This is a genomic window from Chitinophaga rhizophila, assembly GCF_019492185.1.
Taxonomy (GTDB): domain Bacteria; phylum Bacteroidota; class Bacteroidia; order Chitinophagales; family Chitinophagaceae; genus Chitinophaga; species Chitinophaga rhizophila.
Genome location: NZ_JAICCF010000002.1, coordinates 1211101 through 1326443, shown reverse-complemented (window position 1 = coordinate 1326443; position 115343 = coordinate 1211101). Strand labels below are relative to the sequence as shown.

Below are 115343 nucleotides of genomic sequence, written 5' to 3'. Positions count from 1 at the left end.
TCAACAAGATGGGTGGACTGAAGAAATATATGCCGGTTACGCACGTCACTTTCCTGATCGGCTGTCTGGCTATCGCTGGTATCCCTGGTCTGTCAGGTTTCTTCTCAAAAGACGAAATCCTCGCTGAAACATTTATCTCTAATAAGCTGATGTATGCTATTGCGCTCATCACTGCGCTGATGACAGCATTCTATATGTTCCGCTTATACTATATCACTTTCTGTGGCAAATTCCGTGGTACACACGAGCAGGAACATCACCTGCACGAAAGTCCTGCGGCTATCACTATCCCGCTGATCATTCTGGCTGTACTTTCTGTAGTAGGCGGTTATATCGGTTTACCGGAAGTGCTGGGCCACAGTGTGCTGAAAGAGTACCTTGCTCCTGTATTTGCACCTTCTGCACCTTTTGTACATGCACATGAACACCTTTCTCATAATACAGAATGGCTGTTGATGGGATTAAGCTCCCTGCTGGTGATCATTACCATTTTCTTTGCACGTAGCTGGTACCGCAACTATGAAGATAATGGCGAACCACGCACAGGCATTGCAAAAGTGCTGGAAAACAAATGGTACGTAGATGAGTTATACGATGCTATCATAGTGAAACCCCTGATGATGCTGAGCCGTTTCTTTGAAGAGGCGATTGAAAAATCAGGTATAGATCGTTTGGTTAATGGCGTTGGTCGTGGAGTACACTGGGGTAGCCAGCAGGTAAGACTGCTGCAAAGCGGCCAGGTAGGTTTCTACATCTTTGCCATGGTAATAGGAATGGTAGTTTTATTTGTAATCGGCTTCCTGCTGAAATAGCTAACTACCTGCATCATCATTAAAAAAGGACAAGTTTAGATATAATTATGTTGACAGTATTACTCATATTGATTCCTTTAGTTGCGGGCCTGGTTACGTTTGGTCTGAAGGGGTCTGGCCCTAAAGCACTAGGGTTGGTAGCATCCCTGGCTTCGCTGGCAGTAACAATTGCTGCATTGTTCCAGTTCCGGACTGCTCCGGACACACTGCAGCTGACTGCAAACTGGATTCCTCAGTTGGGCGCACAGTTCAGCTTCGGAATGGACGGAATGGGCCTGATGCTTTGTCTGCTGACAGCCATCTCCTTTCTCCTGATATTTATTGTTATCTATAACAGAGATTACGAACGCCCTAACAGTTTCTATGGTCTGATGCTGTTGTCTCAGGCAGGTCTGGTAGGCGTATTCACCGCATACGACGCTTTGCTGTTCTACGTTTTCTGGGAACTGGCACTTATTCCGGTATATTTCCTTTGCTCTCTCTGGGGTGGTGAAAAACGTATTCCGGTTACATTTAAGTTCTTCGTATACACTTTCGCAGGTTCACTGCTGATGCTGGTAGGTCTGATTTATATCTACCTCCAGACACCAGACCATTCCTTCAGCTACGCCAGCTTTATCAGTGGCGCTGTTGCTCCGCAGGATCAGTCTTGGTTATTCTGGCTGTTCTTCGTAGCATTCGCTATCAAGATGCCGGTGTTTCCGTTCCATACCTGGCAGCCGGATACTTATGAGCAATCTCCTACACCTGTCACAATGGTACTCTCTGGCGTAATGGTGAAAATGGGCCTCTTCGGTGTCATCCGCTGGTTACTGCCCGTGTTACCGAAAGGCGCTTACATGTGGTCTGATGTAGCAATCGTATTGTCAATCATCGGCATCATATACGCATCCTGCATTGCCATTGTACAGTCAGATATCAAGAGGCTGATCGCGTACTCTTCCATCGCTCACATTGGTCTGATGAGCGCTGCTATCTTCACTAATAATGAGCAGAGTTTACAGGGTGTGATGGTACAGCTGTTTAACCACGGTATCAATATTATTGGTCTGTGGATTATCGTTGAGATCATTCAGAACCGTCTGAAGATCAAGAATCTGAATGAGATGGGCGGTATCGCACAGTATGCGCCTGGTATTGCTATCTTCCTTGTAATCATCAGTCTTGCCAATATTGCATTACCACTGACCAATGGATTCATTGGTGAGTTCCTGATGTTCAGTGGCCTGTTCCAATATAATGTTTGGTTCATGGCAGTAGCCGGGCTGGGTATCATCCTGGCGGCGGTATACACCCTGAATATGGTGCAGAAAGTTATCTTCGGACAGAGCAACGGCCTGACCGAAACGACTACTGATCTGAAAAGTAATGAGCTGCTGGTGCTGATCATCATTGTAGGTATGATCCTGGTATTTGGTTTCTATCCGAAACCAATGCTGGAACTCGTAAGCGGCACTACTGAATTGGTTAATAAGGTTTATTAAAAAGTTGTTCTTTCGTAACACAGGAATATGAATGCATTAATATCTACTGCTTTATCGGGCGTTGTAATGATGTTTGCGGGTTTACTAATCGGTAATAAGCAGCGCATAAAATTTGTAGCCATTGTTGTACTGCTGATCTGTTTCGCAGCCAACCTGGCAGAGTTGTCTACCATTCAAGCAGGTGAACGTACTTTATACGGCATGATCACTGTCAGCCATTTCAGCATCCTGTTCAATGCTATAGCGTTGGGTGCTACATTGATCTTCTTCTTACTTTCGGGCAGCGCCTTTGAAAAAGTAGGAGAGCACGTATCTGACTATTTCGCGCTGATCTTCTTTATCCTTGCCGGTATCACACTGGCTTCTACTTTCAGCAGCTTACTGATGCTTTTCCTGGCAATAGAGATTATTTCTATTCCACAGTATATACTGGCAGGTGCTGACAAGAAAACTCCCAAGAGCAGTGAAGCTTCCCTGAAGTACTTCCTGATGGGGGCATTCTCTACAGGCATACTGCTGATGGGTATTACCCTGATTTATGGCGCTACTGGAACCTTCAATATAGGCGAACTGGCGCTGGGTGCAGGTAAAGTAAATACGCTTGCACTTTGTGGCATTATCCTCATGGCTTTTGCATTATCATTTAAAGTATCAGCAGCTCCTTTCCATTTCTGGACGCCTGACGTATATGATGGTTCTCCTACCGTATTCACTTCCTTCATGGCGACTGTTGTAAAGGCGGGTGGTTTCATCGCTTTTATCAGGATCTTCCATAGCGCATTCGTTGGAGAAAGACTGACTGCCGACTGGCAAATGCTGCTGGCAATTATCACAGCCGCTACATTGATCATCGGTAACTTCACTGCTGTGTTCCAGCAAAGTGTAAAACGTATGCTGGCCTACTCCAGTATCGCACAGGCAGGTTTTATGCTGCTGGCAGTTATATCTATGAACACTTACGCAACTCAGGGTATTATACTGTATGCGGCAGCTTATAGCGTAGCTACTATCGGTATCTTTGCTGTGATGATCAAACTGAAGGACTTTACGTTTGACGGCTTTAATGGTCTGGCCCGTACACAACCAGTGCTGGCTATCACTACTACTATATTTGTATGTTCACTGGCTGGTATCCCGCTGACTGCCGGTTTCTTTGCTAAATACTTTGTACTGGCAGCTGCTATCCAACAAGGTAACTTGCTCTGGCTGGTTATTACTGCAGTGATCTGTGCCGCTATCAGTGCTTACTACTATTTCCGCGTCATCATTGCTATGTACTTCAAACAAGGTGAGGTGGAAACAGAAGAAATCACCGGAGGTTTTAAACTGATGCTGATCATTACCGCAGCAATAGTTATACTTCTGGGTATCTTCCCCGGACTGCTATTACAGTTTGTTTAAGATAAACAGAAATACCGGCCAATTGGCCGGTATTTTTTTTGGTGTGTTGGTGCTGCTTTTCAAACGATGTGGCGCTTAGTATGCTACCACAGAAGAAAGCGTTTTTTCCTGCTGCGTAATGCTGTTCAGTAAAGTCAGCTGATTGCGGGCCCGCAGGAGATTATGATGTTCATATTTTGCGCCGTAATAGCGGTCATTGTTAAAGTAATCTGTCAGGAAACGTATCGCCTGCATATACACCAGGAACTGTCCTGCATATACCAGATGCTCCTTCTCTATACTACTCAGTTCATCCCCCATCTCGCTAATATACCCCTGCACAATAGCTTTATAATAATCAGTACGTACACATACTTTACTCAGATCTGTTTCTTCTTCACTCACCGGACTCAGATAAGTACGCATCATATCGCCAAAGTCGCTGATAAAATAACCCGGCATTACTGTATCCAGATCAATAACACAAAGGCCTTCCCCTGCTGCGTTGAAAAGTACATTACTGATCTTCGTATCATGGTGCATTACCCGGATCTTAAAATCTGGATGTTGCTGAATGTCCTCAAAGATGGTCGTCAGTCGTTGATAACTGCGTACAGTGTCAATGTCTTCCCGGGCGGCTGAGATTCGCTCCTGATTACCCGCGGCTATAGCCTGCTCAAACTGTTGATAACGTAAAGTCAGGTTATGAAAGTCCGGCAACGGATATTGCATGGTTTGCACATCGATACCTGACAGCAGCCTGGTGAACCGGCCAAACTGTTTTGCTGCCTCATAGGCCAGCTGTATATCATTTACCACATCATGGCTATGCGAGTTCTCTACGAAAGGCTGCATACGGAAATACTCCCCTTCTGCAGTTATATACATCTCCTGTTTATTGATTGTTTGCACGGGCTGTACAAAGAAATAATCAGGGTGGTGCTGCTGCAGGTATTGGCCGATTGTAGTAATGTTCTGTGCAATTAAATCTGGCTTGCTAAATACCAGGTGATTGATTCGTTGCAGGATATAGTGACTGTCAGCTACAGACACTTTCCAGGTGGCATTGATAAGCCCACTGCCGAACGGCTGAATATGACATTCGGCCATTTCTAATCCATAAGCTGCTAGTATATCCTGCATGACTGGCTGATGAAATTGCGATGTTTCAAACATAACAATAAGAATTGAGAGTATGGCTGCACAAACGATTGCGCAAATTTTCTACCTGCCCGGGGCCATGACTAGCCGAGAATCAATTGTAAGCTGCTGATAGTCATCCTGCGGTAGTTTGCCGGATAATATATCCAGCAGTATTGCGGTAGCCTGCTGCCCCTGCTGATAGGGGTACTGCTCAACAGAAGCCATAGGAGGGAAGGCCATATAGCTACTTAGCGGCAGATTGGCATAACTGACAAAGCAGATATCCTTGTTAATCTGCAACCCTTGCTCCAGCGCGTACTGCACTGCATCCTGGGATACATAGTCATTAAATGCAACGATGGCGGTCACTTTCCGCTTATGGGATAGCAATTGCTGCATGGCCTGCCGGGTTCCTTCCCTGGTCAGATCAGTGGGCAGGTTAAGTGTAGCATCATATTTTAATCGTTGTTGCTGCATGGCTGTACGATAACCGGTGGTACGCTGTCTGCTGGCAATAAGCTTTTCAGGCCCATTGATCATACCAATTACCCGGTGCCCCTGTTGTAATAACAGCGCTACTGCCTGTACGGTGCCTGACTCCATATTGGCAGCAACATAATGTATGTGCTGCATGTCCGGAATACGGTCAAAAAACACAACTGGTATATTGTATTTACGCAGCATCTCAAAATGTGCATAATTCACGGTATTCTTAGCCAGTGAAACCAGCAGTCCATCTACCCGGTGATTTTTCATGATGCCGACAATCTTTTCCTCGCGTGTGGCATCATCATGCGACTGTCCCAGCAGCACCATATAATTGCTCTTATTGGCAGTATCTTCTATGCCACTGATAGCGGCAGAAAAGAAAGCCTCTGACAACTCAGGCAATACAATACCCAGTGTAAATGTTTTTTTCTGCTGAAAAAAAATAGCGGTCTGGTTAGGTTCATATTGTAGCTCCCTAGCCAGCGCCTGTACCTGTAGCCTGGTTTTCAGACCAATACGCGGATGATTATGCAACGCCCGGGATACAGTAGATGCGGACAGGTTCAGCTTTCTGGCAATTTCTTTTATAGTGGGAGGATTGGGCATCAGGCCATTTATATAATAAAAGTAGCGGAAAAAAACTTTTTATTAACTTTAAATCATGCAGTTCCGTGACACTTTTTCCCTCGCCTTTCGCTCTGTTAGCGGCAACCGTTTGCGCGCAGGGCTTACTATTGCTATCATCGGCTTTGGTATAATGGCCCTTGTTGGCATCTTTACCGCTATTGACAGCATGAAGAGCAGTATTTACAGCAGCTTTGCCAATATGGGAGCTAACAGCTTCAATATCCAGAGCCGTGCGCTGAAAATACGTATCGGCAGCGGCGGTGGCGCTACCAAAGGCAACAGGAAAACGAAGGTGAAAACATCTAATAGCAATATTCCCATTACCTATAGCCAGGCAATTGAGTTTAAACGCCGGTATGCCTTTCCAGCTACTGTAAGTGTATCAACAAATGCTACCGGTAACGCAACTGTATACAAGAATGACAAGAAGACGAATCCTAACGTCCGTGTCATTGGCGGGGATGAAAGTTATCTGCAGCTGTCTAATTATACCTTGAGGGAAGGCCGTAACCTCAACCAGCTGGATGTGGAATCTGGCAGGAACGTGGCACTGCTGGGAATGGACGTCGCAAAGAAATTGTTTGGCGATAACCTGAAGGGTATTATCAATAGCTCTATCCGGGTAGGTAATGTACGCTATCGTGTGGTAGGCGTGATGGCCCCTAAAGGCAACAGTGGGTTCATGAGTGCAGATAATGTGGTTATTACTACGGTGAATAATACACGCAGAATATTTGACCGTCCGAATGCCTCTTACAACCTCGGTATATCTGTAAAGGATATTACAAAAATGGAGGCTGCCATCGGAGAGGCTACGGGCCTTTTCAGGATCATCCGTCACCTGTCACTGGATGAAGAAGAGAATTTCTACATCAATAAAAGCGACAGTATTGCCGAGATGTTGTTCGGTACGCTCAGCTATGTCGTGTTTGCAGCAGTGCTGATTGGCGCTATCACACTCTTTGGTTCTGCTATCGGCCTGACCAATATCATGCTGGTATCGGTAGCTGAGCGCACACGCGAAATTGGTGTAACTAAAGCCCTGGGTGCAACCAGTAAGGTCATCAGGCAGCAATTTGTTTATGAGTCTATAATTATCAGCTTACTGGGCGGCATACTGGGTGTGATACTCGGCATGCTGGTAGGTAACCTGGTTTCATTGTTAACAGGATCAAGTTTCATTATTCCGTGGTTATGGATTACGACTGGGATATTTATCTGTGCAGCTGTAGGGCTAATATCAGGTATCTATCCGGCCATTAAGGCGTCACGTCTGGACCCGATAGTCGCATTGCGTTACGAATAATTAACAGGCTTGCGCCAACATCCATAATTCCATGGCTTTATTAGTAGTATTTGTTTCCATCCTGCTACTGGTTCTGCTGGTAGCCTATTTCCGGTTAAATACATTTATTGCATTCCTCGTTGTATGCCTCTTCATGGGACTGGCCCTCAATATGGTCAGGATGCCCGAAGAACGGATGTCTATCGGTGAGATCACCCAGTCCATACAAACCGGTATTGGTAAAACCCTCGGGTCGCTCGTTATCATCATCGTGTTTGGCAGCATGCTCGGTAAGCTGGTTGCTGAAAGCGGTGCAGCACAACGTATCGCAAACGGATTAATGCAGGTATTTGGCAGGAAGTATGTCCAGTGGTCCCTGATGCTCACCGGCTTTATCGTCGGTATCCCCCTGTTCTACAACATCGGGTTTGTATTAATGGTGCCACTCATATTTACCGTTGCTGCCCGCACCAAACTGCCGGCAGTATATCTGGGTATTCCTATGCTGGCATCATTATCAGTTACGCACGGCTATTTACCACCCCATCCTTCGCCTACTGCGTTGGTGGGTACCTTCCATGCAAATATGGGATTAACGCTGATTTACGGGCTTATAGTGGCCATTCCGGCCATTATTCTCGCAGGCCCGGTATTCAGTCGTTTCCTTAAAAAATATACCCAGGAACCGGCGCAATTGTTCACCGTCGCTCCCATGCCGGAAGATCAGCTTCCGTCTCTCAGTACCAGTATTGTGGCGGCCCTGCTGCCAGTATTGCTGCTGGCGGGTACTTCTCTGTTCAAACTGCAGGCACAACCCGATACCGGCCTATGGGAAATCGCTACCTGGCTCGGCGACCCGGTTATCGTCATGCTCTTAGCTGTACTGAATGGCGCATACCTGCTCGGCCTACGCCGCGGCATGCCTGTCAGAAAAGTCATGGGTATAATGGAAGACGCCATCCGCGACGTATCAGTTATTATACTTATTATAGGTGGTTCCGGTGCATTGACACAGATGCTGCTTGACAGCAAGGTAAGTGAGATCATCACTAACAGCCTCCAGGGCATGCATATGAATCCACTGGTATTAGCCTGGAGTATTTCAGCCTTGATACGGGTCAGCGTCGGCTCGGCTACTGTCGCCGGACTCACCACCGCTGGTATCGTTGCGCCCCTGGTAGTAGGTACCAGCGTACACCCCAGCCTGATGGTGCTGGCCACCGGCGCAGGCAGCCTCATGTTCTCTCATGTAAACGACGGCGGATTCTGGATGTTTAAAGAATACTTCAATTTGTCTGTGAAAGATACCTTCAGAACCTGGACCGTGATGGAGACAATCGTGTCTGTCGCAGGTCTGGTAGGATGCCTGATATTAAACCTTTTTATCTAATCTAAGTAAAACAGTGTTCTATGACACCAACGGAGAATTTTAACGCATTAGGATTGTCATTACCTCCCGCACCAGCTCCTCTGGGCGTTTACAAGCCATATCTTATTGATGGCAAATACCTCTACCTCTCAGGTCATGGTCCTGTTCAGGATGATAAAAGTCTGATCATTGGCCGTATCGGTGAATCGTTTGATATCGAGCAGGGTAAATTAGCTGCAAGACAGGTAGGCCTAACCATGCTATCAACCATCGTTACCAACCTGGGCAGCCTGGATAAGGTGAAACGCGTTATCAAAGTGCTGGGTATGGTGAACTGTACGCCTGACTTTGGCCGTCACCCTTATATTATCAACGGGGCCAGCGAACTGTTTGCGAAGGTATGGGGAGAAGAAAATGGCATAGGCGTGCGTAGCGCCGTAGGTATGGGCTCTTTGCCTGATAACATTCCTGTTGAGATAGAAGCGCTTTTTGAACTGCACTAATCAGTTAGCAGCACGCAGCACTAAGGAATTGGGAATACCGTGTTCAATGATATGCAAGCGCACAATTGTCCATAGTTATTCTGGCATATTCTATGCGTCTTAGTATTGACAAATTGTAGCTCATCAATTCACAACGCTTAATTCCTAATTCCTAATTGTTTTCCCATGCATTGGTACGAACTTCATAATATCAATACGATCGATACGCCCGCTGTCCTTGTTTATCCGGAGCGGATGCGAGAGAATATCCTGCTGCTGAAAAAGACGGTAGGGGACGTGCAGCGCCTGCGTCCGCACATCAAGACCAGTAAGATGGTAGAAGCTGTGCAACTCCTGCAGGCGGAAGGCATCAACAAGTTCAAGTGCGCTACCATTGCCGAAGCTGAGATGCTTGGTCTGGCAGGGGCAGCCGATGTCCTACTTGCCTATCAGCCCGTAGGACCCAAGATAGACCGGTTATTACAGGTAGTGGAGCAATACCCCGACACGAAATACGCCTGCCTGGTCGATAACAGCGCCTCCGCTATTACGATTGCTGCTGTATTCGCAGCTGCACAACGTACCCTTCCTGTTTACCTTGACCTGAACATAGGCATGAACAGAACGGGTATTGAACCTGGGCCGTATGACGATGTCAGAGACCTGTACCTGGAACTTCAACAGATACCCGGCATCAAAGCTGTTGGTCTGCATGCCTATGACGGCCATCTGCATGATACAACATTTGAATTGCGCAGGGAGAAATGTAACGCCGGTTTTGCACCGGTGTTGGCACTGGCAGCCGCTATTGCAGATGCCGGCACGCCAGCTCCGCTGATTGTAGCTGGCGGTACGCCCACATACGAAATCTATGCGGAACACGCTGGTGTAGAATGCAGCCCGGGTACGTTTATCTTCCAGGACTGGGGATATAAAGAACAGCACCCTGAACAACTCTTTGACTTCGCCGCTGTTGTCATTACCAGGGTGATCTCCGTTATCGATGGGAAACATGTCTGTGTTGATCTGGGACATAAGTCCGTCGCTTCTGAAAATCCACAGCCACGTATCCACTTCCTGAATGCACCCGACGCCGAACCGCAGGGCCACAGCGAAGAACACCTGGTAGTCAAAGTACCTGACACAGCCTCCTATCCCGTAGGTACCGTGTTGTATGGTATTCCTACTCATATTTGTCCGACGGTTGCCTTATACGAACGTGCCGGCGTTGTTGAAAACAACAACTGCGTAGCATGGTGGAAAGTAGTAGCCAGAGACAGGAAGATCATGATCTAACTTATCAAAATAATACTCACATGTTTATTGTAGACGCGCATCTTGACCTGAGCATGAATGCAATGGAATGGAACAGGAACCTGCGGTTACCGGTTAACGACATCAGGAAGCGCGAAGAAGGAATGACTGATAAACCTGACCGTGCTAAAGGCGTGGTATCTTTCCCGCAGCTCAGGGAAGGCAATATCGGTCTGGTAGTCGCTACGCAGATCGCAAGATTTGTAGCGCCTGACAATCCCCTGCCAGGCTGGTTCTCGCCTGAACAGGCATGGGCCCAGACCCAGGGGCAGCTGGCCTGGTACAATGCTATGGAAGATGCCGGGGAAATGACCCGGATTACCAACCTGGCTGCACTTGAGCAACACCTCGCTTTGTGGAATGACGGCACGCCAAACACCGGCAAGCCTATTGGCTATATACTAAGTCTTGAAGGCGCTGACTCTATCGTTGACCTCGGGTACCTGCAACGTGCCTATGATAATGGGCTGCGCGCCATAGGTCCCGCTCACTATGGCCCGGGGCGTTATGCTCAGGGCACTGATGCAACAGGCTTCATGGGAGAAAAAGGACAAGCGCTGCTCAGGGAAATGGAAAGGCTGAATATCATTCTCGATGCTACTCACCTGTGTGATGACAGCTTCTGGGAGGCTATGGATCACTTCCACGGACCTGTATGGGCCAGTCACAATAATGTACGTGCCCTGGTCAACCATAACCGGCAGTTCTCTGATGAACAACTGAAAGAACTGATCAGCCGCGGCGCTGTTATAGGTGGCGCAATGGATGCCTGGATGATGGTGCCGGGATGGGTAAGAGGCGTTTCCCAGCCTGAGCCAATGGGCGCTTCGCTGGACGTTCTGGTAGATCACATGGACCATATCTGCCAGCTGGCAGGTAATGCACGCCATGTAGGTATCGGCTCTGACCTGGATGGTGCTTTCGGTAAAGAGCAATGTCCTTATGATCTTGAAACAATTGCCGATCTGCAAAAGATCCCTGCATTGTTTGCCAAACGTGGATATACTGCTGAAGATATTGACAATATTATGCACGGGAACTGGTTAAGGTTCCTGCGTAAAGCCTGGAGCTGAAGCTAATAAAACAACTGCGACAGTACATTGGTTCTGTCATCATTCACTGGTTTCAGCTCCAGGAAGCCAGTGAATTGTTCCGGCGTAAGGGTATGCTTCAATTTTCGCTGAAAGCCCGTATTATACCCCTTTAACTTCGTTGCATACACCTTCGGGTTACTATCGATCAACGGCAGTATAGTTGACCGCTGCTGCAGGAAATTAGTCACCGCGTCCAGTATTTTAGGTTGCTGCGCCTCCGTCAGCGATAACGCATTTTTAAGTTTGCTGGTAATAGCATTTGCATTGCCCTCTATATTTGAAAGTGGAGCCTGCTTGAATTGTGCATGGCTTATGGTGGGTGTAACAACCACTCCGGCGCATATTAACAATGTGTACAGTAGGATATTTTTCATGTGTGTGGATTGTGCTTATTAAGGTAAGATATTTACCGCATCCCCCCTGGCATTAATTACGTACATCTTATCATAATCCCGGAAGTATATGCCCGTTTCACCTGCTACTACACGTTGTCTGCACTGTCTCGTGTGGCTTTTATTCTGCTTCTTTTTCTTAGGGATGGCATCTGCCTGTACCAAAGCCGGCTACACTGGCAGGAACGCCACCCATGATAGTACCACCAGTATCCCCATGCCCGACACCACAGGGCACCTTCCCGGCGATCCCCCCCAACCTTTACCTGCAATGGAATTACTGAATGAGCACTACGGAGATGATCCGCAGCAGGTGATGGATATTTACCTGCCTGCCGGACGGTCTGCTGCCACTACCCGTATGATGGTATTTATTCATGGTGGGGGATGGATGGGCAGTGATAAAAGAGACTTTACGCCGCATATAGATAACATGAAAAACCGGGATGCCAAGTATGCTTATGTCAATTTGAACTACCGCCTGGTACAGGGTAGCAAACATACATTTCCGGCCGCTGAAGAAGATATTAACAGGGCAATGGAATTTCTATGGAGAAAAGCCGACTCCTTTCATATCTCACGTGCTGCAGGCCTGATAGGTAACAGTGCAGGTGCTCATCTGGCTGCCCTGCAGGCTTGTAAACATAATAGTGATGGATATATAAAAGCGGCTGTCTGCCTGCTGGGCGTATATGATATGAAGCGCTTTTATGAGGATGGAAGTGCCGGTGTACCCCAGCTCTCAATAGCAGTACTGGGTGGTACGCCAGACCAGCTGCCGGCATTATATCGGTCTTCCAGCCCGCTGTTCTATGTAGCTGGAAATACACCGCCTGTCATGCTGATTCACGGTACAGAAGATACCCTCGCACGTTATTCACAGGCGGTTGCGATGGACAGCGCCCTGAAGAAACATGGCGTTATTCACGAGTTATATACCTTCAAAGGCGGCCATGTCATATCAGCTGATAAGATCAATGATGCCGCAGAGAAGATGTTTAAGTTTATAGCAAAGTATACGAAGTAAAGGAGCTGCTGTTATGCAGGTTATCGCATTAACAGTTTAACCGGCCTGATAACCTCGCTGGAGTTCTTGTCCAGTGTAATGTACTCAGCTTCTATCGTATTGTTATTCAGCCATTTCATCTGACCAGGACCCCATTTGTCAAATGTCACATCTCCTACAGCAGTTAGTTTATTGTTGCTATAAGAAAACAGCTGCAGGCCATTGTTATTGAAATTGGCAAACAGGTCTACAGAGCCGCATACAATGTATTTCCGGTCCGGAGATACGACAGGTGTGCCCCAAACATGGGTCATAGTACCATCTACAGCATTGACCAGTACACAGTCATTTGACTCATAGTAATTTCCCATCACCAGGTATTGCTGAATCTCAGGTACGTAGCGGGAGTAAAAGTAAAGGGCATAGTCCTCGCCATTATCTACGCGGTTATTCACAAGCCTTGCTTGCTGTCCGTTCGTAAGCGAGAATATCAGGGTATCTCCGTTGCGGCGTACGCGGTTACGGTCAACTGCAATCTCCTGAGCGTCTGTAGTATCATTTTCAGGCGCTTCCTGTTTCTTAAAAGAGGATGCAGCCAGCGGTAGTATGGTAAACTGTTTATTGCCTACGCTGAAGGTATCTGTATTGGCAGACACTTTACCTGTAGTCGCAGGTTCTTCTATATGCGCAGTATCCTGGGTAGTATCGCTTATGGCGGTTGCATCATTGCAGGCAATGAGTATGCCTGCTACGAATAATAGAGATATGTACGTTTTCATAGATATTACAAATATAGTAACATCAAAAAAAAATCCCGCCTCATTTTGACATGAGACGGGACTTTTTGAAGAATATATAGTCTTATTCAGCTACAACTTCAAATTCCAGTTCAGCTTCGTTGCCTTTACCGAAATCCAGTTTCGCTTTGTAAGTGCCTAATTCTTTAACATCATCCAGGATGTGGATGCGGCGACGATCGATTTCGTAACCTTTCTGCTCTTTAATAGCACGTGCAATCTGCACACCAGTTACGCTACCGAAAATCTTACCGGAAGTACCGGTTTTAGCGCCAATTTTAACGGGACCTGCCTTCAGCACTTCCACCACTTTGGCGATTTCAGCCAACATTTTCTCTTCTTTCACTTTCTGCACTTTCAGGCGCTCCTGGAGTTGCTTCAGGTTGGAAGGGCTAGCTTCTACCGCAAATTTCTGCGGGATCAGAAAGTTCCTGGCATAACCGTTTTTCACGGTAGCCAGCTCATTTTTCTGGCCCAGGTTATCTACGTCTTGTATTAAGATTACTTGCATTGTTAATTAGTTTTAAGGACCTTTAATTACCCGGCTCACACCGGAAACCTAGGTGGTTTGTTTATTTTAAAAGGTCAGTAACGTAAGGTAACAAAGCCATTTGACGGGCTTTCTTAATCGCCTGCGCTACTTTACGCTGGAATTTCAGAGAGTTACCGGTAATACGACGAGGTAACATTTTACCTTGATCGTTCAGGAATTTCTTCAGGAACTCAGCGTCTTTGTAATCCACATACCGAATGCCTAACTTCTTGAAACGGCAATATTTCTTTGCACGCTTCTCAGTCTTTACGGCCGTTAAATACTTGATTTCTTGTTTTACTGCCATAATTTTAAGCTTCTACGGTTTTAGAATCAGCGTTTACGCCATTTCTCTTACGGTTGTTGTACTGAACAGCATATTTGTCCAATGCTGTCATCATGTGACGCAGTACATTTTCATCACGGTTCAGCTGAATTTTCAGCTTCTCATTGAGGTCGGATGGCGCGCTATATTCCAGAACCAGGTACATGCCCGTGGTTTTCTTCTGGATAGGGTACGCCAGTGATCTTAATCCCCAGGGATTTTCGTGCGTTACTTCTCCGCCATTATCTTTAATCAGATCGGCGAATTTTTTCTGAGCAGCTTTGTAGTCTTCCTCAGACAGCACAGGGGTAAAGATCACCATCAATTCGTAGTTCATAATTTCCCTGTTTTAAATTGTTTGAAAAAATTAGGAGTGCAAAGATACTTAAATTGCTGACAACAGCAAATAAAAAGGCCGCTCCTTATAGAATAGAGCGGCCGGGGTCTAACGGCTTTTTCAAAAAGATCAGTGGCTAACGACTATCTTACTCACCTGGGTACCCTCCCTGCTCTGTACACGAAGAATATATATACCGCTGGTTAAATTACTGATATCCAATGATCTGAGGTTTCTTCCCCTGTCCAGGATCAGCTGCTTCTGATACCTGATATGACCCTGCATATCAACAAGTTGCATCACTGCAGGCCCGCCTTTCTCCATATCCAGCCATATTTGTAACTGACGACCGAATATACACCAGAACAGCTTCTGCAAAAGATCCCTCACTGTTACAATAACCCGCTGATTCTCACTGTAACTTACACTGCCATCCAGACTAGTGATCTTCAATCTGTAGTAAGACACTCCCAACCATGGACGGGTATCATGGGCCTCATAACTTACCGGCTGCGAAGTAGTGCCCCGCGCAACCACCGTATCTACGGATTCAAATTGTGATTGGTTTCTGGACCGCTGAATCACATAATTCCTGATATTCAGCTCATAAGGCGCGCTCCATGTCAGCTTCACATCTCCTGTATCAACCACTGCCTCAAATTCCAGCTCAGCAGGACGGGCCAGTATACGCAGATTATAATTAGTCTGCACCGGATAGTGATCTGTCGTAGTCGTACTGTAACTATTTACCAGCGACTCCACTTCTCTCCATATCCTTGCCGACCCCGGCAGATAACTCAGCGCCATCTCATCCGAGATCAGTACATTGTCTATCACCGTATTATATGAAACCGTCGATTTCTCTCCCCGCAAACTCAATGGCAGCGTAACCGGTTTATAATGCGCACTGTCGTTTATAAAATCAATATATGACGTGGTCGTGTCCGGCGCCAGCTCTGTAGTAATCGTCTTGTCAAATGCATCATTGAAATCGCCCAGCACAATCAGATTGGCCGTTGGATACTGCGCATCCAGCGAGTCTTTTAATTCCAACGCGCCGTTCCTGCGCCTGTTCCATGACTCAATCTTATCCGCCGCATTACCGGTATTCGCCTTCGCATGCAACAATACAAACCTGATCAGGGCGCTGTCATTATTCAGCTTAGCTTTCGCTTCCAGCAGGAAAGGGAACCTTCCTGATGACCAATGATAGTAGGCATTACTGCTACCACCCTGACGTAATACGCCATAAGACCGTATACTTCTGATGACAGACGTTTTATACAGGAACGCCAGCTTCTGAGCTGTTACGTAATCCACATCTTTAATACTGTCGGCATAAGAGCCAAAATCAGCAATTACATAACTATAGCCTGGCAACTGGTTCGCCACCGCTCTGAAACGGGCTGTATCCACCACCTCTGCCAGGGCATAAATATCCGCATCCATCCTCTTTAGCAAAGTAGCTACATTGGCCTGCTGCAGATCGTCATTCGCAGGGTTCTGTACCGGACTGCCAAACCATTCAATATTCCAGTTCACCACTTTCAATGAACGTAAGGAAGTGCCAGAAAGTCCGATGGACTGGAATGTCAGACTGTCGGCCGAGAAAGTGATCGCTCCGGAATAGCTCTGATCTGCACTGGCAGGCTGGAACTTCACCCATACGGTCTTCAAACCATTATTAAGCGCTGCCTGCTGATAGGTCAGTGTCTTGCCAAAAGAACCAGCGCTATCTGTAGCTATGGTGAAATTGCCGGATACATTCACTGTCAGCGCACCAGTAAAGTCATTGGCCTGGAACGTAAACGGCAGCGGTGCAGACATCTGTCCTGCCGGCACATAGTCAAAGTCTATACTGGTAGCAGAAAGATCCAGCGATGGCTGAGGGGCAGCCGTGCTATTGACAACAGAAACATCGTCAATCGTCCAGCGGGCAGCCCCTGCTGATGGAGAAGAAGTATACACAAAAGCCAGGTATACACCCGGTTGTTTAAAGGCTGCCAGGTTGATACTGTCAGACAGTATCCAGGAGTCAGACAACAATGCCGGGAAACGGCCATTTACAGCTGTCCAGGTGGCCGTATTCGGATTGCTGACGCCATCATAGTTGGTCGATACCCTGAGTTGAAGAGAAGGGCCTGAAAATGCCGTACGGCTATAGAAATTCAGCAAAGGATAGTCAAAGCCGGAGAAATCAAAAGCAGGCGAGATCAACCAGTCCTCATTGGCAATAGCTCCGCCACTGTAACCATTGATCTGTACACCATTGCTGCTTCTGCCAAACGTAGTGCAATCCCATTGTTGTGCGCCTGTAACGCTATATTGTCTGAAGCCGCCGGTAATATTACCTGCAGCGCAAACATTAAAGTCAAAGGTCAGTTGCTGGGAACCGGTAGTGAACGACCACGCGCTGGTGTCTGTAAGTCCGCCGTAGGCATTATCACTAAGATCCAGTACAGCGCCTGGTTCAATAGTAATATAATACTGCTGCTGCGGTTGCAGGCCTGTTCCGACAGTTACATTACGCCCATTGAAATAGACAATTGAGCTGTCAGCCGGAATAGCCAGCACATTACCAGTCGTGCGGTTGTGGATAACTATCCGTCCGGTACCCGCTTTGACAGATTCTGAGAAAGTCGCTACTGGCTGTGCTGCCGGAGCAACGTTAATTGACCGGTTTGCCGGTGAGAGGCTGTCAAGGGCAGGCGGAGTAACATCTGCGCTGCCACTGCCCACACTGATATTATCGACAGCAAAAGAAGGACGGGAGCCGCCTCCGCTAATCTGCCTGTTTACCCAACGTAATTGTACAAGGGGTTGATTATCACAATCCGCTGGCAGTACCAGCGTACGACGTGCAGAATCCAGCGGAGCTGTAACGCCCGAACCGGTCTGCTGTGTGGTTCCGTTCTGATATGCTATGCCGGTGATATCGGTAAAATTGCCGGTAGCACCCACGCGATATTGTAAGGTTACTTCATTGATACGCGTATTAGATGCGCCATCATATGGATTACGCAGCGTCATGACATCGTACTGTACCGCAACGTTGGTTTGTCCGCTGGTGCTGACTGCCAGTACCAGGCTGTTGTCTGCGCTGCCACTGTTCAGGAATCCCAGCTTTCCGCTGTAATTGTACACGCCGTTGGCTGTGCTGGATGCACTACCAGTGGCCAGGGCCTTGTCAGCGGCGGGTGGCAGTATATTAAAATTACCGGAAGGAGAACCGGTAAGTGTCCAGCCCTGCCATCCATCAGGATAGGTAGTCGATGTGGATAACAGGCTGGCAAAAGACTGCTGGTAAGGCAATGGTTGTGCTGCTGGCTGCGTCTGTGCATGCGCACCAGCAAAACAGGCCATAGCAAGGGCAATGAGTAGATTTCTTTTCATGCAAAATGAGGTTTAGAAAGAAAGGTGTCGGGTAAAACATTTGGTTCTCAACAATCACCGGGGTCTGGAAACTTAAATCTACAACATTTGTGTTATAATCTGACGGCGGTGAATATGATTTATTTGTTAAGCCGGAGGACGAGTCTGCCATTTTGTTAGTCAGTATGAAGAGGAGGAACAAGCTTCGAACAAGCGACGAAGAAGCGACGAATAAGCGACGAAGAAGCACACTGCAGAAAACAGTCAGGTGACACATATCTTGGCCTTCATTTCCGGACAGTTTGTCAGCCGGAGGCCCGCTGGCATATCCTTTGTCCCGGATTCAAAAAAATTTAACCCATGCAGAAAGGAGCAATACGTGTTCAGACAGAGAACATTTTCCCTATTATCAAGAAGTTTCTCTATTCAGACCATGAGATCTTCATCCGCGAGCTGGTGAGCAACGCGGTGGATGCTACACAGAAACTGAAGACACTGGCCAGTGTTGGAGAGTTCAAAGGTGAGCTGGGCACCCCGGAAATCACAGTGACATTAGATAAAGAAAAAAAGACACTGACTATCTCTGACATGGGTGTCGGCATGACCGCAGAAGAGGTGGATAAATATATTAACCAGGTGGCTTTTTCAGGTGCAGAAGAGTTCCTGAACAAGTACAAAGGTCAGACAGATGGCGCTAACATCATCGGTCATTTTGGTCTTGGTTTCTACTCGTCCTTCATGGTGAGCAGCAAGGTAGAAATCTTCTCTAAATCTCATAAGCCGGATACTGCCGCTGTACGCTGGGAGTGTGATGGCAGTCCTGAATATACGCTGGAAGAAACCAGCAAGCAAAGCCGTGGTACCGATATCGTACTGCATATTAACGAAGAGAGTGAAGAGTTCCTGGACGAACATCGTATCCAGACTATCCTCGAAAAGTTCTGTAAATTCCTGCCTGTACCGGTAAAATTTGCAGACAAGCAGTTGAATAATACAAATCCTGCCTGGACCAAGAAGCCGGCAGATCTGACTACAGAAGACTACCAGAACTTCTATAAAGAATTATATCCTTACGCAGAAGCACCGTTATTCTGGATCCACCTGAATGTGGATTATCCGTTTAACCTGACAGGTATACTGTATTTTCCCAAGATTGGTAAATCTTTTGAGGTACAGAAAGACAAGATCAGCCTGTATTCCAACCAGGTATTTGTAACAGATGAAGTAAAAGACATCGTACCTGAGTTCCTGATGTTACTGCATGGTGTGATCGATAGTCCGGACATTCCGCTGAACGTAAGCCGTAGCTACCTCCAGGGTGATCCGAATGTGAAAAAGATCAGCAGTTATATTACTAAGAAAGTGGCTGATAAACTGGATGAGATCTTCCGCAACGATCGTAAGAGCTTTGAAGAAAAGTGGGAGTCTATCGGATTGTTTGCTAAGTATGGTATGATGACAGATGATAAATTCTCTGAGAAGGCTAACAAGTTCCTGCTGCTGGAAGATATCACTGAACCAGGCAAGTTCTATACACTGGAAGAGTACAAGACAGAAGCCACTGCATTGCAGACTAATAAAGACAATAAACTGGTAGTGCTGTATGCAACAAATGCAGTACAACAGGATAGCTACATTCAGGCGGCTAAGAACAAAGGTTATAAGATCGTGAAGCTGGATAGTATTGTGGATGCAGCGTTCATCAACAATATGGAGCCAAGATGGGATAACATGATGTTCACACGTGTGGATGCTGATATTGCAGATAATCTGATTAATACAGACGATAAGTCAGAAAGCGTATTGACTACAGATCAGGAAACTAAACTGAAAGAACTGTTCGGACATATTCCGCAGCAGCATGTGAAAGTAGAACTCAAAGGATTGAGTGCAGATTCACAACCAGTGATCGTAACCCGTCCTGAATTTATGCGTCGTATGAAAGATATGGCAGCTGTAGGTGGCGCAGGTATGAGCTGGTATGCTAACATGCCTGATGAGATCAACATGACTATCAACGCTAACCACCCTATCTATCAGCAGATACTGGATGAAAGTGATAACGATAAACAGCAGAAACAGGTACGTAACCTGGCAGACCTGGCACTGTTATCGCAGAACCTGCTGACAGGTGCTGATCTGACTGCTTTCGTTAACAGAAGTGTAGAACTGATGAGTGCAGAAAAGAAAAATTAATCCTTTCTATAAGGAAACATTATAGTAGGTTTGCAATAATATTGTTAACCGGAATCCCGTCTCATGCCTATTGAGACGGGATTTTTTAATTTAAATCACGTATATGAAAAGATGGATAATTAAAAGATTCGCGTATCTGCTACTCATTGCACTAATGGGCAATGTAGCAGCCTGCTCCAAAAAGAACGAAGCAGCAGTACCCGGCACTATCGGAGGAACTGATACAGTTCCTAATGCCGGAGAAGAAGATGTGTTTGCCCCTCAGACTCCGGGCATAACAGTCAAAAAGGTAGATTTTCAGCAGGGGAATATTGATGAGTATTTCCTGTACATTCCGGACACTTACAATGAGAAAAAGACGTATAAGTGGCCGGTTGTTATTTTCCTGCACGGAGCTACAGAGATCGGAACCGACATAGAAGTCATCAGGAATCTTGGTTTAATGAAGGTGGTCAAAGGCAAGCAGTTTGTCATGGTAACTCCCCAATGTACTGCCTCCTGGTGGAATACGGAGACGCTGCAGCGGCTGTATAAGGAAGTAATGGAAAAATACCATGTTGACTCAACAAGAGTATACCTGACCGGACTGAGTATGGGCGGTTATGGTACCTGGTCCTGGGCACAGACGAACCCTGACCAGTTTGCAGCAATAGTACCTATCTGCGGAGTGGGTACACCGGCACAAGCGTGCGTATTGGATAAGATGCCGGTCTGGGCTTTTCATAATGCTGACGATCCGCAGGTAACAGTATCAGCTTCCAGAGACATGGTAAACGCCTTAAAGAAATGTGGAAGTAACCTGGTGAAGTATACGGAAAAGGCAACAGGCGGACATGACGCGTGGACGAATGCATATGCTGATCCTGCATTATATACATGGTTGCTTGATCAGAAACGATGATAATACCGTTGGATGGTAAACGATAAAAAGGCTGGATAATAAAAGATGACCGGCAATAGATTTCAGACTGTTTGAATACCCAGGCTACCATACTGCAAAAATGCCTTCCGGCGATAGATAATTAACCCTGCATTTGTTTAAAGGATCTGAGCGAAAAAATACCTGCTTGCAGCATTACTTACTCTCTGAAAAGGAACTGTTATACACCACACATTAAATACCCTTCCGCATCATATCATCTGTCTTCGCAGCGTGTATAATACCGGCATTAATATTCTTTATTATAGATAGGAGAATGGGTTATTGGTGCGCCCTGATATCTATTACTTTCAGTTGTAAATTCATCTTTCCGTTCCATTCATTTTCATCAATGGTAAATACCATGTCAAATGGGTTTTTACTGCTCACGATGTGGAATTTTTCGGACATGTAGAATCCTATGCCCGTTAGCGCATTAGGCGATTTTCCTTGTCTTACGGAGAACTTAATATGTTCATCTTTTACGAGGCGGGAGTAGCCGCTGTCAACGACGTTTCTTACCAGGAAAACGGGGCGTAGATTGTCTGGTCCCAGTGGCTCAAACTGACGAAGAATATTGAAGAAAGCCGGAGTAATATCTCTTAACTGAATTTCGGTATCGATCACTATTTCCGGAACCAATAGATCGGGGTTGATAGTAGTAGCTACTACTTCTTCAAATTTCTGTTGAAAGGCTACAACGTTTTCAGGTTTCAGCGTCATACCTGCTGCATAGAAATGGCCGCCATAGTTTTCTAAAAGGTCTTTACACTGGTGTACCGCTTCGTATACATTAAAGCCGGTAACAGAGCGTGCGGAGCCTGCTACTTTATCATTACTGAGCGTAAGGATAATAGTAGGGCGATAATAGTATTTATCGATCAGTCTTGAAGCAACGATACCTACAACTCCTTTATGCCAGTCAGGTTTATAGAGGACTGTGGATTTTCTGTCCTGGAGGGTAAGGTCATTCTGCAACAATTCAACTGCTTCTTTGGTGATGTTACCATCTATCTCTTTTCTGTCGAAGTTATCAGCGTGTAATACTTTCGCTATCTCCATAGCTTTATCCTTATCTGTTTCCACGAAGAGGTTCACTGCTTTTCTTGCATCGTCCATACGGCCGGCAGCGTTGACGCGTGGAGCGATAACAAACACGAGATTGGAGATAGTCAATTCTTCTTTTAGTCCGCTTAATTCGATTAGGGCCTGTATACCTGGCAGGGGAGAAGAGTTTACTTTCTTCAGGCCGTGAAAGGCCAGTACCCTGTTTTCGCCTGTCATCGGTACGATATCAGCAGCGATGCTGGTAGCTACGAGATCGAGATACCGGTGAGCGCTTTCTTCGGGCAGTCCTCGTTTTTGCGCGAAGGCGGAGATCAGTTTATATCCTATACCACAGCCGCTAAGTTCTTTATAAGGATAGGGGCAGTCGTATTGTTTAGGATTGAGTATAGCTACAGCAGGGGGGAGGATCGCATCAGGAAGGTGATGGTCGCATATAATGAAGTCGATCCCATGATTGGCAGCCCACTTAATCTGTTCTATGGCTTTGATGCCACAGTCAAGAGTGATGATGAGGGTAAATTCATTATCGCGGGCGTATTCGATACCCTGGGCAGATATACCATATCCTTCTTTATACCGGTGGGGGATATAAAATTCTATATTATCATAGAACGAGTGCAGAAAGTCGTAGACGGTAGCTACTGCGGTGGTGCCATCTACATCATAATCACCGAATACCAGTATTTTCTCACGACGGAAGAAGGCCTGTTCGATACGGGATACTGCTTTATCCATGTCTTTCATCAGCCATGGGTCGTGCAGGTCTGCCAGAGTAGGGCGGAAGAACAGGCGTGATTCTTCGTAGGTATGCATACCTCTTTGTACGAGTAGTCTGCACAGCAAGGGATGTATACGCAGAGATGACTGGAGCAATGCTTCCTGTTTAGGTTGATAAGATCGGACTGTCCAGCGTTTCTGCATCAATGCGTGAGTTAGTATATCTAAAGTGGTAATGTTTTCTGTTCTCGGAAGATAGGTTTTTTATTAGTTAAAAAGTACGATCGGTTGTATATCTAACTAATGTTTCCAGTCCGGCGCGGATGTCGTTGTCCGGGAAGCTATGGAGTATTGCAAGGGCTTCATCGCGGTACTGGAACATTTTTTCTCTTGTATATTCTATACCACCGGATTTTTTCACCAGGTCAATTACTTCTGTGACCTTGTCTTTATCGGTGTTATAGTTCTTTACTATATTAATTATATATCTACGTGTTTCGGGAGTAGCATGTTCGAGGGTGTAGATGAGGGGGAGGGTCATCTTTTTCTCCCGGATATCAATACCGGTAGGTTTACCTATTTTGTCGGTACCATAATCAAAGAGGTCGTCTTTGATCTGGAAGGCGATACCTACTTTTTCACCGAACAGGCGCATTTTTTCGGTTGTTTCATCGTCGTTGGTGGTGCTCCAGGCGCCGGCTGAGCAAGCGGAGGCGAGGAGGGAGGCTGTTTTACGACGGATGATCTCGAAGTAGATATCTTCTTTAATATTAAGTTTACGGGTTTTTTCTATTTGCAGCAGTTCTCCTTCGCTCATTTCCTTTACGGCCTCTGAGAGAATCTTCAGCGATCTAAATTCATTATTATCTACTGAAAGGAGTAGTCCTTTGGATAGGAGATAGTCTCCTACCAGCACGGCTATTTTGTTTTTCCACAAGGCATTGATGGAAAAGAAACCACGTCTTTCGTTGGCGTCATCGACTACATCGTCATGAACGAGGGTGGCAGTATGTAATAGTTCTACCAGCGCAGCAGCCCTGTAAGTGCTTTCCTGTATATTATTATTAAAGAGTTTAGCGGATAGAAGCACAAACATGGGTCTGATCTGTTTGCCTTTACGTTTAACGATGTAATGCATAATCCTGTCCAGCAATGGGACATGACTTTTTACAGCGTCAGAGAATTTGCTTTCAAAATCCTGTAATTCCTTACTGATCAGGTGTTTAATTTCGTCCATAGGTGCTTTAAAAAGATTGCTAAGCTATGCTTTAAAAGTCAAATTTTAACAAATTGGCCCCTAATTTGTATATATCGGTGTAACATAAGTTTAACATTATGTTGTTTTACTTATAACAAATATGCTTATTCGTTATATACCAGACTAAGTTAAGGTATAACATTTGTTTTGCCTAAGCGCTAGTAGTTAATAAGTTATCAATGAAAATAATATTGTAACAAAAATTTGAATATTCATCTGAGAATTTTACCTTTGCTGGGTAAAAAACGGGTTATTAGTAAATTTTTAACAGTTTTTAAATAGAAAACAATTATGGCAAGCAAAAAGTACTTATTACTGGCTGGCGCTATGAGTCTCCTAGCGGCGTCCTCCAGTTTTGCACAAGTTACCCCTGTTTACGATGCCCTGGATTCAACCAAAGTTCCAGCATCCAGACAGGCGCAACAGAACAATTTCTCTAACCACCAGTATGATTTCCCTGCAAAACCACGTGATATGTGGGAGCTGGGCTTCCACGGCGGTCTGCACCTGATCAATGGTACTATCCCAGCACAACCAGGTTTCGGTGGTGGTATCTCCCTGAGAAAATCACTGGGTCATACTTTCTCTGTAAGAGCTGAATATACCGGCGCTTTCGATAAAGGTATGGATTACAGATTAAGACCTGCAATCTTCAATAACAGCACTGCATGGGGTCCAACCGCAGCTCAAAACGGTGGTAACATCGTAGCTAACTACAAAACAGCTTCTCATCAGCTGTCAATTGACCTGATGGCTTCTTTGAGCAACATCCTGTTCTACAAAGCACAGCCTAAAGTTAACTGGTATGTATTCGGTGGTTACAGCTTCGGTATGATCGACGTTGACGTTGATGCGTTAAACGCGAATGGTCAGCCTTACGATTTCTCTGGTATCAACTTCAATGCTCCTCGTAAGGACATTAAAGACCAGCTGAAAAACCTGTTCGACGGAGATTATGAGCAGAATGCTCCATCTCAGGGTAACAGAGGTAACATCGGCCGTAGAGATAATAACCAACTGCTGCGTCACGGTGCTGATTTCGGTACTGGTATCGCATTCAGAGTTTCTAAACGTTTCAACATCGGTATCGAAGAGAAATATACTTTATTCTTTGATGACTATCTGGACGGTTATTCTGGTCCATACAGCAATCATAAAGATGCGTTCAGTTACACCAGCGTTCGTCTGAACTTCAACCTGGGTAACTCTTCTAAACGCGTTGAGCCATTATGGTGGGTAAACCCACTGAACTACGCTTACAACGAGCTGAGTTCTCCTCGTCACATGAAACTGCCTACTCCAGTTCTGCCTGATGCTGATGGCGATGGCGTTACTGACCAGTTCGATCGCGAGCCTAACACACCAGCTGGTGCTCCAGTTGATGTTCACGGTGTAGCTAAAGATACTGATGGTGATGGCGTTCCTGACTACAAAGACAAACAGCTGGTTACTCCAACTTACTGCCAGCCAGTTGACGCTGATGGTGTTGGTAAATGCCCAGATCCTGAGTGCTGCAAAGACATGGTTAAAGGTCAAGCATGTAACACCCTGGTTCTGCCTAGCGTAAGCTTCAAAGGTAGCGCAACCAAAGTTGCTTCTGATAACGAAGCTATCCTGGCTAGCGTTGCTTCAACACTGAAATCTAACCCTTCTTGCAACATCCTGGTTACTGGCCACGCTGGTGCTAAAGCTAAGAAAGGTGGTGTTGACCTGAGCAGCAGAAGAGTAGACGCAGTTATCGACTACCTGGCTGATAAACAAGGTATCGATCGCGGTCGCTTCATCAAACAAAACACTCCTGGTGAGTCTTCAACTGTTGATTTAGCTCCAGCTAACTAATAGTGTCTCACTAAGAAGATATAAGGCCCCGTCTCGCATTCGCTGAGACGGGGTTTTTTTATGCCCGGGTATTTCGGATAATTTTGTAGATCTTCTTAATTCCACCTACCTTTGGTGGCTTTTTTATTAAATACATATTTCGTGAGAAAAGACATTAACAGGGTAAGCCTGGCCGGTTTAGTAGTAGCTTTAGGCATTATTTACGGTGACATTGGAACCTCTCCGTTATACGTTTTCAAGGCCATTGTAGGTAATAATCCAGTGAGTGATCTCCTGGTAATCGGTGGTATCTCCTGTATCATCTGGACCCTGACCTTACAAACGACCATCAAGTATGTCATCCTGACACTCCGGGCCGACAATAAGGGTGAAGGTGGGATTTTCTCACTCTACGCGCTTGTCAGGCGGCATGCCAAATGGGCCGTTATATTTGGCATCATCGGTGGTGCAGCCCTGCTGGCAGATGGTATGATCACTCCTCCCGTTACCGTCACCTCCGCCATCGAAGGTTTACGCACATTAGAAGTATTTAAGGACCTCAGTCAATGGACTATCGTTAAGATAGTACTGACCATTATCACAGCATTGTTCGTAGTACAACAGTTTGGTACCGTATCCATAGGTAAGTTGTTCGGGCCTATCATGGTCATCTGGTTCTCTATGCTGGGTGTCCTGGGCCTGTCACATATACTGGACGATCTGTCTGTATTTAAAGCTTTTAGTCCCCACTATGCCATTGAACTGCTGGTAACCTACCCCCGCGGCTTTATGATACTTGGGGCAGTATTTCTATGTACCACCGGGGCAGAAGCACTCTACTCAGACCTTGGGCACTGTGGTAAGGGCAATATCCGGGTATCCTGGACCTTTGTCAAGGCCTGTCTGATTATTAACTATCTCGGCCAGGGAGCCTGGTTGCTGACCCAGAAAGGCCAGATTATCCCTAAAGATACCAATCCATTCTTCGCTATTATGCCTGAATGGTTTGTCATATTCGGCGTATTGATCGCTACCCTCGCTTCCGTAATCGCCAGTCAGGCACTCATAGCCGGCTCGTTCACACTGATATCGGAAGCGATGCGCCTGAACCTGTGGCCTAAGCTGAAGATCAACTACCCGACAGAAATGCGCGGACAGCTCTATATTCCTGGTATCAATACTATGCTGTTCGTAGGTTGTGTGGCCATCGTACTGATCTTTAAAGAGTCCAGTGCTATGGAAGCTGCGTATGGCCTATCCATCACGATTACCATGCTCATGACCTCCTGCCTGTTCGCCTTCTATCTCTATACCAGAAGAGTAAGGCTTAGTCTGATCCTCATATACCTGGTGATCTATTTTACACTGGAATTTTCCTTCCTCTTCGCCAACCTTGTGAAGTTCATGCATGGCGGTTACGTGACTGTAATAGTGGCAGGTATCCTCTTCCTGATTATGATGGTATGGTACAAGTCCCGCAAGATCAAAAACCGCTATGTGGAGTTTGTAAAGCTGGAAGATCACCTACCGGTTATTCAGGAGCTGAGCAATGACAGCACAATACCTAAATATGCCACTCACCTGGTGTATATGAGTAGCGCCGACAACCCCAAGGAGATTGAACATAAGATTATCTATTCTATCCTTAATAAGAAGCCTAAAAGGGCAGATATCTACTGGTTTGTGCACGTAGATGTGGTAGATGAACCATACCTGAGTGAATACTCTGTACAAACCATTATTCCTAATGAAGTGATCAGGGTAGAGTTTAGACTGGGCTTTAAAGTGGAGCAGCGTATTAACCTGATGTTCCGGATGGTAGTGGAAGATATGGTGCGTAACAAGGAAGTGAATATTACCAGCCGTTACGAATCATTGAGTAAGAATAATGTAGTGGGTGACTTCCAGTTTATCGTAATGGAGAAGTTCCTGTCTCATGACAATGACCTGCCATTGTACGAACGCCTGGTAATGCGTATGTATTTCTTCCTGAAAAAGATCAGCTTATCAGAAGAGCGTGGTTTCGGACTTGATTCCAGCTACGTGACCATCGAAAAGTATCCGTTGGTAGTAGCACCGGTCACTAACCTGCAGCTACGAAGGATCATACATTCTTAAAAAGAAAGGCCGGCATTTGGTAATGCCGGCTTTCTCATTTTTTAGTCAATATAGAACCCAAATTTTCCCATTCTTTCATCTCGCATAGCTTCCATTATCTCCGTCTGCGTGTTCATCACGTATGGACCATGCCATGCGACCGGCTCATTCAGCGGTTCTCCGTCACAATACAGGATAATGGCATCGCTGCTAGCAGTAATGTCAATGGCATCTCCGTCATTGTCAAACAGCACCAGGGATCTGTCTCCGGCTGTATTGCCATTAACCGCTACATTGCCTCTTAAGACATAGAATAACACGTTTCTACCTTGGGCAACGTTAATGGTAGCTCTGCCCTCTGCCTGCATATGAATCAGGAAGGCATTGATACCGGTTAGCGAACTGACAGCCCCCTTGTGACCGTTCCAGCTACCGCCGGCAATTGCGACCTGCACCTTATCATTATCAGCGTTTATGACAGGAATGTCCTGTTGCTGTACGCCAGTATATTTAGCAGGCGTCATTTTCAGTTTAGCAGGCAAATTGATCCATAACTGCAGGAGTTCCAGCTCGCCGCCTTCTTCCTTAAAAGACTTTTCCACATATTCATTGTGAATCAGGCCTCTTGCGGCTGACATCCACTGTATACCACCTTCGTCTATTCTGCTGTGATAACCATGAGAATCTTTATGCACCACATGCCCTTTAAGTATCCAGGTTACCGTTTCAAATCCTCGGTGTGCGTGCGGACCGAAAGGCATACCGTTGTTCTCCGGAGGTAGTGTCATCGGGCCATGGTGGTGTAACAACAGGAATGGATCCGTTGCCTTACCGTCCTGATACGGCAAAGGACTGTAAAAGTAATAATCGCTCAGAGAGCCGTTTATCCGATGGTTACTTACAACCTTGTTTACTGTCTTTTGCATGTAGCAAATTTACGACAGAACCAGCCGGTAAGGAATGGATAGAACCCAGTAAAGGGTGGACGATTTTATCGGGATACATGTATGTTTCCTGACATCTATTTACTTGCTATCTGCGTTCACCGCAGGGTCATATTTCAGGGCAGTTTTCCACAGCTGTGCTTCGTAGTTATAGATGTCGTCAATACCACTGATTTCGATCTTCTCTTCGTTATCTTTATCAAACAATGACAGGAATTTCCGCTTCCCATTCAGGTGAACGCGACATAATGGTTTCCTGTTATTATCATCCAGCAGGATACCGAAGTAAGATTGTGTATCTCTGAATACTATTCTGCCTGCGCTGATTTTCTGTCTTAGCATAGAGCGTACAATATGGTAGGCTTCCAGTTCTTCTTCCGTAGTAATGATCTTATTTTCCTCTTCTGTGAGGTCGGGAATTGTTACTTCTTCTTTTGCTTCCTGCTCTTGGGTATTCAGCGCTGACTTTAGTCTTTCATTGATAGCATCGTTAATGAACTGATGATAGGACTTTTTCAGTAAGCCTTTGAATTGCTCGAGTATTCTTGCAGTAACAGAAGATGGATATACCTGTTTCGCAAAATACCTGGTAAATTCATCAGATGGTTCATTAAGGTCGCGTGAAATAATGTTTTTGATCTCATTGGTATATTTCAGCTCACTGGCAGTTGTCAGTATTTTATCCAGGTCGAAATAACTCTTGTGAAACTCTTTTAGCTTCTCTGTTTGAATTTCCTTCAGGTCATCAATATAAAATTCAAAGAATGGCTTCTCGTCCATTTTATTAGGCTCCACGAGGTCCGTATAGAACTTGTAATGGATGCCATTGGTAAGGATACTGAACCGCGCGCTGGTGCAGTGGAAATACCGGAATAACTGGCTGTTGTGCGGATTCAGATCAGTAGACCAATGTTTACATTCTATCAGTATAGTAGGTTTTCCTTCCTGCATGATTGCATAGTCTACTTTTTCTCCTTTTTTAATACCGATGTCTGCGATGAACTCGGGTGTTACTTCCAGGGGGTTGAATACATCGTATCCTAGGCATTGAATGAAGGGCATAATAAAAGCATTCTTGGTAGCTTCTTCTGTCAGTATCTGCTCTTTTAGTCTGGCAACTCTGTCACCCAGCTGTTTTAATTGATCTTTGAAATCCATAGGAGGAATTTTAATGATAAGGGTATAGTTTTAGGTAAAAAGGGGTTGAAATAATATCCTATCAAAAATACCGGATCGTATCGGTTTAATTGTTAATTATGTGTTAATGGGGTACAATCCCTGTCAGCTGGAGGGGATTTTTCCCCTTTTTTATGGTCAGGTTGTTGTTGATGCAATTATGTCATCATTTAAATTCTCAGCGTATGTCCGAAAATAAGCAGAAAGGCAGTGCCAGCGATCATCTGGCGAATGAGCGTACATTACTTGCGTGGACCAGGACCAGTATCGGAATAATGGCTTTTGGCTTTGTAGTGGTCAAATTTTCGTTGTTTGTGAAGCAGCTGTCTGTTGTATTGGGAAAGGACTATGTCATACCTTCCCGGGGGTATTCTGCCATTGCAGGCATATTACTGGTTGCTGTCGGAGCTGGTACTACCATCTTTTCCTATATAAGATACAAGCGTACGGAGAAGCAGTTATTAACAGGTGTATATCAGCATTCATCGCTGCTTATTACATTACTTACAGCTTTCATTTTCCTGGTAAGTGTATTACTGATTGTGTACCTGATAGAAAGTGCATAAAAAAAGTCCCCCGGGGAACCGGAGGACTTTCTTTAACACAACTAAAAAACAATCAAACGTCCGAATAGATCAATCGGGTTTTTTCCCATCTAAAAAGGTATTAATCGTATTGATTTCTGCCTGGTTATTCTGACCATCGGAAACAGTATAGTTAGAATAGAAATTCTCTGCTGAACCTGCGCCGTTATCAAGGTTGATATTACGGCGGATGTATGCAGGGATATTTTCCATTTCCGCGTTATTTTCTATGCCTTTTACGTTGAAGCTGATGCTGCGTAGTTTTGCTACACGTTCAGCCTGTTTACGTTTCTGCTCTTCCAGTTGTTCTTCAAAAGCATGCAGGTGAATCTCAGAAGGCGCATTTGGCTTCTGGTCTTCTTCTCTGAATACAATTTTCATCTCAGGAATATCAGATGCAGATGTGTTGTTGCCTGGCTCTATATAGATGTAAGCAGGACCAGCCGGATAACCTCCAGAAGAAGGATTAGGCTGTATCACATTTACATTACCACTATATCCTGCAGTTGGCTGGGGAGTACTAACTGGCTCAACGTTGAGCGTATAGTTTTGTCTCTCTGGCTGTACAGGTTGTGCCGGCTGATAGGTTGTTACTGGCTGGGTCACCACAGGTTCTACCAGGCGGGGTGCCATATGGTCCGCTGGTTCAACGAACAACGAATCCTGACGGAAGTTGTTGTTCATCTTGTTTTCATCACCGTCCTGGCCCAGTTGCATTACGATCTTGGGTTGTGCGCGTGAAGGATCCTGTGGCGTCATTTTTACCTGCTGGATCGGTTTCTGTTCAAAGCCGGTAGCGATAATAGTAACACCCAGTTTTCTGTCGAGGCTTTCGTCGTAGCCAACACCAAGGATCACATCGCAATCCTCGCCTGCCTGGCTTTGAACGTATGCCTGTATGGTATCCATTTCATCCAGAGTATGCTCAAATTCACCCTCCTGAGAAGAAATGTTGATAAGTATCCATTTCGCACCACGGATATCATTATCATTCAGCAATGGAGAGGTCAGTGCATCTTCGATTGCTTTCTGCGCACGGTTTTCACCTTCTGCAGTTGCTGCACCAAGTATAGCCACACCACCATTACGCATAACTGTGCACACATCGGCAAAGTCCACGTTGATCTGACCAGTTGAGTTGATCACATCGGTGATACACTTAGCCGCTGTTGCGAGTACGTTATCCGCTTTCTCGAAAGCTGCTTTAAATTTAAGATCGCCGTATTTCTGGCGTAGCTTATCGTTAGAAATGATCAGGAGCGTATCAACATACTCTTTCAGTCTGGTAATACCTTCGTCGGCTTGCCCCATCCTTTTCTTCCCTTCGTAGGAGAAGGGCGTTGTAACAATACCCACCGTTAGAATACCCAGTTCTTTACATATGCGCGCAATTATCGGAGCACCACCTGTTCCGGTACCACCACCCATACCTGCGGTAATGAAGGCCATTTTGGTATTCACCTCTAAGATCTTTTTGATTTCTTCAAAGGATTCTTCCGTCGCCTGTTCACCGATACGGGGATTGGCTCCTGCCCCCAGACCCTGTGTTAAATGTGGTCCCAACTGGATCTTATTAGGCACAGGGCTGTTTGCGATAGCTTGTGCATCGGTATTGCAGATGATAAAATTCACGCCCTCGATGTGCTGGTTGTACATGTGGTTCACCGCATTGCTACCGCCACCACCAATGCCGATCACCTTGATGATGGAAGATTTTTCCTTGGGAAGATCAAAATGTATCATGACTCTATCTCTTTTATGGGTTAGTTTGTATAATTAATAATGCCCACAAGTCTTCTTACGTTATTAATTATCCGCTATTAATTATTTGATTATTAAATCGTTCATGGCTGCAACAATTGCGCCACTTCCGATAATACCCCTGTTAAAGTTTCGCATCTTCTTCTTCCGTGAACATGTCTATGATCTTTGTCTTCATCCTGTCCAGGAATGTTTTCAGCGAAGCATTCCGTTCTTTGGCCTTTCTTTCTTGAATCTGTTCAACAGTAGGCTCATCGTCTTCCCAGCTCTCTTCCGGCAGATTGACAGTTTGCGCTGCCTGCTCTTTCGCAACATAGCTGGTGTTGATCTTTACATAATTTTCTTCCAGTGCTCTGCGGTCGTTCTCATAATCATTGTAGCCTTTGAGTATTAGACCTACGCAGGTAGCGTACATTGGCTTGGTCAGTTCGTCAATATGACCGCTGGCCAGGTGCTCATTCGGAAACCCGATACGTGCGCTTACACCGGTTGTGTATTCTGTTAACTGTATGAGATGTTTCAGCTGAGAACCACCACCGGTCAGGATAATACCGCCATTCAGCATTTTGTTATCCATTCCGATTTGTTTCAGATGATACACCACGAAGTCCATGATCTCACTCATGCGGGCTTGTATGATGTGAGCCAGGTTCTTTACAGATATTTCTTTCGGGCTTTGACCACGCAGTCCGGGAATAGTGATGTAGGCATTGCTCTTGGCTTCATCTGCCAGGGCGTAACCAAACTGCACCTTCATTTGTTCTGCCTGTGTCTTCAATACACCCAACCCGTTTTTAATATCATTGGTAATGTTCTCACCACCATAAGGTATTACAGCAGTATGTTTCAGTATACCTTCATAGAATACGGCGAGGTCTGTGGTTCCCCCACCAATATCCACGATAGCTACACCTGCTTCAAAGTCCATATCACACATAACAGCTGCTGCTGATGCCAGTGGCTGCAGCACGAGGTCATGTATTTTAAGACCTGATTTTTCCACACTACGGTTAATATTACGGATAGCATTCTTATCACCAGTGATGATATGGAAATTAGCGCCAACTTTCACACCTGACATACCGATAGGGTAGGTGATGTTCTGAAGGCTGTCTACGATATACTGTTGTGGTATCACGTCAATGATCTGATCACTGGCGGGAATCACTGTTTTATACTGGTCATTGATCAGTTGATCAATGTCTTTCTGCGAAATTTCTGCATCGGTATCGCTGCGAACGATATCACCGCGTGTCTGCAGACTTTTAATATGATGACCTGCGATACCAACGTATACTTCATTGATTTCGAGATTCGGATTAGAAGCGTAGCAATTTTCAAGTGCTTGACGGATAGCTTTTATCGTCTGGTCGATATTCAGCACCATACCATGCTGTACGCCGAACGACGGGGCCTTACCGAATCCCAGGATTTCCAGTTTCCCGTATTCATTCTTTCTGCCTGCAATGGCAGCAATCTTTGTAGTGCCAATATCGAGACCTACAATGATGGGAGCTTCCTGATTCATGGCGTTCTATTGTTTTTTGTTGTGTTGACAGATTTTTTACCCGGTTTGTACACCGCCTTTGGAGTTGTTTTATCAGCCGCCGCCGCTTTAGATTCTTTTGCTTTTGATAGCGATGGCCTGGCTGTTACTACTCTAACCGGCGTCTTCTTCCCGGGGGTCGTTACTGCTTGCTTTACTTCATCTTGGTGTATCCTTGATCTGTCAGAAGAATCACTTAATCTGGCAATACGTGCACTGTCTTCAACTGCCAGTTTCTTTGACAACTCTTCTCCTGTCCGTCTGGTGCAGACCACCTCATTGTCATAAGCAACATTAATCTTAGCGTAATTGTTCCAGCCTACTTTATTCAGTCCCTCTTTATAGAACGCCAGCAGTTTGCTGAACTTCTTTTCCACATCGTGTCCGTCACCAAAGACGATTATATGATCGCCCAGCTTTGGAATAAGTTCAAACTCACGCCCCGGAGTAACCGTAATCTGTTCTATCTGTGCAGACCAGAACGGATCTTCCTGAATAAAGCTGCCAAGTGCCATAATGCCTGCCGCTACAAGACTGTCTGCTGATTGCAATTTATCAGCATCTGTAGGGAAGCCTGTGAACACCGGTACGCGGGCGGCATATCGGGTAGATACCGGTATCCGGTCCCCATCCCTGTCAAAGTAAAAGCTGTTGCCATTTGTCGTGAATACACGCGCCAGTGGCTCCCGCTGTGTTACTTTGATATTCAGCTTACGCTGATTGTCTATGAATATCTCTGCTTTCTTTACCCAAGGATCGCGCGATACAATCTGTTCCAGGTTAGCAGTATTGATATCCTTGATAGCTTTTCCTACCGGGTTAGTTGCTTTATCCCGTGCTACCAGTGACTTAATATCTTTCTCTTCGATAAAAAAGTTAGCATCGTCTTCACCTTGCAGTTTCACCACGATTCCTGTGCACTTTCCATCGTTCTTGTCATGCACCGCCGCTACCAGTAGGATGACAAAACCGGTCAGCACACCCGCCCAGAGGAGAGTGACACCAATTCGTCTTAATACCTTACGGGTCTTTTGCTGCATTTATTGTTATTCTAAAGTTTAAGCTTTCTTTTTTACTTCTTCGTTTTCTACAATACCTTTTCCATTTAGTATCTCTTCTGCTGGTTCCCGGAACTGATCAATATCTCCGGCTCCTGCAGTGATAAATAGCGGGGCACTATTCGCTTTTATCCATGAGAGTACCTCTTCTTTCTGAATTACCTGAACAGGTTTGCTGATCATTTTTGCAATCATTTCACTGTGTATACCTTCTATAGGCAATTCTCTTGCCGGATAAATCGGTAACAGCAGTATTTCATCCGCCAGGGATAAACTTTCTGCAAAACCTTCTGCAAAATCGCGTGTGCGTGAATACAGATGCGGTTGAAACAGCACTACACATTTTCTATCCGGAAACAATGCGCGTGCGCTTGTAATCAGTGCTCGCAGCTCTTCCGGATGGTGTGCATAATCGTCGATGTATACCTGATAGTCATTTTTCACCAGGTATTCAAAACGACGTTTGATGCCTTTAAAATCTGCAATCGCTGCTTTGATCTTATCATCCGCAATATCCAGCAGGTGCGCTACGGCTATTGCTGCTATGGTGTTTTCAATGTTGTGTGTGCCACCGACAGGAAGATAGACATCTGTCAGTTTCCAGTCTTTCTGTATCACATCAAATCTGTATCCACCTTCAGCCGGGTGTATATTGGCTGCATATATGTCAGCTTTACTATCGTCAAGATGATACCAGATGTGGTGATCTCCTTTCAGTTCTGCTGCGCGGTGTAAACCCAGTTTCGCCACCAGTGTGCCTTTTGCTTTGATGTTGCGGGTGTACTGTATAAATGCTTCCTGTACTTCTTCTTCTGTGCCGTAAATATCCAGGTGATCTGCGTCAATGGCAGTAAGTACTGCCACATCAGGATGCAGTTTCAGGAATGAACGGTCATATTCATCAGCTTCTATTACAGCTACTTGTTTGTCGCTGCTCCAGAAGTTCCGGTCGTAGTTGGCGCTGATACCTCCAAGAAATGCGTTGCAACCATAACCTGTATGTCTAAGTATATGAGCAATCAGGGTAGAGGTGGTAGTTTTACCATGAGTGCCACCTACAGTTACTGCAAACAGTTCTTTGGTAATTTCCTGCAGTACATCACTGCGTTTCACTACTTCATATCCCTGCTGTACAAACCAGATCAGCTCTGCATGTGTGCCGGGAATAGCAGGTGTATATACGACCAGTTCTGCCTCTTTATCAGCCAGTTCAACATCATCTGTATAATGGATCTGCATGCCTTCTGCTGTCAGCTGGCGTGTAAGCGCTGTTTCGGTACGGTCATAACCGCTTACATGCACGCCTTTCTCATTAAAGAATCGTGCGATAGCGCTCATGCCGATGCCTCCTATGCCAATGAAGTAGACGCGTTTTATTTTATTCAGATCCATTTTTTCTCAATACGTGATTTACCCTATTAATGCCATTACCTGTTTTGCGATGACCATGTCAGCGTTGGTATTGCCCAGTTGTCCTATATTCTCTTCCAGTTGTTCCATTAGTGCTTTATTCTGCACCAAACTGAATAATGTTGTCCCTAGTTGTGCCGCAGCGTCATCATTTTTTATGATCAGCGCTGCTTTCTTATTCACTAAACTCTGCGCGTTGAAGGTCTGATGATCTTCTGCTGCGAAAGGATATGGTACAAATATTACCGGCTTTTTCACTACACACAGCTCAGCTATTGCCAATGCACCTGCTCTTGATATCACTACATCTGCTGCTTTGTAGGCGAAGTCCATCAGGTTGATAAACTCGAATACTTTCACATGTGATGCGTAAGCTGCTGCTGCACTTTTCGCCGTTTCAAAATAAGGCTTCCCTGTCTGCCAGATCAGTTGTATATCTTTCTCTACGAAGCTGGCCAGCAGCGGATGCAGTGCTTCGTTAATGGCTTTAGCGCCAAGGCTGCCGCCCACTGCAAAGACAGTTTTTTTACCTGCCTGCAAACCGAAGTGCTGTGCTGCTTCCTCACGTGTCACTGATGACTGTGTGATATTGCCTCTAACCGGATTTCCCGTTACAATGATCTTATCAGCGGGGAAGAATTTCTCCATACCATCATAGCCAGTACAGATCTTCTTCGCTTTTTTACCGAGCACCATATTCGCTTTGCCGGCAAAAGAGTTCTGCTCTTGTATCAATGTCGGGATGCCTTTGCTCTGCGCTTTCCGCAGGATCGGGAAACTGGCATAACCGCCTACGCCCACTACAGCCTGCGGCTGAAACTGATTGATTACCCGGCGTGCCTGTCCAAGGCTCTTTAATATCTTAAACGGTAATAACAGGTTTTTCAGCATGTTGGTGCGATTAAATCCTGCAATTTCTAGTCCTTCAATCCTGTAACCCGCCTGTGGGACCTTCTCCATCTCCATTTTTCCTTTGGCACCCACAAAAAGAATTTCAGTTTCCGGATCTATCTTTTTCAACGCATTGGCAATGGCAATTGCCGGGAAGATATGTCCTCCTGTACCGCCACCTGCTATGATAATTCTGCGTTGCATCTATCTTTACTTTTTAATTATTCTTTTAAGCTGCTGGCTGCATGCCGTTTTGTTCCATTACCCGGGCTATTCTTTCCTGTTCTATCCGCTTGCCTTCCAGGTCTTCTACGTTACGTGATACGCTGAGTATAATACCTATTGCAAGACTTGTAAATAGTACGGATGAACCACCCATACTCACCAGCGGCAGTGTTACCCCCGTTACGGGAAACAGCCCTACATTTACTGCCATGTTTGTGAGTGCCTGTATCGCAAGTGTGACGCTGAGACCTACTGCGAGAAATGCTCCGAATGCGTACGGACATTTTCGATATATACGAATGCTACGTAACAATAGCAACATGTAGGCCATCAATATCAAAAAGGCACCAAATATACCATACTCCTCAATAATTGTTGCGTATATGTAGTCGCTATACGCATGAGGAAGAAAGTTACGCTGTGTACTGTTACCCGGTCCTTTCCCTATTATACCCCCACCTGCAATTGCAATATTTGCCTGTTGCACCTGGTATGGCAGATCATCATTGTCTCCCGATGCAAAATGCGTGATCCTGTTCTTCCATGTTTCAATACGCATCGGATTACCAATCACCATTGCAACGCTGATGATCAATGCGATCATAACGACACCTGCTATCACCATGGAAGCCAGGAACCTAACAGGTACCCGGCCAATAAAACACAGTATCATACAGCTGGCACCCAGCAATAATGCAGTAGACATGTTAGCTGGCATAATCAGCGCACAAATGATAGCAACCGGAATAATAATAGGCAGGAAGCCTTTCTTAAAGTCGGTGATCACATGTTGACGCTTGGACAGCTCACGGCTTACGTACATAAATATGGCCAGCTTAGCCACGTCTGATGTCTGGAATGTCAGATTAATAACCGGCAGATGTATCCACCTGCTGGCGCTATTCAGATTACTTCCAAATGCCAGGGTATAGACCAGCAAAGGGATTGAAATGATAAATCCAATCTGTGCAGCACGGGAATAAATTGTATAGTTTACCCTGTGTGCGAAATAGATAATCAGCAGCCCCATTCCAAGTACACTCAATTGTTTGAACAGATAGTACTCCGTATGACCGCCCTGTTCACGGTACGCCAGGGATCCCGTGGCGCTGTAAACGGCAAGCAGGCTTACCAGTGACAGGAAGATTACGATCGTCCATATCACTCTGTCTCCTTTTGTCCTCTGAAGTACGTCCATCTCAACTTTTTTGGTGCCTGTCAGCCCGGGCACTTATATCCCGGATACAGGCTGGTTACAGTTCTTTTACTGCTTCCTTAAACTGCTTACCTCTGTCTTCATAATTTTTGAAGAGATCAAAGCTTGCGCAGGCCGGAGAAAGCAGTACAACGTCTCCTTTTGCCGCATACCGGAAAGCTGCATTAACAGCATCCTGCATACTGCGTGTATCAATCATTGCCGGCGTATAGCCTGATAACGCATCCTGGATCGGCGCATTATCAATACCCAGACAGATGATCGCTTTTACTTTTTCTTTGACAAGATCACGTATTGCACTGTAATCATTACCCTTATCCACACCTCCCATAATCAGTACTACAGGATTTTCCATACTCTCGAGCGCAAACCACAGTGAATTAACATTCGTCGCTTTACTATCATTGATGAAATCTACTCCACGTACCGTTGCCACGTATTCCATCCGGTGTTCCAGACTCTTGAAAGAGGTGAGACTCTCCCGGATCTTTTCCTTTCTAATGTCCATTGTGCGCCCCGCAATACCCGCTGCCATTGAATTGTACAGGTTATGTTTGCCCTTCAATGCAAGATCATACATTGATACGATCATTGGCTCATCATTCACCTGGATGTTGACTTGTTCATTTGCCATAAATCCTCCTTGCTTTAATGGTTCCATGATAGTAAACGGAATAGTTGTTGAATTAATAGTGTGCTCCTTCAGATAGCCCGTGATTTCAGGATCATCCGCGCAGTACACAAAATAATCTTCCGGTCCCTGATTCATCGCTATGCGGAATTTTGACGCCACATAATTCGCCATTTTGTAGTCATAACGGTCCAGGTGATCTGGTGTTATGTTCAGCAGAATAGCGACATTGGGCTTGAAATCCCTGATATCGTCCAGTTGGAAACTACTCACCTCCACAATGTAATAATCCGCCGGCGCTGTAGCTACCTGCCTCGCGTAACTGAGGCCGATGTTGCCCACCATTGCTGCATGCAATCCTGCCGTCTCAAAAATGTTAAACGTCAGTGCCGTAGTCGTGCTTTTGCCGTTACTACCGGTAATAGCAATGATCTTATTGTCTTTGCTGAACCGGTATGCAAATTCTATTTCAGAGATCACAGGTACCTGTTGTGCTCGAACTTTCTTCATCAGTTCACTCTTCTCAGGTATGCCCGGACTCTTAATAATCTCATCTGCGTTAAGTATCACATCCCAGGAGTGCTGGCCTTCCTCGAAAGGAATATGATTCACCGCCATTTCCTGCTTGTAGATGTCTTTTATAGCTCCGCCATCAGATACAAATACATCATACCCTTGCTGCTTCCCCAGTAGGGCAGCGCCGATACCGCTTTCGCCGGCTCCAAGTATGATGAGTTTCTTTTGCATGTTTATCTCATTTTTAACGTTGCTATCGATACTGCTGCACAGATAATGGTAACGATCCAGAACCTAACTGCAATTTTACTTTCATGGTAACCCAGTTTCTGATAATGATGATGAAGTGGAGACATCTTGAAGATGCGCCTGCCTTCGCCATATTTCCTCTTTGTGTATTTGAAGTAGGATACCTGCAGCACAACGCTCAGATTTTCTACCAGGAATACGCCACAGAAGATTGGTATCAGCAATTCCTTTCTCACGATGATCGCGATAGAGGCTATAATTCCACCCAGTGCAAGACTTCCGGTATCACCCATGAATACCTGCGCCGGATAAGCGTTATACCAGAGGAAGCCCACACACGCGCCTACAAAGGCGGCAATAAATATGGACAGTTCACCCAGGTTGGGGATATACATAATGTTCAGATATTCGGCAAACTGTATGTTGCCCGATACATAAGCAAATATGCCAAGACATACTCCTATCACTGCTGAAACGCCTGTTGCCAGCCCGTCCAGTCCATCTGTCAGGTTAGCTCCGTTGGATACTGCTGTAATAATGATTATTACAATCAGTATATACAGAATGAACGTATACTTCTCCGCGCCAGGTCCCATCCAGGAAATCAGTTTGGCATAGTTAAACTCATGGTTCTTAACAAACGGGATGGTTGTGATAGGCGTCTTTACATCTGCAAATCTGTGTCCATCTTTTGTAAGTCTCTCCTGATGATTAACTGCACGCTCATATGGAGCCAGTTTCTTACCACCAATGATCTCCCTGGAGATCACCACATTCTCGTTAAAATACAGGGTGCTACCTATGATGATGCCCAGACCGATCTGTCCGAGCACTTTAAATCTGCCAGCAAGTCCTTCCTTATTCTTTTTGAAGACCTTGATATAATCATCCAGAAAACCGATAAGTCCAAGCCATACGGTACAAAGCAGCATCAGCCAGATATATACCGTTTTGATCTGTGCAAAAAGAAGGGTAGGTATCAGAATAGAAGAGAGAATAATCAGTCCTCCCATGGTCGGAGTACCTTTTTTGGAGTTCTCGCCTGCCAGCCCCAGATCACGGATTGTTTCACCAATCTGTTTCCGCTGCAGATACTTTACAATACGCTTACCTAATAACAGTGAAATCGCCAACGACAGCAGCAATGCCATAGTTACCCGGAACGTGATGAACTGAAACATCCCGCTACCGCTGAAGTTTAATGATTTTAGATAGTTAAATAAGTAATATAGCATATAGTTAGTTAGTCTCACTCTCGTACCTGCAGGCATTACTTACAGGTCCGGTTAGTTTGTTAGTTAGTGTTTCGGTCTTGTCGTTATTTTCCCATCAGTTCCAGCATCTCACGTAATACCTGTTTATCATCAAAGGGATGTTTTACTCCCTGGATATCCTGGTATTTCTCGTGACCTTTGCCCGCAACCAGGATGATATCTTCCGGGTTAGCCAGGCTGACTGCTGTCTTGATGGCTTCTTTTCTGTCGGTAATAGACAGTGATTTCTTTCTCTGGTGCACAGGAATACCTGCTTCCATCTGCTGAATGATCGCTACCGGATCTTCTGACCGCGGATTGTCAGACGTCAGAATTACTTTGTCGCTGTGTTCTGTTGCTACTGCTGCCATGACAGGGCGTTTAGCCGTATCACGGTCGCCGCCGCAACCAACTACTGTAATGACCTGCTCATTACCCTTGCGCAGGTTTTTAATAGTAGCAAGCACATTCAGTAATGCATCCGGGGTGTGTGCATAATCTACAATACCGATTATCCTGTCATTAGATGACGTGATATAATCGAATCGTCCTTCTGCACCTGACAGATCGCTCAGCGCCTGCAGGACTTCGTCCTTGTCCATCCCGAGCAGTGTGGCTGCGCCATATACTGCCAGCAGGTTGTAGGCGTTAAATTCTCCGATCAGTCGGAAATGCACCTCCTTATCATTCACCGTCATAATCAATCCTGTGAGATTGTTCTCCAGGATCTTACCCTTAAAGTCGGCTACTGTTTTAAGACTATATGACTGCTTCTTTGCTTTTGTGTTCTGCAGCATCACATTCCCCCTTTTGTCATCCAGGTTGGTGAGTGCAAAGGCTGTTTGTGGCAGACCGTCAAAGAAGGCTTTTTTTACTTTGATATATTCGTCAAAGGTTTTGTGGTAATCCAGGTGATCATGTGTGATGTTGCTGAATATACCACCGGCAAATTTCAGTCCCGCAATACGTTGCTGATGTACTGCATGTGAACTTACTTCCATAAACACATATTCACAGCCGTCGTCTGCCATTTCTGCCAGCAGGGCATTCAGATGGATAGCGTCTGGCGTTGTATGTGTTGCAGGTACTACCTTATCGCCGATCTGGTTCTGTACGGTAGACAGCAATCCACAATGGAAACGCAGTTTACTGAACAGGCGAAACAGGAGGGTAGCGACCGTTGTTTTACCATTGGTACCGGTTACACCTACTAGTTTCAGTTTGTGTGACGGGTTATCGTAGAAGTTACCGGCTATGATACCCGCAGCAGTTGCGCTGCTGTTCACCAGTACATAAGTAACGCCTTCCGCTGGTTGCTGTGGCATCTCTTCGCAGATGATTACCGCAGCGCCCTGTGTAATTGCTTTTTCTATAAACAGGTGACCATCCGCATGTACGCCTCTGATGGCTATAAATGCGTCTCCCCGGCCAATAGCCCGGGAGTCGATGCTCAGCGAATTGACAATAGTTTCTGTACTACCGTGTACTTCGCGGATGCTCACATTGTATAATATGTCTCGCAGCGTCTTCATGCTCTGTTAGCTCAGTTCTATTACGATCGTCTGGTTTTTTCCCAATATTGATCCGCCAGGTAGTGACTGGCTGGTCACTTTTCCGGCTCCTTTTACAATTACGCGCATACCTGCATTTTCCAACAGATATAGCGCATCTTTTAATCCCATCCCCGTTACATCAGGCACTCCACCTTTAATCTGTTTAACAGTTGTAAAGGCGATTTTTTTATCGTCTACCCGGGGACTAACCCAGTTGCTGTTACCCAAAGCGCCTTGCGTAGGCAGATTGAGTGTGTTTAATATCGTTTTCCAATCGCGTCCCTGTCCGTTTTTGAATGCCAGCAATGTGTCAATCGCAATGGCGGCACGCATAGGTCTTTGTTTTTCTACTGCAATAGCATACAGCTTATCTGCCACTTCACGGAATACTGGTCCTGCTACTGCTCCGCCATAAAACTTTACGGCATTCGGTTTATTCCTGATCACCACTACGCAGGTAAACTGCGGATCATTGGCCGGGAAATAACCTGCAAATGAAGATTGATAGATCTTCTTGCTATAACCGTCTTTACCGTTTGCTACCAGTGCGGTACCTGTCTTACCGGCAATCTTATAATACGGAGACCAGAGTGATTTTGCAGTACCATTTGTCACAACTCCTTCCAACATGGCTTTTACCTGTCTGAGTGTGTTTTGTGAACAGATGCTGTCCATCACTATCTCCGGATCAAAGTCTCTCACCGGTTGTCCGTATTCCATAATAGCGTTTACCAGGTAAGGCTTCATCATGACACCATTATTGGCGACGGCATTGTACAGCATGCATGTCTGCATAGGGCTGATCAATACTTCATATCCGAAAGACATCCATGGTAAGCTGGTGGCGCTCCATGTTCTCGACTTCGTGCTTTTGATCACAGGCGAGCCTTCTCCTACTAGATCAATGCCTGTGGTTTTATCCAGTTTCAGTTTACGCAGATGCGCCACAAAATCATTGGGCTTTTTCTGGTAACATTTCATGGCCAGCTGCGCCATACCCACATTGGAACTCAGCTCGAAAGCATGTTTAATGCTGACGTTTGTTTGTCCAGGGTGAGGTTCTGAATCAAAAACAGTTCTTTTACCTATCTGCAGGCGGCCTTCGTTCAGGTTTACCTGATCGTTCATAGTGACGTACCGGTCTTCGATTGCGGCGATCACGGTAGCCAATTTGAAAGTCGAGCCCGGTTCACCTACACGGAGGGCATAGTTCATGTCCTCCCAGTAGCTACCGTCAGGCTGGCGGCCTAAGTTGGCAATAGCTTTTATCTTTCCGGTTTTCACTTCCATGAGGATGCAGGTACCAGTTTCCGCTTCGTTGCTGACCATCATATTCATGAGGGCTGTTTCTGCGATGTCCTGCATATTCACATCGATGGTGGTGATGATATCGCGGCCGTTTTCTGGTTCAATATCATATCCTTCCACAGGAACGAACGTTCCACCGGCGATACGGCGCATCAGTCTTTTACCGGTGACGCCTTTTAAATAGTTATCGTAGGTCCTTTCGAGACCTACGTTCTGAGCATTTTCCCTGGACAATCCTATTGTGCGGTTTGCCAATAGTTTGAAAGGGTTGATACGTTTATTCTTCGTTTCCGCTATCAGGCCGCCCTTATTCTTTCCCAGCCGGAACATAGGAAAGTTGCGTACTGCCTGGTATTGCACAAATTGTACGTCTCTTTTCAGGAGGAAGTACCTGTCTTTGTGTTTGTAGGCTTCTTTAAGAAGCGTTTTATATTCTCGCGGAGTACGGTCCTGAAACAGGTTGGAGAGGCAGATGGACAGGGAGTCAATGTTCTCCTTGAAAATCTTACCATTGTTTGCTTTCAGTCCGTCAGCAGCAAAATCCACCCTTAGGTTAAAGTAAGGTATGGATGTGGAAAGCATGCGGCCTTCTTCAGAATATATCGTTCCCCTGTCAGCTTCGAGTGATACGTACCGGGTATGCAGGCTGTCTGCCATGCTGCGCCAGTAGTTTCCTTCGACGTTCTGTAACATGAATATTTTTGCAAGGATTGCCACACCAAACAGCCCCATGCCGATAAAGCACAGATACACACGCCACAATATGTCTTTCTTTACTTCCACTGTTTGTTATGTATAAAAGGTTACTCCTTTTTCTCCAGTTCTATTTTCTGTGGCGGAGAGCTAAGCGGTTTCAACCCCATAGGTTCTACAGCTTTGCCTACTTCGCTCATTTTACTTTGGAACATCAGGTCACTTTTTATGTTGAGGTATTCCCACTTCAGTTCTTTGATTTCCCTTCCCAGCTTATTTATCCGGCGGATTTTTTTTTCTGCAAGATGGCTGTTGGCGATATATATCAGGGCGAGTGCGGACAGAAACAGTATGAAGGGCATATTTTGCGTAATAGCTCTGTAGTTAATCCGCAGACGCCATTCCTTCTTTTGTTCCTGGTGTTCCGATGGTTCCGGTTTTTTTTCCGGGGTTTCTTCTTCGGCTGATATGTATTCTTCTTCTACCTGCAACACGATTTATTATTTATACTGCTAAGCCAATGTTACCTGTCGGCAGACAAGCACATTGGCATAGCGGATTCATAATCAGTCTTTATATTTTTTCAGCTACCCTCAGTTTTGCACTTCGGGACCTTGTATTGCGTTTCAGCTCTTCGGGGCTGGCAGTAACTGGTTTTTTGGTAACTAACTTGAACAGTTTCGGAGGTGTTTCGAAAGAGAAAGTCTCGTCTTGTGCTTCAAATTGTCCCGTTTTCATGAAATTTTTCACCAGTCTGTCTTCCAGAGAGTGAAAAGTAATGATTGCCAGTTTACCGCCCGGTTTAAGTACTTCCGCTGACTGGGTCAGCATATCTTTCAGGGCACCAAATTCATCATTGACCACAATTCGCAGCGCCTGGAAGACCTGTGCCAGGTACTTCTGCGGATTGCCTTTAACTATCGGCTGAATTACAGATTTAAATTCGTTTATCGTACGCATTGGTCTTGCCTTGCGTTCCTGCACGATGGTCTTAGCCAGTGTACGGGCATTTGTAACTTCCCCGTAGTTCTGAAAGATCAGCTGCAGTTCTTTTTCGTTGGATGACTGAAGGATCGAGGCGGCTGTAAGCGTACCACGCTGGTCCATTCTCATATCCAGGTCTCCGTCAAAGCGGGTGCTGAACCCTCTTTCTGCGGTGTCAAACTGCCAGGAGGATACTCCAAGGTCAGCTAGTATACCGTCTACCGGTACAGACTTATATAACCGGAGAAAACGTTGCAGATGCCGGAAATTCTGCTGAACAAAAGTGACCCTGGGGTCATCTATCCGGTTTTTATACGCGTCTTCATCCTGATCGAATACGATAAGTCTGCCATTCTCATTTAGCTTTTCCAGGATCGCCCTGGAGTGGCCCCCACCTCCGAAGGTGGCATCTACATATACACCATCAGGTTGTATCTGCAGGTTGGTGATCACTTCCTGCAGTAATACGGGCAGATGATATGCTGAAGATTCTTCCATACAGTCAATTAAATCGAAATGTTATTATCCCCGCCTCCCATTACTTGTTGGGCCAGGTCGCTAAATGCCCCTGGTGAGAAATTTTCAAAGAACTCCTGGTACTTACCCTGATCCCAGATCTCTATCTTATTTGTCGCCGCCGCCAGCACGATGTTTTTTTCGAGCGAAGCGTAGGTCATCAAGTTTTTTGGTATCAATAACCTCCCTGCACTGTCCAGTTCACATATTGTTGCCCCATTAAGAAAATACCGCCTGAACTCCCGAACCTTTGGATCGAAGTCATTCAACTTGCTGATCCGTTCAAAAATGGGCTGCCATTCATTCATGGGATACAAAGACAAACATTTTTCAAAGCCGCGGTTCAACACAAACTGTTCTCCTGCGCTCTCTGCCAGTTGCTTTTTGAAGCCCGCCGGGAGTAGAAAGCGACCCTTTGCATCCAATGTAGCCTCATATTCACCGAGAAAGCCTGTCATAATTGGGGGCGAAAGTCCTTGAAAAACATTTTCTAACACAAAATAACACTTTTTCCCACTCTCTAACGTAAAAAAGAAATATAAATTTTTTCCACAGCAACGATCTGCCTATAATACTGAGTCGCATCGGTTTTGAGATGTAAAAACCCTCCGTTTATGTTGATAACGTGTATATAACATGTTAATAACTGTTAATTACGTGTGTGTAAATCCTGCTGAGGCTAAAAGCTAAATCCTTAGTAGACTCCGCCAGTATTCCCTTTTTGGTTTGACGTTGATTTTAACATGAGTTATCCACATTTTTTTACTTCTCACATTACAACTGTTCGCAATAATTTGGGCGACAGGATTCCTGCCGAGCTGATGTCAGTAAGTTTTCTATTTTGCATAACAAAGAATTACGTATATTATCTTAGCCGATAAATACAGGATTTTGTATAATATTAGCTGTAAATCAATGAGTTTTAGTTAAGGTTATATCACGCTGAATAGGTTCCCGTCTACCACCCACCCCTGTGGATTACTTGCCTGTCAGGCGAAATGTTTCAGCCCACAATGTGCCGGATTTCACCTGTTCGATATAAGAGATGATGTAAATGATCTCCGGTTGGACAGCGGACGAACAAGCGACGAACAAGCGACGAACAAGCGACGAACAAGCGACGAACAAGCACATATGCATTCCACAGGCCGGATCACCCTCTGTTTAGACCTGCCTGTCCTGCCAGATCAGGTAATTTCTCCCTACTGTGGTAAAAAGTGGAAAACGCCGTCCCCTGGAAGGAAAACCAAAATAGTAGTCAGCAGGCTCTCCCGCTTTTACAAAATTTTAACAGCTTCAATTCCCACCCTATCTTACATTTACATTTAATTCTTAACTTTGCCCTCTTTATGCGGAAATTAGTTTTATACATTAGTCTCTTTGTTGCGGTAATAGCCACAGTATCATGTAATACTGAGCTGCGCAAGATCGAAAAGAGCAAGGATTACGAAGCCAAGCTTGCATTCGCAGATAAACTGTATGCAAAAAAGAAATATACCGCTGCTCAGGCGTTGTATGAATCTTTATTTCAGGTATATAAGGGAACTGACAAGTACGAACCAATGTACTATAACTACTGCTACTGCTCTTATAAGATGAAAGACTACGTGCAGGCAGGGTTCTACTTTAAAAATTACCTGGATAACTTCCCTAACAGTCCGAGAGCAACCGAAATGGACTATATGCAGGCCTACTGCTATTATAAACAGTCCCCTAAGGTACAGCTGGATCAGACCAATACCCAGAAGGCTATTGCTGCTATGCAGACCTTCATCAACAACTACCCTACTTCTGATAAAGTACCTGAAGCTAACCTCGTTATTGAGCTGAGCCGCAGGAAACTGGAAAGGAAAGAATACAATAACGCCGAACTTTATTACAATTTAGGGCATTACCATGCTGCTGCCATCACCTTTAAAAGCCTGATGCGCCAGTTCCCTGACTCTGATAAAAGCGATGCTTATAAGTATATGGCTATCAAGGCTTATTATCAGTATGCCAAGAATAGTATCTGGGAAAAGCAGAAAGAGCGCTACGATGAAGTGTTGAGCGAGTACCTGGACTTTGCTGATCACTACCCAACCAGCAAACTGAAAGTAGATGCGGAAAAATATTATAACTTAGCACAAGGTAATATCAAAACAATAGACGCCTATAGTAAGCCGGAGCGTTCAAAGAAAGACGAGAAAAAGGTTAAAAAGGCTGCTGATAAAGCAGAAAAGGATAACAACGCCGGTACAGAAATTAAAAACAATTAATAATCATAATAATTCCCTGGAGAATGAGCAAAATAAAAAGAGGTCTCACCAGCAGCATTAATCCGATGGTTGAAACTAAAAACACCACCGAGATCAAAGGCAAAACTGGCAACCTGTATGAGTCTATTGCAGTTATCGCAAAACGCGCCAACCAGATTAACATATCTGTGAAGGAAGAACTGCACTCCAAGCTGGAAGAGTTCGCCAGCCACACAGATAACCTGGAGGAAGTGCACGAGAATAAAGAGCAGATTGAAATCTCCCGTTTCTATGAAAGGATGGCAAATCCAGCTATCCAGGCAACCATGGAATTTCTGGAAGATAAGATCTACTTCCGCAGAAATGATGATGACTTATATAGCTAAGTAGTTTGACTGAAAAATATCTAACTTCATGGCGGCAGAATATACTTTCTGCCGCCTTTTTTGTTTAATAGCCGATAAGCTCATGCTTCAAGGAAAGAAAATTTTATTAGGTGTATCCGGTAGCATCGCTGCCTATAAAGCTGCTACTATTGTACGCCTGCTGGTAAAAGAAGGAGCCGAAGTGAAAGTAGTGATGACGCCGTCTGCCTGTGATTTTATTACGCCGCTGACCCTGGCCACACTCTCCAAACACGAAGTACCGGTAACCATCAGTGACAATCAGAGCTGGAATAACCATGTGATGCTTGGTCGCTGGGCAGACGTTATGCTTATTGCTCCCGCCTCTGCCAATACCCTTTCCAAAATGGCTAACGGTGCCTGTGATAACCTGCTGATGGCCACTTATCTCTCTGCCACCTGCCCGGTACTAATTGCACCAGCCATGGATGAAGATATGTGGCACCACCCCGCTACCCGCGCCAATATCACCCGGCTGTTATCCTATGGGCATAAACAGCTGCCTGTGGAAAAAGGCGAGCTGGCCAGCGGATTGTTCGGAGAAGGCCGCATGGCTGAACCTGAAAATATTATACAATACCTGCACGAGCATTTTAATAATGAGTCTGTTGCTTCACAGGCTGGTGATTTACAACCTGTTAATGGTTCTCCACTACCATTGCAGGGAAAAAAAGCACTGGTAACTGCTGGTCCTACGCAAGAACCACTTGACCCTGTACGTTATATCAGCAACCACTCCAGCGGCAAGATGGGGATCGCTATAGCCGATGCACTGGCCGCAGCAGGAGCCGAAGTAACCTTGGTGCTTGGACCAACAGGCCTGTCGGCTGCTCATCCATCGGTAAAGACCATCAGGGTAGTTACAGCAGACGACATGTTCCGTGGTAGTGAAGCTCATTTTGCGCAGTCGGAAGTCATCGTAATGGCCGCTGCCGTTGCTGACTACCGGCCAAAGCATATTGCTGATCTCAAAATGAAGAAAGGAGAGGGAGATGCCCTGATCCTGGAGCTGGAGAAAACGAAAGACATCCTGCGTACCCTTGGGGCCACCCGTACAGAAAAGCAGGTGCTGGTAGGATTCTCGCTGGAGACCAATAATGAGCAGGAATACGCGTTGAAGAAGCTTCGGGAGAAGAACCTGGACCTGGTAGTGATGAACTCCCTGAATGATAAAGGCGCAGGTTTCAATCATGACACCAATAAGGTAACTTTATTTGACAAACAGGGCGGTATCAATGAATTGCCGCTGAAGTCAAAGTCTGAAGTGGCACAGGATATTGTCAGGAAAATAGTGGATATCCTGCATACCAACACTCCCTTGATCGTATAAATATATTGCTCTATATAACTCAGAATGATCACAATGGCAACAAACGCTTTTTTATGGTGTGCAAAGTATAAATCCCGCTACTTTGTACTGCTGATGTCAATCATGTGCATATTCGCTGGTATCACTACCGTTCATGCGCAGGAATTACGGGCTAATGTGACCGTTACTCCCGGTGCCAGGCTGAATAACAATACAAGCAGAAAAGTATTCACAACGCTGCAAAACTCTATCAAGGAGTTTTTGAATGGCCGCAGGTGGACAGATGAAGGGTTTGGTGCAGCAGAACGTATAGAATGCAACTTCCTATTGATGGTCACAGAAGACCTGGGCAACAATACCTTCAGAGCTAACCTGACTATTCAATCCACACGGCCGGTCTATAACGCCGGATACCTCAGCAGCACCCTGAATATGCAGGATGTAAATGTCGCCTTTCGTTATGTAGAGTTTCAGCCATTGGAGTTCAGCGATAACAGGGTAGTGGGGAATGATCCGCTGGCGTCTAATCTGACAGCTATATTGGCATATTATACCTACATTATACTCGGACTGGATGCAGACTCTTTTGCCGCGAAGGGGGGGGATGAGTACTTTAAAAAAGCCCTGAATATTGTGAGTAATGCACCCGACGCTAAAGAGATATCCGGTTGGAAGCCTTTTGAGGGAAACCGTAATCGTTACTGGCTGCAGGACAATCTGCTGAATGTGAAATTCAGTCGTTTTCATGACGTAATGTACCAGTATCACCGTCAGGGAATGGATCTGATGTATGAAGATGTGAATAAAGGCCGCAGTACTATTATGAATTGCCTGAATATGTTATATGCCGTATACCAGGATATACCCAACTCTATGCTGATGTCTGTATTTTTCAGCGCCAAAGCTGATGAATTACAGAAGATCTTTGCTAAGTCTCCACCACAAGAGAAATCACGTGCTGCGCAGCTACTTGCACAAATGGACGTAACGAATGCTGCAAAATACCAGCAGATGAAATAGTTTTGCATCTTTGAAGAAGATAAGCTTTATGTATAGAATAATAGCAGTTTGCCTCGTGCTGCTGATCACAGCATGTGGAGAAGCGGATAAGGTACCGGCTGACGTCCTGCCAAAGGAAAAAATGCGTGATGTTTTACTTGATATGAATCTGGCTGATTCTTATGCCGGTCTGGAAGAAGACGGGATAAGTGTTGTTGTCAGTGATTCTGTCCGTAAGGAGCGTCTGAAGGTCTACTACCGCCAGATCCTGGATCTGCACAAACTGACACCGCAGGAATTTGACCACAGTTTTAAATATTACGAGTCGCACCCCGATAAGTTGAAGAATATATATGATATGATGTTCAGCATGGTATCGAAAGATAAGGAGTCACTGGATGCTGATCTGCGCAATAAGGAGTATACCACCAATATTAACTCACTTTTGCCGGTTAACAATAATACCATAATTTGGGGTGGACAGGACACATTAATTCCATTTGTTAAGAAAGATAAGAGAAGTATCAGTGTGCCCGTTAGTGAAGCAGGCCCAAAGTTGGCACAACCTAAGCCGGTAAAGCTACGTTCCTGAGCTGCTCTTGATAAACATCACCAAAACATGAATAAAGTTGTAGCTAATGCCGATGAGGCATTGCATGACATCCGCGATGGCGCTACCCTGATGCTGGGCGGGTTTGGTTTGTGCGGTATCCCCGAAAATAGTATTGCTGCACTGGTACGTAAAGGCGTTCAGCAATTGACCTGTATTTCCAACAATGCCGGCGTGGATGAATTTGGACTAGGTTTGCTGTTAAAGACACGGCAGATCCGGAAAATGCTGTCATCCTATGTAGGCGAAAATGCAGAATTTGAGAGACAACTGCTTTCAGGCGAACTGGAGGTAGACCTCATTCCTCAAGGTACACTGGCAACCCGCATACAGATGGCCGGAATGGGTATCCCCGCCTTTTTTACACCCGCCGGTTACGGAACAGAGATCGCTGCCGGAAAAGAGGTACGCGAATTTAATGGTAAACACTATCTCATGGAGATGGCTCTACATGCTGACTTCTCTATCGTTAAAGCCTGGAAGGGCGATACCATGGGTAATCTGGTCTTCCGTAAGACAACCCGCAATTTCAGTACCTCTATGGCAAAAGCAGGTAATATCACCATTGCTGAAGTAGAGCATCTGGTACAACCAGGTGAGCTGGATCCTGACCATATACATGTACCTGGCATTTATGTGCACCGCATCTTCCAGGGAAGTAACTATGAAAAACGTATAGAGCGGAAGACCGTGAAAATGGGTTAGTCCCTTTTTGTTTACTGCAACCTCAAACCGGAAATTAATATGTCTTTAGATAAATATGGCATTGCCAAAAGAATAGCGCAGGAACTGCGCGACGGAATGTATGTGAACCTGGGTATTGGTATTCCTACGCTTGTTGCCAATTTTATTCCTGCCGGTATATCCATTATGCTGCAGTCTGAAAATGGATTGCTGGGCATGGGGCCTTACCCTGATGAGCAGGAGATTGATGCAGACCTGATTAATGCAGGTAAAGAAACAGTTACCGTACTACCTGGCGGTGTCTTCTTTGATTCCGCAGAGAGCTTCGGCATGATCAGGGCAGGTAAGGTAGATCTGACTGTTTTAGGTGCTATGGAAGTATCTGATACCGGCGATATTGCTAACTGGAAAATACCTGGTAAGATGGTAAAAGGTATGGGTGGTGCAATGGACCTGGTTGCTGCTGCTAAGAACATCATCGTTGCGATGATGCATACCAATCCTAAAGGAGAAAGTAAATTGCTGCCGCAATGTAGCTTACCGCTGACAGGCGTATCCTGTGTGAAGAAAATTGTGACAGAACTGGCTGTGCTGGATGTGACTCCCGAAGGCTTCAGATTGCTGGAAAGAGCGCCCGGAGTAAGTGTAGAAGAGATTGTTGCCAAAACCGCCGGCAGACTGGTTATAGCGGGAGAAATACCCGAAATGAAACTGTCTTGAGAAGCAGCAGTCTCAATGCAACAGCTGGTAGTTCATTATTCCGATATTGTTATTTAATGTAATAGTAAGAGGCGTTTCATGTATTGAAACGCCTCTTACTATTATGTGCTGTTCAATGCTGCTTTCCGCAACGGTTGAAGTTATGATTAATTGGTTTTTATTGATATCTGTTCGCCTGTATCATAGATCATCAATCAATATCAGCACTACTATGTTCATGCGATACTAGTAGTATCAGACAATACCATGCATACAATCAGTGTTATTAGTATTGATGAATCATCGTTACCAATCATCTGGAACAAGTCATAAACAACAGCAATTGTTGTTGTAATTATAAGTTAGCGATTAACATATTGCAGTTAAAAATACTGGTCTTAACGAGGAAGGTATGTTGCTCTTACCTGTGCTATATTTCAATTATTCAATCTTTATTTTCTCTTCATAAGTATTATCCCTCATATTTACAATACCCTTAACTTGCTATTGTAGAGTAAAACTAATTCAGCATCTTTGCTATGTCAACCGCTGATAGTTATAAAGGCAGCGGTGGAGAGCATAAAACAGCATTCTAGTTATTGATGATCCGGAGAAAAAAGTTCTCCTATAAGAAGCCAAAATTTAAAATTGTACAATGCTACTGCATTGTGTCTTGTCTGTGAACATTAGATGAATCAAGCAACATTTATGGAATGAATTACCACGTATCTATGTCTTAAATCAGGTATATATTTATTTAGCAGTTCCAGGTATTACTGATATATTGAAAAGTATATAAGTATCTGTCATGTGACTGTTCGTCGTGTCCTATTTATCCTATACTGTTTATTTTATGAAGTAATACTGTTCAATATGTAGCAATGTGTGCATTGCTCATAGTTCATGCGTGTACTGACGGTCCCGCTATGGGTCCCGTTTTTATCAACAGTAATTTACAGGGTTATTGAGCCATAGCAGGCGTTCGTTCAGGCCAAGGCCGGGAAGGACCCCTGTCCTATGTGAAAAAAAGACGGTTATCCGGTGTAATGCCGGGTAACCGCTACCCATTTCTACCCGGTTAAATTTCCGTAACTTAACAGTCCAACAAACGTTAAAGTGTTCGAAGTGCAATCGGGTTTTTTATGTTATAATGGTAAATTTATTGCGGCGTCCGAACCCATCTTAACAGCGGATAACCGATCTTTCCGTTATGGAGACGGCTGCTTTGAAACCATGCGGGTATACCAGGGTGGCATCCTGTTGGCAGACCTACATTTTGAACGGCTAATGGCCAGTTTAAACCTCCTGCATTTTGACGTACCTCAGCATTTTACAAAGGCATACTTTGCCAGACTGGTCGCTGAACTTTGTGCCCGTAATGAGCATGAACAACTGACCAGGGTCCGGCTCACAGTCTTCAGGTCAGATGGCGGTCTGTACGATCCGGTCAATAACCTGCCTAACTTCATCTTACAGAGCTGGGACTTAAACCGGCAGATACTGGAATTAAATGCTTCAGGGCTGACCCTGGACATCTTTCCTGATGTAAGAAAGGCCAGTGACAAATACTCCTTTATTAAGTCTAATAATTGCCTGCCGTACGTAATGGCAGCTATGTATGCCAAGCAACACCGCATTAATGAAGCAGTATTGCTGAATCCATATGGCAGAGTAGCTGATACCACTATCGCTAATCTTTTTATAGTACAGGAAAGGCAGATTATAACGCCGCCCTTATCAGAAGGCGGTGTATGCGGTGTAATGCGTAAACAGCTGCTGCGGATGGAGCTGCCCTTCAGCGTAATAGAAAAACCTGTTACCGTGGCGGATCTTGAAACTGCTGATGAGATATTCCTGACGAATGCCATTACCGGCATAAGATGGGTAAGTACCTTCCGCGATATTAGTTATAGCAATGCTACTGCAGTGATATTACACGAATTGATACATGAAGGGCTCTGACTCAATACAGCTGCTTACTCGAAATAATGATTGTCGCTGAAACCGCATCACAGTGGCACATTTTTAGTGACTTTATTTTATACTTTTCCGATTTATCTTGGTACCGAGATTATTAGCTATCAGTTTAACGAGAATGCAAAACTAACCACTCTTATGCCTCCAACTGTAAATTTATGCTGGTTGCGGCGTGACCTGCGTTTGCTTGATCATGCAGCATTATACCATGCGTTGAAGTCAGATAACCCTGTAGTGCCAGTGTTTGTTTTTGACACTAATATCCTCAAAGATCTTGATGATAAACACGACAGACGTGTCACTTTCATTCATGATGTACTGGAGGAACTACAGGAAAAGCTCAGTAGACTGGGCAGTACGCTGGAAGTATTTTATGGTACTCCCATGCAGGCATTTGAACATTTTACTCAGGTGTATGATGTGCGTGAAGTGTTTGCTAGTATTGATTATGAGCCATATGCAGTTAAACGCGATGCGGATATTGCAGAAATGCTCAGGTCAAAAAATATCGATCTCCACCTCTATAAAGATCACGTGATCTTTTCTCCGACAGAGGTGTTGAAAGATAACGGCCAGCCATACACGGTATTTACTCCTTTCAGTAAAAAATGGAAAAGCCTGTTGAATGATTTTTACTTAAAACCTTATCCGGTAGAAAAGTACTTCCGGAACTTCTATCGTCAGAAAGCTAAGAAAATCCCCAGCCTCCGTGCCATAGGATTCCAGGCAGGATTCAGGGGGTTTCCTAAAGCAAGAGTAAAAGACAGTATATTAAAGAACTACGACAAAACGCGTGATGTGCCGGGTATAGAAGGCACTACTCATCTTGGCCTACACCTGCGTTTTGGAACTATCAGTGTGAGGGAACTTGCAGATAAAGCAAATACATTAAATCAAACTTTTCTCGGTGAACTGATTTGGCGTGATTTCTTCCAGATGATACTCTGGCATTTCCCTCATGTAGTAACACAAGCATTCCGTCGTGAGTATGACAATATACAGTGGCGGAATAATGAAAAAGAGTTTCAACGCTGGTGTAATGGACAAACAGGTTATCCCATCGTGGATGCCGGTATGCGTGAACTGAATACAACCGGTTTTATGCATAACCGCGTTAGGATGATCACAGCCAGCTTTCTCACTAAACACCTGCTCATAGACTGGCGTTGGGGAGAAGCATACTTTGCTCAAAAGCTGCTGGATTATGACCTGGCTGCTAACAATGGTAACTGGCAGTGGGCTGCAGGTTGCGGATGTGATGCGGCCCCTTATTTCCGTGTGTTCAATCCCACATTACAAACACAGAGATTCGATCCTGATTTTGAATACATCAGGAAATGGGTACCCGAGTTTGAAGAACTGACTTATGTAAAGCCGATGGTCGTACATGAACAGGCACGTAAGCGTGTGCTGGAGGTTTACAAAGCAGCATTGGCTTCTTAGGGTAAACTAACAATAAAGAAGCCGCCCTTATATACCATTAGGATGCAAAAAAAGAGTCCATAGATAATACAGTGTGATTATCTGTGGACTCCATTTTTTATAAAAGAAAATGTATAACGTTTATGCATATACAGACATAAGTCTGTCTACAGCCGCTTTTCCTGCTTCTCCTAATCCCAGGCTGAAATCGTTCACATAAAGATCAATGTGTTGACGCATCACCTTTTCATCCATTTCCTGCGCATGTTCAGTTACATAAGACGATAGCTGTGGATAATGCTGGAAGGAATACTGTAAGCTGTCATGTATCAGCTCATCTACCTGTTGTCTGATATGTGCAGGTATATCTTTACGGATAAAGATGCCTCCCAGTGGAATAGGGCTGCCTGTAGTACTCTCCCAGTATTCGCCCAGATCAATGATCTTCACCAGTCCTTTGTCCTGATACGTGAATCTGTTTTCGTGAATGATCACACCGGCATCTACGCTGCCATCCAGTACTGCATTTTCGATATCAGAAAATAACAGCACCTCTTTGTTGCGGGCTTCCGGAAAGGCAATAGAGAATAAGAGATTTGCAGTAGTATTCTCGCCAGGTATAGCAATCTTACAGTCTTTGATCTTGTCCTGCGGTATATCTTTTCTGGCAATCAGCAGCGGACCGCAGCCTCTGCCTAATGCACTGCCGCTATTGAGTAGTTCATACTGATCTTTTACTTTCTGATACACGCCAAAGCTCAGTTTCGTAATAGCCAGTTTACCCTGCATTGCCCATTTATTCAGTGTTTCAACATCTTCCAGTTGCGTGCTGAATGTTAAGCCTTTTGTATCAATTTTGTTATTCACCATAGCGTCGAAAATGAAGGTGTCATTCGGGCAAGGTGAAAATCCTAATGTTAGTTCCATTGTTCAATATATTTAATCAATGCTTCATTCAATGTCTGTATGGCTAATGGTATCTTCCATTTGCTTTTGTCTCTGACTTCTACATAGTTGGATATGCTGCGCAGCTGAAAAAATGGTATCTTCTCTTCCAGACAAGCGTAATGAAAAGCAGCACCTTCCATACTTTCAACTTCAGGGTTGTACTTGTCTACCAGTAACTGACGTGTACGATCGCTGCCACTGACAGTATTAATCGTCACACCGGCTGCTCTAGGCAGTGCGGGCAGTTGCGGTACGTCTGCAAATGTGTTAATAAGCTGGCGGTTGGTAAAAGGAGCCTGATCTGGTTGCCATAATTGTATATCGAAGAGGTCTTTATAGGATTGATCATCTTCTACGCCCAGATCTCCCAGTTGTTCGCGGTCTATCAGTACCACTTTACCCATTTCCCAGGAATGGTCAAAGCATCCGGCAATACCTGCCTGTATAGCCAGATCAGGTCGATTATGGACAAATTGTTTACCCAGTTGATAGGCGGTATGCATCATTCCGATACCTCCGATGAGTATGCTGATGTGACAATTCTCGTACTTTTTGCTGCCCAGATGCTCTATAAGTGGCTGTATTTCAAAGGTTGTAGCAGCTGTGACCAGTATTTTCATGATGCAAAGGTAGGGGTTTTGCCCTCGCGATCGACTATGATCGAATTATTGTAACTTTGCCGAAAATATAGAGTTAATAATGATCTATTTAACGCGTGTGGAGAACTTCAATGCGGCGCATAAGTTATCCAATCCCGCTTGGAGTAAGGAAAAGAATGAGGAGGTGTTTGGCAAATGTGCCAATGAAAACTGGCATGGTCATAATTACGAATTACATGTAACCGTAAAGGGTACACCTGATCCGGAAACCGGATTCGTCTTCAATGCAAAGACGCTTGGCGTGCTTATCAAGGACCACATTGTAGAAAAGATCGACCATCGGAACCTCAATATGGATGTCGATTTTATGGCTGGTAAGTTTACCTCTGCCGAAAATCTGGCTATCGGTATCTGGGATCAGTTGACCCAGCATCTGCCAGAGGGTGTTCTACTGCACTGTATAAAGTTGTATGAAACCCCGCGCATCTACGTTGAATACTTCGGAGGCAAATAGCTTTCACATGATCCCATACCTTGGATGGGCGTTCAGGAGTGTTGATTATCAGAACTAAGTTAATATAGAAATGGCTTATAATAAGATTGAAACGTATGATGAAAAGGTAACCAGTGACCTTATTCAACATTATAGAAGCAGCATAGAGTTATTGGGTGAAGATGTAGAAAGAGAGGGCTTACTGAAGACCCCGGAGCGTGTGGCCAAAGCTATGCAATTCCTCACTGAAGGCTATCAGATGGATGCAAAAGCTATCCTGGAAGGCGCAAAATTTACCGAAGCTTACAGCGAAATGGTAATCGTAAAGGATATTGAGTTATATTCCCTCTGCGAACATCATATGCTGCCTTTCTTCGGAAAAGCACACATTGCTTATATACCTAACGGCTACATTACCGGCCTCAGTAAACTGGCGCGCGTAGTAGATGTATTTGCCCGCAGGTTACAGGTACAGGAACGCCTGACACACCAGATACTGGACGCTATCCAGGAGACATTACAGCCGCAGGGTGTAGGTGTCGTAATAGAAGCACAGCATCTTTGCATGATGATGCGCGGTGTACAGAAACAAAACTCTGTCACTACCACATCTGCATTCTCTGGCCAATTTGAAGACGGCAGAACCAGGAATGAATTTATGCGCCTGATCACGAAATAAGCTTCTTGCTATAATAAAAGAAAAGCGTCTGGCCTGAGCCGGGCGCTTTTCGCATATATACAACTCCTGCCATTAGCTGGCTTGCCTTCAATATGTAACAGCCTATTTCAAAGCTTTACTAGCCTTGTCGTATACCTGCTGGGAACAAGGGCTATTCTCAATTAGCCACCATTAGCTGGCTTGCCTTCAATATGTAACAGCCTATTTCAAAGCTTTAATAGCCTTATCATATACCTGCTGGGAATAAGCACTATTCTCAACTGCCGCAGGCAGTACAAGTGTATAGTTCCATGTATCATGCAATATCAGTACCGCCGGATACGGATCAATCGTTTCTTCTACTTCCTCCTCTGCCTTGTTCATCACCTCCATTTTGTATTCAAGATTGTTCACCCTTCTCGCAAGAATTGTGAAGCAGCCTTCACCCCGCGCATTGCTGGCATAACCATGCTCTTCGTAGTCATCATGGGTCTGCGTGTCATTGGCAATGAAGTATTCATACACTTCTTCTTCAATACGCTCAACTTCCTCTACAACCAGCTGTGGATTACTGGCCTTCAGTTCATCAACAAACGCAGGAAAGAACTCTTCAAATCCTTTGTTGGAGATAATGCTGTAATCATTTCCTGGTATTATGGTTTCAGTCATGTTTATCCGTTTTAATAGCGTTTTTCTTCCAATGATAGTGGTAATAGTCAGGCGTAGGATTAATCAGTGGCTGGCAATACCAGGTAAAGGTCTACCTGCCGGGGTAAGGTCTGGCAATATTTAGCCGGTACCTGCTGCAATTTACTGAACAGGTGTTAATTATAGCTGCTTTTGAGCCCGGAATTTTGATATATCACAAAGAGTATGAATATTTGCAATCCAATTACCAAGATATATGTACTAATAATAATACATATGAATGTCAGGTCATTGTAAACCAAATCAGATGAAACACGCTTACGTTTTTCCAGGACAAGGTTCTCAGTTCCCGGGTATGGGCAAGAATCTGTACGATAGCAATCCAAAGGCAAAAGAGCTTTTCGAGAAAGCTAATGAGATATTAGGATTCCGTATATCAGATGTAATGTTTACCGGTACCGAAGAGGACCTGAAACAAACCAAAGTGACACAGCCAGCTGTATTTCTGCACAGTGTGATTGCTTTCCTGTGTGCAGAACCAGCAGCAAAGCCAGACATGGTTGCCGGTCACTCCCTGGGTGAATTTTCAGCCCTGGTTGCAAACGGTACGCTGACTTTTGAAGACGCTCTCCGCCTGGTATATATCCGTGCTACTGCCATGCAGAAAGCATGTGAAGTTCAACCATCCACTATGGCGGCTGTACTGGCGCTGGATGACGCAAAAGTTGAAGAGATCTGTGCTGCTGTCAGTACAGAAACAGGTGAAATCGTAGTAGCAGCTAACTATAATTGTCCGGGACAGCTGGTTATTTCCGGCTCTGTTAAAGGTATTGAAATTGCCTGCGAAAGAATGAAAGCTGCTGGTGCAAAACGTGCGCTGGTACTGCCTGTTGGCGGTGCCTTCCACTCGCCGCTGATGGCTCCTGCAAGAGAAGAGCTGAAAGCAGCTATTGATACCACTACCTTCAGCACGCCGTCCTGCCCGGTATACCAGAACGTGGTAGCCAAAGCAGTAAGCAATTCTGCTGAAATCAAGCAAAACCTGATCGATCAGCTGACTGGCGCAGTACGCTGGACACAGTCCGTTCAGGCAATGGTAGCTGACGGTGCAACAACATTTACCGAGGTTGGTCCTGGTAAAGTATTACAGGGTCTCGTAGTGAAGATCCAGAAAGACGCTGTTGTAAACGGTATTAACTAGTCCGATTACCATACTAAAGGATGCCGGAATCAGTCATTCATCCGTCCGATAGATGCTATTGTATTAAAACATAAGAGGCGCTTCAGTTATTGAAGCGCCTCTTATGTTTTAGCTTTATACTAAACCCGGTCTATGCTGGCATTCCACCACTCCGGGTCAAACGCTGCATTGTGCTTTTTATAGAAGTTGATTGCCGGCTCATTCCACTCCAGTACCTGCCAGTTCATACCTTTAAACTGCTTCTCCCGTACCTCCTCAAACAGTCTCTCAAACAGCAGATTGCCTATACCTTTACCACGGAAGCTCTCTGTTACTACCAGGTCTTCCAGGTATAAACGGCATCCTTTCCAGGTAGAATAACGCACGTAATAAAGCGCAAAGCCTACAATGGTTTCCTGCCCGTTATCAGTATAAACTGCTGCAAAAGCCTTCCAGACAGGCTGCTTACCGAATCCGGCGTCCTCAAACTCTTTCAGCGTAACAGTCACTGCTTCAGGTGCTTTTTCATAAACTGCCAGCTCCTGAATGAGCTCCATGATCCTGGGACAGTCCTCTTTTCGTACGTCCCTGATAGTAATTTTTTCCATGATCCTGCAGGATTATTTAGTTGCAACTGGTGGCAGGTGCAATATTTTTGGTATTTTGGTGAAGATAGTAAACTAAAATTATATCCATGAAGGATATCCTGCTCAGCTATGCAGCTTATAACCTTTGGGCTAACAATAAGATAGCGGATGTATTACAGAAGTTGCCGGATGCACAGCTGGATCAGGAAACAGGCAGCAGTTTCGGCACTTTGCGTAAAACAGTTTACCATATGTGGGATGCAGAAAGTCTTTGGTACCAGCGGTTACTCCTGGTAGAGAAGACTGTCAAACCTGCTGCGGACTTTGATGGCGTCTTCACAGACGCCTGTTCCCGCTGGCTGGAACAGTCCGCAAAACTGTCAGACTGGGTAAAAGATGTACAGCCCGTCAGACTCAATCATGTGGTAGCTTATTACAATACCCGGAAACAATATTGTAAATCAACCGTTATAGAAATACTGATGCAGGTGTTCAATCATGCCACGTATCATCGCGGCCAGCTGGTAACCCTGTTACGGCAGGCCGGTATTACTAAAATTCCCGTTACTGACTACAGCGAATTTACACGGGGCAGAAGGTAAAGCCCCTGTCAGCTGGTCAGCATAAAGCAGACAATAATATTTCAATGAGCGCACAATCATTTTATGCGAATGTACCTCGGCACCTGGTAGCAGTAGACTGTATCATTTTTGGATTTGAAAACAGTAAGCTCAAACTGCTTATCATGCAGCGAAAAGTAGACCCCATGCAAGGTGAATGGTCACTGATGGGTGGCTTCCTGCAAGATAATGAAAGCGTAGACGAAGCTGCTGCAAGGGTGCTAAAACAAACTACTGGTCTTGAGGATATATATATGGATCAACTGTCCTGCTACGGTGATGTAACGCGCGACTCTGGCGCCCGTGTAATCTCCATGGCCTACTATGCACTCATCCGCATCAGAGAACATGAACAGCATCCTACCCAGCAATTCAGTGCGCACTGGCTGGAACTACACCAGATACCTGATCTGATCTTCGATCACCGGCAAATGATCGCTGACGCTTTAAAGAAACTCAGAGATAATGCACATTTCCATCCTATTGGCTTCGAACTGCTGCCCGAGAAGTTCACCCTATCCCAGCTGCGTAGCCTGTACGAGGAAATCTATCAGAAAGAACTGGATAAGCGTAACTTCCGTAAGAAGATATTATCCATGAACGTACTCGAAAAACTGGAAGAAAAAGATAAAACAACCTCAAAGAAAGGAGCACACCTATACCGCTTTGATAAACAGAAATACGAAGAATTAAAGAGAAGAGGTTTAGTATTTGAGATATAGCTTATCTTGTAACACAATGAAGCCTGGTCTTGAACAAATCTGACACTAAGCCAGCAACGCCGGCGATACTGTGTGAATGACATAGGGAGGATCAACCGGGACTGCTGCTGACAGATACTACTAAAGAAAAAAGTTGGATCGCTAAGAATGGCCCTGAAGCAAACATTATTACATCACAACTGCCGGTGAACAGGAACTTACCCGGTCAGGTATTGATCTGTCAAAGATCAACTCCTGGCCGCTATCGACCAGCGCTATCAACAGATAGTGCCTTTACACTGTACCATTATTAATTACTCATCTTCTGCAAAAAGCACATATTATTCTGCCTCATGATCGTTTTTGCCGTAACTTTCTTCCGGCTGAAACAGGCATACGCACAGCTCCATGTAATCCGTCAGCTGGAATCAGCTACGATTACAACCACTGACAGTGCACAATATGTCGATCTCATGAATCAGCTGGCCGGTCAGTATCAACACCGCCAGCTGGATACCTGCTTTTCTTACCTCTGCACGGCCCGCGAAATCGCCCAACGACAAGGATATAAAAGGGGAGAAGCTGCCGCTTACCGCGGACTGGGCAGCTATTACGCCTACCGCGATAACAGCTACCTGTCTTTCCGTTTCTACCTCGACGCCCTGAACCTCTATAAACAATTAGGCGACAGCGCCGGTATCTGCCAGACCAGTATGCACCTGGGCGTCTATTACCAGTATGAAAAACAATATCAAGAAGCGGCTGGCTATATGAAACAGGCCATGAGTATGAGCGATCGTTTAAAGAATGATACCATCCTCCGTACGCTGCTTGCCAACTATTATTTTATCTACGCTAATGATCTTCGCTCGAACCGCAGCAGTGATTTCATAGATAGAAAACGTGCCTATCAGGCGCTTGCTTCCGCCCGCAGGATGGCTGTCAAAGCAAATGATGAACGCCTGCTCCTCTACACTGGTATGCTGCAGGCTCAGGAACTTATCTATGCTAAAACAGCTATTAATGACGGGGTAACCCGCCTGCGTAACCTGATTGCTGAATCAGAAAAGAAAGGCTATATCTATCATGCCATGTACGGCTATGCACACCTCGCTATATTCAAAGCACGCAGTAAACAGGCCGACTCACTCGCCGCTCAGCGGGAAGTGGCCCGTCTTGCTATGGCCGGGGGCTTCCGGGAGCTCGCACTACCGGTTGTTGCAAAACTATACGCCTGGTATGATGCCAGGCATGAAGAAGACTCCGCACAGTTATATGGAGACATGATGATGGAAATCGTAGAGAAGGAAGAACTCAGTAAAACACAGGGAGAGCTGGACTATATAGACTACTATATGCAGGAAAAGAAACTACGCGCCCTTCAGTTGCAACACGATTACCAGCAACAGGTACTGGATAAAAAGGGCATGGAAAGCCGGCATCGTTATGCTATTATCATCTTCCTGACTATCCTGCTTGTACTGATCGTTTTGCTATTGGTAGATGTTAACCGCTCTCACCGCCGCTCCCGGCAGCATGCTGCCAGATTGGGAGAGAAGAATAGGGAGATCAGTGAGAAGAATGCCCTGCTGCGTACACAGGATGACTTTAAAAATAAGCTGATATCTCTCATTGCACATGATTTCCGCGTACCGCTCAATCATATCATCGATATCACAGATCTGCTTAAGGATCACTCACTGTCTTATGACGATGCTACCGCGCTGTTTAAACAACTGGAAACAAAATCAGCACACACACTTCACATATTTGACAGCATCCTGCGATGGATCAGGTCACAGCTGAGTGGATTTGTATATACGCCCGTGCCCTGCCAACCCGCTGCTATGATACACGAAGCGCTGGAATTACTGAAAGATAATTGTGCTGAAAAGAAAATACATGTTACCGTTAATATCCCCGGGCAGCTGGCATTAATGGCAGACAGGGAGATGTTGCAATTCATACATCGTAACCTGCTGCACAATGCCATTAAGTTCAGTGCGGCGGGCAGTACATTACAAGTCAATGCAACCGTAACCGGCCATCATGTAACGGTTGCTGTTATTGACCAGGGCAGAGGTATCGATCCGGATATGCTGCCTCATTTGTTTGAGTACCGTAACAGGGAAAAAGGTAGTGGTAAATCCAAGGGAGGAGCAGGGTTGGCATTGATCATCTGTAAAGATTTCATGGATAAAATGGGAGGTGTGATCCGGGGGGGGAATAATGTGGGACCAGGCAGTACGTTCACTTACACCCTGCCATTGGCAGCGGTACAGCAATAGCATCACTTGAAAAGTACAATTATACATATCATCTTCATACTACTGGTGGGATTATCCTCCATAAATCCTGTATCTGCACAGGACAAAGTAATCCGTCAGTTGAGAAGCAGCCTGCTATTGCAAACCGACAGTGCAGGATATACGGATGTACTCAATCAGCTGGGCATGCAGTACCATCTGAGTAATGCCGACAGCTGTTTCTGGTATGCTGTCAAAGCCCGGGCTATTGCTACCAGGCAACAAGACAAACGCGGACTTGCCGGTGCACTGAATAATCTCAGTATTTTCTTTTCGCTAAAGGATAACCAGAAGCAGGCCATTGAATATGGCTTCAAGGCATTGGAATTATACCGTGAACTAAATGATCAGCCTAACATCTGCCAGGTGCTGATGAATCAAAGCGTCTTTCATATTTATGAAGGCATGAAACCAGAGTCTGACCAATACCTTTATCAGGCCATGAACCTGGGCAAATCACTGATGCAGGACTCTATATACAGCCTTGTGCTGATCAACTTCGCCATCCGTTATGAGGACGATAGCACCCGGCGGGATTCGGTAAAATGGGCAATGGCAAAATCCAAAGAGATTATCCGTAAATATCCGGGTAGCCGGGATATCTACTACATACATGCATTTGAAGCTGACGAGTGGATGAAAGAAGGGGAAGGTGCAAAAGCTGTACAACGCATACATGAACTGGCGGATGATGCACTCAAAAAAGGTCTGATTGTAGTAGCCATCGATCTGCTGGACCATATAGATATGTATAAGCAGCGTGGCTATCCTGCCGATGCCATACCTGCCAAGGAAAAAGCATTTGCTATTGGTATCAGTGCCGGATTCCTGAATATGATGTTGCCGACTGTTATGGGATTATACCGGCATTACTCCAAAAGAAACAATGAAGCTAAGAAAGACTATTACGGAAAAGCATTGCTTGAGGTTGTGAGGCAGCGTCTGAAATTACGTTCCAGTAATCATATGAATTACCTGGACTACTTCCTGAAGGAGCAGGAGCTGAACGAATGGCAGCTTAGTAACCAGGTGCAGGAACAGCGCATTGCGCGGACTAATATCAAACGTAAAAGCCGGCAGCAGTTGATAGGCTTCCTGGTGGGCTTTCTTTTACTGATCGGCGGATTTACGCTGGCCCGCTACCGATCTTATAAAAACCTGCGTCGCCAGGAAGAGATGTTGAGGGAAATGAATGACGCCATTTCTGAAAAGAACCAGCAGCTTAGTGTACACGACGATTTTAAGAATAAGTTGATTGCTATACTGGCCAGGGATTTCCGGGAACCCTTGAATGACATTATCAGGGTGTCGGCCCTGTTTCGTAATAAGGACATGGATCAGGCATCTATGCAGCAGATTGTGGATGAGGCAGTGATATCGTCCCGTAAAACGCTGGTCATTTTTGATAATATTCTTCGCTGGATCAGATCACAGCTATCCGGGTTCGTATACAGTCCTGCTCCATGCAACCTGCTATTGTCCTTCCAGCAGGCAATGACAGCTACCGGCCATCAACCGATAGCATTACATGTACCTCCGGGATTACTCCTGGCTGGCGACCAGGAAATGCTGTCTTTCGTAAACCGCAGCCTTTTGCATTGTGCAGCGGTACTGTCCGCTGGTGCAGGAAATATTGAAGTGACTGCCATCGAGGACGAGCTGGTAAGTGTTGTCATTACCTCCGAAGCAGCTGCATTTACACCGGCAATGGCAACGCACCTGTTTGAGTACCGGGAGGGAGATGATCTGTCTGTCACCCTGGTCATCTGCAAAGACTTTATGGATAAAATGGGTGGGCAGATCAGGGCGGACGTAGCCGGGCAACAGTTAAAGCTGGAATATAGGCTGCCCGTATTTGGTGAGTCCGGTCATAACTGATTGATATTGTCAGTTTTTTGATCCCATGTAGTACTAAGTGCTCAATAAGCCTGTTTGCACCATTCCGCAGGCAAAGATTGTCTTTTATAAATCCTTCTCTAACAAGTTAGAATTTCCCTGGTCATTTTTCGGTTGATACCCGTTTGATGTTTTATATTATTCCTACGCCAACAGGGCACTAAAAGGGCACTTCAATATCCCCGGGATATTGAAGTGCCCTTTTAGTGCCCTGTTGGTATGAGGATGGTATGAATATTAAAGCATAAACAGACCAAGGATTGTCGGATGATTATAGCAGAAATTGGGAGGGGAGGTGGTTAGCGAAAGGAAGGTCATGTAGCGGAATATATTCCGGCTACTTAGCAAGAGTAGGAGTACCGGGGTATAAAAACAAAAAAATGACAGGCGTCTCTTTGCGGAAACACCTGTCATTTGACAATTATAATGCTTAATTCCTTAGTTATTAATTACTTTGGATCGTAAGCCCATCTCAGATAGCTGGCTCCCCAGGTAAATCCACCACCGAAGGCAGCGAGTACCAGGTTATCACCTTTCTTGAGGTGCTTTTCATAATCCCAGAGGCAGAGTGGCAATGTACCGGCGGTGGTATTACCATAGCGCTGGATGTTCATCATCACTTTTTCTTCTGGCAGGCCCATACGTTGAGCGGTAGCGTCGATGATACGTTTGTTAGCCTGGTGAGGTACCAGCCATGCGATATCATTGGCTGTCAGCTTGTTACGGTCCATGATATCAGCAGCTGCTTCCGCCATATTGGCAACAGCGTATTTGAATACCATTTTACCTTCCTGGTATACGTAGTGTTCTCTGTTAGTGATGCTTTCGATGCTGGCAGGCTGTGCAGAACCACCTGCTTTCATATGCAGGTATTCACGGCCATGTCCGTCGCTTCTGAGTACGCTATCAACAACGCCGTAACCCTCATAGTTTGGTTCCAGCAGAACGCCCGCGCCACCATCTCCGAAGATGATACAGGTGGTACGGTCTGTATAATCAATAATAGAGCTCATTTTGTCAGCGCCTATCACCATTACTTTTTTGTAGCGGCCGCTTTCGATGAAGCGTGCGCCTGTGTCCAGGGCGTAGAGGAAGCCGGAGCACGCAGCGCTGATATCAAAGCCGAAGGCATTTTTAGCACCTATTTTATCTGTTACAATATTGGCGGTGGCTGGAAACACCATGTCTGGTGTAACGGTGGCCACGATCAGCAGGTCAATTTCTTCCGGGCTGATCCCTCTCTTACGGCATATCTCCTGCGCTACCGGTACACATAACTCAGACGTTCCCTTGCGTTCTCCCTTCAGAATCCTTCGTTCGGTAATCCCGGTGCGGGTAATGATCCATTCGTCTGTTGTATCTACCAGTTTCTCTAATTCTTTATTAGTGAGCACGTAGTCAGGTACATAACCACCTACCGCTGTAATAGCGGCCGTTATTTTGTTCATATTAATAAAATAGATGTTTTAAACGAGCCGTAAAAATACATAAGAATTTGTAAATGTAAGTATAAGGTTAGTGAACGCCCTGTTCTTGCCAAATTTTTACTAGGTTTGCCAAACATTAGAAACTATTCTATTCCTGTATGATTGCTTACCTCAACGGAAAACTGTCCTATAAATCCCCTGCCATGGTACATATTGACGTACAAGGGGTTGGATACGAAGTGCAGATCAGTCTTAATACCTACTCCCGCATACAGGGACTGGAAAGCTGTAAATTGCTCACCTTCCTGCATATTAAGGAGGATGCGCATACTTTATATGGGTTTGCTGATGATGCAGAAAGACAGATGTTCCTGTTACTGATAAGCGTATCAGGTATCGGCGCAAACACTGCCCGGATGATGTTATCTTCCCTTCAACCAGAAGATGTACAGCGGGCTATCGCAATGGAAAATGAAAAGATGCTGGAGAGCATTAAAGGAATCGGAGCCAAAACGGCGAAAAGGGTAATTCTCGAACTAAAAGATAAGATCAGGAAACAAAAGGACGTCGGACACCAAATATCTGTAACTCCAAACAATACAATCCAGGAAGACGCGTTAAATGCTTTAGTCACTTTGGGAATAGCCAGAAATGTGGCCGAAAACGCTATAAACAAGGTGTTAAAAACAGAACCACTATTGCAGGACCTGGAAGGCCTAATTAAAAAGGCGCTGAAAGGTCTATAAACATTTATTACCCTGACCTCTATAAAAACCTATTTCTCTTGTCAAGAAAGACATATTATGGTGCTATTGCAGTAATAGGAGTTGTTTCTATGTTTATATTCGATACTGCGGCAAGGAATCGTTCGGGTTATAATAACAACTATACTAACATATACTCGCAATCGAGCAATAATTATACCACAAATCCAGATACCGTCCGAAGAGATACCTTGAAGTATCCGATCAAAGACCGGTATGGGACGGGTATTACTGATCGTGTTAAAAATAAGATTGATCTTAAAGATCCTGCAAGTATATCCCGTACAGTTGACTATGATCCGGTAACGAAACAATACACAGTAACAGAAAAGATAGGCGACCACTACTACCGCAACCCAACATACCTCAGCTTCGACGAATATTATAAGATACAGTCTGCCAAAAGTGAAGAAGATTACTGGATAAAACGTGCCAGTACCCTCGGATCGCTTAACCAGAAAGGTAATGGCCCCGAATTGTATAAAGGCAGCAAACTGTTTGACAGAATATTCGGTGGGAATAAAGTTGATATCAAACCTCAGGGTAGCCTGGAACTTACCTTCGGATATGAAGGTCAGAATATCAAAAACCCCGTGCTTACAGAGCAGGCCCGTAAAACGGGAGGTTTTGCATTTGATATGAATATCAATATGAACCTCACCGGAAAGATAGGGGACAAGCTGAAACTGATCACCAACTATAACACGCAATCAACCTTTGACTTTGAAAACCAGATAAAACTGGAATATACCGGCTATGACGACGAGATTATTAAAAAGATAGAAGCCGGTAACGTGAGCTTTCCCCTTCGTAGCTCGCTCATTTCCGGGGTACAGTCCCTCTTTGGTATCAAAACACAGTTGCAGTTTGGCCGCCTGACGGTTACCAGCGTATTGTCCAACCAGAAATCGCAGAAACAGAACATGATGATTAAGGGGGGTACGCAGATCCAGGACTTTAACCTGAAGGCCGATGAGTATGAAGATAACCGTCACTTCCTGTTAGGTCAGTTCTTTCGCGATACCTTCAACTACGCCATGACTAACCTGCCGGTGATACGCTCCCTCGCCTATGTGAACCGTATTGAAGTATGGGTAACCAATAAAACCGGCGCTACTACCAACACCAGGGATATCGTCGGCCTGATGGACCTTGGTGAATACCGTCCCTACAATACCTCTATCAATGTATTGTCCAATTCCAGGCTGACAGATAACAAACTGAATGATCTCTATGCTAAAATAATTTCTGACCCTATGAGCCGGTATACCGGAACAGTGGTCAGTCGTTTGCAAAACCTTGGTTTACAGGCAGTACAGGAATATGAAAAGACGTTTGCCCGAAAACTGGACTCTACTGAATATACGCTCAACAGACAATTAGGCTTCATCTCCCTGAATCAGCAACTCCAGGCAGATGAAGTTTTAGCTATTGCTTATCAGTATACGTATAATGGCCGTGTATATCAGGTGGGTGAGTTCTCACAGGATATTCCGCCAGATCAGAACAACAGCGCTAACCAGCGTATCCTGTTCCTGAAAATGCTGAAAGCTACTTCTGCCCGTCCCAACCTGCCGATATGGGATCTGATGATGAAAAACATCTACTCAACCGGCGCTTATCAGATCAACAGGGCCGACTTTAAGCTGGATGTATACTACAAAGATCCGGGTACAGACACCCGCGCCCCCAGCGATAAACGTTACCTGCCAGATGCGCAGGGCATTTATGAAGGAGCGCCGCTGATATCTATCCTGAACCTCGACAGACTGAATAACCAGAATGACCCGCAACCGGATGGCGTGTTTGACTATGTGGAAGGGTATACCATCAACTCGCAGACAGGCAGGATCATGTTCCCGCAACTGGAGCCTTTTGCACAGGGTATCCAGAAGGCCTTTGGCGGTAATGCTGCCCTGGAACGGCAATATATATATAAGGTACTGTATGACTCCATTAAGGTGGTGGCCCAACAGTTCCCACAGTTGAACCGATTCATGCTGAAAGGTTCCTACAAATCCAGTAACTCTTCTGAGATCATGCTGGGAGGTTATAACATCCCGCCGGGATCAGTAACCGTAACAGCAGGTGGCCAGATGCTCCGTGAAAATGTGGATTTCATTATTGATTATAACCTTGGCCGTATCAAGATCATCAATGCAGGTATCCTGAACTCAGGTGTGGCAATCAACGTACAGTTTGAGAATAATGCCGCATTTGGTACCCAGGTAAGGAACTATTTCGGTACCCGCTTTGACTATGTGGTGAATGACAATCTGACCCTGGGGTCTACGATCGCTAGAATGAGCGAAAGGCCGTATTACCAGAAGGTGAACTACGGGGAAGATCCGATCAAAAATACCGTAGTCGGATTAGATATAAACTATAACTCTCAGTGGAAAGGGCTCACACGATTCCTGAATAAACTACCTAACTACCAGAGTAATACCCCTTCCAATATCATGTTTACCGGTGAGGTGGCCAAGCTATTCCCTGGCCATAGTAAGCTGGTAAATGCACCTGGTAGTAACCAGGGACAGATCTTCATCGATGACTTTGAAGGATCTCAGAGCGGTTATGACCTGAAGTTCCCGGCTACTGCCTGGGCGCTGGCATCTACGCCGAAAGACGCTTCTGATAGTTTAGGCAGGATCCTGTTTCCAGAAGCAGACCGTAACGACGAACTGACCTACGGTGCAAACAGGGCTAAACTGGCCTGGTATATTATAGAACCTACGCTTCAGATACCAAGATCCCCATCGTTACCGGATGGTATTACAGATGCGGTACAGTCTGACCCCCGTGTACGTCTGGTGTATCAGACAGAAGTATTCGCTAACCGTTCCACCGATTTCGGACAAAGCCAGCTTAGTACGCTTGACCTGGCATACTATCCGGAAGAAAGAGGACCTTATAACTTTACCGCAGGACGAGACAGTATTACCGCTACCGGCAGGTTGACCAATCCCAGACAGAAATGGGGCGGTATCATGCGTGCAATTGATAATAGTGACTTCCAGACCCAGAACGTTGAGTTTATTGAATTTTGGATCCAGGATCCTTTCATTATTGACTCTACCAGCACGGGTGGTCAGTTATACTTTAACCTGGGTAACGTATCAGAGGATATTCTGAAAGACTCCAGGAAGTTCTTCGAGAATGGATTACCTAATCCGACTACAGAACTGAATAAGACTGACTCTTCCGTATGGGGCCGCATTCCGAAGTTCCAGCAGCAGATCACACAGGCATTTGACAATGATCCTGAGATCCGCCGTTACCAGGACGTGGGGTATGACGGTTTACAGAGCGGGGATGAGGCAAACTTCCGCAGGTCCTACCTGGACAGGCTGGCAGCCAACTTTGGTCCTAACTCACTGATATATCAGCAGGCACTGGCCGATCCTTCCAATGATGATTATAAACATTACAGGGATGCATCTTATAATAATGTGGATATCCTCCAGCGTTATAAGCGTTTCAGTAATCCGGAAGGTAACTCGCCCGTGTCTACCGGTAGCAGCATTTACTCCTCTGCAGCTACCAACATTCCTGAGTCAGAAGATCTTAACAGGGATAATACCCTGAATGAGACAGAAGAATACTTCCAGTACCGCGTGAATCTGCGTCCTAAAATGGGCGTTGGCAGCAACTACATTGTTGATAAGATCAGTACGGAAGTGACACTGGCTAACGGACAGCGCAGACTGGAGAACTGGTACCAGTTTAAAATTCCGATTAGCGACTTCGATAAGAAAGTAGGTAACATTCCTGACTTCAAATCTATCCGCTTCATGCGTATGTTCCTGACAGGATTTGAAGATTCATTAGTAGTGCGTTTTGCCAAACTGCAACTGATCCGTAACCAATGGCGTCAGTATAACTATAAGCTGCAGGCTGGCGATCCTATTCCGAATGATGATAATACACTCTTCAATACTTCCGCAGTAAATATCGAAGAGAACTCTTCCCGTAAGCCAATCCCTTATGTACTGCCTCCGGGGGTTGTACGTCAGAATACGCTGAGTACAAACAGTACTGTATTGCAGCTGAATGAGCAGGCGATGTCTATCCAGGTATGCGACCTCGCTGATGGCGATACCCGCGGCGTATCAAAGAACCTTAATATGGACCTCCGCCAGTACAAAACCATTCAGATGTACCTGCATGCGGAAGCTTCTAACGACCCTAACTCTCTGAAAGATGGCCAGCTGCGTGCAGTGATCCGTATGGGTAGTGACTTTGTAGAAAACTACTACGAATACCAGGTACCGCTGAAAGTAACTAACTGGTCAGACAGAGCCCCAACAGCGATATGGCCGGAGATTAATGACGTGAACCTGCTGATGGATAAGCTGACTATGCTCAAACAGCAGCGTAACCAGTGTGATACCTGTTCGCCGTTATTACCATATACCCGTCAGGATGATAATGGCAACTACATGAGTGTAATTGGTAATCCGAACCTGGGTGATGTGAGAACGATTATGTTGGGAGTAACAAACCCTAAGGATGATGGTCTGTCAAGATGTGGCGAGGTATGGTTTAATGAATTGCGCTTATCCGGTCTGGATGAGAAAGGTGGATATGCCGGTATGGGACGTGTGGATGTGCAGCTGGCAGATCTGGGTACGATCAGTGTATCAGGTAATATGCATACTGCCGGTTTCGGTAATCTTGATCAGCGTGTAAATGAGCGCTTCCGTGACAACTATCTGCAATATGACGCAGCAGCAAACCTGGATCTCGGTAAGCTGCTGCCAAAAAGAGCAAGCCTCTCTATCCCGATATATGCCGGTTATTCACAGGCTGTAAGCTCGCCGGAATACGATCCGTACGACCTTGATATCAAATTGAAAGATAAGCTCAGAATGGCGCGCAGTGATTACGAACGTGATTCTATCCGTAAGGCAGCACAGGACTTCACGGCTATCAAGAGTCTGAACTTTACCAATGTACGCCGCCTGAATCTGAACAGGAAACGTAACAGGCTATGGGATATTGAAAACTTCGATATCAGTTATTCCTTTACGCAGACAACCAGCCGTAACCCGATCATTGAAAGCGATGAATTAACCAAGCACAGAGGAGGTCTGGGTTACACCTTTACAGGACAAAGTAAGTTTATCACACCATTCAAGAAGTTATTTAAAACGAAAACGCCTTGGCTGGATCTGATACGTGACTTCAACTTTAACTATGTACCATCTCTTATCAGTTTCAGGATAGATGTAACACGTCAGTTTGGAGCAACCCGTATCCGGAATGTAGGAGGTGATGATAGTAATTATAAGTTGCCTGAGACGTACAACAAGTACTTCACGTTTGACAGGTACTATGGCCTGAAGTGGGATCTGACCCGCAGTCTGACTATTGACTTTAACGCAGTGAATAACGCACGTATTGATGAACCACAGGGACGTTTAAGCTCCAAGGAAAAGAAAGACTCTGTATGGGGTAACTTCTTTAAACTGGGCAGAACAACTAACTACTATCATACTGCTAACGTAACCTATACATTACCTACCACCAAAATACCTGCACTTAGCTGGACAAGTATTGCGCTGGGATATTCAACAGACTATCGCTGGACAGGAGCTTCCCTGCTTGCGAAATACCTGGGTAATGCTATTGAGAACTCTAATCAGAAAACAGTGATGGCAGAGTTTAAATTCTCTGAGCTGTATAGTAAGTCAGCCTTCCTGCGCGCCATTACAGGAACGCAGCAGAAGCGACGACCACAACCTAATACTAACAATCGTCCCGGAACGCCGGCTAACAGGAATAAACAGCCGGTTAAACAGGAGAAAACAGTAGAAGTATCGCCTATCCTGAAAGCGGTAATGAAGCCATTATTATCGCTGAAACGTGTGAGTCTGGATTATTCTGAAAATGGCGGTACGCGCTTGCCGGGTTATATTGATAGTACCAAGATTATGGGTATGAACTGGGCGAGCTGGGAACCAGGAGTACCGTTTGTATTTGGTAAGCAACCTACTAAGGTATGGTTGGATGATTTTGCGAAGAAAGGACTGATTACGCCGGATACAACTTTCAATATTCAGTATCAGCAACAGTTCACACAGCGCTGGCAGATACAGGCACAGCTGGAGCCGGCGAATGATCTGCGTATTGATCTGAGTATGACGAAATCTTTCACCAAGACACATACGGAACTGTTTAAGAAGTTAAACGACTCTGTAGGCTTCCAGCATTTGAGTCCGTATGATGCAGGTGGATTTGAAATTTCCTATATGGCGGTGAAGACTATGTTTGGTGGCATCGATAATGCTACCGGAACCACTAGTACCTTCAATGAATTTCAGCGTTACCGTCAGACTATCTCTGACCGTCTGGGTGCATCCAATCCTTACAACAATGATCCTGGAGTACCGGAGAATAATCCGAAAGATCCGACCTACCGTTATGGTTACGGCCGCTATGCGCAGGATGTATTGGTGCCGGCATTCCTGGCAGCATATACAGGAAAGGATCCTGAGAAGATCGGTTTACTGAGAAGTGCTGGTCTGTCCAATGTGCGCAGTAATCCGTTCAAGAATTACATCCCTCGTCCAAACTGGAGAGTAGCTTATAATGGTCTGACGAAACTGGAACCTTTCAAGTCACTGTTCACTAACGTATCGCTGACGCATGCTTACGTAGGTTCACTAAGTATGAGTTCTTACAACTCAGCGCTGTTATATGAGGATCCTCGTCTGGCAGGATATCCGGGATTTGTGGATACAGTATCTGGTAACTATGTGCCTTATTTCCTCGTTCCGAATATTACCATGTCAGAACAGTTCGCGCCGTTACTGGGTATTGATGTGACTTTCGTGAGCAGCCTGAACCTACGGGTAGAGTTTAAGAAGACACGGTCATTGAGCCTCAGTCTGATTGACTACCAGTTGACGGAGCTGCGCTCAACAGAGCTGACATTAGGTGGTAGCTATCGTCTGCGTAATGTGAAGTTTGCATTCCTGGGTCAGGAGAAAGAAGGTAAGAAAGTGCAGAACGATATGAACTTCCGCCTGGATATGAGCTTCCGTGATGATAGAACTGTAAATAACAGGCTGGATGCCGATCTGGTAATACCTACCAGTGGCCAGAAGGTGATTGGTATCTCACCATCTATTGACTATGTGGTGAACAATCGTCTGAACCTGCGTTTCTTCTATGATCGCCGGCAGACAATACCGGTTATTTCAACCGCCTACCCGATTACCAATACAAGAGGCGGATTGACATTGCGGTTCATGTTAGCACAGTAAGTGAAGCTGGAAATTAAGAATTAGTTAGTGTTATGTTTTATACCAGGCCTGATCGGTAAGATCAGGCCTTTTTTTTGTGTAGTAAGGATGCTGTGCCGCTGTGCATTGTGACAGCCTATAAGTCACATAGCATATGCAACATGACATATATCATTTGTAATTGGTCACCTATTAATATACTTTTGCACCGTGAGATATCTTTTTGCCATAATTATATTGTTTGGGCTGTTGTTGCAAAACTTCAGCCAGCTGGTGATTATGGTAAAGTACAAGATGGATGAGGCATATATCGCTAGTGTATTGTGCGAGAACAGGGCAATGCCTGAAATGCATTGTAACGGTAAATGTTATCTCAAAAAACAACTGAAGAAAGACGAGCAACAGCAACAGAACGGATCTACCGGTAAAGAGAAGTATGAAGTCTCTTACATCAATGTGTTGCAGGAGTTCAGCTTTGAGCCAGTTGCACCATCTATATCATTACTTGTACATTATCAGGATCCTGAACTGCATACCCCGTTAATATCCATCTTTCACCCACCCCAGGCTTAACAGCTACATACTTATCTGTTTAATTTATTGAGCGGTCAGCAGCCGCACATTATCTGATGTATTTACAATGAACTATGCCATACGTTCTGTGTGACAGTATTCATTGATCATTCCATCCTATTTACTTATTCACAGCTATTGCCAGATGTTATGGCAGTTGCGTACCGGCAGTGATACATTATCAGCTGTCTGGCATCGCTATGCCTGAACTATCAGCAAGCAACTTATTGCAATCATGAAATATTTATTACTGATAATAACGGGGTTACTATTATTTATGCAGTCACATGCCCAGGTACAGGGGAGCGTGGTTGATGCACAGACAGGAGAAGTATTGCCGGGAGTGACAGTGCAAGTGCTGCATGCAGATAAAGGTTGCAGAACAGATGCCAGAGGAAGGTTTACATTACAGGGTAATACAAATGATTCTGTACAGGTATCGTTCATTGGTTATCAGACCAGGAAACTGCGGCTGTCTTCACAACCATCACCTGTAATTTCTTTATCACCAGCTACTGCCAGCCTGAATGAAATTATTGTCACTACCAGCCGCGATAAGCAAGCCCGCACAGATGCACCTGTGGCGATCAGTACCATTTCTACACAGGAAATAAGAGATACTAAAGCTACCTCGCTGGAACAACTGCTTAACAAAGTAAGCGGTGTGTATATGGTGGATCTGGGAAATGAGCAGCACACCATGGCCATACGTCAGCCTATCGGGTATAAGAGTTTATTTCTGTATATGGAAGATGGTATTCCTATTCGTACAACAGGCGACTTCAATCACAATGCACTGATTGAAATTAATATGGCGGCGCTAAAGACTATTGAAGTAGTAAGAGGGCCTGCTTCCTCGCTATATGGTAGTGAAGCCGTAGGTGGCGCGGTCAACTTCATTACAACAGCTCCATCGCTGCAACCTGCTGCCAGGATACAGGCAGAGATCAGTGACAGAGGGTATAAGCGTACTGACTTCAATACATCAGCAACCTTCAATAAGCTGGGTATTTCAGTAGGTGGTTATTATGCAGATCAGCGAAACGGTTATATGGATCATAGTGATTTTCATAAGCTCGCACTTACATTACGGGCCGACTATCAGATCAGTGATCGTACCAGATGGATCAACTCCATGACGCTGATAGATTATTATACGGACCAGGTAGGCGGTATGGATAGCGCACATTTCTTTGCAAAGGACTACCGTAACTTTCAAACATTCTCTTACCGTCAGGTGAATGCATTGCGCTACAGAAGTACCTTAGAGCATAACTGGAACAATGATAATAAAACCACGGTTACTGCATTCTTCCGTAACAACTCCATCAAGCAGAATCCTTTCTATGCCTTAAAGACACTCGCAGATCCGTTGAAAGCTGCCGGAGAAATCAATGATGACAGCTTTAATAGCTATGGCCTGATCATGCAACACAGGAAGAAGTTCTCATGGAAGAAAGCATCACTGATAGCAGGTGTAAGCGCTGACTACAGTCCGGCAGAATATTATGCACGATTTATTGATGTAACAAAAGATGCGGCGGGTTATTTCAGAAGTTATACAACTTCTGATTCTGTGCTGACTAATTATAATGTCGGCCTGCTGAATACAGCTGCATATGCCCAGTTTGATATGGAGTTGCTATACCGGTTGAAGTTTGTAGCAGCATTACGTTATGACAGGATGGATTACAACTTCGATAACCACCTGCCTCCATCTGCATTTACCGGTGCCCCGGATGAAAGGAATCACTTTAATAAGCTGACCCCTAAAGTTGGATTGACCTATCATTTCGGACAGCGGCGTGGTCTGTATGTTAACTACAGTGTAGGTTTTGCACCGCCTAATATCTCTGAATTATACAGGGGGGTGAAAGTGCCAACCCTGCAACCTGCCACTTACCGCAATTACGAAGCCGGTGGATGGTTTGCCTTTGCAAATGACAAAGGTTATGCGGATCTGGGCGTATATAATATGCTGGGAACAAATGAGATCATCAGTGTGAAACTGGATGACGGTTCCTATGAAAACAGGAATGCAGGTCGTACTACTCACAGAGGTATCGAGTGGAATATACGGTATGCCCCTTTGCCGTCTTTATGGATACGGAGCAGCGGGCAATATGCAGAACATTTCTTCAATGAGTTTGTCGAGAAAGGTGTGAGTTATAATGATAACAGGATGGCTGGCGCGCCCAGGGTGATCATGAATACAGAAATCACCTGGAAACCTGGATGTCTGAAAGGCTTCCGTATAGCAGGCGAGTGGCAGCACGTTAGCAGTTATTATATGGATCCACGGAATACTGGTACCTATGAAGGATATGAATTGCTGAACTTCCGTGCGGGCTATAGCTGGAGACAATTTGACTGCTGGCTGAACTGCCGGAATGCAGCAGATGTAATGTATTCAACGACTACAGAAAAGACAACTTATAATACTACATACAGGCCTGGTCCTAAACGTACGTTCAACATAGGGTTTGGTTACACGTTCAACGGTAAAAAATAAAGTATGATGACAATCAGACAATGGATTATTTCGATAGCAATAGTTACAGCAGGTTGCAATAGTGGAGATAAACATGAACAGTTACTGTCTAATGCTACGCAGGATGCTTCCTGTCCGTTTATGACAACTACGCCCGATGGACATACTGTAATTAGTTGGGTAGAGACAGCTAAAGGTGCGGATACAGGTACATTGTATTACGCAGTATCAGCTGATAAGGGACGTACATTTTCTGCGCCGCGGCGGGTAGCTACGGCCAACGGCATCCTTCCGCATGCGGAGAATATGCCTAAAATGGTTTTTAAGCCCGATGGAGAGGTCATTGCTATCTATGGCGTTGAACAGAACGATGCACGTAATAAATACGCCGGAAGGGTATATTATACGCGTTCACTGAACGGAGGAGAGACCTGGTTACCTGCTGTACCATTGGTCACTGATACCGGTAGTTATGATCAGCGTTATTTTGATATCGCGCTTTTACCGGGAGGTGAAGCTGCGGCGATCTGGTTAGATAACAGGAAGGCAGTGGATGCAGAAGGCTCTTCGCTTTATTTTGCCGTGACTGATGGAAGGGATGGTTTTAAGAAGGAGAGGGCGCTGGCAGAAACAGTTTGCCAGTGTTGCAGAACAGACCTCTACACAGATGCACAAGGGGGAATCCATATTGCTTTCAGGGATATTATCAATGATTCCATCAGAGACATGGTGCATATGGTATCTACAGATGGCGGTAATGCTTTTTCAAAACTCAACCGGATCAGCGCAGATAACTGGGTGGTGAGAGGATGTCCGCATACCGGGCCGGCAATGACTAAAAACAAACAGTCTATGCACTTTACCTGGTTTACTATGGGAGGCGGAGAAGGCGTGTACTACTGTCAGTCTACAGATAATGGACAGACATATACTCAAAAGCAGAAGGTCAGTATAGCGCCGATGGCGAAACATCCGCAGATTGCCACACTTGCAGATGACAGGATACTACTGGTATGGGATGAGCCCGTGAAGCAACCTGATAATACCTTTAAAAGCCGCGTAGGTTACCAGTGGAGAGATGGAGGTGGTAAGGTATTGCAGACTGGCGTACTGACAACCGATTCAACACATGTTACTTACCCGGTCATCACCGGGGTAGATGATGGAACAGTGCTGATGGCTTATACACAAAGAGCAGGAGACTTACAGCAGGTACGCTGCATGTTGGTAAAGCAATAGAAAAAAAAATCCCGCCGGCACTCACCGGCGGGATCAGATTCATTTTTTTTCACAGGTACTAAAAGCCCCAATTCACATCCTGGCGTGTTGCCCATCGACCATAGTTATTACTTTTAGATCTGTCGGAGTGAATGCGCAGTTCTGCCTTCCATCTTGGATAGTAGAGACGCAACAAATACAGTGTAGCAAATGTAAGCATAGGGATATGGTTTTTTAGGATAGATAGTCGGCATTGAAAACATTAAAACGGTCATAGTTAGTATCACCCCCGTCCGGAGGTATTCGACATCCCTTCTTACATCACAATAGTCATCATATACGTTAGTGTATCAAATTTAAACACAATACCCAGCATATGAAATAACATCTATGTGTTATATTATATAAATTTACTCTTTGTCGAAGTAATAGGCATTAGCCTGTTGCAGACAGGTGATCACCAGATCATTGATACACACGTGGGCTGGCAGGGTAGCACAGTAGTAGATAGTATCTGCTACGTCTGCGGCACTGAGGGGCTGAAAGCCTTTATAGACACTGTCTGCTTTTTCTTTATCGCCTTTAAAACGTACTGCTGAAAACTCAGTTTCTGCTGCGCCGGGATGTACCGCTGTTACTTTAATACGATAAGGAAGGAGGTCAATACGCATACCTTGAGATATAGCGTCTACGGCAGCCTTGGTTGCACAATACACATGGCCTTTGGCATATACCTGCTTGGCGGCAGTAGAACCAAGATTAATGATATGTCCTGAGCGACGGGCTTTCATCCATGGCATTATTACCCTTGATACATACAGTAAGCCTTTTACATTTGTGTCGATCATACCTTCCCAGTCATCAATATCTCCGTCTTCGATACTGCTTAAGCCCAAGGCCAGTCCAGCGTTATTAATCAGTATATCAATTGCTTTCCAGTTATCTGGTATGTTATTCAGTACTTCACTTACAGTATGCTGGTCTCGTACATCAAAACAAAGAGGCAATACGGCAATATTATGTTCCTGCTGCAATTGCTGTTGTAAAGCTGTTAACCTGTCCTGTCTTCTTCCGGTAATAATGATATCATAACCATTCGCTGCAAACTTTTTTGCACACGCTTCACCAAAGCCTGAGGTGGCTCCGGTCACTAGAACTATTGCCATAAATCCGATTTTATTTCACCAAAGTTACAGTGCCTTTCTTTAATATGCTTTGGCCTGTAAAATCTTTTCCGGCAAGTATCCAGATATAGGTGTCCACTGGAGCCGGAGAGCCGTTAATGGTGCCGTCCCATCCCTTGCGGAAGTCAGTAGATGAGAATATTTCCTGGCCCCACCTGTTAAAGATGCGGAAGTACAGATATTCCGTAATGCCGACAGGAATGAAACGGAACTGGTCGTTCTGTCCATCGCCATTAGGACTAAAGGCGGTAGGAATATATATTTCAGGTCCGGAGTAGTATTTTACATTAATGGTGTCATACCCGACACAGCCCTGCGCATTGGATACTTTGAGCATGTAGGTAACGTCCTTATCGCCACTGGCAATGGGATCGGCAATATTGACACTGCTGAGTCCTTCCGGAGGCGACCAGGCATAGTACTCCCCACCGCTTGCGTTTAACTGCAATTGCTGTCCTTTAGCCAGAATTGTATCATTGCCCGCATAAGGCCTGACTTCATATACTGTAATTTCCTTCGAGAGTTCAGCGCTGCAAGACCGGTCGGTTAAGACATGTAGGGTCACAGTGTATGTGCCGCCTTCCTGGTAGACGTAACTCAGCTGGGTACTGACAGCACTGGCAAACTCAGGGCCTTCTGGTATGCCAATATCCCATCGCCTGCTGGTGATCTTCCCGTAAGTATAGGTAGATATGTCATTGAAGCGAATAGGATCCCCGCTGCACAAACCTTCCATAGTAAAATCTGCTTTCAGGCCCGGATAGTTATGTACAAACCCGGTTACACTATCCGTACAGGACAATCCCCTATTTACCACCAGTTTTACCTTATAGATACCAGTATCTGGATACTGATGCGTGAAGACGGTCTTATCGAAGGTGATCGTGTCAGTACCGTCTCCAAATTCCCAATAATAGGCAGACGTAAATCCCGCATTACTGTAGTTGGGGATGGTAACTGCCAGATCAGGACTGGCTATACAATTAGACAATACCGAAGGGAACCCTGCCTTAATATTTGTCTTACAGTTGAATACTGTCAGCAGCAGATCTTTATGATGAGTGCCCAGCAACATTTTAGTTCGCCGGTCATATTCATTGACACACACAGAGATTACAAATTTACCTTCACGGTTAGGTGTTCCTCTCAGTATACCCTCATTATCTATAGTAATCTGTGGCGAGCCTCCCATCGGGTTACCTCCGGAGTAAGGTGCTACGTAATTGACGGTATTATCGTAAGGTGGCGGATTGGTACTTGCAGCCTCGCTCCGGGTAGCTCCACCTGTAAGCGCGCTGCATAACGAATAGGTCAGACTGTCTCCGTCAGGATCAAAAGCAGAATAATTAAAGGTGAATGGTAATGCGTTACATATCACAATTGCACCGTCATGCTTAAAACGCGCACTGCTGTTGGTAGGGAGTTTGTCTGTTCCGGGTATAACGGTATAAAATGTAGAACCCTCATGCTCAGAATCGTATATGTTTACCAGCTTTTCTCCGCGACAGCAACGTTGATAAGTGACGTAATATCCACCTGAACTGGCCGGCAGTTCAACAGTGTCTTTGTAGTAAGCAACTTCGAGATTTTGTGTTCGGGGAGCGAGGCAGGGGTTTTTGAGTGTGTCGCGCAGGGACTTTGTTTGTGAGATGTATAGCTGAAGAGCGTTAGTTACACGTGTACCGCTGGAGTTATATATGTTTATCGGTACAGGATTCTCAAAGTGGTCTATACAGCCTTGTATCGGACCGCAGGTGAAATCAGCGTCCCGGTACAATTTAAGCACAATTTCGTAACGGTATACTCCGTCACCGGCAGTCCCCACGTAGGTGTAGTATATCTCACCGCCTATAATATGGTAAGCATCTGCTCTAACGTGGACAAAGGTGCAGCAAATAGCCAGAATAAGGAATCTGTACATTCAGAGGGGTGCAAATCTGTAAAATGACTTTCGTATAGGAATTTACAAAAAAAATACCGTACCAGCAATCATTTTTTCCAGTATACACGCGGGTTTTAGAACTATCTGTAGAATAGTTCTTTACAGTTGACAGTATGTAATTAGATGAAGAATTTATTATCTGACAAGCGTTACTGTGCCCTTACGAATGACAGTTTCATTATCGATATTTTTCCCCTGGACTACCCAAACGTATGTACCAACAGCTGCGGGTGCGCCATTGAAGTAGCCATCCCATCCCTGCAGGTACTTTGATGTGCTGTACATCAGCTTTCCCCAGCGGTCATATACCCGGAAAAAGTCCATCTCTACTATGCCTACAGGCAGGGGACGGAAGATGTCGTTCTGGCCGTCTCCGTTAGGTGAAAAGCCTGACGGTACGTAGATGTCCGGGCCTGTGATGAATCGTATCCTGATGGCATCCGTACCCATACAACCTTCATCCGTATAGACAGCCACGGTATAGGTATAGTCCCGGTTGATATTTGTGGTGGGGTTATAGATATTCGGATTATCCAGTCCGTCTACCGGCGTCCATATATAGGAAGTACCGCCTGAAGCGTTCAGCTGGAACGGCTGGTTTAACATGACGATGGTGTCATTGCCGGCAAATGCCTGTACCGGAGGTACGACATTGATCTGTACTGTATCGTAGATAGGCTTAGGACAACCCAGTACGTCCGTCACAGTAACGATGTACCTGGTAGTATCTGTCGGCCTTGCTACTGTATTGGCGCTGATAGGTGAGGTGAGGGTATTGGCTGGCGTCCACTGATAGCTGCTACCGCCTGTAGCACGTAGTACTACCTGTTCTCCATAACAGATGGTGGTATCTTCACCTGCATATGCCACTGGAGGGTCTACAACAGTCAGTTTTACATCGTCATATCCATCACAGCCTCCCAGTTCCCCCCTGACCAGGTAGTTCACAGCCGGTGCGGGTGGTACAATGCTCAATACTGTGCCGGTACCCACAGTTGAATTATCTGCCATATTATACCAGGTAAGCGGATATTCCCCGTCAGGAAACGCCCTGATATGCACTTCATCACCTGTACATATGGTACTATCGGCGATAGTCCGGATAATGAGCGTATCTCTTACGTCTATAGCGACCTGGCTTGTATTGCTGCATCCTGTAGCATCTGTGAATGTAACGGTATAAGTCGTATCTACCTTTGGGAAGATTGTCGGAGTAGCGGTATTGGCATTGGTGATATTATAAGCCGGTGTCCAGGTATAGCTGCCGTTAACGACGTTGCCGTCAACTGAACTTTCTGCCCGCAGCTGTATCGAGTTACGGATACAGAGCAAAGTATCTTCGGTAGTAGTTAATGGTGGTCTGTCATATATAATGATATGACTTGTATCTGCACGTTCGCAACCCTGGGCTGTTTTAATCTGTAAGACTACCTCATAGTTGCCTGGTCCAGGATATTGATAAGTTGCGTTCTTCTGGTTAGAAGTGTCCGCAACGGAACTACCATCTCCAAAATCCCAGCGGTAATAGTTGATGGCATCTGTTGTACTGGATGTGGTGGAATGATCAGTAAATACGGTAGTGGTATTGCTACAGAACCCGCTGATGCGCGGATCTGGTCTGAGCATCGGGTAAACATAGGCGGTAGCTGTAGCACTGTCTCCGCAATTGCTGTTTTTATCTACCCATAGCTTTACGGTATAGGTGCCATCCTGTGCGTAGGTATGTGGTAATGGGTCTGTGCTCTGGGTAGTCAATGTCTGGCCATCTCCGAAATCCCAGTCATAGGTTTTACCTTCTGTACTGTTATTAAGGAAAGTGACGGTGTAACCGGAGCAGTCGTTATACTTTTCAGGCATGGCAGCGACTACTTCTCTTACACAGGTGGTTACGTTGATATGGAAATCTTTACGGTGGATACTAAGCAGCCGGCCATTACGGTATTCAGATGCGCAGACGGTCACGACATATTTGCCGGCATTGGGTGCAATACCCGATATCACACCTGTCTTCGGATCAATAACTGCCTGTATACCTAATGGTGCAGTACCGGCAAACGGACTTTTATAAGGTATGAAGTTATAGGGCGGAGCGTCAGAAGGACGAGGCACGCCTGAACCATCTGTTGTATAGCCTCCACCATATGCATCGCAGAAAGAGTACACCAGGCTATCCGCGTCAGGGTCTTTGGCCGAGAAGTCATATGTGAACTTCTTATTGGCGCACACCAGTACGGCTTCGTCTTTTGCAAAGTAAGGACCGGAATTGGTCAGTATGTCATCAGATCCTGGCAATTCTGTGAAATAGGTAGCGCCATTGCCGGGAAACTGCTGCTCGTTACTGGGAACGCGTGTATCAATGATATTCTGCATAGAGTTATCCCGGCAGCAGCTCTGAAACGATACAACATATCCTGCGGCAGTAATGGGTACTGTAATATCTCTGACATAAGTACCGATCTGAAAACAGATATTCGGAGGATTTACAATACAGGGATCTACTGCGCCCAGGTACTGTGTTTCTTTGGTGGCTCTTTCTACAGTGGGCGCATCAAACCTTGTATTGGTAGCTTTATTGAATATGGTAAAATAGACCCTGTCAGGTAACTCTGCTATATTCGTCCCGCTGCCGCATATGCGGAACAGCTTTAACGTCACCCTGTAAGTGATGTTATCACCGTTGCGGGAGATGTATCTATAGAACATTTCGCCTCCAATGATATGGGAGGCTTTTGTTATGTTTCCAATCAGGAGAATAAAAAGCAATAGTATAAGGGTCCTTTTCACATTCAATAGTGTTGGCAAAAAAGAATAAACTGTTCTAATAATTGTTGACTGGCAGCGGGTATTTCCCACATGCCCATATGTCCTGTATCTTCAAAAATATGGATGCTGCTGATGCGAGGCAGCGATACCTGCGGAAGTACATTCTGCATAGGTACTGCTGTATCGTCTTTACCAATAACAAACAACACAGGTATTGACACCGATGATAGTACTGCTGTACGGTCAGGACGCTGGATCATTGCCTCATAATAAGCAATCTGGGTCGCCTGTGGGCACTGCAAACACATCTGAATATACGACTCTATTTGTTCAGGATGTTGCTTTTTATAAGCAGGGCTGAACATATTAGGCATTGTCTGTTTTACAAATGCTTCATTGCCATACTTCTCAATCATATTAATTGATTTCCGGCGGGCTTCTTTTTTTTCCTCTGTATCAGCAGTCGCTGTAGAATGGAATAATCCAAGTCCCTGTAACAGTGAAGGATATTTTTCTGCCAGTGCCAGCGCTATATATCCCCCCATTGAATGGCCAATAACAGTAGCCCTGGAAATACCTGCAGATTGCAACAAGCCATATACGTATTCTGCCATGCTTTCAATGCTTAGCGGTGTAGTAATAGGTGTACTACCCGTACCCGGAAGATCCGGTACAATCACATTAAACTGTTCACGCAATGCTGCCAGCTGGTGATCCCAGATATGGTTATTCTCAGAAAAACCATGTATTAATAGCACAGCCGGCTTATTGGTTAGATGGCTATTGTCAGCCGAAGGTTTATTTGACACGAGAATTAATTTTTTATCAGTTTACAGATCATGGAATTACAAATGTTCAGGTATTGACTGTGAATGAGCTACTCGTCAATCTGCATTTGTGTCCCTTATTTTTTTAGTGAATTTCAGATAGTAGCTATATAGAATAACTATTACGCAAAATGCAATGGCTGCTTTGGAAATCAGATCCCCGAATCTTACATAGAACGTAAAAGTATCGTCCGGTGTTACAGCCGCAGCAATAACTCCCTCTTCCCAATAAGGTGTCGGCTGCTGCAATTTCCCCATCGGATCTACTACGCACGAGATACCGGTATTTGCACTACGGGCCACCCAGCGGCGGGTTTCAATGGCACGCAGTCTCGCATATTGTGCATGCTGACGATGTCCTTCCGTATCTCCCCACCAGCCATCATTTGTTAGAATAAATAGCAGATTAGCGCCACTTCGCACATGTTCTGCCACATATTCTCCATACACTGATTCATAACAAATAGTGGGTAATACTTTAATGTGTGTGCGGACTTCTTCCAGTAAGGCTACGCCGGGTGTCAGGCCATATCCGCCGGTAATGCCTCCCATATTCAAGGCCAGTTTCTCCATAAAAGAAAGATACCGTGCGTAAGGGATCAGCTCTACACCTGGTACCAGCTTCGCTTTGTGATAGACCTGTACTACCATTGAAGTATCCAGTTGTATAGCAGCGTTAAATGCGTCATAACGAAGATTACCGCCTTCTGCCATACGAGACATTTTAGGCGCTTCATCTACCGCGTCATAACGTTTCAAGGTAGTTGCACCACTGATCAGTGTGGCCTGCGGATACTTGCGCAGAAACGCACGGATCTTGTCTGTCGTCGGCTCATAGGCCAGTTTATGTTCCCACACACCATGTGTGAATAACGCAGTTTCCGGCCAGATAATATACGTGGTAGTACTATCAGTTTTCTCAGCAGATAAGCGGAGCATCTTTTCCAGCTGTGCCGATTCATTCTCATCGGCAAACTTATCATATGGGTCAATATTCGGCTGTACAATCACTACTTTGATGGCAGGCCCCGAGGGCGCTTTGAAGTTGTATTGTATCAGTGAACTGAGCAACAGCGGAATAGCTATCAGGGCTACTGGTTTCCAGGCTGTTTTCCACAGAAATGTGGATATCTCTACGGGATACTTCCTTCGCTGACGCCAGGTTTCATAGATCACAATATTGGTCAGTAACACCCACAGTGTACCTCCGCTGACTCCTGTAAATTCATACCATTGTATCCAGGAAGGATGCATGGCAAACACATTTCCGAGGCTTAACCATGGCCAACTGAACTCCCAGTTCAGGTGTATGTATTCAAACGTTAACCAATATACTATCAGTGCGAAATAACCAGCTGTTCTGCCCAGCCGTTGCCTGGAGCGGTGATATCCCAATAGCGGCACACTCATCACCAATGTATTGATCAGGTTAGCCGCAATGCCGCTGGCAGGTACGGTTGTATTGCCTACCCACCAGGTAGTAGCCAAATTCCAGAGGAATAGCGTCAGAAAAATGCACCCGAAGAATTTAGCCCGGTGCTGAACTACATCTGCCAGTCGCAACAACGGTATAAATGCAATGAATATCAGGAAGGTAAAAGGGGCGGTTGGCCAGGAGGCCCATAATAGCAATGCACCGGCAAGGCTTATGAGTATGGGTAACCAGCGGTTCATAGTCAGTTTGTTTTGTGATGAGTCCTCGGTGTATGTACACCGGCGACCGTGATAATTGTTAGCTGATTGCCTGGCTGGCAGGCAGGGAAAGAGCGAATATAAAAGTACTCGGGCAAATAAATTATTAAATAATGATAAAGCCTCCTGACTGAATGCAGGAGGCTTTATCATTATTGTGAACTGCGATGGTCAATCGTCAATTATCTATCAATTGTATATCGTCATACATCAATCACTTCAGTCCAATCACAAGAGGCGTTCGACTATATTTACCAGCTGAAAGATTATCTGCTGTAGTTTGGCGCTTCTTTGGTGATCACCACGTCATGCGGGTGGTTTTCTTTTACCGTAGCAGGAGAGATTTTAATGAACTGTGCTCCCTGCAGGGTTTTGATATCTTTAGATCCAGTCAGACCCATACCGGCACGCAGACCGCCTACAAATTGCTGGATTACTTCAGACAGCATCCCCTTGTAAGGTACACGGCCTACGATACCTTCTGGTACCAGTTTCTTGATATCGTCTTCTTCCTGGAAGTAACGGTCCTTGCTACCTTCTACCATCGCTTCCAGTGATCCCATACCACGGTAGGATTTGAATTTACGTCCTTCGTAGATAATAGTTTCTCCAGGGCTTTCTTCCACACCGGCAAAGATAGAACCAGCCATGATACAAGAAGCACCTGCGGCCAGCGCTTTTACCATGTCGCCAGTATAGCGGATGCCACCATCAGCAATTACAGGAACGCCTTTTTTCTTCAGCGCTTCAGCAGCCAGCAGTACTGCAGACAGCTGAGGGAACCCTGCACCGGTTACTACACGGGTAGTACAGATAGAACCAGGTCCTACTCCTACTTTTACTGCGTCAGCACCTGCGTCAGCCAGTGCGGCAGCACCTTCGCCAGTAGCTACGTTACCTGCAATCACCTCCAGTTTAGGGAAGGTTTTCTTCAGTTTTTTCAGACTGTTGATTACTGCGATGGAATGACCATGTGAGCTATCCAGACAAACTACATCCACACCTACATTGATCAGTGCCTGCGCCCTGTCCAGAACATCTGGGGTGATACCCAGCGCTGCACCTACCAGCAGACGGCCATATGCGTCCTTCACTGCGTTCGGATAGCTGGATACCTGCAGGATGTCTCTGTAGGTAATAAGTCCTACCAGTTTGCCATTTTTAGCAACAACAGGCAGTTTTTCGATTTTATTTTGCTGAAGGATCTTCTCCGCTTTCTTCAGGTCGGTGCCTTCAGGAGCCGTGATCAGATTCTGAGATGTCATTACTTCGCTTACCAGACGTTTGTGATTTCTCTCAAACCGCAGGTCGCGGTTAGTGAGGATACCAACCAGTTTGTTGCCCTCATCTATGATGGGAATACCGCCGATGCTGTTCTCCTTCATCAGACGGAGCGCTTCTCCGATGGTAGCATTTGCGTGCAGGGTAACCGGGTCGAGAATAAGGCCGTTTTCACTGCGCTTTACTTTTCTCACCTGTTCTGCCTGTTTCTCAATGCTCATATTCTTATGCAGAATACCAATGCCGCCCTGACGAGCCAATGAAATGGCCAGGTTAGCTTCAGTAACAGTATCCATGGCAGCTGATACCATTGGTATGTTAATGCGAAGGTTTTTGGTAAGTTGCGTTGAGATGTTTACGTCTCTGGGGAGTACCTCAGAGTAGGCTGGAACCAGGAGTACGTCATCGAATGTAAGTCCGTCCTCTACAAATTTCGGTTTTGATTTTCCGGCAGGCATGTTGCAACTATTTGTCAGTTATTAAATAATTGCACGCAAATGTACGGCTATTTACGGAAATAGAAAAATGTTGCTGCCATCCGCCCGATGACAACCTCCATTAACAACGATTAATGGCCTGTCAGCCACGCCGTCACCCGGTGTGTTAATTATTGGTTATTTGTAAGATATCCGGTTAACTGACCAACTGATATTTTTGTCCGGGCAAACTTCTCAATACATGCAACATCTCCAGTTTTAATACCAGCGTGCTTACCTGGCTGCCCGGCAGGTGACTTTCCCGCCGTAATTCATCAATATGTTTTTCATCTTCTCCACTGAATAAAGTAACGATATGCTGCTCTGCCTCGCTGAGTTCAAGAAAGAGTGATGTCTGCGGATGGTGTTTCGCTTCTTTACGCTGCGCAGTATCCCATCCCATTACCTGTAACAGATCTTCCACACCTGATAATAACATCGCTTTGTTAGTTCTGATCAGTTCATTGCAGCCTTCCGCATGCGGATCATTCACCCTGCCCGGAAATGCAAATACATCCCGGTTATAGCTGTTTGCTATATCCGCAGTAATCATAGAACCTCCCTGCCGTCCACTTTCAACAACAATGGTAGCATCTGCAATCCCGGCCACAATCCTGTTCCGCATCGGGAAGTGTTGCTTGTCAGGCTGTGTACCACTCAGAAATTCTGTCAGTAACCCACCATTTTCCTGCATCATCATAGCTGTGCCTTTATGCTGCGGAGGATAAATGCGGTCAAGCCCGTGCGCCAGCACACCAATGGTTGGTATACCTTCCTGGACAGCGCGTTTATGGGCAATAATATCAATACCATAAGCCATTCCGCTCACTACCGTGATCTGATGCGCAGCCAGTTCTTCTACAAATGCGGCACATACCGCCTTGCCGTACTCACCCGGAGCCCTCGTTCCTACAATACTGACAATCCTTCCTGCATTCAGATCAGCACTGCCTTTGTAATAAAGCATTACAGGACTGTCTGCACAATGACGCAGCCGCTCCGGATACGCTTTATCTGTATAAAACACCGGTTGTATATCATACTTTTCAATAAAAGCAATCTCCTTGTCTGCACGCAGATAATCCCGGAACTGGAAAATTGCATCTGCCCTGACGCTGCCAATATCAGGCGTATGCTCCAGTTCTCTTCTTGATGCATGTAATACATTGCTGGCTGTACCAAAGTGTGCAAGTAATTTCTTTGCTACTATATCGCCTATCTGTGGGATTTGTGTCAATGCAATCTGGTGGCGTAATTCCTCCTGCATATTGCTTATTTTTGCGGTTAACATATCTAAGGTAAAACAACTTCTCATTACTCCCATGCAATACAGAAATATTTTACTCACATGTGCATTCTTTGCCGGTATTACTGCCTGTAAGACTACTCCGCCAACGGCTGCAACATCCACACCTTCTACAGTTTTACAACCTTATGGTCCTGCGTGGGCTGCCCTCTGGCAACAACGATCATCTGAATACAAAGCCCTCTGTTTTCAGGCTTACAACATAGCACGAATACGACTGGATGAACAGCTTGCACGCACATCTTCCAGGCCGCTGGCCATCGTAACCGATATTGATGAAACTGTGCTGGATAATAGTCCGTATACAGTGCATACTGCCCTCAAAGGACAAGGATATACTGAAAAAACATGGGCTGAATGGACGGCCAGCGCAACAGCTGATACGGTACCCGGCGCATTGTCTTTCCTACAATACGCTGCTGCCAAAGGTGTACATATCTTCTATATCAGCAACCGTGCTGAAACAGAACGTACGCCTACATTGCAGAACCTGCAACGCTGGCATTTTCCTAATGCTGACAATGAACATCTGCTCTTGAAAACGTCAGGCTCCGGTAAAGAAAGCCGCCGCGCACAGGTTGCACAAACACACAATATCATCCTGCTAATGGGCGACAACCTCGGCGACTTCTCTGAGCTGTTTGACAAACAACCGGTTGATAAACGTACTGCGCTCACTCAACAAGCTGCTGCCGATTTCGGTAATAAATTTATTGTACTGCCTAACCCCATGTATGGCGATTGGCTACCTGCTTTGTTTGACTTTAATTACAAACGTAGTGCAACAGAGATGGATAGCCTGCTGAAGCAACAACTTAAAGACTATTAATCAACATGCATTATCAGCCATGTGCCTTGCTGCATCAGCAGCTTCCTGGTAACACCGCTGATAGTATATAAATAAGCAGGGCGCTTCAGTAATTGAAGCGCCCTGCTTATTTATATTTTTAAATTGATTGCATCAAACTTATATACTGCCTCTTACCATAATCCTCTCACTGATCTTCTTTATATACATATCCCAGATCTGCTATTGTGGCCAAGCAGTAATAGATTACAATGCAAGAATCTTAAACTCCGTTCTTCTGTTAGCCGCTCGTCCGGCTGCACTGTTATTATCTTCTACCGGCATGGTTTCTCCATAACCTTTTGCCTGTAGCCTTTCTGCCGGAATACCCTTATCTACCAGGTATTTCACCACAGCCTGTGCACGACGCTCTGACAATACCAGGTTATCCTTATCATTACCGATATTATCTGTATGTCCGCCTATTTCTGTAACGATAGTCGGATTCTCACGCAGTAAAGCTACCAGTCTGTTTAACTCCAGCTCAGAGCCTTGTTTGAGCGAGAATTGTCTGCTATCAAAGAAGATATTGTGTAATACCAGTACCGCACTTGTATCCAGCGGCTGTAATGCTATTTCTCTATAGAAAGAGGAATCTGCTGTTGCATTTTTTAGTGAGAAGTTATCTGAATAGAACAGGTAACCTTTCCTGTTCACACTGAATGCATAATCCTTACCGATAGGCAGTGGTGCCATGAAGTCGCCTACTTTGTCTGTACGGATGTTGGCTGCCACCTGTCCGGTAGCTATATCATAAGTTTCTATATTCGCTACAAGCCGGCGTTTGGTTTTTGCATCATACACATATCCTCTTACAAAGAGGGTCTTCTGCGGCCTCGCTTCAGGGTATAGCTCAAAACTGTAAATATCCAGTTGTCCGCGACTGTCAGATCTGTCAGAAGCAAAAAAGGCGGTTTTCCCGTCCGCTGCTACTACCAGGCTGGCATCTTCATCGGCTGTATTGATCGGGTAACCCAGATTGACAGCAGGGCCCCATGTACCATCCGGCTGACGGCGGGAGTAGAACATGTCCATATCACCAAAACCCGGATGTCCGTTAGAGGAGAAGTACAACGTCTGATTATCAGGATGTATGAATGGTGTTGCTTCACGGCCTGGTGTATTGATGTTAGGTCCCAGTCTTTCGGGGTAGCCCCATTTGCCATTAGGCTGTAATTTACTCATGTATATTTCTGAGCCTGCATCCTGTGTTTCACGGGCGAAATATAGTGTTTGTTTGTCAGCAGAAAGGCTGGGTTGAGATTCCCAGTCACGGGTATTGATAGGAGAGCCCATGTTCATTGGTTCCACCCAGAGTCCTTCTTCCGTACGGATGGCAAAGTAGATATCACAGCTGCCACGTCCACCCGGGAAATTACAGCCTGTAAATACCAGCAGATTACCATCCTGTGAAATGTTCTGAGCACCTTCATTATTGGAAGTATTCACCGGAGAGCCAAGACCATACGCCGGCATCCAGCCCAGACTGTCATCCTTTTCTGATGCAAAGAAATCCTCATTTTTGCCATTAACACGGCGGGTAAAGACAAGCATGCGACCATCAATTGTCAGCGACGGGAAGTATTCAGGATCTTTTGTATTGATACTGTCTCCCAGGTTATGTGGTTTGAAGGGAACCGGTTTGGCCGCATGTTCTGCCGCAAAGGTATAAGACTTGATAAGGGCTTCTGCCTTCGGACTTTTTATCTTACCGGTCTGGTTATACAGCGTCACGGTAGACAGTGCCTCTGCAAAACGTCCTTCTCCTGCCAGTGCTTTAGAGTAGGAGAGCATAGCCGGCCTGATAGACGGACTATCCAGTCGTTTCAGCGTTTCATAGTTGGTGATGGCTTCCTTATATTTCTTCAGCTCTACGTACGTGATGGTTAACTGTCCATAGGCATCGGTGAAGCCAGGCTCCTGTCTTACGGCATCTTTCAGCAGATCGACCGCATCTTCCATCCGGTATTCCCTAATGGCCATCTGCGCATCGTCAAAACTTTTCTGTGCTTTTTTCTTCGCGTTATCATAGGTTATCACCTGGGCATTTACGCTCAGACTTAACACCAGGTAACTACTCATCAATAAAAGGACTCTCTTCATAACTTCGATTGGCTTGGGTGCCAATATATGAAAAAAAGCACAAATGTAATGTGTTAAAATGATGTGTGGTGCTGCTTTCTAGGGCACATTGATATATTTATGCGTTTGCAACGACAATTGCCATTGCGGATGCTCTTTAATATACTCAACAATGAGAGGGGTAACCTGTGATGCCTTTTCCCATTCTGGTTGCAGGTAGAGTTTACAATGGGGGCCGGCCATTGCTGCGTGCTTTTCTGCCCAGGCAAAATCACTTTTGTTGAATATAACCACCTTCAGCTCATGGGCGACAGCGCATATTTCGGGAAGCGGCGCTTTGAACTTTTTGGGAGAGAGGGTAATCCAGTCCCAGTTACCGCTTAGCGGAGAGGAGCCGGATGTTTCCATATGAGTACGGAAGCCTGCGTCGTGTAACGCCGCAGTCAGTGCGTCCAGGTTATGCATCAGGGGTTCTCCGCCCGTAATTACTGCCATACGTCCGGGATGTACAGCTGCATCACGTACCAGTTCATCGACAGGCAGAAGGGGATGGCGGGATGCGTCCCAGCTGTCTTTCACATCACACCAATGACAACCAACATCACATCCTCCGAGACGGATGAAATAAGCAGCTCTGCCCTGGTAATTTCCTTCACCCTGCAGTGTATAGAAACGTTCCATTACAGGAAGCTGAAGTGTAGTTGTGGTATCGGCGGTAATAATTGACATGACACAAAGTTACGAAAATGCAAACGCTTAACGCGCTGGGCCGGCGGCTGAGCCTACTTCCGGCCTGGTAAGCCGGCGTCTCTGCCATACGGTTTAAAGGGCGTTAAGCGTCTTATAGGAAGTTGATTAGTTCATATTTACTTTCTGACTGGCAGCGTTGTAAGTGTTTTTCAACAAGGCTGCTATAGTCATCAGGCCCACACCTCCGGGTACCGGAGTGATGAAACTGGTCTTAGGCGCTACGGCGTTAAAGTCTACATCGCCTACCAGCCTGAAGCCAGATTTTTTAGTAGCATCCTCAATACGGTTGATACCTACGTCTATCACCACTGCACCCTCTTTCACCATGTCAGCGGTTACGAAGTTAGGACGACCGATAGCAGCTACAATGATATCTGCCTGCAGACAAAGTTCTTTCAGGTTTGCAGTCTGTGAGTGCGTAAGTGTTACTGTACAGTTACCCGGATTGGCGTTACGGCTCAGCAATACACTCATAGGTGTACCTACGATGTTGCTACGGCCGATCACTACCGCATGTTTACCCTTTGTAGGAATGTTGTAGTGTTCCAGCATCAGCATGATACCGTAAGGAGTAGCAGGAATATAGGTAGGTAATCCGATGACCATTTTACCTACGTTCATCGGATGAAATCCGTCTACGTCCTTGCTGGGATCAATGGCGTTGATCACCAGTTCTTCGTTAATATGTTTTGGAAGAGGAAGTTGTACGAGAATACCGTCAATATCCGCATTTTCATTCAGCAATGTGATATTGTCCAGTAAATGCTTTTCAGAGATCTTCTCATCGAAACGTAAAAGAGTGGAGTGGAAACCAATTTCTGCGCAGGATTTAACCTTGGATGCCACATAAGTTTCGCTGGCGGGATTATTACCTACCAGGATGGCTGCCAGGTGAGGGACTTTTTTGTCCAACGCTTTCAATTCAGTTACCTTATCTGCCAATTGGGCTTTAACAGCCGCTGAAACAAGTTTACCGTCTAAAATTTGCATGCGCAAAGGTAGGTATTTCCTTTCAAGTTCCGCAAAACAAGTTCCCTGTTATAGGTAATGAATAGGTCACTTGTTTTGCGACAGGAACACCTGTACATATCAGAACTTGTAATAGTAGTGGAAATTTTAAAGGCAGGGTAAGAATCCCCAATATAATTAAATTCTTGGAGAAGCAGACATAATTTCCTCGGTAGCCTGAGCCGCATATTTCTCGAAATTGCGTACAAACTTATGTCCCAGTTCATTAGCCCGCTCGTCGTAAGCAGCTTTATCTTGCCATGTATTCCGTGGATCCAGCAGGTCAGCAGGTATGCCAGGACAAGACTCAGGAATAGAAAAGCCGAATACCGGATGATCTTTATACGCCAGCTTGTCCAGTTGGCCGCTTAGGGCCGCAGTGACCATTGCCCTGGTATATGACAGTCTGATACGCTGACCGGTGCCATATGACCCGCCAGTCCAGCCGGTATTGATCAGCCACACCGTTGCCTTGTGCTGGTGAAGTTTCTCTCCCAGCAGGGAGGCATACTGCACAGGATGCAATGGCAGGAAGGGGGCACCAAAACAGGTGCTGAAGGTAGCAGTAGGTTCAGTTACACCGGTTTCAGTACCTGCCACCCGGGCGGTATAACCTGAAATGAACTGGTACATGGCCTGCTCCGGCGTCAGTCTGGAGATAGGAGGCAATACGCCATAGGCGTCGCAGGTCAGGAAGAAAATGTGATCAGGAATACCACCGATGGACGGAATCACTGCATTATCTATATAATGCAGGGGATAGGATACACGGGTATTTTCCGTAATACATTTGTCTGCGTAGTTGACATCCTTGGTACCCGGATGGCACATGATGTTTTCCAGCATTGCACCTTCCCTGATCGCATGGAAGATCTGCGGTTCTTTTTCTTCGCTGAGATCTATACATTTTGCATAACAGCCACCCTCAAAGTTGAAGACATGGTCTGCTGACCAGCCATGTTCATCATCTCCGATCAGTTTTCTTGCCGGATCGGCGCTGAGTGTGGTTTTACCAGTACCGCTTAATCCGAAGAAAATTGCAGTATCGCCATCTGCGCCCATGTTGGCAGAACAGTGCATGCTCAATACCCCATGGTCGTGCGGCAGAATGTAGTTCAGAATGGTAAATACGCCTTTTTTAATTTCTCCGGTGTAAGCAGTGCCGCCAATGAGGATCATCTTCCTGCTGAAATTCACCACCGCAAAGTTCTGCTGGCGTGTGCCGTCTGTAGCAGGATCGGCCAGACAACCAGGTGCCTGGATGATGGTCCAGTCATAGTGCATGTCTTCCAGTTCTTCTTCAGACGGACGTAAAAACATGTTGTAAGCAAACAGGTTGGCCCAGGGTGTTTCAGTAATAACCCTGATATTAACACGGTAAGCAGGATCTGCACAGGCATACCCATCTCTTACCCAGACATCTTTACCGGCAAAATAGCGGGTGATTTTGTCATACAGCTTGTCAAAACTGGCTGTGCTTACCGGGATGTTGAAATCATTCCAGTTAACAGTATCAGCTGTCAGTTCATCTTTTACAATAAATTTGTCTTTGGGAGATCGTCCGGTAAATTGGCCGGTGTTCACTGCTAATGCGCCGTTATTTAAGATGGCACCCTGTCCGGAGGTCACTGTCTGCGAGATCAGTTCGGCAGGCTCTAGTTGGTAGTAAATATGATTGGTCTGCCGTATACCTAACTCTAATAGGTCGGCAACAGTATTCCTTACACTGCTGACTTGCATAGTAAGATTGTTTTGGTGTAGTAAGCAAATCTAGTGCTTTTTTGATATTGTCAAATTAATGGCCGCGATTTTGGTAAAATTTAGAAAACGTGCGTGCTAAATGGATATTTGTTTGATAAATATCTAAAATGGATCTGCTTGTCTTGTAGGAATTGGTAAAAAATGAGGACCTTGTAATACGCTTATTATGCAGGAAGCCGCTTCATATTATATTATCTTACAGTCCGGTAGATGTTACGCTATATTTTGTATCATATATGCCAGATACATTGTTAGGCAGTACCTGGCATCGCTACCAGGATGGTAGAAGCAGAAACTGACAAATTGCCCGGAAGAGCAGTGAACGAACAAGGGACGAACAAGGGACGAACTAGCGACGAATAAGCGACGAACAAGCGACCATGTAGCGACTGCAGACAAGTTACAGTGGAACTGCAAAAGAGGCAGGGAGCGGTATTGTGAAATTTCAGTAGGTTTGACCCGCATTTTTGATACGCCACCGTAAAAACAGAATATGAAAAATTTACCATTAGATGTGCAGATCTTCATTAAGAATCGCCAGCGCTTTATTGCTGAAATGCAGCCGGATTCCATTGCTATTATCAATTCAAACGATGAGCTGCCAAGCAATGGTGACGCCCTGCACAAATTTCAGCAGAGTGCAGATCTGTACTGGTTGACAGGTATTGAGCAGGAGGATACGATGGTTATTTTATATCCTGATAATCCGGATCCGAAATACAGGGAAGTACTGGTACTGGTACGTCCTAACGAGTTGAAAGAAAAGTGGGATGGCCACAGGCTGCGCAAAGATGAGGCGCTTACCATCTCCGGCATCTCTACAGTTGTATGGCTGGATTCCCTGGATGCACAATTGCAGCCCTGGATACATGATGTTACTAATATCTATCTCAATACTAACGAGAATAACCGCAAATCCAGCCTGGTACCTGTAAGGGATTACCGCTATGCGGAAGAGATGCGCAGCCGCTATCCGCTGCACAACTACCTGCGCGCCGCAGTCATACTCAAAAAGCTGCGTGCGGTGAAGTCTGAAGAGGAAGTAAAAGTGATCCAGCAGGCTATCGACATCACTGAAAAGACTTTCCGCCGCCTGTTACAGTTTATTCGTCCCGGCGTATGGGAGCATGAGATCCATGCCGAAATCCTGCATGAATTTCTGCGTAACAGGGCTGATGGAGAGGCTTATAGCTCTATCATAGCCAGCGGCGACCGTGCCCGCATCCTTCATTATATATTTAACAACCAGGAATGTAAAGATGGTGAGCTGATCCTGATGGACTTTGGCGCAGCTTATGGCGGTTATAATGCCGATCTGACCCGTACAGTACCAGTCAACGGGAAGTTTACCGCCCGTCAGCGCGAAGTGTACAACGCCTGCCTTGATCTGCATAACTATGCTAAAACCATTCTGCGTCCCGGTATTACTATTGCCAAATACCATGAAATGATGGGAATAGAAGCCGGAAAACAGTTTGTGAAGATCGGATTGCTGAAAGAAGAAGATATCAAAAACCAGGATCCTGAAGCGCCTGCCTACCGTAAATACCTGTATCATGGTATTTCCCACCACCTGGGTGTAGGTGTGCATGACCTGGGACCGTCCTTCCATCAGCCTATTCCTGAAAATTCTGTGATGACCATTGAGCCTGGAATCTATATTCAGGAAGAACAGATGGGTATTCGTATAGAGAATAATGTCTGGATGACAGCAGGCGGTAATATTGACCTGATGAAGAATATTCCTATTACTGCCGACGAGATTGAGTCGTTGATGAAGAAATAGTATATATATTTACTAAATATTTAATGCTAAAACGTGCGATCGTCTATGAAGGCACCTTCATAGACGATCGGCTTAAATACAGATGAAGCAACTTCCTAATATCCTAACGCTCAGCAACCTGTTTTGCGGCGCGCTGGCCGTTATCTACATCCTGCATTCTCCTGAATACCGGGCAGAATTTAACGGGGCAGAGTACCTGATCACCAATCCGGCACCAATCTACCTGGCTTCTGCCATGGTGGTACTGGCAGCGCTATTTGATTTCACCGACGGACTGGCGGCCAGATGGCTGAAAACACAGTCTCCGTTTGGACGTGAGCTGGATTCCCTGGCTGATGTGATCAGTTTTGGACTGGTACCGGGCATGATGTTGTTCCGCCTGTTGAGAAGCGCTTATATGGGCATGCCGGATGTATTTGATGTTTCTTACATTAACCTGGCACCGGCTTTACTGATTCCTTGTTTTGCTGCATACCGCCTTGCCAAGTTCAACCTGGATACCCGTCAGTCAGAAAACTTCATCGGTATACCTACGCCAGCAGTAGGATTACTGGTTGCTTCTTTCCCGCTTATTATACTGTATAATCCGTTTAACCTGGCCCACTGGCTGCAGAATATCTGGGTATTGTACATCATCATTGCACTGCTGTGTTACCTGATGGTCGCAGAGATCCCAATGCTCAGCCTGAAATTCAAGAGTCTGCAGCTGAAGCCTAACTGGGCTAGATTCCTGCTGGTAGTACTGTCTGTAGTGGCTATACCGTTCCTGCAGTTTGCTACCGTTCCTTTTGTATTTGTATGTTATGTAATGCTGTCACTGGTGTCAAAACCTTCTACTGGTGAAGGTGTTAGGTAGCGGTTTTTTGGGATTTATGTCTTAGGTTTGCGTCTAAATTTTCAACAAATGACGTTTACTGCACATATTAATGTGATGCCGCTGAAAGAGCTACTCGACCCTCAGGGGAAGGCGGTATTAAGCGGTTTGAAAAACCTGGGCATCAATACTGTACATGACGTGAGAATTGGAAAACACATTACTCTGCAGATAGAAGCTGCTACAAAAGAAGAAGCACAGCAACTGGCTGAGAATGCCTGCCAGAAGCTGCTCGCTAACCAGGTAATGGAGTCTTTTGAAGTCAGTATCCACTAATAAAACAGCAATCGCGAATTACGAATGTCGAATTACGAATGAGCATCTGGCATCTATGATCATCGCTGCATTTCATTCGTAATTCGTAATTTGTAATTCGTAGTTGTATGAAATTATATCTTGTTCCTTCTCCCATAGGCAATCTGGCCGACATCACCTACCGCGCAATTAAAGTGCTGGAAGACGCTGCGCTGATACTGGCGGAAGATACCCGTACCTCAGGGGTTTTATTGAAACATTACAATATCAATAAGCCCATCACACCTTACCATCAGCATAACGAACATAAAGTATTGCAGCACCTTGTACAGCAGATGCAAGGCGGCAAAACGATGGCACTGATCACCGACGCCGGCACACCGGGCGTATCTGATCCGGGCTTCCTGCTGGTGCGTGAGTGCGTTCGTGCCGGCGTACCTGTGGAGTGTTTGCCTGGCGCAACGGCGTTTGTACCTGCATTGGTGAACAGCGGTATACCTATGAACCGCTTTTCTTTTGAGGGCTTTCCGCCACTTAAAAAAGGCCGGCATACTTTGTTTACCCAGCTGGCTACAGATGAGCGTACACTTGTCTTCTACGAATCACCGCAAAGGCTTGTCAGGACATTGTCTGACCTGATCACTTACTTCGGACCGGAGCGCCAGTGCTGCGTAAGCCGGGAGCTGACGAAGATGTTTGAAGAAAACAAGAGAGGGACGTTGCAGGAAGTACATGACTACTTCAGTGAGAAAGGAGTAAAAGGTGAAATAGTCCTGATAGTAGAAGGAAAACAGTAAACCATTAATCAACTCAATTAACATAAACAGAACTCAGGATGAAGCAAATGACAGTAACAAAGTGTCTGCTGGCTTGCCTGCTTATCGGCGGCTGGCAAGGGGTGAAGGCCCAGTCTGACCGCTGGCAGCAGAGAGTAAAGTACACAATGGATATTAACATGGATGTTGCAGCCAACCGCTTCAGCGGTAAACAGAAACTGCAATACACCAATAATTCGCCTGATACGCTTTACAAAGTATTCTATCATTTGTACTGGAACGCGTTTCAGCCTAACAGTATGATGGATGTACGCAGCCGGGAACTGGGGCAGACCGTATTGTACAAAGACAAGAATGGTAATGAAAGACGTGATTGGGACGGCCGTGTAACTGATCGTATTTCCAAATTGCAACCCGATCAGATCGGTTATCAGAAAGTCCTGTCTCTGAAAAGAGATGGCGCTGCGCAGACCTACAATGTAATAGGCACCGTGTTGGAAGTTCCGCTGGCTAAGCCGATACCGCCGCATAGCACTACTACTTTTGATATGGAGTTTGAAGCGCAGGTACCAGTACAGATCCGTCGTAGCGGCCGTAACAACGCTGAAGGAGTTGATTACTCTATGGCGCAGTGGTATCCTAAAATGTGCGAATATGACTATGAAGGATGGCATCCTACTCCTTACATTGCCCGTGAGTTTTACGGCGTTTGGGGAGACTATGATGTAAAGATCTCTATAGACAAGAAATATGTGGTAGCCGGCACCGGTTATCTGATGAATCCTAACCAGATTGGTCATGGGTATGAGATGGCAGGCAGTAAGGTAATCCGCCCTGCGGGTAATAAACTGACCTGGCACTTCTCTGCACCAAACGTACATGACTTTGTATGGGCAGCTGATCCGGAGTATAAGCACATCACCCAACAGGTAGATGGATTTACAGCTCATTTCTTCTACCTGGAGAATGAGACGACTAAAGAAACATGGCCTGCATTAGCAAAGATGATCCCTAATGCGTATAAGTATATCAAAGCGCATTATGGTCCTTATCCGTATAAGAGCTACTCTTTCATACAAGGTGGCGACGGCGGTATGGAATATCCGATGGCGACACTGATCATGGGAAATGGTAAACTGGAAGGTCTGTACGGATTAGCTATGCATGAGTGGATGCATACCTGGTATCAGGGCATGCTGGGTACGAATGAAAGCCTGTATTCCTGGATGGACGAAGGCTTTACTACATTCGGAGAAAACAATGTAGTATACCATACATTTGATTCCACTAAAACGCCTTCTGCACAGACAAGCGCTTACAACGGGTACTTTAATCTGGTGAGAAGCGGCTACGAAGAGCCAATGAGTACGCACGCTGATCACTTCAACACGAACTATGGTTATAGCCTGAATGCGTATTCAAAAGGAGCAGTATTCCTGGAGCAATTGGGTTATATCATTGGTAAGGATGCGCGTGATAAAGGGTTGCTGAAGTACTATTGGGAATGGCGTTTCAAGCATCCGAATGCGAATGACTTCATTCGTGTGATGGAGAAAGAAAGCGGTATCCAGCTGGATTGGTATAAGCAGTACTTTGTGAATAGTCTGAAGCATATTGACTACGGTATTGACAGTGTATATGAAAACAATGGCAAGACGATTGTGCGGCTGCGTCGTGTGGATAACATGCCTATGCCGATAGATCTGCTGGTCACTGGTAAAGACGGTAAGCTTGTGATGCATTATGTGCCATTGTCGCTGATGTTTGATGCGAAACGTAATGAAGATGCAGCTGTTAAACGAGTGGTGCATGATTACTGGCCATGGACTAACAGAACTTATGAAGTGGAAATAGATATGCCGATGAGTGAAATTAAGTCAGCAGAGATTGATCCAAGTCAGCGTATGGCAGACATGGACAGGAGTAATAACGTGTTTGTGCAATAGTATTTGACTGTAATGTTGAAACGCTGTCTCTTAAAATGAGGCAGCGTTTTTTATTTGTGTAAAATATGCTGAAAACCCCGTGTACATTAACTTCGCATTAACCTGATTCAATTGTAAGTTGTGTATTATTGTAGTGTTAACCATACCCAACATTCCTATGAGTCAAAAGTTTGCCCGCACATTACGGGATCAGGATCAAGTAGAACATTTTCTGACGCAGGTTTTAGACGTTGATTATGCACAATTGGACGATGACATTGCGTATAAAATAATCCAGGGGGAACACGGAATAAATAGTTCCGATATGCATTCTCAGACGCTCAGTCATACGAGATTCCGGGACCGGAATTTCAAAGAAGAGTCACAACGGTGGGTACTACGCAAGCAGATTATAAAAGAGTTACTGACGCTCACCAGGCCAGATGATGATGATACAATCTGTCTTGGTCACGGTGGTGCTTTGCCACAAAGCGGCATAAAGGCAGACAGCCAGGCATATATCCTTATTGGGTTGCCGGCATCCGGAAAGTCTACCATTGCCTCGGTAATTGCTGAAAGGTATGGCGCGGTAACGATTGATGCAGATTTTGCAAAGCGGAAGTTGCCGGAGTACGCTAATTATACGTGGGGAGCGACGATTGTACATGAAGAGTCGAGCCGTATAGCAACAGGTTTTATAGAAAATCCGAGAAGATTATTATCGGTATATGAAGCAGCATTGGAAATGAATTACAATGTCGTTATTCCTAAGATAGGGCAGCACGCTGATGCAATTTTAGGTATGGGAAATACATTAAAAGCAGCAGGATACACTGTTCACCTGACATTAGTCTCACTTTTCAGGAGAGAGGCGACAATAAGGGCGTTGCACAGATTTAATGAAACAGGAAGGTATGTGCCATTAGGGCTAATTTTTGATGGATATAGTAATGACCCTTGTTTGTCATACTACATGTTGAAAAACATGAAACAGCATATCATTTCAAGTTTTGGAGTGATTTCCACGGACGTACCGAAAGGAGAACCCTATAAGACAATTGATCTGAAAGGGAATAATCCTGCCATACTATATCAGATACAACAACAGAATATTAAACCATTAATTTTATGAGTATTCATCATTCAAAGCAAAAAGGCAGACGTAAGGGTAAGTCTGCCGCACAAAGAAAGAAAGCCTTTATAGCCAGGAACCTGTATGCCGCCAGGCATGGTCAGGTTATGGCTTACCTTTACGACCACGAGGCCAGAGAGATTCAGAATATGATTATTTCTACCAATCGTGTAATAGCTATGAAAAAGCAGAATGGGGCTGTTGATATTCAATAATGATAAAGGCGGCACTACTCAGCGCCGCCTTCATTGGAAACAAAATGACAATAGTCTATCTATCTAAAAAACGAGCTTATCGATTTATACAGCTCAATCATCTTTTGCTATTCTAAGAATCACGTAAGCCTGATTCTTGTTTGTATCTGCTGCACTTAGCTTTCCCTATGTGCTAAGCCTCGTTGGTGACGATTATTACTCCAGCAGATCACAGTCAAACCCTTGCCCTTTCACAAAGCTGATCACTTCCGCTTCCGGCGCTTTCATTTCTGTGATACGTAATACCTTATCACAATCTTCCAGGTCTACATGACATTGTCCAACTTCAAACCGGCTCTGAATGGCAGCCAGGATGGTTTGTCTGTCTTCTTTAGTGGTGATGTTGGTTTTAAATATACCTATCATGTCAAAGGGTATTAGGTGGTTAATGGCTAGACTGTGCATTACAGATTGGTTTCAGAGTTAGGTTGTTTGGTTTCTTCATTGAATGGGTTGTGCCCCCAGCGACCGCCTATGCTACATTTACGGAACTTCTCACGCAGCTTTTCTTTTTCTTCTTCAGACATATGTTCCATACGAGCTACCATTTTTGCCCGCCATTTCTGTTTAGCGCGCGCACTCCACGGTGCAGCCCCGCCGCCATGCCAGCCGAAGAGCAGTTTACCCAGCAGGCAAAGGCCTAAAGCCTGCCAGAAAGTAATGTAGGGGCCGTGGAATAATTCAGGAATAAGCCAGTTCCAGAGGTACTGAACTGAAAAGCCGATTGCACAACAGAAAATGAAGGCCAGTAATATGAACTTGAATACATTTACAACCTTGCTTCCTTGTCTCATATATAATGTTTTTAATCTTTTAAAAGGTCTTTGTACAGTTCCGCCAGCCGTTCCCGGAGAAACAGCACTGCATATCTTTTTCTGGATAATAAGGTGTTGACGGACACACCCGTTTCGGCAGACATCTCCTTAAAGGACTTACCTTCAATTTCATGTTGCAGGAACACAAAGCGCTGTTCTTCCGGTAATTCGTCTACAGCCTCCATAATAGACTCGGCTATTACTTTACGGGTCATGGGCGCATCACTTAGCGCACCCGGGTCGGCTATCAGTTCGGAAAGGAAAAAAGTTTCCTCTCCGTCATATTCACGGGTATGGTCACTGAAGGTGGATTCGCGTTTTTTCCGGAACCAGTCTGTAATCTTATTGCGTGTTACAGTAAAGAGCCAGGCGGTGATAGAATCTATCTGACTGCCCAATCTGGAATATTCTGTAAACTGGTAAAATACGTCCTGTAAGATATCTTCCGCGTCAGCCACATTGTTTACCCGTTTCCGGATAAAATGAAGTAAGCGTTTGCGCTCCTGTCGCACCGTTTCCTGGATGCGCTCATTCTGTTCTGCAGCCATAACCAGAGGCGTTTGTTTAAGGAGCAATTCTTTCATCTTACTAAGGGAGACGAAAAAACCTGATTGATATTTTACGGTTTACAAAGTTTTTATAAGATTTTCAGCGTTATTTCGGTATGTAGGTTGATTATCAGTTATTTGTTTACCAGGACAATATGTTTTTCCAGGAAAAAGTCTTCAGGAAATAATTTATAGATGTTGGTCATGCGGGGACGGACACCACTTTCCGCAATCTCTTCGGTCAGATCTCCTCCTTTAAGGCAGATAAGGCCTGGTTGCTGCTCATGAGCAGGTGCCTTTTTTAAAACCAGCTTGCTCCAGCGCCAAAGATCTTTCAGCGGAGCTACTGCGCGGGATACAACAATGTCAAACTTTTTGTCTTTAATGTCTTCCACACGGCTATGTTGATAAGTGACGTTCTTCAGGCCTAATGCCTCAGAGACGCCCTGTACTACCTTGATCTTTTTTCCTATGGAGTCCACCAGGTGAAACTTGACCTCTGGAAAGAAGATGGCCAGTGGGATGCCGGGAAATCCACCGCCCGTACCCAGGTCCAGTACCTGCATGCCATCCGGGAAGTCGGCAACAGCTGCAATGCTGAGGGAGTGCAAAATATGTTTCTCGTACAGTGAATCGATGTCTTTACGGGAGATGACATTGATCTTTTCATTCCATTCCTGGTAAAGGCCACTCAATGCCTGGAACTGTGCTAACTGTGTATCCGTAAAGTCTGAGAAGTATTTAAGTACGATTTCCATAATATATATGCGCTGTAAATTGATGCAAATGTAAAGAGCTTGCCGCAATAAAAAACGGCTGCCTCTGTTGAGACAGCCGATAGAATATCTTTAAAGGCCGGTTACCATCTGTTCTTTGACTTGAACATCAGGGCCGGAGTAAGGATCAGATAGTAGATAAGCATGAAGAAATCCATGAACCAGCTGAACTTGAAAAGGTCAGCTTCGTCCAGTTTGCGCATGGCCATGAACGAAATAACCGACTGTAACAGGAATTTTAACCCAAATATACTCAGGGTATAGATCTGCAGTGGCTCGTAGAACATACATCCGATGAACAGCGGATAGAACAGGAAGTGGGTCAGGGAAAATAATCCCAGCAGGAGCTTGTGACTGAAGCGGTAGTGCTTACCGGTAGACATATGCCTCGTTTTCTGCTGATACCACTTTCTCCAGGTCGTCTTAGGTTCAGAGTAGGTGAAGGCCTGTTTGTTGATCACTACACTCACGTTATGACGGTTAGCAGCAGCATTTACAAACAGGTCATCATCGCCGGAAGCAATATGATGGTGGGCAGTAAACCCTTTATGCCGATTGAAAAGCTCTCTTTTATACGCCAGGTTACGGCCTACACCCATGTAGGTAATGCCGCTCAGGGCGAATGACAGGTATTGTAAAGCACTGAAATAAGTCTCATAGCGGATCACTTTGTTCAGCAGGCCAGGTTTCTTCTCATACGGACTATATCCCAGTACGATTTCTTTACCTTCCGTGAACCCCTGGCTCATCAGTGACAACCAATAGGTACTGGACGGTTTGCAGTCAGCGTCAGTCAGCAGTATATTTTCGTGTTTGGCACTTCTGATGCCCATAGAGAGTGGGAACTTCTTGCCGGGTATAAACTTGGCGGCTTGTTTGATCTCGATATGGCGGTAATGTGGATAACCTGGTTCGATTGAGCGAAGGTAATACTTGGTGTCATCCTCAGAATTGTCATTAACCACTATTACTTCATAGGCTGGCTTCTTTTTGCCATGATAGCGCTGTTGAAGAACTGCCGGCAGATTTTTCTGAAGGTTCAGCTCCTCGTCTTTCGCACAGATGATAACAGAGCATTCCGTATCCGGATCGATATCATTTTCGAAGGTACGGCGATAAAAAGCTACGCGGGAAAAGAAGATCAGGTAATACAATATTTGTATGGCTGCCACGGTAGCAAAAGCGTAAAAGGCGATTAAGCCCAAGTTATACAACATAGCATAGCAAATATATACGTTTTTGATTATCTGTATAAGCCTGTGGAAAAAAAGATTTTTAATAGGTTATAGAAACATTCCCGGCAGGCAGTCTCAATCGCATTCCCGGCTGTTAATGCGGCTATCTGCATAATTACCCTTATTTTTGTCCCCTGAAAAATGGCCGGAACAGCCTCAAGTGTTCAGTATACCAAGATGATTTTTGAACTGACAACAACAGATAGCAACAGTAACGCCCGGGCAGGGATGATCACCACTGACCACGGGAAAATAGAAACGCCTATTTTCATGCCGGTAGGCACAGTAGGCAGTGTGAAGGCAGTGACGCAGGAGCAGTTGCGTGATGATGTAAAGGCGCAGATCATTCTGGGCAATACTTACCACCTGTATCTTCGTCCGGGATTAGAAGTACTGTCACAGGCCGGTGGACTGCACAAGTTCAATGGTTGGGACAGACCGCTTCTTACTGACAGTGGAGGATACCAGGTGTTTTCCCTGGCCGCCAATAGAAAGATCAAGGAAGAAGGATGTTTGTTCCAGTCCCATATTGATGGTTCCCGCCACCTGTTTACGCCGGAGAATGTAATGGACATCCAGCGTACCATCGGGGCCGACATTATTATGGCATTTGATGAATGTCCACCATACCCTTCGGAGTACCGATACGCCAAAAAGTCCATGGAACTTACCCATCGTTGGCTGGACCGGTGTATTAAACGCCTGGCGGAAACACAGCCAGCTTACGGTCATGAGCAGACACTGTTCCCTATTGTACAGGGAAGTACCTATAAGGATCTTCGTACCATTTCCGCAACAGAAATTGCGGCACGCGAATGTGCAGGTAATGCTATCGGTGGTTTAAGCGTCGGAGAGCCGGTACAGGACATGTACGAGATGTGTGGCCTGGTATGCGAAATTCTGCCAAAGGAAAAGCCTCGCTACCTGATGGGAGTAGGTACCCCATGGAATATACTGGAGAACATTGCCCTCGGCGTAGATATGTTCGACTGCGTAATGCCAACCCGTAACGGACGGAACGGTATGTTATTCACCTGGAATGGAGTAATTAATATCAAGAATAAGAAATGGGCTACTGATTTCACACCGATATATGAAAACAGTCCCTGCTTTGCCAGCAACCGTTATACCAAAGCTTATCTGCGCCACCTGTTTGCCGCAGGGGAAATACTGGGTATGCAGCTGGCAAGTATTCATAATATCGCTTTTTACCTGGAGCTGGTACAGGAAGCCAGGAAGCAGATTCTAGCAGGAAATTATGCCTCCTGGAAAAATAGTATGGTGCCTCAGTTGAAACAAAGACTTTAGATTTATATTATCTTGCCGTTATATGACAAAGATAGACTGGTATATCCTACGTAAGTTCATAGGTACCTTCATTTACTCCCTCATGATCCTGCTCGTCATTTCCGTGGTGATAGACGTGACGGAGAAGATCGATGACTTCATGACCAACAATCTGTCTTTCTACACCATCGTGGTAGATTACTATTTCGGCTTTATTCCGCATATCGCCGCGTTGTTGTTTCCCCTGTTCATCTTCATTTCTGTGATCTTTTTCACCTCTAAAATGGCATATCGCACAGAGATTGTGGCTATTTTGTGTAGTGGAGTGAGCTTCCGCCGCTTTCTACGCCCCTACTGGATAGGAGCTATCCTGTTTGGCGGCCTGCTCTGGCTGGGAAACCGTTGGACGGTGCCTATCGCTAATAAGATCAGGACTAAGTTCGAGGCTAACTATGTACATAAAAAGAAGGCACAGCTCAATATCTATGATAAAACTATCCGGGTGGATAGTTTCACATATGTGACTTTTGGCTCTTATGACCCAAATTATAAGAGCGGAGGAAACTTCCTGTATGAAGACGTACGCGGACAGAATATTAAGTTCAAAATGAAAGCTGACAGGATCAGCTGGGATTCTGTTTCCGGTAAATGGAAGCTTGACTACGTAACTATGCGGTCTATCAATGGATTAAAAGAATATTGGTGGACTAAATCGGATACGACAATCAAGATACCCCTGAATCCCAAGGAGATGTACGAAGAAAGAAATATCCAGGAAGCTATGACAACTCCGGAGCTGGATAGCTATATTGCCAGAGAGGAGTTGAAAGGAGCTGAGGGTTTAAATACATTCTACGTTGAAAAGTACAGACGAACAGCCTCCTCTGGTGCCGTTGTGATCCTCACACTTATCGGCGGGATTATTGCTTCAAAGAAGGTGAGGGGAGGTAGTGGTTTGCACCTGGCTGTGGGAATTGTAATCAGCGCCAGCTATATTATCTTCCTGCAGTTTTCCACGGTGTTTTCTGTTAAAGCTGACCTCAATCCTTTGCTGGCGGTGTGGATTCCGAACTTTCTTTTTGGAGGGCTTGCTTTCTGGTTATACCTGAGAGCGCCCAAATAGAAAATTTCACATTTCTTTAATTTATCACAGAATTAATAATATTCGCTTGTTTGTATATTGGTAATCAGTTGTTTGAAAGTTATGACGTTTATTACTACCTGTAAATCTATGATTGTAAGCAGCTAAGTTTTTCAACAAATCATTACTTTTGACCATTGATCCGATTTTTGTTACATTACCTAATCAACAGTTTAAAATGGGGTATATAAAAGAAAAATTCAAGGTAAAGGCCGATGAGCTCAATGCGGAAGTAAAGGACCTCGTGAAGAACCATGGCAATAAGAAAATAGAGGATGTTACACTGGCGCAGGTATACCAGGGGATGCGTGGCATCACTGGCCTGGTGACTGAAACATCATTACTGGATGCTAATGAAGGGATCCGCTTCCGTGGGTATTCTATACCGGAACTCAGGGAACAGATGCCAAAAGTAAAAGGAGGTGCGGAGCCTTTACCAGAAGGATTATTTTACCTGATGTTGATAGGAGAGCTCCCTGCAGAGGCAGATGTGCAGCATCTGTCTAACCAATGGGCACGCCGATCTCATGTACCTAATCACGTATTTGCAGCAATCGATGCACTCCCTGTGAGTACTCATCCGATGACCATGTTTACTGTAGGTATCATGGCGCTGCAGACTGAATCTACCTTCGCAAAAGCTTATGCGGAAGGTATGAACAAGAAAGACTACTGGAGCTATATGTATGATGATTCAATGGATCTCATTGCTCGTCTGCCACGTATAGCAGCATATATCTACCGTCGTAAATATAAGAACAACGTTCACATTCAGCCCAATGGCATGCTGGACTGGGCTGGTAACTTCGCACACATGCTGGGTTATGAAGACGAAGGGTTCAAAGAACTGATGCGTCTTTATATGACTATCCACGCTGACCACGAAGGTGGTAACGTAAGTGCGCATACTACTCACCTGGTAGGATCTGCATTGAGCGATGCATACCTGTCATTTGCAGCAGGTATGAATGGTCTGGCTGGTCCGCTGCATGGCCTGGCTAACCAGGAAGTAATCAAATGGATCCTCGAGATGCGTGAAGAGCTGGGTGGTGGTAGCCCTACCAAACAGCAAATTGAAGATTACGTACGTAAAACCCTGTCAGAAGGTAAAGTTGTTCCAGGTTATGGCCACGCAGTATTGCGTAAAACTGACCCTCGCTTTACCGCTCAGATGGAGTTTGCGAAGAAACACCTTGCTGACGACGAACTGGTGAAGATTGTATGGCAGGTATACGAAACAGTACCTCCAATCCTGGAAAGCCTTGGTAAGGTAAAAAACCCATGGCCTAACGTAGATGCACACTCAGGTGCATTGCTGGTACATTATGGCATGGTTGAATACGAATTTTACACAGTATTATTCGGTGTATCCCGCGCACTGGGAGTATTAGCTTCCCTGTGTTGGGACCGCGCACTCGGATTCTCTCTTGAAAGGCCAAAATCTGTTACAACCGAATGGATGAAACAGTTTGTTGCCGGTAAAGTAGAAGCTGAGTAACCGACATTTGTCAATAAATTGCTGAAAGGTAAATAGCATATGCTATTTACCTTTTATTTTTGTAGCCTGCTTAAGAGATATATTTTGTGGATCGACAACAATGGACTTTAGGAACGCCATATTATCAAACCCGATAGAATACCTGAAGGGAGTAGGCCCGCAGCGTGGAGAACTGCTGCGAAAGGAAATAGGTGTACATACCTTCCGGGATCTCCTGTATTATTATCCATTCAGATATGTGGATCGTACAAATGTGGAAAAGATTATCAGTCTGCATATGCAGATGGATTATGTACAGATCCGTGGAAAAATAACCCGTCTCGAAGTCATAGGTGATAAGCGTGCAAAAAGATTGGTAGCTACCTTACGGGATGATACCGGTGAGATATCCCTGGTATGGTTTCAAGGATGGCAGTGGATGGAGAAGTCACTGCAAACCAATGTGTATTATCTCGTTTTCGGGAAGATATCTGTTTTTAATGGCTATTTACAGATGTCTCATCCAGAAATGGATCTCGTCACTGAAGAAACAGCGCAAGGGAAGCAATTCCTGGAGCCAGTCTACTATACTACTGAAAAGCTGAAAGCACGTGGTTTAACCGCCAAAGCAATAGGTAAACTTACCAAAAGCCTGTTGGAGCAATTGTCTCCGGGAGAAATCCCTGAAAACATTCCAGTGTCTATCCTGCAACAGTACCGGTTAATGGATCGATCCAGGGCACATTTCAAGATTCACCTCCCGGTAAATGAGGAAGATGCTAACATGGCCCGCCGCCGGCTCAAATTTGAAGAACTATTTATTGCCCAGATAAGGATCTGCCGGTTAAAAATCAGGCGGCAGCAGTTATCTCACGGTTTTGTATTTAATGTTGTTGGCGATGCATTTAAGACGTTCTATGATCACCATCTCCCTTTCTCACTGACAGGCGCTCAGAAAAGAGTATTGAAAGAAATTCGTCAGGATACCGCCACGGGGCGGCAGATGAACCGGCTTATTCAGGGAGATGTGGGTAGTGGCAAAACGATGGTGGCCCTGCTGACAATGCTGCTGGCGGTAGATAATGGTTTCCAGGCATGCCTGATGGCACCAACAGAGATATTATCCCAACAGCACTACAAGAGTATATCAGAACTGCTGATACACATGCCGGTAAAAGTAGCCCTGCTGACTGGCAATGTAAAGGGAAAAGCACGTAAACAGATATTAAAAGACACAGAAGAAGGTACTATACATATACTCATCGGTACACATGCCCTGCTGGAAAACCAGGTAATATTCAAGAATCTGGGAATGGCCATTGTCGATGAGCAACATCGGTTTGGTGTGGCGCAACGTGCGCGCCTGTGGCAAAAGAACACAATACCGCCTCATATACTTGTCATGACAGCAACACCTATTCCCCGGACGCTGGCCATGACCGTGTATGGCGATCTTGATGTATCAGTCATAGACGAACTGCCACCCGGACGTAAGCCCATTACTACTGTACATCGTACAGAGTTCCAGCGTCCGCAGGTAATGGATTTTATCAAAGAAGAAGTCCGCAAAGGGCGGCAGGCATATATCGTATACCCATTGATAGAAGATTCTGAGA

At 45.3% G+C, this 115343-nt stretch carries 93 protein-coding genes (2 of these 93 only partly in view); 47 read left to right on the top strand and 46 right to left on the bottom strand.

The window, feature by feature from the left end; genetic code table 11:
- The 3 genes in view from nuoL to K1Y79_RS14310 are tightly spaced (at most 47 nt apart) and all read left to right on the top strand, a layout consistent with a single transcriptional unit that may run on beyond the window.
- A protein-coding gene (gene nuoL, locus K1Y79_RS14320) for an NADH-quinone oxidoreductase subunit L (RefSeq protein WP_220250787.1) crosses the window boundary here: on the top strand, positions 1-812 show its 3' end. It extends 1090 nt beyond the left edge of the window; 812 of the gene's 1902 nt are visible here — the last part of the coding sequence; its start codon lies beyond the left edge, outside the window; the stop codon is at positions 810-812.
- 47 nt (positions 813-859) lie between these two features.
- Positions 860-2296, top strand: a complete 1437-nt coding sequence (locus K1Y79_RS14315) for a complex I subunit 4 family protein (protein WP_220250786.1) — start codon at positions 860-862, stop codon at positions 2294-2296.
- Positions 2297-2323: 27 nt separating this feature from the next.
- Entirely contained in the window at positions 2324-3697 is a 1374-nt protein-coding gene (locus K1Y79_RS14310; protein ID WP_220250785.1) for an NADH-quinone oxidoreductase subunit N, read from the top strand.
- Positions 3698-3772: 75 nt separating this feature from the next.
- Here the strand turns inward: K1Y79_RS14310 and K1Y79_RS14305 are convergent, their stop codons facing one another.
- Together K1Y79_RS14305 and K1Y79_RS14300 are read right to left on the bottom strand one after the other, a co-directional pair.
- The gene (locus K1Y79_RS14305) at positions 3773-4852 is read right to left on the bottom strand and encodes a phosphotransferase enzyme family protein (protein ID WP_236059604.1); all 1080 of its coding nucleotides are present in this window, start codon (positions 4850-4852) and stop codon (positions 3773-3775) included.
- A 48-nt stretch (positions 4853-4900) separates the two neighbouring features.
- A complete protein-coding gene (locus K1Y79_RS14300; RefSeq protein WP_220250784.1) occupies positions 4901-5914 on the bottom strand; it encodes a LacI family DNA-binding transcriptional regulator in 1014 nt (337 codons plus the stop codon).
- A 55-nt stretch (positions 5915-5969) separates the two neighbouring features.
- Here K1Y79_RS14300 and K1Y79_RS14295 point away from each other — a divergent pair, with 55 nt between their 5' ends.
- From K1Y79_RS14295 to K1Y79_RS14275, 5 genes are all read left to right on the top strand, one after another.
- Positions 5970-7241, top strand: a complete 1272-nt coding sequence (locus K1Y79_RS14295; RefSeq protein WP_220250782.1) for an ABC transporter permease — start codon at positions 5970-5972, stop codon at positions 7239-7241.
- A 31-nt stretch (positions 7242-7272) separates the two neighbouring features.
- Positions 7273-8610 (top strand): gluconate:H+ symporter, encoded by a 1338-nt coding sequence (locus tag K1Y79_RS14290; RefSeq protein WP_220250780.1) that lies wholly within the window; start codon positions 7273-7275, stop codon positions 8608-8610.
- 20 nt (positions 8611-8630) lie between these two features.
- Positions 8631-9092, top strand: a complete 462-nt coding sequence (locus K1Y79_RS14285; protein WP_220250778.1) for a RidA family protein — start codon at positions 8631-8633, stop codon at positions 9090-9092.
- Positions 9093-9257: 165 nt separating this feature from the next.
- Positions 9258-10367 (top strand): D-TA family PLP-dependent enzyme, encoded by a 1110-nt coding sequence (locus tag K1Y79_RS14280; protein WP_220250777.1) that lies wholly within the window; start codon positions 9258-9260, stop codon positions 10365-10367.
- 20 nt (positions 10368-10387) lie between these two features.
- Entirely contained in the window at positions 10388-11458 is a 1071-nt protein-coding gene (locus K1Y79_RS14275; protein ID WP_220250776.1) for a dipeptidase, read from the top strand.
- Between the two features lie 2 nt (positions 11459-11460).
- On the opposite strand, the gene K1Y79_RS14270 is transcribed toward K1Y79_RS14275, so the two are convergent.
- Positions 11461-11853: a hypothetical protein gene (locus K1Y79_RS14270; RefSeq protein WP_220250775.1), complete on the bottom strand. Its 393-nt coding sequence runs from the start codon at positions 11851-11853 to the stop codon at positions 11461-11463.
- Positions 11854-11941: 88 nt separating this feature from the next.
- Between K1Y79_RS14270 and K1Y79_RS14265 the strand changes: the two genes are divergently transcribed.
- Positions 11942-12898 (top strand): alpha/beta hydrolase, encoded by a 957-nt coding sequence (locus tag K1Y79_RS14265; RefSeq protein ID WP_220250774.1) that lies wholly within the window; start codon positions 11942-11944, stop codon positions 12896-12898.
- A 20-nt stretch (positions 12899-12918) separates the two neighbouring features.
- Here the strand turns inward: K1Y79_RS14265 and K1Y79_RS14260 are convergent, their stop codons facing one another.
- The 5 genes from K1Y79_RS14260 to K1Y79_RS14240 form a co-directional block, all read right to left on the bottom strand.
- The gene (locus K1Y79_RS14260; RefSeq protein ID WP_220250773.1) at positions 12919-13656 is read right to left on the bottom strand and encodes a hypothetical protein; all 738 of its coding nucleotides are present in this window, start codon (positions 13654-13656) and stop codon (positions 12919-12921) included.
- Between the two features lie 82 nt (positions 13657-13738).
- A complete protein-coding gene (gene rplI, locus K1Y79_RS14255; RefSeq protein ID WP_012794559.1) occupies positions 13739-14185 on the bottom strand; it encodes a 50S ribosomal protein L9 in 447 nt (148 codons plus the stop codon).
- A gap of 61 nt (positions 14186-14246) precedes the next feature.
- Positions 14247-14513, bottom strand: a complete 267-nt coding sequence (gene rpsR / locus K1Y79_RS14250; RefSeq protein WP_220250772.1) for a 30S ribosomal protein S18 — start codon at positions 14511-14513, stop codon at positions 14247-14249.
- Between the two features lie 4 nt (positions 14514-14517).
- The gene (gene rpsF, locus K1Y79_RS14245; RefSeq protein ID WP_236059603.1) at positions 14518-14868 is read right to left on the bottom strand and encodes a 30S ribosomal protein S6; all 351 of its coding nucleotides are present in this window, start codon (positions 14866-14868) and stop codon (positions 14518-14520) included.
- A 129-nt stretch (positions 14869-14997) separates the two neighbouring features.
- A complete protein-coding gene (locus K1Y79_RS14240; protein ID WP_220250771.1) occupies positions 14998-18261 on the bottom strand; it encodes an Ig-like domain-containing protein in 3264 nt (1087 codons plus the stop codon).
- 339 nt (positions 18262-18600) lie between these two features.
- Here K1Y79_RS14240 and htpG point away from each other — a divergent pair, with 339 nt between their 5' ends.
- On the top strand, positions 18601-20436 hold the full coding sequence (gene htpG / locus K1Y79_RS14235; protein ID WP_220250769.1) for a molecular chaperone HtpG: 1836 nt from the start codon (positions 18601-18603) through the stop codon (positions 20434-20436).
- A gap of 103 nt (positions 20437-20539) precedes the next feature.
- Positions 20540-21337, top strand: a complete 798-nt coding sequence (locus K1Y79_RS14230; RefSeq protein ID WP_220250768.1) for a carboxylesterase family protein — start codon at positions 20540-20542, stop codon at positions 21335-21337.
- A gap of 300 nt (positions 21338-21637) precedes the next feature.
- Here K1Y79_RS14230 and recJ read toward each other — a convergent pair whose 3' ends face one another.
- A complete protein-coding gene (recJ, locus tag K1Y79_RS14225) occupies positions 21638-23344 on the bottom strand; it encodes a single-stranded-DNA-specific exonuclease RecJ (RefSeq protein WP_220250767.1) in 1707 nt (568 codons plus the stop codon).
- A 67-nt stretch (positions 23345-23411) separates the two neighbouring features.
- The gene (locus K1Y79_RS14220; RefSeq protein ID WP_220250766.1) at positions 23412-24377 is read right to left on the bottom strand and encodes a polyprenyl synthetase family protein; all 966 of its coding nucleotides are present in this window, start codon (positions 24375-24377) and stop codon (positions 23412-23414) included.
- A 312-nt stretch (positions 24378-24689) separates the two neighbouring features.
- Here K1Y79_RS14220 and K1Y79_RS14215 point away from each other — a divergent pair, with 312 nt between their 5' ends.
- Both K1Y79_RS14215 and K1Y79_RS14210 read left to right on the top strand, forming a co-directional pair.
- Positions 24690-26237: an OmpA family protein gene (locus K1Y79_RS14215; RefSeq protein ID WP_220250765.1), complete on the top strand. Its 1548-nt coding sequence runs from the start codon at positions 24690-24692 to the stop codon at positions 26235-26237.
- 141 nt (positions 26238-26378) lie between these two features.
- Positions 26379-28334 (top strand): KUP/HAK/KT family potassium transporter, encoded by a 1956-nt coding sequence (locus K1Y79_RS14210; RefSeq protein WP_220250764.1) that lies wholly within the window; start codon positions 26379-26381, stop codon positions 28332-28334.
- A 41-nt stretch (positions 28335-28375) separates the two neighbouring features.
- Here K1Y79_RS14210 and K1Y79_RS14205 read toward each other — a convergent pair whose 3' ends face one another.
- Together K1Y79_RS14205 and K1Y79_RS14200 are read right to left on the bottom strand one after the other, a co-directional pair.
- Complete coding sequence (locus K1Y79_RS14205) at positions 28376-29239, bottom strand: pirin family protein (protein ID WP_220250763.1); 864 nt, start codon at positions 29237-29239, stop codon at positions 28376-28378.
- Positions 29240-29338: 99 nt separating this feature from the next.
- Positions 29339-30415 (bottom strand): type I restriction endonuclease, encoded by a 1077-nt coding sequence (locus tag K1Y79_RS14200; protein ID WP_220250762.1) that lies wholly within the window; start codon positions 30413-30415, stop codon positions 29339-29341.
- A gap of 203 nt (positions 30416-30618) precedes the next feature.
- Between K1Y79_RS14200 and K1Y79_RS14195 the strand changes: the two genes are divergently transcribed.
- Positions 30619-30999 (top strand): YidH family protein, encoded by a 381-nt coding sequence (locus K1Y79_RS14195; RefSeq protein WP_220250761.1) that lies wholly within the window; start codon positions 30619-30621, stop codon positions 30997-30999.
- A 69-nt stretch (positions 31000-31068) separates the two neighbouring features.
- Here the strand turns inward: K1Y79_RS14195 and ftsZ are convergent, their stop codons facing one another.
- The 13 genes from ftsZ to mraZ form a co-directional block, all read right to left on the bottom strand.
- Positions 31069-32760: a cell division protein FtsZ gene (gene ftsZ / locus K1Y79_RS14190; protein WP_220250760.1), complete on the bottom strand. Its 1692-nt coding sequence runs from the start codon at positions 32758-32760 to the stop codon at positions 31069-31071.
- A gap of 142 nt (positions 32761-32902) precedes the next feature.
- On the bottom strand, positions 32903-34306 hold the full coding sequence (gene ftsA / locus K1Y79_RS14185; RefSeq protein WP_220250759.1) for a cell division protein FtsA: 1404 nt from the start codon (positions 34304-34306) through the stop codon (positions 32903-32905).
- Positions 34303-35364 (bottom strand): cell division protein FtsQ/DivIB, encoded by a 1062-nt coding sequence (locus K1Y79_RS14180; RefSeq protein WP_220250758.1) that lies wholly within the window; start codon positions 35362-35364, stop codon positions 34303-34305. The genes ftsA and K1Y79_RS14180 overlap by 4 nt, the downstream gene beginning before the upstream one ends.
- Positions 35365-35382: 18 nt before the next feature.
- Positions 35383-36774 carry a UDP-N-acetylmuramate--L-alanine ligase gene (gene murC, locus K1Y79_RS14175; protein ID WP_220250757.1) on the bottom strand — a complete coding sequence of 464 codons (1392 nt, stop codon included), beginning with the start codon at positions 36772-36774 and terminating at the stop codon, positions 35383-35385.
- Positions 36775-36792: 18 nt separating this feature from the next.
- Positions 36793-37887 (bottom strand): undecaprenyldiphospho-muramoylpentapeptide beta-N-acetylglucosaminyltransferase, encoded by a 1095-nt coding sequence (gene murG / locus K1Y79_RS14170; RefSeq protein WP_220250756.1) that lies wholly within the window; start codon positions 37885-37887, stop codon positions 36793-36795.
- Between the two features lie 25 nt (positions 37888-37912).
- Positions 37913-39106 (bottom strand): FtsW/RodA/SpoVE family cell cycle protein, encoded by a 1194-nt coding sequence (locus K1Y79_RS14165; RefSeq protein ID WP_220250755.1) that lies wholly within the window; start codon positions 39104-39106, stop codon positions 37913-37915.
- Between the two features lie 55 nt (positions 39107-39161).
- Positions 39162-40502 carry a UDP-N-acetylmuramoyl-L-alanine--D-glutamate ligase gene (murD, locus tag K1Y79_RS14160; RefSeq protein ID WP_220250753.1) on the bottom strand — a complete coding sequence of 447 codons (1341 nt, stop codon included), beginning with the start codon at positions 40500-40502 and terminating at the stop codon, positions 39162-39164.
- Between the two features lie 2 nt (positions 40503-40504).
- Complete coding sequence (gene mraY / locus K1Y79_RS14155) at positions 40505-41701, bottom strand: phospho-N-acetylmuramoyl-pentapeptide-transferase (RefSeq protein ID WP_236059601.1); 1197 nt, start codon at positions 41699-41701, stop codon at positions 40505-40507.
- A gap of 137 nt (positions 41702-41838) precedes the next feature.
- Positions 41839-43305: a UDP-N-acetylmuramoyl-L-alanyl-D-glutamate--2,6-diaminopimelate ligase gene (locus K1Y79_RS14150; RefSeq protein ID WP_220250751.1), complete on the bottom strand. Its 1467-nt coding sequence runs from the start codon at positions 43303-43305 to the stop codon at positions 41839-41841.
- Positions 43306-43311: 6 nt separating this feature from the next.
- Positions 43312-45327, bottom strand: a complete 2016-nt coding sequence (locus K1Y79_RS14145) for a penicillin-binding protein (protein ID WP_236059600.1) — start codon at positions 45325-45327, stop codon at positions 43312-43314.
- A 110-nt stretch (positions 45328-45437) separates the two neighbouring features.
- Positions 45438-45821: an FtsL-like putative cell division protein gene (locus K1Y79_RS14140; protein WP_220250749.1), complete on the bottom strand. Its 384-nt coding sequence runs from the start codon at positions 45819-45821 to the stop codon at positions 45438-45440.
- 79 nt (positions 45822-45900) lie between these two features.
- Positions 45901-46809, bottom strand: a complete 909-nt coding sequence (gene rsmH, locus K1Y79_RS14135) for a 16S rRNA (cytosine(1402)-N(4))-methyltransferase RsmH (RefSeq protein ID WP_220250748.1) — start codon at positions 46807-46809, stop codon at positions 45901-45903.
- Between the two features lie 8 nt (positions 46810-46817).
- The gene (gene mraZ / locus K1Y79_RS14130) at positions 46818-47324 is read right to left on the bottom strand and encodes a division/cell wall cluster transcriptional repressor MraZ (protein WP_317197485.1); all 507 of its coding nucleotides are present in this window, start codon (positions 47322-47324) and stop codon (positions 46818-46820) included.
- Between the two features lie 852 nt (positions 47325-48176).
- Here mraZ and K1Y79_RS14125 point away from each other — a divergent pair.
- The 9 genes from K1Y79_RS14125 (at position 48177) to K1Y79_RS14085 (ending at position 57189) form a co-directional block, all read left to right on the top strand.
- Positions 48177-49085 (top strand): outer membrane protein assembly factor BamD, encoded by a 909-nt coding sequence (locus tag K1Y79_RS14125; protein ID WP_220250747.1) that lies wholly within the window; start codon positions 48177-48179, stop codon positions 49083-49085.
- A gap of 23 nt (positions 49086-49108) precedes the next feature.
- Complete coding sequence (locus K1Y79_RS14120) at positions 49109-49450, top strand: DNA-directed RNA polymerase subunit omega (RefSeq protein ID WP_220250746.1); 342 nt, start codon at positions 49109-49111, stop codon at positions 49448-49450.
- Between the two features lie 82 nt (positions 49451-49532).
- A complete protein-coding gene (gene coaBC, locus K1Y79_RS14115) occupies positions 49533-50798 on the top strand; it encodes a bifunctional phosphopantothenoylcysteine decarboxylase/phosphopantothenate--cysteine ligase CoaBC (RefSeq protein WP_220250745.1) in 1266 nt (421 codons plus the stop codon).
- Between the two features lie 33 nt (positions 50799-50831).
- Positions 50832-51797 (top strand): type IX secretion system protein PorD, encoded by a 966-nt coding sequence (gene porD / locus K1Y79_RS14110; RefSeq protein ID WP_236059599.1) that lies wholly within the window; start codon positions 50832-50834, stop codon positions 51795-51797.
- Between the two features lie 28 nt (positions 51798-51825).
- Positions 51826-52368 (top strand): DUF4296 domain-containing protein, encoded by a 543-nt coding sequence (locus tag K1Y79_RS14105; RefSeq protein ID WP_220250743.1) that lies wholly within the window; start codon positions 51826-51828, stop codon positions 52366-52368.
- A 27-nt stretch (positions 52369-52395) separates the two neighbouring features.
- Positions 52396-53091, top strand: a complete 696-nt coding sequence (locus K1Y79_RS14100; RefSeq protein WP_220250742.1) for a CoA transferase subunit A — start codon at positions 52396-52398, stop codon at positions 53089-53091.
- 39 nt (positions 53092-53130) lie between these two features.
- Positions 53131-53790 carry a 3-oxoacid CoA-transferase subunit B gene (locus K1Y79_RS14095; protein WP_220250741.1) on the top strand — a complete coding sequence of 220 codons (660 nt, stop codon included), beginning with the start codon at positions 53131-53133 and terminating at the stop codon, positions 53788-53790.
- A gap of 1104 nt (positions 53791-54894) precedes the next feature.
- The gene (locus tag K1Y79_RS14090) at positions 54895-55731 is read left to right on the top strand and encodes an aminotransferase class IV (protein WP_220250740.1); all 837 of its coding nucleotides are present in this window, start codon (positions 54895-54897) and stop codon (positions 55729-55731) included.
- Between the two features lie 153 nt (positions 55732-55884).
- Entirely contained in the window at positions 55885-57189 is a 1305-nt protein-coding gene (locus K1Y79_RS14085; RefSeq protein ID WP_220250738.1) for a cryptochrome/photolyase family protein, read from the top strand.
- Positions 57190-57309: 120 nt separating this feature from the next.
- Here the strand turns inward: K1Y79_RS14085 and K1Y79_RS14080 are convergent, their stop codons facing one another.
- Together K1Y79_RS14080 and mqnB are read right to left on the bottom strand one after the other, a co-directional pair.
- A complete protein-coding gene (locus K1Y79_RS14080; protein WP_220250736.1) occupies positions 57310-58095 on the bottom strand; it encodes a 1,4-dihydroxy-6-naphthoate synthase in 786 nt (261 codons plus the stop codon).
- A complete protein-coding gene (mqnB, locus tag K1Y79_RS14075; RefSeq protein WP_220250734.1) occupies positions 58086-58736 on the bottom strand; it encodes a futalosine hydrolase in 651 nt (216 codons plus the stop codon). Before mqnB ends, K1Y79_RS14080 begins: the two co-directional genes overlap by 10 nt.
- A 79-nt stretch (positions 58737-58815) precedes the next feature.
- Here mqnB and K1Y79_RS14070 point away from each other — a divergent pair, with 79 nt between their 5' ends.
- The gene (locus tag K1Y79_RS14070; protein ID WP_220250733.1) at positions 58816-59229 is read left to right on the top strand and encodes a 6-pyruvoyl trahydropterin synthase family protein; all 414 of its coding nucleotides are present in this window, start codon (positions 58816-58818) and stop codon (positions 59227-59229) included.
- Positions 59230-59299: 70 nt separating this feature from the next.
- Positions 59300-59887, top strand: coding sequence for a GTP cyclohydrolase I FolE (gene folE, locus K1Y79_RS14065; protein WP_220250732.1), 588 nt, complete (start codon positions 59300-59302; stop codon positions 59885-59887).
- A 201-nt stretch (positions 59888-60088) separates the two neighbouring features.
- Here folE and K1Y79_RS14060 read toward each other — a convergent pair whose 3' ends face one another.
- On the bottom strand, positions 60089-60535 hold the full coding sequence (locus K1Y79_RS14060) for a hypothetical protein (RefSeq protein WP_220250731.1): 447 nt from the start codon (positions 60533-60535) through the stop codon (positions 60089-60091).
- A 286-nt stretch (positions 60536-60821) separates the two neighbouring features.
- Between K1Y79_RS14060 and fabD the strand changes: the two genes are divergently transcribed.
- Positions 60822-61715 carry an ACP S-malonyltransferase gene (gene fabD / locus K1Y79_RS14055; protein ID WP_220250730.1) on the top strand — a complete coding sequence of 298 codons (894 nt, stop codon included), beginning with the start codon at positions 60822-60824 and terminating at the stop codon, positions 61713-61715.
- Between the two features lie 119 nt (positions 61716-61834).
- Here the strand turns inward: fabD and K1Y79_RS14050 are convergent, their stop codons facing one another.
- Entirely contained in the window at positions 61835-62302 is a 468-nt protein-coding gene (locus K1Y79_RS14050; protein ID WP_220250729.1) for a GNAT family N-acetyltransferase, read from the bottom strand.
- An 86-nt stretch (positions 62303-62388) separates the two neighbouring features.
- Here K1Y79_RS14050 and K1Y79_RS14045 point away from each other — a divergent pair, with 86 nt between their 5' ends.
- The 4 genes from K1Y79_RS14045 to K1Y79_RS14030 all read left to right on the top strand — a co-directional run bounded on the left by K1Y79_RS14045 (position 62389) and on the right by K1Y79_RS14030 (position 67786).
- Complete coding sequence (locus K1Y79_RS14045) at positions 62389-62883, top strand: DinB family protein (RefSeq protein WP_220250728.1); 495 nt, start codon at positions 62389-62391, stop codon at positions 62881-62883.
- 44 nt (positions 62884-62927) lie between these two features.
- Positions 62928-63623 carry an NUDIX hydrolase gene (locus K1Y79_RS14040; protein WP_220250726.1) on the top strand — a complete coding sequence of 232 codons (696 nt, stop codon included), beginning with the start codon at positions 62928-62930 and terminating at the stop codon, positions 63621-63623.
- Positions 63624-63955: 332 nt separating this feature from the next.
- Entirely contained in the window at positions 63956-65890 is a 1935-nt protein-coding gene (locus K1Y79_RS14035; RefSeq protein ID WP_220250724.1) for an ATP-binding protein, read from the top strand.
- A 6-nt stretch (positions 65891-65896) separates the two neighbouring features.
- Positions 65897-67786, top strand: a complete 1890-nt coding sequence (locus K1Y79_RS14030) for a sensor histidine kinase (protein WP_220250722.1) — start codon at positions 65897-65899, stop codon at positions 67784-67786.
- Positions 67787-68253: 467 nt separating this feature from the next.
- Here K1Y79_RS14030 and K1Y79_RS14025 read toward each other — a convergent pair whose 3' ends face one another.
- Positions 68254-69252 carry a beta-ketoacyl-ACP synthase III gene (locus K1Y79_RS14025; protein WP_220250720.1) on the bottom strand — a complete coding sequence of 333 codons (999 nt, stop codon included), beginning with the start codon at positions 69250-69252 and terminating at the stop codon, positions 68254-68256.
- Positions 69253-69389: 137 nt separating this feature from the next.
- Between K1Y79_RS14025 and ruvA the strand changes: the two genes are divergently transcribed.
- The 5 genes from ruvA to K1Y79_RS14000 all read left to right on the top strand — a co-directional run bounded on the left by ruvA (position 69390) and on the right by K1Y79_RS14000 (position 81548).
- A complete protein-coding gene (gene ruvA, locus K1Y79_RS14020; RefSeq protein ID WP_220250719.1) occupies positions 69390-69977 on the top strand; it encodes a Holliday junction branch migration protein RuvA in 588 nt (195 codons plus the stop codon).
- 38 nt (positions 69978-70015) lie between these two features.
- Positions 70016-77266, top strand: coding sequence for a T9SS outer membrane translocon Sov/SprA (gene sov, locus K1Y79_RS14015; protein WP_220250716.1), 7251 nt, complete (start codon positions 70016-70018; stop codon positions 77264-77266).
- A 189-nt stretch (positions 77267-77455) separates the two neighbouring features.
- Entirely contained in the window at positions 77456-77818 is a 363-nt protein-coding gene (locus tag K1Y79_RS14010; RefSeq protein WP_220250715.1) for a hypothetical protein, read from the top strand.
- A gap of 235 nt (positions 77819-78053) precedes the next feature.
- Positions 78054-80330: a TonB-dependent receptor gene (locus tag K1Y79_RS14005; protein ID WP_220250713.1), complete on the top strand. Its 2277-nt coding sequence runs from the start codon at positions 78054-78056 to the stop codon at positions 80328-80330.
- A gap of 3 nt (positions 80331-80333) precedes the next feature.
- Positions 80334-81548 carry a sialidase family protein gene (locus K1Y79_RS14000; protein WP_220250712.1) on the top strand — a complete coding sequence of 405 codons (1215 nt, stop codon included), beginning with the start codon at positions 80334-80336 and terminating at the stop codon, positions 81546-81548.
- A gap of 389 nt (positions 81549-81937) precedes the next feature.
- Here the strand turns inward: K1Y79_RS14000 and K1Y79_RS13995 are convergent, their stop codons facing one another.
- The 7 genes from K1Y79_RS13995 to dprA all read right to left on the bottom strand — a co-directional run bounded on the left by K1Y79_RS13995 (position 81938) and on the right by dprA (position 92959).
- Positions 81938-82693 (bottom strand): SDR family NAD(P)-dependent oxidoreductase, encoded by a 756-nt coding sequence (locus K1Y79_RS13995; protein ID WP_220250711.1) that lies wholly within the window; start codon positions 82691-82693, stop codon positions 81938-81940.
- Positions 82694-82703: 10 nt separating this feature from the next.
- The gene (locus K1Y79_RS13990; protein WP_220250710.1) at positions 82704-84632 is read right to left on the bottom strand and encodes a PKD domain-containing protein; all 1929 of its coding nucleotides are present in this window, start codon (positions 84630-84632) and stop codon (positions 82704-82706) included.
- A 156-nt stretch (positions 84633-84788) separates the two neighbouring features.
- Positions 84789-87356, bottom strand: a complete 2568-nt coding sequence (locus K1Y79_RS13985; RefSeq protein WP_220250709.1) for a gliding motility-associated C-terminal domain-containing protein — start codon at positions 87354-87356, stop codon at positions 84789-84791.
- Positions 87357-87439: 83 nt separating this feature from the next.
- Positions 87440-88225 carry an alpha/beta fold hydrolase gene (locus K1Y79_RS13980; RefSeq protein WP_220250708.1) on the bottom strand — a complete coding sequence of 262 codons (786 nt, stop codon included), beginning with the start codon at positions 88223-88225 and terminating at the stop codon, positions 87440-87442.
- 75 nt (positions 88226-88300) lie between these two features.
- Positions 88301-89917 carry an apolipoprotein N-acyltransferase gene (lnt, locus tag K1Y79_RS13975; RefSeq protein WP_220250707.1) on the bottom strand — a complete coding sequence of 539 codons (1617 nt, stop codon included), beginning with the start codon at positions 89915-89917 and terminating at the stop codon, positions 88301-88303.
- A 284-nt stretch (positions 89918-90201) separates the two neighbouring features.
- Positions 90202-91674 carry an IMP dehydrogenase gene (guaB, locus tag K1Y79_RS13970; protein WP_220250705.1) on the bottom strand — a complete coding sequence of 491 codons (1473 nt, stop codon included), beginning with the start codon at positions 91672-91674 and terminating at the stop codon, positions 90202-90204.
- 175 nt (positions 91675-91849) lie between these two features.
- Complete coding sequence (gene dprA, locus K1Y79_RS13965; protein WP_236059597.1) at positions 91850-92959, bottom strand: DNA-processing protein DprA; 1110 nt, start codon at positions 92957-92959, stop codon at positions 91850-91852.
- Between the two features lie 55 nt (positions 92960-93014).
- On the opposite strand from dprA, the gene K1Y79_RS13960 reads away from it, so the two are divergent.
- Positions 93015-93827, top strand: a complete 813-nt coding sequence (locus tag K1Y79_RS13960; protein WP_220250703.1) for a 5'-nucleotidase, lipoprotein e(P4) family — start codon at positions 93015-93017, stop codon at positions 93825-93827.
- A gap of 225 nt (positions 93828-94052) precedes the next feature.
- On the opposite strand, the gene K1Y79_RS13955 is transcribed toward K1Y79_RS13960, so the two are convergent.
- The 4 genes from K1Y79_RS13955 to pckA all read right to left on the bottom strand — a co-directional run bounded on the left by K1Y79_RS13955 (position 94053) and on the right by pckA (position 99425).
- Positions 94053-95948, bottom strand: coding sequence for an OmpA family protein (locus tag K1Y79_RS13955; protein ID WP_220250702.1), 1896 nt, complete (start codon positions 95946-95948; stop codon positions 94053-94055).
- A 78-nt stretch (positions 95949-96026) separates the two neighbouring features.
- Positions 96027-96656: a 7-carboxy-7-deazaguanine synthase QueE gene (locus tag K1Y79_RS13950; RefSeq protein WP_220250701.1), complete on the bottom strand. Its 630-nt coding sequence runs from the start codon at positions 96654-96656 to the stop codon at positions 96027-96029.
- Positions 96657-96782: 126 nt separating this feature from the next.
- A complete protein-coding gene (gene folD, locus K1Y79_RS13945; protein ID WP_220250700.1) occupies positions 96783-97667 on the bottom strand; it encodes a bifunctional methylenetetrahydrofolate dehydrogenase/methenyltetrahydrofolate cyclohydrolase FolD in 885 nt (294 codons plus the stop codon).
- Between the two features lie 156 nt (positions 97668-97823).
- Positions 97824-99425 (bottom strand): phosphoenolpyruvate carboxykinase (ATP), encoded by a 1602-nt coding sequence (gene pckA / locus K1Y79_RS13940; protein ID WP_220250699.1) that lies wholly within the window; start codon positions 99423-99425, stop codon positions 97824-97826.
- A gap of 514 nt (positions 99426-99939) precedes the next feature.
- Between pckA and K1Y79_RS13935 the strand changes: the two genes are divergently transcribed.
- The 7 genes from K1Y79_RS13935 (at position 99940) to K1Y79_RS13905 (ending at position 106409) form a co-directional block, all read left to right on the top strand.
- A complete protein-coding gene (locus K1Y79_RS13935) occupies positions 99940-101232 on the top strand; it encodes an aminopeptidase P family protein (protein WP_220250698.1) in 1293 nt (430 codons plus the stop codon).
- 82 nt (positions 101233-101314) lie between these two features.
- Entirely contained in the window at positions 101315-102088 is a 774-nt protein-coding gene (locus K1Y79_RS13930) for a CDP-alcohol phosphatidyltransferase family protein (protein WP_220250697.1), read from the top strand.
- 48 nt (positions 102089-102136) lie between these two features.
- A complete protein-coding gene (gene purS, locus K1Y79_RS13925) occupies positions 102137-102382 on the top strand; it encodes a phosphoribosylformylglycinamidine synthase subunit PurS (RefSeq protein ID WP_220250696.1) in 246 nt (81 codons plus the stop codon).
- Positions 102383-102489: 107 nt separating this feature from the next.
- Positions 102490-103158: a 16S rRNA (cytidine(1402)-2'-O)-methyltransferase gene (rsmI, locus tag K1Y79_RS13920; protein WP_220250695.1), complete on the top strand. Its 669-nt coding sequence runs from the start codon at positions 102490-102492 to the stop codon at positions 103156-103158.
- Positions 103159-103196: 38 nt separating this feature from the next.
- The gene (locus tag K1Y79_RS13915; protein WP_220250694.1) at positions 103197-105083 is read left to right on the top strand and encodes a M1 family metallopeptidase; all 1887 of its coding nucleotides are present in this window, start codon (positions 103197-103199) and stop codon (positions 105081-105083) included.
- Positions 105084-105387: 304 nt separating this feature from the next.
- Positions 105388-106194, top strand: a complete 807-nt coding sequence (locus K1Y79_RS13910) for a zeta toxin family protein (RefSeq protein WP_220250693.1) — start codon at positions 105388-105390, stop codon at positions 106192-106194.
- Entirely contained in the window at positions 106191-106409 is a 219-nt protein-coding gene (locus K1Y79_RS13905; RefSeq protein WP_220250692.1) for a hypothetical protein, read from the top strand. Before K1Y79_RS13910 ends, K1Y79_RS13905 begins: the two co-directional genes overlap by 4 nt.
- A 195-nt stretch (positions 106410-106604) precedes the next feature.
- Here K1Y79_RS13905 and K1Y79_RS13900 read toward each other — a convergent pair whose 3' ends face one another.
- The 5 genes from K1Y79_RS13900 to K1Y79_RS13880 form a co-directional block, all read right to left on the bottom strand.
- Positions 106605-106814 (bottom strand): hypothetical protein, encoded by a 210-nt coding sequence (locus K1Y79_RS13900; protein ID WP_220250690.1) that lies wholly within the window; start codon positions 106812-106814, stop codon positions 106605-106607.
- A 38-nt stretch (positions 106815-106852) separates the two neighbouring features.
- Positions 106853-107242, bottom strand: a complete 390-nt coding sequence (locus K1Y79_RS13895; RefSeq protein ID WP_220250689.1) for a hypothetical protein — start codon at positions 107240-107242, stop codon at positions 106853-106855.
- An 11-nt stretch (positions 107243-107253) separates the two neighbouring features.
- On the bottom strand, positions 107254-107811 hold the full coding sequence (locus K1Y79_RS13890; protein WP_220250688.1) for an RNA polymerase sigma factor: 558 nt from the start codon (positions 107809-107811) through the stop codon (positions 107254-107256).
- 134 nt (positions 107812-107945) lie between these two features.
- Positions 107946-108569 carry a 16S rRNA (guanine(527)-N(7))-methyltransferase RsmG gene (gene rsmG, locus K1Y79_RS13885; RefSeq protein WP_220250687.1) on the bottom strand — a complete coding sequence of 208 codons (624 nt, stop codon included), beginning with the start codon at positions 108567-108569 and terminating at the stop codon, positions 107946-107948.
- A 101-nt stretch (positions 108570-108670) separates the two neighbouring features.
- Complete coding sequence (locus K1Y79_RS13880) at positions 108671-109804, bottom strand: glycosyltransferase (RefSeq protein WP_236059596.1); 1134 nt, start codon at positions 109802-109804, stop codon at positions 108671-108673.
- Positions 109805-109999: 195 nt separating this feature from the next.
- Between K1Y79_RS13880 and tgt the strand changes: the two genes are divergently transcribed.
- The 4 genes from tgt to recG all read left to right on the top strand — a co-directional run.
- Positions 110000-111130, top strand: coding sequence for a tRNA guanosine(34) transglycosylase Tgt (gene tgt / locus K1Y79_RS13875; protein ID WP_220250685.1), 1131 nt, complete (start codon positions 110000-110002; stop codon positions 111128-111130).
- Between the two features lie 22 nt (positions 111131-111152).
- Complete coding sequence (locus K1Y79_RS13870) at positions 111153-112232, top strand: LptF/LptG family permease (RefSeq protein WP_220250683.1); 1080 nt, start codon at positions 111153-111155, stop codon at positions 112230-112232.
- Between the two features lie 196 nt (positions 112233-112428).
- Positions 112429-113748 (top strand): citrate (Si)-synthase, eukaryotic, encoded by a 1320-nt coding sequence (locus tag K1Y79_RS13865; RefSeq protein ID WP_220250681.1) that lies wholly within the window; start codon positions 112429-112431, stop codon positions 113746-113748.
- Positions 113749-113848: 100 nt separating this feature from the next.
- On the top strand, positions 113849-115343 hold the 5' portion of the coding sequence (gene recG, locus K1Y79_RS13860; RefSeq protein WP_220250679.1) for an ATP-dependent DNA helicase RecG. The gene runs 617 nt beyond the window's last position; the window shows 1495 of its 2112 coding nt (coding positions 1-1495); the start codon lies at positions 113849-113851; its stop codon lies beyond the right edge, outside the window.

Coding starts and splice junctions, on each gene's coding strand:
- K1Y79_RS13950 (WP_220250701.1), bottom strand. CDS start 96,656: ATGTCAATTATTACCGCCGATACCACAACTACACTTCAGCTTCCTGTA.
- lnt (WP_220250707.1), bottom strand. CDS start 89,917: ATGAACCGCTGGTTACCCATACTCATAAGCCTTGCCGGTGCATTGCTA.
- mqnB (WP_220250734.1), bottom strand. CDS start 58,736: ATGAAAATACTGGTCACAGCTGCTACAACCTTTGAAATACAGCCACTT.
- K1Y79_RS14105 (WP_220250743.1), top strand. CDS start 51,826: ATGTATAGAATAATAGCAGTTTGCCTCGTGCTGCTGATCACAGCATGT.
- K1Y79_RS14220 (WP_220250766.1), bottom strand. CDS start 24,377: ATGGACGAAATTAAACACCTGATCAGTAAGGAATTACAGGATTTTGAA.
- K1Y79_RS14315 (WP_220250786.1), top strand. CDS start 860: ATGTTGACAGTATTACTCATATTGATTCCTTTAGTTGCGGGCCTGGTT.
- K1Y79_RS14095 (WP_220250741.1), top strand. CDS start 53,131: ATGTCTTTAGATAAATATGGCATTGCCAAAAGAATAGCGCAGGAACTG.
- rsmG (WP_220250687.1), bottom strand. CDS start 108,569: ATGGAAATCGTACTTAAATACTTCTCAGACTTTACGGATACACAGTTA.
- K1Y79_RS14085 (WP_220250738.1), top strand. CDS start 55,885: ATGCCTCCAACTGTAAATTTATGCTGGTTGCGGCGTGACCTGCGTTTG.
- guaB (WP_220250705.1), bottom strand. CDS start 91,674: ATGCCTGCCGGAAAATCAAAACCGAAATTTGTAGAGGACGGACTTACA.
- K1Y79_RS14290 (WP_220250780.1), top strand. CDS start 7,273: ATGGCTTTATTAGTAGTATTTGTTTCCATCCTGCTACTGGTTCTGCTG.
- K1Y79_RS14270 (WP_220250775.1), bottom strand. CDS start 11,853: ATGAAAAATATCCTACTGTACACATTGTTAATATGCGCCGGAGTGGTT.
- pckA (WP_220250699.1), bottom strand. CDS start 99,425: ATGCAAGTCAGCAGTGTAAGGAATACTGTTGCCGACCTATTAGAGTTA.
- K1Y79_RS13900 (WP_220250690.1), bottom strand. CDS start 106,814: ATGATAGGTATATTTAAAACCAACATCACCACTAAAGAAGACAGACAA.
- K1Y79_RS14205 (WP_220250763.1), bottom strand. CDS start 29,239: ATGCAAAAGACAGTAAACAAGGTTGTAAGTAACCATCGGATAAACGGC.
- fabD (WP_220250730.1), top strand. CDS start 60,822: ATGAAACACGCTTACGTTTTTCCAGGACAAGGTTCTCAGTTCCCGGGT.
- tgt (WP_220250685.1), top strand. CDS start 110,000: ATGATTTTTGAACTGACAACAACAGATAGCAACAGTAACGCCCGGGCA.
- htpG (WP_220250769.1), top strand. CDS start 18,601: ATGCAGAAAGGAGCAATACGTGTTCAGACAGAGAACATTTTCCCTATT.
- K1Y79_RS14165 (WP_220250755.1), bottom strand. CDS start 39,106: ATGGACGTACTTCAGAGGACAAAAGGAGACAGAGTGATATGGACGATC.
- rpsR (WP_220250772.1), bottom strand. CDS start 14,513: ATGGCAGTAAAACAAGAAATCAAGTATTTAACGGCCGTAAAGACTGAG.
- K1Y79_RS14125 (WP_220250747.1), top strand. CDS start 48,177: ATGCGGAAATTAGTTTTATACATTAGTCTCTTTGTTGCGGTAATAGCC.
- K1Y79_RS13910 (WP_220250693.1), top strand. CDS start 105,388: ATGCATTCTCAGACGCTCAGTCATACGAGATTCCGGGACCGGAATTTC.
- rsmH (WP_220250748.1), bottom strand. CDS start 46,809: ATGGAAGAATCTTCAGCATATCATCTGCCCGTATTACTGCAGGAAGTG.
- K1Y79_RS14300 (WP_220250784.1), bottom strand. CDS start 5,914: ATGCCCAATCCTCCCACTATAAAAGAAATTGCCAGAAAGCTGAACCTG.
- K1Y79_RS14120 (WP_220250746.1), top strand. CDS start 49,109: ATGAGCAAAATAAAAAGAGGTCTCACCAGCAGCATTAATCCGATGGTT.
- K1Y79_RS14265 (WP_220250774.1), top strand. CDS start 11,942: ATGCCCGTTTCACCTGCTACTACACGTTGTCTGCACTGTCTCGTGTGG.
- K1Y79_RS13915 (WP_220250694.1), top strand. CDS start 103,197: ATGAAGCAAATGACAGTAACAAAGTGTCTGCTGGCTTGCCTGCTTATC.
- ftsA (WP_220250759.1), bottom strand. CDS start 34,306: ATGAATCAGGAAGCTCCCATCATTGTAGGTCTCGATATTGGCACTACA.
- K1Y79_RS13930 (WP_220250697.1), top strand. CDS start 101,315: ATGAAGCAACTTCCTAATATCCTAACGCTCAGCAACCTGTTTTGCGGC.
- K1Y79_RS14045 (WP_220250728.1), top strand. CDS start 62,389: ATGAAGGATATCCTGCTCAGCTATGCAGCTTATAACCTTTGGGCTAAC.
- K1Y79_RS13895 (WP_220250689.1), bottom strand. CDS start 107,242: ATGAGACAAGGAAGCAAGGTTGTAAATGTATTCAAGTTCATATTACTG.
- K1Y79_RS14180 (WP_220250758.1), bottom strand. CDS start 35,364: ATGCAGCAAAAGACCCGTAAGGTATTAAGACGAATTGGTGTCACTCTC.
- K1Y79_RS14060 (WP_220250731.1), bottom strand. CDS start 60,535: ATGACTGAAACCATAATACCAGGAAATGATTACAGCATTATCTCCAAC.
- K1Y79_RS14260 (WP_220250773.1), bottom strand. CDS start 13,656: ATGAAAACGTACATATCTCTATTATTCGTAGCAGGCATACTCATTGCC.
- K1Y79_RS14305 (WP_236059604.1), bottom strand. CDS start 4,852: ATGTTTGAAACATCGCAATTTCATCAGCCAGTCATGCAGGATATACTA.
- K1Y79_RS14240 (WP_220250771.1), bottom strand. CDS start 18,261: ATGAAAAGAAATCTACTCATTGCCCTTGCTATGGCCTGTTTTGCTGGT.
- K1Y79_RS13880 (WP_236059596.1), bottom strand. CDS start 109,804: ATGTTGTATAACTTGGGCTTAATCGCCTTTTACGCTTTTGCTACCGTG.
- dprA (WP_236059597.1), bottom strand. CDS start 92,959: ATGCAGGAGGAATTACGCCACCAGATTGCATTGACACAAATCCCACAG.
- K1Y79_RS13985 (WP_220250709.1), bottom strand. CDS start 87,356: ATGTTCTATAGATACATCTCCCGCAACGGTGATAACATCACTTACAGG.
- murD (WP_220250753.1), bottom strand. CDS start 40,502: ATGCAAAAGAAACTCATCATACTTGGAGCCGGCGAAAGCGGTATCGGC.
- K1Y79_RS13960 (WP_220250703.1), top strand. CDS start 93,015: ATGCAATACAGAAATATTTTACTCACATGTGCATTCTTTGCCGGTATT.
- K1Y79_RS13890 (WP_220250688.1), bottom strand. CDS start 107,811: ATGGCTGCAGAACAGAATGAGCGCATCCAGGAAACGGTGCGACAGGAG.
- K1Y79_RS14150 (WP_220250751.1), bottom strand. CDS start 43,305: ATGAAGACGCTGCGAGACATATTATACAATGTGAGCATCCGCGAAGTA.
- K1Y79_RS14280 (WP_220250777.1), top strand. CDS start 9,258: ATGCATTGGTACGAACTTCATAATATCAATACGATCGATACGCCCGCT.
- K1Y79_RS13990 (WP_220250710.1), bottom strand. CDS start 84,632: ATGTACAGATTCCTTATTCTGGCTATTTGCTGCACCTTTGTCCACGTT.
- K1Y79_RS13870 (WP_220250683.1), top strand. CDS start 111,153: ATGACAAAGATAGACTGGTATATCCTACGTAAGTTCATAGGTACCTTC.
- porD (WP_236059599.1), top strand. CDS start 50,832: ATGGCAACAAACGCTTTTTTATGGTGTGCAAAGTATAAATCCCGCTAC.
- K1Y79_RS14310 (WP_220250785.1), top strand. CDS start 2,324: ATGAATGCATTAATATCTACTGCTTTATCGGGCGTTGTAATGATGTTT.
- recJ (WP_220250767.1), bottom strand. CDS start 23,344: ATGCAGAAACGCTGGACAGTCCGATCTTATCAACCTAAACAGGAAGCA.
- K1Y79_RS14005 (WP_220250713.1), top strand. CDS start 78,054: ATGAAATATTTATTACTGATAATAACGGGGTTACTATTATTTATGCAG.
- K1Y79_RS14000 (WP_220250712.1), top strand. CDS start 80,334: ATGATGACAATCAGACAATGGATTATTTCGATAGCAATAGTTACAGCA.
- rpsF (WP_236059603.1), bottom strand. CDS start 14,868: ATGAACTACGAATTGATGGTGATCTTTACCCCTGTGCTGTCTGAGGAA.
- K1Y79_RS13995 (WP_220250711.1), bottom strand. CDS start 82,693: ATGGCAATAGTTCTAGTGACCGGAGCCACCTCAGGCTTTGGTGAAGCG.
- K1Y79_RS14040 (WP_220250726.1), top strand. CDS start 62,928: ATGAGCGCACAATCATTTTATGCGAATGTACCTCGGCACCTGGTAGCA.
- K1Y79_RS14100 (WP_220250742.1), top strand. CDS start 52,396: ATGAATAAAGTTGTAGCTAATGCCGATGAGGCATTGCATGACATCCGC.
- K1Y79_RS14215 (WP_220250765.1), top strand. CDS start 24,690: ATGGCAAGCAAAAAGTACTTATTACTGGCTGGCGCTATGAGTCTCCTA.
- K1Y79_RS14145 (WP_236059600.1), bottom strand. CDS start 45,327: ATGTTACAGAACGTCGAAGGAAACTACTGGCGCAGCATGGCAGACAGC.
- K1Y79_RS14200 (WP_220250762.1), bottom strand. CDS start 30,415: ATGGATTTCAAAGATCAATTAAAACAGCTGGGTGACAGAGTTGCCAGA.
- K1Y79_RS14285 (WP_220250778.1), top strand. CDS start 8,631: ATGACACCAACGGAGAATTTTAACGCATTAGGATTGTCATTACCTCCC.
- mraY (WP_236059601.1), bottom strand. CDS start 41,701: ATGTTTCAGTTCATCACGTTCCGGGTAACTATGGCATTGCTGCTGTCG.
- K1Y79_RS13935 (WP_220250698.1), top strand. CDS start 99,940: ATGAAAAATTTACCATTAGATGTGCAGATCTTCATTAAGAATCGCCAG.
- K1Y79_RS14195 (WP_220250761.1), top strand. CDS start 30,619: ATGTCCGAAAATAAGCAGAAAGGCAGTGCCAGCGATCATCTGGCGAAT.
- murC (WP_220250757.1), bottom strand. CDS start 36,774: ATGGATCTGAATAAAATAAAACGCGTCTACTTCATTGGCATAGGAGGC.
- K1Y79_RS14050 (WP_220250729.1), bottom strand. CDS start 62,302: ATGGAAAAAATTACTATCAGGGACGTACGAAAAGAGGACTGTCCCAGG.
- coaBC (WP_220250745.1), top strand. CDS start 49,533: ATGCTTCAAGGAAAGAAAATTTTATTAGGTGTATCCGGTAGCATCGCT.
- K1Y79_RS14295 (WP_220250782.1), top strand. CDS start 5,970: ATGCAGTTCCGTGACACTTTTTCCCTCGCCTTTCGCTCTGTTAGCGGC.
- K1Y79_RS13865 (WP_220250681.1), top strand. CDS start 112,429: ATGGGGTATATAAAAGAAAAATTCAAGGTAAAGGCCGATGAGCTCAAT.
- folE (WP_220250732.1), top strand. CDS start 59,300: ATGGCTTATAATAAGATTGAAACGTATGATGAAAAGGTAACCAGTGAC.
- folD (WP_220250700.1), bottom strand. CDS start 97,667: ATGCAAATTTTAGACGGTAAACTTGTTTCAGCGGCTGTTAAAGCCCAA.
- murG (WP_220250756.1), bottom strand. CDS start 37,887: ATGCAACGCAGAATTATCATAGCAGGTGGCGGTACAGGAGGACATATC.
- purS (WP_220250696.1), top strand. CDS start 102,137: ATGACGTTTACTGCACATATTAATGTGATGCCGCTGAAAGAGCTACTC.
- ruvA (WP_220250719.1), top strand. CDS start 69,390: ATGATTGCTTACCTCAACGGAAAACTGTCCTATAAATCCCCTGCCATG.
- rsmI (WP_220250695.1), top strand. CDS start 102,490: ATGAAATTATATCTTGTTCCTTCTCCCATAGGCAATCTGGCCGACATC.
- K1Y79_RS13955 (WP_220250702.1), bottom strand. CDS start 95,948: ATGAAGAGAGTCCTTTTATTGATGAGTAGTTACCTGGTGTTAAGTCTG.
- K1Y79_RS14275 (WP_220250776.1), top strand. CDS start 10,388: ATGTTTATTGTAGACGCGCATCTTGACCTGAGCATGAATGCAATGGAA.
- K1Y79_RS14070 (WP_220250733.1), top strand. CDS start 58,816: ATGATCTATTTAACGCGTGTGGAGAACTTCAATGCGGCGCATAAGTTA.
- ftsZ (WP_220250760.1), bottom strand. CDS start 32,760: ATGATACATTTTGATCTTCCCAAGGAAAAATCTTCCATCATCAAGGTG.
- K1Y79_RS14080 (WP_220250736.1), bottom strand. CDS start 58,095: ATGGAACTAACATTAGGATTTTCACCTTGCCCGAATGACACCTTCATT.
- rplI (WP_012794559.1), bottom strand. CDS start 14,185: ATGCAAGTAATCTTAATACAAGACGTAGATAACCTGGGCCAGAAAAAT.
- K1Y79_RS13905 (WP_220250692.1), top strand. CDS start 106,191: ATGAGTATTCATCATTCAAAGCAAAAAGGCAGACGTAAGGGTAAGTCT.
- K1Y79_RS14035 (WP_220250724.1), top strand. CDS start 63,956: ATGATCGTTTTTGCCGTAACTTTCTTCCGGCTGAAACAGGCATACGCA.
- K1Y79_RS14230 (WP_220250768.1), top strand. CDS start 20,540: ATGAAAAGATGGATAATTAAAAGATTCGCGTATCTGCTACTCATTGCA.
- K1Y79_RS14025 (WP_220250720.1), bottom strand. CDS start 69,252: ATGAACAAAATAACGGCCGCTATTACAGCGGTAGGTGGTTATGTACCT.